This window comes from Chelatococcus sp. YT9, from assembly GCF_018398315.1.
Taxonomy (GTDB): Bacteria; Pseudomonadota; Alphaproteobacteria; order Rhizobiales; family Beijerinckiaceae; genus Chelatococcus.
Genome location: NZ_JAHBRW010000001.1, coordinates 2,201,682 through 2,292,500 on the forward strand (window position 1 = coordinate 2,201,682; position 90,819 = coordinate 2,292,500).

The window sequence follows — 90,819 nt, forward strand, 5'->3', positions numbered from 1 at the left end:
GCCCGTTTGCGCCCAAGTCCGGGAGGATGGATGTTCTATTTCGATTTTTCGGGAACGCTTGCCCGGTGGCCTGAGTTCGTGCACGCGGGCCTATACACGATCCTGCTGTCGGCTGCGGCAATGCTGCTTGGGCTTGTCATCGGCATCGTCGGAGCATTCGCTCGCCTGTCTTCGATAAAGCCGGCGCGCTTCATTGCTGGATCCTATGTCGAAATCATTAGAAACACGCCGTTCCTGGTACAGATATACATCGTATACTTTGGACTACCCGCAGTAGGGATACGGTTGGACGCGCTGACGGCCGGCATCCTGTCGCTCTCGCTTTACGCAGGCGCCTATATCACCGAGATTGCCCGCGCCGGCATCGAGACGGTCGACAAGGGGCAGGTGGAGGCCGCACGCGCATTGGGGCTGTCGCCTTACCTCACGTTTCGCCACGTCATCCTTAAGCCCGCCATGGCGGCGGTTTATCCAGCGCTGACGAGCCAGTTCATCCTGGTTATGCTAGCGACCAGCGTTGTCTCGGTGATTTCCATTCCCGAACTGACGGGCGTCGCCAATGATATACAGGGCCTCACCTTCCGTAGCCTTGAAGCATTCCTGATCGTCGCCGTGATTTATCTCGGCCTGACGGCAGCCTTCAAAGGGCTGTTCACAGTCTTCGACCGCACCTTGTTTGCCTTCAAATATGTCGGGCGTTGAGGAGAAGCGGCATGTTCCAGACCTTTTCCTTCAACCATGTGCTTTTCCTGGCGCAGGCCGGACTGTGGACGCTGCTTCTGTCGTTCATGGCGCTCTTTGGCGGGGCAATCTTCGGAGCGTTGATCATGCTTGCGCGCATATCGCTCTACGCGCCGCTACGCTTCATCGCCAAAGCCTATATTTACGTCATCCAGGGTACCCCGCTCCTCGTCCTCCTCTTCATCGCATATTTCGGGCTGGCCTTCGCGGGTTATGACGTGCCGGCGCTGGTCGCGGCCGGCTTCGCCTTCACCCTCTACGCGGCAGCCTTTCTCGGCGAGATCTGGCGTGGCTCGATCGAGGCGATCGGCAAGGGGCAATGGGAAGGCGCGGCTGCGATCGGGCTCAACTGGCCCAAGACCATGCGCTTCGTCATCGTGCCGCAGGCGGTGCGTGTCGCCATTCCGCCGACAGTGGGCTTCTTCGTTCAACTCGTGAAGAACACTGCCCTGGCTTCCATCATCGGCTTCGTGGAATTGACCCGCGCTGGCCAGATCGTCGCCAATGCCACCTATCAACCGCTGAGCGTCTATCTGACGGTCGCGGCGATGTATTTCGTCCTGTGCTCATGCCTGTCGTTTGCGAGCCGACGCTTGGACGAGAAGTTTCACAATAATGGCGTCCATCAGCCGATAACCTAGGGAGAACAACATGCTTCGTGTATTGAAAGCTGCTGCTGTCGGACTGGCGCTTGTCGCCTCGGCGGGCGTTGCATCCGCCCAAAACCTGCTGGACGACATCGTCAAGCGTGGAACGATCAATGTCGGCGTCAGTCTTGGCACGCCGCCCTTCGGTTTGACGAACGACAAGATGGAGCCGGATGGTTACGATGTCGGGCTCGCAAAAATCATCGCACGCGATCTCGGCGTGAAGTTGAATGTGGTCGATACGGTGGCTTCCAACCGTATTCCCAACTTGACCAGTGGAAAGATCGATATCGCTATTTCGTCGTTCTCGGTCACGCCGGAGCGCGCGAAAGCGATCGCCTTCACCAATACGGTTTATGTCGATCAGCAGGTCTTCCTGACGTCCAAAGACAGCACGCTGACCAGTCTGGCTGACCTCAAGGGCAAAAAGATCGGAGTGACACGATCCACGACCAATGATATCGCGGTGACAAAGCGCGCGGTCGAGGGCACGATCATCCAGCGCTATGACGATGACGCCTCCACGAGCCAGGCCCTGCTCGCGGGTCAAGTGGAGGGCATTGTAACAAGCGGCGGGTTGGCCGCCGCATTCATGCAGCGCAATCCCAATCTTGCTGTCAAATTCGTGGTCGCTTCCGCGCCGATGAGCATCGGGCTGCGTCGCAATGAAGGTGATTTCCTGCATTGGCTGAACACGACCATCTTCATGGCATGGACCACGGGTGAGATTCAGGAACTTCAGAAGAAGTGGATGGGAACCGTCAATACATCTCTACCGACCTTCTAACGGGTAATGGCGATGCCGAGCGCCAGCAGCGCGCTCGGCACTGCATTGTAACGCGCGTGGCAGCGAGACGATGATGGTAGCTGAACCAGAACTGCAGGATGAACTCGACGGACGGGTGATCCTACTCGGGCCGAACGACAACGTGGTTGTGGTTCGTCGGCGGATCGAGGCGGGCAGCGCGGTGCGTATCGGCACGCGTGAAGTGGTTCTGCCCAAAGATGTTCCTCTTGGCCACAAGCTAGCATCCAGGGATATTGAGATTGGCGAGAAGATCATCAAGTATGGCGCGCCCATCGGCTCTGCAACCACGGACATACGTGCAGGCGAACACGTGCATGTCCACAATATGAAGAGCGATTATACCGCGACCTATACGCTCGATGACGCGCGCGCGCGCCACGGAGACGCGACATGAGGACCGATTTGACAGCGCCGATGCGTGGGTTCCTGCGAGCCGACGGACGAAAAGGCATCCGAAATGTCGTCGCGGTGGCCTATCTCGTTGAATGTGCGCACCATGTCGCCCGGGAAATCGCCTGGCCCTTCCGTGACCAGGACGTCCATCTCATCGGCTTTCCCGGCTGCTACCCTAACGGCTATGCGCAGCGCATGATGGAGGAACTGTGCACCCACCCAAACGTGGGCGCCGTGCTTCTGCTGTCGCTGGGATGCGAAAGCTTTGACAAGTATGGGCTTGCCCATGTGGTGCGCCAGAGCGGCCGGCCGGTCGAGACGGTCGTCATTCAAGCGAGCGGCGGCACCCGCGCCTCGATTGCCGAGGGGCAGTCCTGGGTGCGCGCGCAGTTGCCCATTCTTGCCGCGCAAGAGCCGGTGCCGATGGGGATAGACGAACTCGTCGTCGGCACAGTCTGCGGCGGGTCGGACGGAACGTCGGGCATCACAGGCAATCCCGCCGCGGGCCGCGCGTTCGATCAGCTCGTTGCGGAGGGCGCCGCGTGTATCTTCGAGGAAACGGGGGAGCTTATCGGCTGTGAGCACATCATGGCGAGCCGAGCCGTCACCCCGGAGCTGGGCGTTATCCTTGAGCAGAGCGTAGCGAAGGCCGCGCGATACTACGCGACATTGGGATATGGCTCCTTCGCTGCCGGGAATGCAGATGGCGGTTTGTCCACCATCGAGGAAAAATCGATGGGTGCCTATGCGAAATCCGGCTCGTCGCCGATCGCTGGGCTCATCAAGCCTGGGGACCGCCCGCCGCGCGGCGGCCTCTATCTCCTCGACGTGGTGCCGGACGGCGAGGTGCGTTTCGGATTTCCGAATATCAATGACACGGCGGAAATCGCGGAGCTCATCGCATGCGGCAGCCATGCGGTTCTCTTCGTGACGGGGCGCGGCTCGGTCGTTGGGTCCGCCATATCGCCCATCATCAAGATCTGCGCCAATCCGGAAACCTATCGCCGCATGGCCGAGGATATGGATGTCGACGCTGGCCGTGTCCTGGCCGGGGAGGCGACGCTCGATGATGTCGGGTGCGAGATCCGAGATTTCGTGGTGGCGCTTGGCCAAGGCCGGCGCACCAAATCAGAAGAACTTGGTCACCGTGAGTTCGCGCTGACCTACAAGAGTTTTGAGCCTATCGGGCCGGCCTGCTTGCCCGCTGCCTGACCCGACCAAGCCAATCAAAGGATAATTCAGGATGACCGACAATCTCACCGCGCGGTTGGAACGTTGCTACACAGGTGTTGTTCATGACGTTATGCGCGCCATGGGTTTGAAAGAATTCACCCTGCCCGCGGAATTAAGACCCAATATGCCTGAGAAGGTTCTTGCCGGCCCTGCTTTTACCATCGACGGCCGCGTCGATCCGAATGCGGATCCGCACCAGACATTGCTGGAATGGACCGGCCTTCTCTCAAAGGCCAAATCCGGCCATGTCTGGGTGTCGCAGCCGAATGACCGCGTCGTGGCCAATATGGGCGAGTTGTCCGCCGAGACATTGAAGAATAAGGGCGTGCTCGGTTGTATTGCGGACGGCTATGTCCGTGACAGCAATTTCCTTTTGGCTTTGGAGTTCCAGACGTGGTCGCGCGGCTATACACCCCGTGACATCGTTGGCTACTGGCTGCCGCGCGCTTTTGATGTCGATATCAGGATCGGCGATGTCGTGATCGCGCCCGGTGACTACATGATCGGTGATCGCGACGGGCTGATCCGCATCCCACAGACGCGGGTCGAGGAGATCGTCGCAGCCGCGGAACAGGCGATCACGACGGAAAATCTAGTCCGTAAGGCCATTCTGGAGGGCGTTGATCCCCAGGAAGCCTATCTGCGCTTTGGGAAGTTCTGAGGCTGGTGCCATGAAGATCAGCGATATCGAAGTACGCTGCTGCCGGCGGCTGCCAGAAGCATTCGATGCGGGTGCGTTTCGTACGGGCGATTTCTCGGCGTTTCAGTTCCTGGCCGTCACCATGAAAACGGATGAGGGGCTGAGCGCCACGACTTTCGGATTCGCCGGCCGTTCGGCAGAAGGCGCGGGTAAGCTTATTGCCGACACTTTGAGGCCGTTCATGCTGGGACGCGATCCGCGCGATCGGGAAAAGGCGTGGCATGAGTTTCGGACGGCTGACCGCTGGTGGGGCCATTTGCCCATCTACGGCTATGGTCCGTTCGATACGCTGCAGTGGCTCTTGTCCGCCGAGGCCGCCGGCCAGCCGCTTTACAAGTATCTCGGCGCCTATAGGGAAGATGTTCCTGTCTACGGCAGCTCGATGATCCTTTCGAAGCCGGAGGATTACGCCAAGGAGGCGCTGCGTGCCAAGGCGGAAGGGCTGAAAGCCTATAAGCTGCATACGCCCGGCAAGGATCTGGAAGAGGATCTCGAGGCCCACCGTCTCGTCCGCGAGGCTGTGGGTCCCGATTTCACGCTGATGTCGGATCCCGTCTCGACATTCAATCTTGAGCAGGCGATCCGCTTCGGGCGCGCGTTGGAGGCGCTCGGCTACTACTGGTATGAAGAGCCTCTCTACGACGAGGATGTCCATGCGCTGCGCGAGCTGACGCGCACTCTCGAGATACCATTGGTCGGCACGGAAGTGCTCGCCAAGCATCCCTACAGCATCGCTGAATGCATCGCGACCCGTGTTGTCGATCGCGTGCGTGCTGACGTCTCATGGACTGGGGGTGTTACCGGCGTCATGAAAACAGCGCGCTTGGCGGAAGCTTTCGGCGTCAATTGCGAAATCCATACGTCGATTTTCCATCCCGCAGAAATCGTCAATCTCCATTGCTGTGCCGCAGTGAAGAACTGTGATTTCTTTGAGCTGCTCTATCCCGTCGAGGGATTTGCGTTCGGCCTGAAGGACCCGCTGCCGATTGAAAACGGCCTCGCCAAGCTGCCGTCACGGCCTGGACTCGGCGTCGAGCTTGATTGGGACGATATCGATCGTTGCACCGTGGCGATCGTCTAAGCGAGACGTGTGATGAAAGCTCTCTCTATCGATCAGCCCGGCGTGGTCTCGTATACAGAGCTGCCTTGGCGACCCGCAGGCATTGGCGAGATTGGTATCCGAACGGCCTATATCGGCTATTGCGGATCCGATTTGAACAGTTTTCGCGGTAAGAACCCGCTGGTCAAATATCCCCGCGTTCCAGGCCATGAAATATCTGGTGTTATCGAGTCGATTGGTGCTGATGTGCCGGGCCATTTTCAGGTCGGCCAGCATGTTTGCATTCTGCCCTACTTCAATTGTGGTATCTGCAATGCATGCCGCATGGGGCGCCCCAACGCTTGCAAGCACAATGAAACGCTCGGCGTGCAGCGGGAAGGCGCGCTGACCGAATCTATCGCGGTGCCCTTCGGCAAAGTCATACCTGTCGATGGGTTGGCACTGCGAGATCTCGCCTTGGTCGAACCGCTCGCGGTCGGCTTCCATGCGGTGCGGCGGGCTGAGATAACCGAAGGCGAGCGGGTGGTGGTGCTCGGCTGTGGCGTCATTGGTCTCGGTGCGGTGCTTGGCGCCGTGACACTGGGCGCACGGGTCATTGCTGTCGATCTCGCCGAGGCCAAGCTCGCGCAGGCGAAGGGACTTGGCGCTGAGAATGGCATCAATGCCTCCAAGCTCGACGTCGCTGCGACCATACGGGAGCTCATAGGGGAGGATGGTCCGCATGTGGTCATCGAGGCCGTCGGAGCGGAACAGACCTTTACGCAATCGATCGATATCGTCGGCTCCTGCGGCCGGGTTGTCTATGTCGGTTATGCGAAGAACCCGGTAAGTTATGAGACGCGTTTTTTCTTGATGAAAGAGATCGATATCCGGGGGTCGCGTGGCGCGCAGCTTACCGATTTCGAGCGTGTTATCACAGTGATGAAGCAACGGCCCGAAATCGGCGATCTTGTCATTTCTCGCGTCGCGCCCTTCGCCGAGGCCGCAGATGCGATGCGCGCATGGGATGCTGATCCTGGAGCCTTTACAAAGATCCTTGTTGATGTTCATGGTACCCACGAATAGCAGGTCGGCGCGCCGGTGTGCTGCCGAGGGTCGGAGAAAAAAAAGGAATAAGCTATGCAGCTCCCGCCGAATGAAACGATGAAAGATGTTTTCGGGCTAGCCGAGCATCATGCGCTGATTACGGGTGGAAGCAGCGGTCTCGGTCTCGATATTGCACGTTGTTTCCTCGCAGCAGGTGCGCGCGTGACGATTACTGGAACAGAGGTAGAGAAACTCGACCGCGCTGTCGAAGAGTTAGGTGAAGGTGCGGCTGGCTTCGTCTGGGATGTCACCAAGCTCGATGTGGCGAACGATTTCGCGGAAATGGTGCAGGACAAGCGCGGCGCTGTTTCAATCTTGGTCAACAACGCTGGGCGAACAGTTAAGCAACCGCTCGACGCGATGACGCCAGAAGACTTCCAAGCTGTTCTCAATATCCATGTATCGGGCGCATTTTCGTGTTCGCAGGCATTCGTCAAGCAGATCGAATCCTGCGGCAACGGTTCGATTCTATTCACAGCGTCCATGAGTTCATTTCTCGGCATCCCGAATGTGATCGGCTATTCTGCCGCAAAGGCCGCGCATGTGGGTATGGTACGCGCACTCGCCACCGAGCTTGCCCCGCGCGGGGTGCGTGTCAACGGCGTCGCCCCCGGATGGATTGATACGCCGCTGTTTCGCAAGGCGACGGCGAGCGATCCGGCGCGGCGGGCCAAGATCGATGGGCGTATTCCCATGAAGAGGCTTGGAAGCGGTGCGGACATCGGCTGGGCGATGACCTACCTCGCATCACGCGCGGCGAGCTATGTGACCGGGCATATTCTGGTGGTCGACGGCGGCGCGCTGCACGGCTTCTGACGCGACGGTGCGGCAGTCCCCGTTCGCTCAGGGCTGGCTTCGGGGCGTCGGGCCTTTTTCCGGAGGGTGACGCGCCGTCGAGGGCGCTTCCCAAGGCTTGGCCGATGCTCTAACAATTGGTTCATGAAAACGCAGCTTCTCTTTCGTGATGATGCCTATCTCCGCGAGACCACTGCGCGTGTGATTGCTGTCGACGATACCGGTGTACAGCTCGATCAGACCCTTTTCTACGTTCAGGGCGGCGGGCAGGCCGGTGATCGTGGCACGGTCACCCTCGCCGATGGTGTCAAGCTTCCAATCTTGAACGTCGTTTACGGCGCGGATCGCTCGGTTGTTCTCCATCAGATCGGGGAGGGCGCGCGCCGACCGGACATCGGGGAGAGCGTCTCTCTGGCGCTTGACTGGCCCGTTCGCTACGCGCGGATGCGGGCCCACACTGCGCTCCATCTTCTCTCGGTCATCCTCCCTTATCCGGTGACTGGTGGGTCCGTGGGCGATGGCGAAGGGCGGCTCGATTTTGATATTCCAGATGCCATGCTCGACAAGGACGCTCTCAGCGCGGAACTCACGGCCATGGCGGCGCAAGACGCTGTTGTCAGCGAGCGCTGGATCACCGACGATGAGCTTCTCGCCAATCCTTCGCTTGTCAAGACGATGTCGGTCAAGCCGCCGATGGGAGCGGGCCGCGTCCGGCTTGTCGAAATTGCCGGGCTCGATCTGCAGCCGTGTGGTGGGACGCATGTGCGGCGCACCGGCGAGATCGGCACGGTGGCCGTGACGGGGATCGAGAAGAAGGGCAAGCAAAATCGCCGCGTCCGGATCACGCTTGCCTGACGAAGGGCCCGCAAGCCGTTATAAATAAAGGGGTCGAGTGACGGATCGGGAGGCAGTCTCGCCGCTTGAAAAAAATAAATTATAATTTATAAGCTTCGTGGTGAGGTGGCCCATGAAGCTTGTCGGCGTCAGTGTTTATCCCTTGGCTGCAACATTCGCGCGCCAATATGGCGGGCTTGCCAATGTGCCGCCTGAAATTCTAGCGCCTGCGAGCCATTTCCGCCGGATCCCGCGGACCGGCCAATATGCGACGCTCGTCAAAGTGACGGCTGACAACGGGCTGAGTGGCTGGGGGGAGAGCTTTGGCCTCCCTTACCCGCTGGCGGCGGCAAGTCTTATCCAGAACGTGGTCGCGCCTGTGGTTATCGGCCTGGATGTCGATGAGCCGGCCGCCATGCTGGCGGATCTGGCGACCTATTTTCGGGCTCTGGGGCATACCCGCGGCCCTGCTATCGAGGCCCTGGCGGCTGTCGATATCGCGTTGTGGGATCTGATCGCCAAGAATGCCGGCCAGCCGCTCGCAACACGTCTCGGCGGCTCGCCGGGGGCGGTTGAAACCTATGTCAGCCCCGTCGCGCTCTTGCCGACGCCAGACGCGTCCGCAGCCGCCGCGCAAGCCCTTATCGCCCAGGGTTACCACGCCGTGAAGCTGAAGATTGGCCGGGGCATCGCGGTGGACCTCGATCATATTTCGGCTGTGCGCGAGGCACTTGGCGAGCACCGGCTCATGCTCGATGCTAACTGTGCCTATGGCGTGAGTGACGCCATAGCCCTCGCGCGGGGACTGAAGAATCTCGATATCGCCTGGCTGGAAGAACCGATTCCGCCGGACGATCCGGCTGCTCTCGCTGCCGTGCGGAGAGCCTCGCCGGTGCCAATTGCTGCGGGCGAAAACGAATTTATTTTGCCGGCTTTTGAAGCTTTGGCGAAGGCTGGTGCTGTCGACATATTGCAGCCCAACATCACGCGTGCGGGTGGCGTCAGCGGCCTCGTAGCCATCGGCGAACTCTGCGCGCGTGAGGGGCTGAGGCTTGCGCCGCATGGCGTCGGCACGAGCGTCGGCGTGTCCGCGGCGCTGCATGTGTGCCGGGCCTTGCCAGCAGCTTGGTGTTATGAGGCGAACCGGCTGCCGAATGCCTTGCGGGACGAGCTGGCCTTGGCACCGCTATGCCTGGCGGACGGCAACCTTGTGGCCCGCGATGGGCCGGGACATGGCGGCGATCCGGATGCTGATCTGCTGACAGCGTTCCTCCTGTCGGACGATAGAGGGGCGAGGGTGCTCGCATGACCTCCGCTCTGCCAGACCCAGCAGAACTCGGCGAACTCGTCGGCAAGCCCGGCGAGACTTTGCAGGAGACACTTCATCGCACGCTTCTCGAAATGATCCTGTTCGGATATTTCGAGCGCGGCGCACGACTCTATCCGCAAGAGCTATCGCTGAAATTCGGCGTCAGCCTGACGCCGGTGCGCGAAGCGCTGATGCGCTTGGCGACCGAAGGCTATATCGAGGCGATCCCGCGGCGTGGCTTTCATATCAGAACCCCGACGCCCAAGCAGGTCGCCGATTTATGGCAGGTGCGTTTCGGCCTCGAAGTCATGGCGGGTGAGCTGGCTATTGGGCGTCTCAAAGCCGGTGACATCACCCTGAAAAGTCTCGGACCCCTGGAAAGCATCCAGGGCAAGCTGGAAGCGGCGCCGAAGCGCATGTCGCATCGGCTGCATGTGGATCTGAACGGGCGCTTCCACCATTGTCTCGTCGAATTGAGCGGTAACGATCTGCTCGTCTCGCTTTATCGCTCGATCCAGATGCAGTTGCTCGGTGCGTGGATCCAGCGCGGCCTTAATTCCTGGCGCGATCGCCTTGAAAGCGAAGGTGTCGAGCATCACGCCATTATCGCTGCCCTGCGCGCGCAGGATGTGGAGCAGTATCGCGCGGCGACGCGCAAACACATCGACAGATCATTGCAGGGCGCCCTCAAAGACCTGTCGGCGCAAAGCCCTGGCAGGGAAGCCGAATAGGCTACGGCAAAAAAATGAAGGAAAGGGGAGGAAGACGATGATGAAGACGATGGGGTCAAAAAGGCTGCGTCTGATCGGAGGGGCGAGCCTGCTCGCGTTGGCCACCGCGCTGCCGGCGACGGGAGCGATGGCGGAGACGATCCGGATGTGGACCTTCCTCAATCCGGCCGGGAATGCGCCGCGGGAGAAAGCCCTGGCCGAGATCATCGCCAAGTTCGAGGCGGCCAATCCCGGCGCCAAGATCGCGGTCGAGCCTCAGGTCTGGGACCAGATGACGCCGAAATTCCTCGCAGCAAGCAGGGGCGGAAATGCGCCCGACGTCATTTGGGTGATCACGGACCTGCTCGGAGATGCCATCAAGTCAGGCGCTATGGCGGATCTGCGGAAGCTCTTCATAGACGGATGGACAAAGGAGCAGGTTGCCGATCATGCCGGCGCCTATTGGGATCAATGCGCTATCAACGGCAAGCAATACTGCCTTTTTACGTCGCGCAACTACATATCGGTAATCTACCGCACAGATCTTCTGAAAGAGGCGGGTATTGACCCGGCGACCTTGACCACTTGGGATAAATTCACCGAAGCGGCGAAGAAGCTCACGATCAAGGACGCTGCCGGCACGGTGACCCGTTGGGGGTTCGGTCAAGGCTTCAGCGAGGCGCAGGCCGATCCCCAGATGATGATCCCGGCGACGCTCGCTGAGCAGGGCACTCTCTTCGAGGAAAATGGCAAGGCGCGTTTCGCGACGCCCGCCGGCGTAGCGGCGCTTGCGCTCCAGACTGACATGATCACCAAGCACGGGGTGACGCCGAAGCAGGCGGCGACATGGACGCCGGACGACCTGATCGAGCAATTCTCGGCCGGACGCCTCGCGATGTACACGGGCGCGAGCGTGCGCGTCTCCAGCGTCCAGGCGAAGATCGGCGCGGACAAGGTCGGGCAGATGCTGTGGCCTGGCAATGGAAAGAAGCCGCATTCTCCCGCTGTCATGGCAGGTTGGGCGGTCGGCGTTTGGTCCGGCTCCAAGAATCAGGAACTCGCCGGCCGCTTTCTCGAATATATGACCGGCCCGGAGGGCGATTCCATCTGGGTCACCGTTGGTGGACAGGCACCGACGCTGGGAACAACCATCAAGTCTCTCGGGTCTTACTTCGATAAACCAGGCAATAGCTATATGACCGTCACCACTGAAGGTGCCCGGAATTTCGGATGGCTCGCCCCCATCGACTTTGGCGTCGGCGGTTACCGGCAGGCCCTGAACAAGGCGGCGCAGAACGTCGTGGTGAACGGGGCGGATCCGAAGACGGCGCTTGAGGAAGCGGAAAAGGAATTCAATCGCCGCAACAACCGGTAATGCGCGATGGGGGGCATACGGCGTTGCGTATGCCCCGCCGAGCGTGCGGTGGCGCCTCGGTGGAGTGGCTGACATTCCGGCCTGCTCGACGTTTCGTAGATCCGGATATCAGGCGCGCCTGCCGCATCATGGAATTGCTGCAGATGTCGTTGCGAACCAAGGCATGATACTCACATGAGATCGAGCGCAACTGCGTATATTTATATAGCGCCAGCCTTTGCGCTACTTCTCTTCGTTTTGTTCTCTCCCGTGCTTTACGGATTCTGGTTCACACTGTTTCGTATCGAGTATGGGGCCCCGACGGATTTCGTAGGCTTGGGCAACTACGTCAGGCTCATGGAGGACCCCTCTCTGCTCCCGACGCTGGGTCGCAGCGGCGTCTTCACGGCAGCCTGTGTCGTGTTCACGATCATGATCGCCATGGCGCTCGCGATCTGGATCAACCGTTTGCCGGCGCGCACGGCCTTCATGGTGCAGATGGTCGTCATCGTGCCGTGGATCATCTCGGCGGTGGTCGCCACGCTTCTCTTCCGGTGGGTCTTCGTCAACGACATCGGTGTCGCAAGTTATGTCGTCCAGCTCCTCGGGTTCGATGCGATGCAGCCGCTGAACAACCCAACCGGGGCGATGGTGCTGCTTGTCGCAGTGTCAGTCTGGAAACGTATCGGCTACGCGGTTCTCGTGCTCCTGGCTGGTCTCAAGAGCATACCGGACGACTATGATGAGGCCGCGCGTATCGACGGTGCCAATAACTGGCAGATATTCCGCATGATTACGCTGCCGTTGTTGAAGACGCCTTTGTTGTTGATCGCCATCGTCCTAACTCTGTCGACCTTCAATACCGTCGAGACACCCTTGGTAATGACCGGTGGTGGTCCCGGCGACGCGACGCGCATCCTCGCCATGGATGTCTACGAGCGCGCCTTCACGAACTACGATCTCGGCTCGGCCACCGCGCTCGCCATCGTCATGTTCGCGGGCAACATCCTCCTCGTGATGTCCTATGTGCGGCTCGCCCGCTGGCAAGCGTGAGGACCGCCATGACCTCGGCAACATTGTCATCAGCTGTCGCCGCCGCGCCGGTCCGTCGTTTCGTGCCGAGCCTCGGCTGGCTATGGAGCGGGCTCTTTGGCTGTCTCGTCATCCTCAATATCGCGCCGCTGATCTGGGGCATCATCACCTCCTTCAAGGGGCAGGCGGATCTGTTTCGCTTTCCGCCGACATTCGTCAGCTTCACGCCAACGATCGAGAACTATGAACGCGTGTTCCTGAGCGGCTTCGGCGGCAACCTGGGCATCAGCCTCGTCAATGCGCTGGTCGCGGTGGTCTTCGCCCTCGTGCTAGCCCTTCCTGCCGCCTATGCTTTTGACCGCTTCAACTTCCCCCTGCGTCGGGTGCTTTTTCTGGCGGTGGTCGCAAGCATACCGCTGTCTATTGGTGCCGCGGCCCTGCTTATTCCCAACTATGTTTATTTTGCATCGCTAGGGCTCACGAATACGCCGATCGTCTTGCCGATGCTCTACGCGGCTCACCAGTTGCCCATGGCGATCTGGGTGATCAAGGGCACGATCGAAGGCATCCCGCGCGAGCTCGACGAGGCGGCCACGGCGGACGGCTGCACGACCTTCCAGATCCTGCGCTACGTGATCCTGCCGCTGGTGCGCCCGGCCTTGGGCGCTGCCGCCATCCTCGTCTTCGTGGGGTCGTGGAACGAATTCGTGGCGAGCTCGGTGATGGTGGATTCGCCCTCGCTGCGCACCGTGCAGCCCGCGATCTACAGCTTCATCGGGTTCTTCGGCCGGGAGTGGGGGCCGCTCACGGCCTCGGCCACCCTCGCCATCCTGCCCATCCTCATCATCTTCGCCCTGTTCGGCCGGCTCATGGTGTCCGGCCTCACCAAGGGCTCCGTCAAGGGATAAGCGATATGACATTGTCTCGTCTCGATGGCCGCGTGGCCGTCGTAACCGGCGCTGGGCGCGGCATCGGCCGGGCCGTGGCCGAGGCACTCTACGCGCGGGGCGCGCGGGTCGCCATCGCCGATATCGACGGTGACACGGCGCGCCTGACGGCGGATGCGCTGGGAGAGGGCGCGCTCGCGGTCGTTGGTGATGCCGGTCGAGGGGAGGATGTGGCGCGAATGGTGTCCGAGGTCGAGCGCGGCCTCGGCGGCATCGACATCCTCGTCAACAATGCCGGTCAGGACAATGCGCTCTCCATCCTCGACATCGACGAGGCGGAGTGGGACCGGCTGATGACAACCAATCTGAAGAGCGTCTTCCTTTGCACCAAGGCGGTGCTGCCCGGGATGATCGCCAAGGGTCGCGGGCGCGTCATCAGCATGTCGTCGCTGGTCGGCCGGCAAGGAGCGATCAACGGCGGCATCCACTATGCCACCACTAAGGCGGGCATCCTGGGCTTCACCCGCACGCTCGCCCGGCAGATGGCGAAGCACGGCATCACCGCCAATGCGGTGGCGCCGGGGCTGATCGATACCGATCTCATCCGCGAGAACGTCACACCGGAAACGCGGGAGCGGCTGCAACAGGCCATTCCGCTAGCACGGCTCGGCGCCACTGCCGATGTGGGGAGCGCCGTCGCCTTCCTGGCCTCGGACGAGGCGGCCTATATCACGGGCGCGACGCTCGATGTGAACGGCGGCTTCTGGATCGGCTGAGGGGGTACATCATGCAGGTCATCACGCGCATCGGCCTGAGCGAAGCCAATCACGTCCTCGACGCTGCGCAGCGCCGGGCGGAGGCGATCGGGGTGCCGCAAAACATCGTAGTGGTCGATGAAAGCGGCCATCTCGTCGCCGCGCGGCGCATGGACGGCGCCAAGTTCATCGCCGTGGACATCGCGATCAACAAGGCGTTGACGGCGGCCGGTAGCCGCAAGGCGACGCGCGATCTCGCGCCGGCCGTGGTGCCAGGGCAGGCGGCCTTCGGCATCCATGCCCAGGCGGGTGGCCGCTTCACGACGCTCGCCGGCGGCATTCCCCTGGTCGTGGAGGGCGTGGTCGTTGGCGCGGTCGGGGTCAGCTCCGGCTCGACAGACGAGGATCAGGAGGTGGCGGAGGCTGGCGCGCGCGCCTTCGCGGAGCGGTTCGCGAACCATGCCGGCTGAGACGCCGGCGGAGGCGGGGGGCGAACCCGGCCAGAATGTCTTTGACATCGCGATCGTCGGCGGCGGTAGCAGCGGCTGCGTGCTGGCGAACCGGCTCTCCGCCGATCCGCGGCGGCGGGTGCTCCTCATCGAGGCGGGGCGGGACATCAAGCCGGGGGAAGAAACGCCCGCGATGCTCGATATCTACCCCGGCCGCGTCGCCTTCGACCCCGTCAACCACTGGCCCGCCTTGCCAGCCTATTTCCGGCCCGTCGCGCATAACGCTGCCGAGCGTCCTCCTCTCGGGCGCTATGAGCAACCGCGACTGATGGGCGGCGGCTCCAGCATCAACGGTCAGGTTGCCAATCGCGGCACGCCCGATGACTATGACGAGTGGGAACGGCTAGGGGCCACGGGCTGGAACTGGCAGTCGGTGCTGCCCTATTTCAAGAAGCTCGAGCGGGACCTCGACTACGGCGGGCCGCTCCACGGCGACAGCGGGCCTATCCCCATCTATCGTGTTCCTCGCGAGCGCTGGCCGGCCTTTTCGCTAGCGGCGGAAGCGGCGCTGGCGGACGCCGGCTTTGCTGCGCTCGGCGACCAGAATGGCCGCTTCGAGGACGGCTATTTCCCGATGACGCTCTCGAATGACGGTGTCCACCGCGTCTCGACAGCGCGCGCCTATCTCGATCGCGAGACGCGCCGGCGTCCCAATCTGGTCGTCATGGCGGATGCTTCCGTCTCGGGCCTCATTTGGCAGGGGCGGCGGGTGGTGGGCGTCAGGATCCATGGCACAAACGGCGTGACGCGCACCATAGGGGCTCGGGAGACCATCATCGCCGCGGGCGCCATTCACAGCCCGGCGCTGTTGATGAAATCGGGCATAGGGCCGGCGACAGATTTGCGCAGGCTCGGGCTCCCGGTCGTGCATGACCTCCCGGGGGTCGGCCAAAACCTGCAGGAGCATCCGGGGATCTCGCTCTCTGCTTATCTTGCGCGCGGCGCGCGACTGCGGGGCACGACGCGCCGGCATATTCACCTTGGTCTGCGCTACAGCTCGGGCGTAGAAGATGGAATGCCGTCGGACATGTATATGATGGTGGTGGCGAAATCCGCCTGGCATCCTCTTGGCCGGCAAATCGCGACGCTGCTGTCGTGGATCAACAAGCCCTATGCGCGTGGCAGTGTCACCTTGCAGAGCGCTGATCTGTCAATGCCGCCGCTCGCGGCTTTCAACCATCTGGCTGATATTCGTGATGTCAGGCGATTGACGGCCTCGGTCCGCTTCATGGCGCGCCTCCTCGCCTCTCAGGCGCTGGTCGGGCACGTGGCCCATGCCTCGCCCTCGCGCTACAGCGGCTTCGCCAAGGCGCTGGGGCGCTATGGCCTGCGCAACTTCCTCATCACCGCGCCGGCGGCGGTGGCGCTCGACGCGCTGCCTTTCCTCCGGCAACCCTTCTTCAGGAGCTTTGTGGCAGGCGGCATGCGCCTCGCGGATCTCCTGGCGAGCGATGAGGCGATCGCGACCTATATCCGCGATAATGCCTTCGGCCAATGGCATGCCTGCGGCACCTGCCGGATGGGTACCGCCGAAGACCGTGAGGCTGTGACGGATCCCGCCTCGGGCCGTGTCCACGGCGTGGGCGGGTTGCGCGTGATAGACGCCTCCGTGATGCCGACGGTGCCACGCGCCAATCTCAACATTCCCGTCATCATGCTGGCTGAGCGTCTGGCTGATGCTGTCCTTGCGGCAGGTGATTGACACATCCCACCTTGCCGCCGGACTATGGCGGCATAGATGAGCAGCGGCTGTGAAAGCTCCGGAGCTGGCAGAGGCGGAACGGAAAGGTCGCAGGGATGGGCGAGACGGCCAAGGCGCACCATGCCGCAAGGGTTTATTCAACGTTGAGCGATGGCGCCTCGGCAGCGCGATCTGCTGTCGCGGCTTCCTGGTCGCGCTCTGTCACCCAATATGGTTTGGATCCGGACCAGCACCGTCCGCCGCATCGCCTTGACAGCGCAGCTTTCAATCTGGCCTTCGAGCGGACTGAGAAGCTGGTCAGGCTCGCGCAGCACACGCTCGACCGCCTGTTCGAGGCCGTGGGTGACGCCGGCTGCTGCGTGCTTCTCACCGACCGCGACGGTGTGCCGCTCGATCGCCGGGGGGCGGCGGGTGATGACGCGGATTTTCTCAATCTCGGTCTCTGGACCGGCATGGTTTGGAGCGAGGCGAGCGAGGGCACCAATGGTGTCGGCACGTGCCTTGCGGAAGGGCGTCCGCTCACCATCCATCGAGATCAGCATTTTCTCACCCGTAATATCGGCCTGAGCTGCACCGTCTCTCCCATCTGGGACGCTGAGGGCCGACTGGTCGCGACGCTCGATGTCTCGACCTGCAGGTCGGATCTGACACCGACCATGCTACGCCTGATCGCCACGGCGGCGAATGAGGCGGCGCAAGGCATTGAGGCGCGTCACTTCCGCGAGACCTTCAACCACGCCCGGGTGATGCTCGGACCTGACCTCGGCAAGGGCGCTGTCGGCCTCATCGCCGTCGATCGGGAGGATCTCGTGGTGGGCGCCAATCGCGCCGCCCGCGTGGCTTATGGTCTGACGGATGCGCGCCTTGGTGCGCCTTTTCCGGCCGCTGACCTTTTTGAGGGGCCGGATAGCCCCAGTGAGGATCTCGCGACGGCCGAGCGCGGCGCCGTGCAGCGCGCTCTCTCCCGCGCCAAGGGCAACGTCTCGGCTGCCGCCCGTTTGCTCGGTGTCAGCCGCGCGACCATGCATCGCAAGCTCTCGCGCTTCGGGCTTGGCCGCAACCATTGACGTGTTGTGTGCACCTGTCGCAGTCCTGCGACAGGTGCACCGCAAAACAGACGGAGGGCGGCTGACATTCCTCTGCAACCGGCGTGATGATCCCTGCATGAGACCGCAGTCGATAGGCGGCCCGACGGGACATGCAGGAGGAAACCTTGAACAAGCCAGAGATCTTTCGTGCGGCGGCCACGCCTTTCAAGGCGCGCTACGGCAATTTCATCAATGGTCAATGGACCGAGCCGCAGGCCGGCCGCTATTTTGAGAATACGTCCCCCGTCAACGGCAAGTTGCTCTGCGAGGTTGCGCGCTCCGACGCCAGCGACATCGAGGCGGCGCTCGATGCCGCCCACGCGGCCAAGGATGCCTGGGGGCGCACCAGCGTCGCCGAGCGCGCGCTGCTGCTCAACCGCATCGCCGATGTCATGCAGGAGAACCTGTCACTTCTCGCCGAGGCCGAGACCTGGGACAACGGCAAGCCGATCCGCGAGACGACCGCCGCCGACCTGCCGCTCGCCATCGACCATTTCCGTTATTTCGCCGGCGCCGTCCGCGCGCAGGAGGGCGGGATCTCGGAGATCGACCACGACACGGTCGCTTACCATTTCCACGAGCCGCTCGGCGTCGTCGGGCAGATCATCCCCTGGAATTTCCCGATCCTGATGGCGGTGTGGAAGCTTGCGCCCGCGCTTGCCGCCGGCAACTGCGTCGTGCTGAAGCCGGCGGAGCAGACGCCCGCCTCGATCCTTGTGCTCGCGGAGCTCATTGCAGATATCCTGCCGCCTGGTGTGCTCAACATCGTCAACGGCTTCGGCCTGGAGGCCGGAAAGCCGCTGGCGTCCAACCCGCGTATCGCCAAGATCGCCTTCACCGGCGAGACGACGACCGGCCGGTTGATCATGCAGTATGCCAGTCAGAACCTCATTCCGGTGACGCTGGAACTCGGCGGCAAGTCTCCGAACATCTTCTTCAAAGATGTGACGGCCGATGATGACGACTATCTCGATAAAGCCATCGAAGGTTTCGTGATGTTCGCCTTGAACCAGGGCGAGGTCTGCACCTGCCCGAGCCGCGCGCTGATCCATGAATCGATCTACGATCGCTTCATGGAGAAGGCGCTCGGCCGCGTGAAGGCCATCAAGCAGGGCAATCCGCTCGATCCGTCGCCGATGATCGGCGCGCAGGCTTCGTCCGAGCAGCTCGAGAAGATCCTCAGCTACTTCGACATCGGCCGGCAGGAGGGCGCCGAGATCCTGGCAGGAGGCGAGCGCAACGAACTGCCGGGCGATCTCGCCGGCGGGTACTACGTCAAGCCGACGGTCTTCAAGGGCCATAACAAGATGCGGATCTTCCAGGAGGAGATCTTCGGACCCGTCGTCTCCGTCACCACCTTCAAGGACGACGACGAGGCACTCGCCATCGCCAACGACACGCTCTACGGGCTTGGCGCCGGGGTATGGACGCGTGACGGCAACCGGGCCTATCGCTTCGGGCGCGCGATCCAGGCCGGCCGGGTATGGACGAACTGCTACCATGCCTATCCCGCCCACGCGGCTTTCGGCGGCTACAAGCAATCGGGCATCGGACGTGAAAACCACCGGATGATGCTCGATCATTACCAGCAAACCAAAAACATGCTGGTCAGCTATTCGCCGAAAAAGCTTGGCTTCTTCTGAGCAAGGTTGATCTTGGTCATGGGGCAGCCGCCCGGCTGCCCTAGCTTAACCGGGTTAACGCAAGGAGGACGCCTTATGGCAAGGACCATGAAAGCCGCCGTCGTGCGGGAATTCGGCAAGCCGCTCGTCATAGAGGAAGTGGCCGTTCCCGAGCCGGGACCGGGCATGATCCAGGTCGCCATCAAGGCCTCGGGCGTCTGCCACACGGATCTGCATGCTGCTGAGGGTGACTGGCCGGTGAAGCCGAACCCCCCCTTCATTCCGGGCCATGAAGGTGTTGGCTTCGTCTCCGCGGTTGGCCCCGGCGTCACGCACATCAAGGAAGGTGACCGGGTCGGCGTGCCGTGGCTTTACACCGCCTGTGGCCATTGCCGGCACTGCCTGGGAGGCTGGGAGACCCTTTGTGTCGAGCAGCAGAACACGGGCTATTCCGTCAACGGGGGCTTCGCTGACTATGTCATCGCGGACCCGAATTATGTCGGGCACCTGCCGGCAAACGTCGGCTTTGTGGAAATCGCACCGGTGCTGTGCGCCGGCGTGACCGTCTACAAAGGCCTGAAAGTCACCGACACCAAGCCCGGTGACTGGGTCGTCATCTCTGGTATCGGTGGCCTGGGCCACATGGCCGTTCAATACGCCAAGGCTATGGGGCTCAATGTCGCCGCGGTGGATATCGACGATGCCAAGCTCGATCTCGCCCGGCGGCTCGGGGCGACTTTGACTGTGAACGCCAAGAATGAGGATCCCGCTGCTGTCATCAGGCGTGAAACCGATGGCGGCGCGCAGGGCGTGCTGGTAACGGCGGTCAGCCCCAAGGCCTTCGAGCAGGCGATCGGCATGGTCGGGCGCGGCGGCACGGTCTCGCTCAATGGGCTGCCCCCGGGCGGCTTTCCGCTCGACATCTTCGGCATGGTGCTGAACGGCATCACAGTTCGCGGCTCTATCGTCGGCACCCGTCTCGACCTGCAGGAATCACTCGATTTTGCCGCCTCCGGCAAAGTCCGTGCGACGGTCTCCACGGCCAAGCTCGATGACATCAACGCTGTCTTCGACAAGATGCATAAAGGCCAGATCGAAGGCCGCATCGTTCTCGACATGGCTTCCTGAAGGGCCTCCTGAGCGCGCTCCCTCGCGCAACCTTGCCGGACGGAGCTGTCACCGTCCGGCTCTTTTTTATCGGCGTCAACGATAGGTGGGACGGTTATCATGACGGAGGCGCCCGCAGCCCGGGTAGTAGCGACGCCGGCGGCGATCGCACTGATGGAGAAACTCAAGGCGCAGCACGGCCCCATCCTTTTTCACCAGTCCGGAGGGTGCTGCGATGGCTCCTCGCCGATGTGCTATCCGCAGGGGGATTTCATCGTTGGCGACCGCGACGTCAAACTCGGAGAGATCGAAGGGACCCCTGTCTATATCAGCGCGTCGCAGTTTGAGGCGTGGCAGCACACGCAGCTCATTCTCGATGTCGTGCCGGGCCGAGGAGGCATGTTCTCGCTCGACAATGGTACGGAGCAACGCTTCCTGAGCCGTTCGCGCCTGTTTTCCGGTGAAGAGATGTGCGTTCTGCCTCCGCCATCCCGCGGCCGCTGACCCGAAGCTCGAAGCGCCGCACCCCTTTCCTGAAGCTTCCACCATCAGGCTTCGGCGCATAGCCGCTATGCACGCCGGTTGCCCTCCCGCGCTTGGCTTTCCCGCGTCTCTCGACTATCCGGAAGATGGCAAGGATTGCACAAGGACTGTGCAGCCATCAACGCGACGGATCGCGAGGAGTCCGGCGCCGAGGGAGTTCACGATCCATGGCAAGGTCGCAAGCGGTTGCGCCCGGCGGAAGAGAGCCTGCGTCTGTCCAAGCTGTGTCTGTCCTTGAGGGGACGGCGGCCTTCGGCGCACCGCTTCTCGTTTTGGCCCTCGGCCACATGCTCTCCAACATGCTGCGCACCCTGCCGGCGATGGCCACGGACGTGATGGCGCTCGATCTCGGCGTCAGCGCGGAGGCGCTCGCCAGCCTGACGGGCGCCTACCATTTCGCCTTTGCGGCGGGCCAAATTCCAGTTGGCGTGGCGCTCGACCGCTACGGCGTACGCACGGTGTCGCTGACCCTCTTCACGATCGTCACCATAGGGGCTGCGCTGGCGGCCGTGATCGGCGGGGCGACCGGTTTCCTGCTGACGCAGATCGTGCTCGGCATCGGCTGCTGCGGCATGCTGCTGTGCCCGATGACACTGGCCGCGAAAATGCTGACACCGGCGAAGTTCGGCCTGTGGTCCGGCCTCATCCAAGGCGTCGGCAACTCCGGCATGCTGCTGTCGGCGAGTCCGCTGGCCTGGCTCATCGAGACCTCGGGGTGGCGGGCTGGCTATGCCGCCGCCGCGATCGCAAGCGTCATCGTTGCCGGGCTCGTTTTTCTGCTGGTGCCCAATACGCCGCCTGACCGAGGTGCCGAGCACTCCACTTTGCGTTCGGAGGTGCGAGAGGTCGTGCGGATCGGCGTGTCCGCGCGGATGCGTGGCATCATCATTCTCGCCTTGGCATCGTTCGCCGTGATGATCGGCATACGGGGTCTCTGGGGCGGCCCATGGCTCATGGACATAAAAGGCGTCAGCCGGGTCGAAGCCGGCACCGTGCTGATGCCGATGACGGTCGCGCTCGTAATCGGCCCGATCGCGTTTGGCATGCTCGACCGGCGCATGGGCCATCGGCGGGCGCTGATCATAGGGGGGCACGCGATTGCCGGGGTGATGCTCCTCCTGCTTGCCACGGGCGCCCCCGGTGGCTTGCTGTCAAACCTCGCTGGCCTTGCGCGCCTACCGGTTTCCTATGACACCGCTGTGCTTTTCGCATTCGGCGCGACCATCGCGGTTCAGCCGCTGCTCTTTGCGATGGGGCGCTCGATCTTCTCGCCTGAGAAGGCCGGCAAGGCCCTCGCGGCGATCAATTTCGCGTTCTTCGCGGGTGCGGCGATCTTCCAGCCCGTGACAGGTGCTGTGTCCACGCTCTGGGGTACGGCGGGGGTTATCGTCTTTCTCGGCCTGCTCGTGCTCGCCTGCACGCTGGTTTTCGCCGTTCTCACGCGGCCGGCTCACGCGGACATCGGAACGAAGCGCGCGGAGCGCGGATGATGCCGGCTTTCGCCGCGATGCAGGGGCGGTGGGGCGGCCAGGAACTCGCGCTTCTCGGCAAGGTGTGTATGGCGCATTTCGTCAGCCATTTCCACATCATGACTTTGCCAGCCTTGATTCCGCTCTTGCCAGCGCATTTCGGCGTGGGATTCATCGAGATCGGCTTGGCGCTGACCGTGTTCAACCTCGTCACCCTGGTGGCGCAGACGCCGATCGGCTTCCTGACCGATCGCTATGGCCCGCGGCGGCTGCTGATCGGCGGGCTTGTACTTGGAGGCGCGAGCTTTATCGGGCTCGCGGTCACCGAGACCTATCCCCTGCTGCTGATTGGGATGGCTTTCGCCGGCCTCGCCAATTGCGTCTATCATCCGGCGGATTACGCTTGGCTCTCCCATGGCATCGACGGCGGACGCATGGGCAAGGCGTTCTCCTTTCATACCTTTGCCGGCTATTTCGGTGGAGCGGTCGCGCCAGCCGTTCTGCTTGGGGTCGCGGCTTTCGGCGGCGTCCCCATGGCTTTCGCGGTCGCCGGGGGAATCGGCTGCGTCGTGGCCATCCTGATCGCGCGGATGCCTGAGGACAGTCCGCACGCGCCGCGCCGCGCGCCCGCTACGCCGGCGCCGATTGCGGCCGATGCGTCCACGGGCGTGAAAGCGCTACTCAGCCCCGCGATCCTGGTTCTGATCGTGCTCTTCATGCTGCTTAATCTCAGCACGGGCAGCCTGCAGAATTTCTCGGTGTCGGCGCTGACGACGGGATATGGCGTCGATCTCGTCATGGCGAACACGGCGCTGTCCGGCTTCCTCTTCGCAAGTGCCTTCGGCGTGCTCGTCGGTGGCGTTCTGGCGGATCGCACCAGCCGCCACGGCTATGTGGCGGCTGCGGCTTTCGGTGTCACAGCCGTTCTCGTCGCGATCATCGCCGTGACGCGATTGCCAGCCGCCGCGCTCGTCGTGATGCTGACGCTCGCCGGGTTCCTCTCGGGCGTGATCGCACCGTCACGCGATATGCTGGTGCGCGCTGCCGCGCCGCGCGGCGCCGAGGGGCGTGTATTCGGGATTGTGACGACAGGGTTCAATATCGCCAATTTCTCGGGCCCGCTCTTCTTCGCCTGGCTGTTGGATCGGGGGCTTCCATCATTCGTCTTTGCCGCGACAGCGGGTTTCATGGTGCTGACGGTCGCGCTGACGCTTTGGCAGGAAGCATCGGCGACGTTTTCGAGCAGGCGTGAGCCAAGACCGAGTTAGGAAATTTTCGCTGGAACCGCGCGGCTTCGCTCGACGGTCCACAACCCCACGACTTGCCTGACGAGCGGAAGTTCCGCAACTGAAGTCTCTCTCAGGCGGCGGTGTCGGAAGGTCCCGATTTCTGCCCGCGCTTCTCCAGGGGGTCCTTTTCCTCAAGGCGGTCGCGATAGAGCGTGGCCTGGACCAGCAACATGAGCGTCACCGGCGTGGTGATGGTGACAAAGACGCCGATCAGGATCTCATGCACGACCGGCCGCGTCTGAAGTGTGGAAAAACAAACGATCGAGGCGATCAGAATGCTTGCCATGCCAAGTGTTGCGCCGAGAGTAGGCGCATGAACGCGCTCATAGAAACTCCCGAAACGTATGAGACCGATATTGCCGGTGAGGGCAAGCGCAGAGCCGAGAAGCACGAGAAACGCCGTCAGCAGAGCGGCCCACGCTGGGAGGGCGGCAAGATTATTCATTCGATCACCTCACCGCGCATGAGGAATTTTGCGAGCGCGACGGTGGCGACGAAGCCAAGAAGGCCTATCGCGAGCGAAATCTCGAAATAGAGCGTACGCCCAGTGCCGATGCCGAGAACAAGCAACAAAAGCATGCCATTCACATAGAGCGCGTCCATGGCCAGCACGCGATCCTGCGCGCGAGGCCCACGCATGATGCGCCATGCGGCCAAGGCCATCGCGAGTGCCAGGAAGATCTGTGCGACGAGGAGGGACCAGCCGAGGATCGCAACGCTCATTCGAAAATCTCCATCAGCAGTCCTTCGTACCGGTTCTTAACGATCGCGCCCCAGTCGTCGTCGTCGTAAAGATCGAGGACATGGATGATCAGCGTGCCATCAGCGGGGTCTAGGCTGACCCAGGCCGTGCCGGGAGTCGCTGTCAGGATGCAGGCAAGCGCCGCCAAGCCATAGGGGGAGCGCATCTCCAGCGGAATGGCGACGAAGCCGGCCCGCCGCGTCGACTTCGGGTTCAAGATGGCCCGCGTGACATTCATGTTCGATCGGACAATGTCGATCAGTGTCCTGCCGATCAGACGCAGCAACGCCCACGGCCTGCGAAGGCGGAGTGGCGGCACGTCGAGGCGCGTCAGGACAAGCGGACCTAGCACTGCGCAGATCACACCGAGCATAATCTGGCCTGGCGAGACACTCTGGTTGAGGATCAGCCACATCGCCAGGAGCAAGAGGGAAATGAGCGGGTAGGGAAGCACGCGCGTCATGGCGTGCCTCCGGCCGCTTCGGTCTTGTTTGCTGCCGGGCCGGTCGCGTCCGGCCTTGCGGGCGGAGCGGCGAAGACCGCGCCGATATAGGCACCGGGACGGTGCAGGGCCTCCGCGGTCATCTGCATGTAACGCATGGCGCCGCCGGCTTGTACGGTGAGCGCAATGCACAGGAAGAGTAGGATCGCGATCGGGGCGAGCTCGACCACACGCACATGGGGCAAGTCGCGTTCGATGGAGGCCCAGAATGTGCGGATCCCGGCGCGTGTCATCGCGATGAGCGTCGCCAGCCCTGACATCAGGATCGTCGCGAACACGGCCCACGCGCCCCAGCTCACCGGGGAGCCTCGCGTCGGGTCGACAAGCGCTGAGAGGATGGCGAATTTGCCGACGAAGCCAGACAACGGCGGCAGGCCGGACAAAAGCACCGCACAGGCGATAAAGGCTGAGCCGAGGAGCGCCATGATCGCCGGGATGGCAATACCGACCTCGTCCTCCTCAAGTTCATCGGGATCATCGAGGCCATAGGCCTCCATCGTCACGGCGAGCACGTCGTCGGCCGGGGCGCGGCCACGCTCCACGAGCTCGATGAGCAGGAAAAAGGCGGCGATCGCAAGTGTCGATGAGACGAGATAGAACAGCGCGCCGCTCGTCACCGCCGCGCCACCGATGCCTATGGCCGCCAGCAGGGTGCCTGACGAGACCAGCACACTGAAGCCCGCGAGCCTGGCCATTTCCTGCGATGCCATGATCCCGATCATGCCGAAGAGGATGGTGGCGATGCCGCCGACCAGCAACCAGTCGCCCCCGAAAAGCAGCGAGACGTCGTCTTCGCCCGATGACATCAGGAAGCCAAGCCGCAAGACTGCGTAGACGCCAACCTTCGTGAGGACCGAGAACATCGCGGCGATCGGCGGGGATGCCGCAGCATAGGTGCTCGGCAGCCAGAATCCGAGCGGCCACATGGCCGATTTCACGAGGAAGGCGATACCCAGCACGGCCGCGCCGATCTCGAACAAGATGCGCTCGTCGGCCGGAAGGCCGGCAATCCGGGTAGCGAGCGCCGCCATGTTGAGCGTGCCGGCCGTGCCGTAGATCAGGCTCGCACCGATGAGGAACAGAAGCGAGGCCGCCAGGTTGATGGCGATATAATGGAGACCGGCCTTCACGCGCGCCGGGCCGGATCCATGCAGTGCGAGCCCGTAGGAGGCGGCGAGCATCACCTCGAAGAAGACGAAGAGGTTGAAGAGGTCGCCGGTGAGGAACGCACCGTTCAACCCCATCAGGAGGAACTGAAACAGGGGGTGGAAATAGCTGCCGGCCTTGTGCCAGCGGGCAAGCGCGAACAGAAGCGTGGCACAGCCAAGGATGGCCGTGACGAGCAGCATCATGACCGATAGCCGGTCGGCGACCAGCACGATGCCGAACTGCGCGGGCCAGTTGCCGAGCAGATAGACATGGCCGCCGGCATCCTGCGCGCTCTCGAACCATACCAGCAGAATGGCAATAACGAGCAGCGCTAAAGTGGCGAGCACATTGATGCCGGCCGCGACGAAGCGATTGCGTCCGTCAAGAAGCAGCATGAAGGCGCCGGCGACCAACGGGATGACGATCGGCGCGATGGTGAGATGCTCGAGCCAGTTCACTGGTCTACCTCGCGACCATCGACATGATCGTTGCCGGTCAGGCCTCGCGATGCCAGCAGCACGACGAGGAACAGCGCCGTCATCGCAAAGCTGATGACGATGGCAGTCAAGACCAGAGCCTGCGGCAGCGGGTCCGCATAGCGCGCGAGGTCGCCCGTGCCGGAGCTGCCGAGCACCGGCGGCGCGCCGGCGCGCAGCCGTCCCATCGCGAAGATGAAGAGATTGACCGCATAGGACATGAGCGACAGGCCGATGATGACCTGGAACGTACGCGGACGCAGAAGGAGCCAGATGCCTGAGCTGCAAAGCACGCCGATGGCGATGGCAATGACGAGTTCCATCAGCGGGCCTCCTCCACGGCTTCAGCCTCGGCTGCCTTGGCGGCGGCCATGGCGCGGTAGACGCGGATGGACTGGTGGGCGAGGGCGATCAGAACCAGAACCGTGGCGCCCAGCACCAGCGAGAACACGCCGAAATCGAAGAAGAGCGCGCTTGCCAGTGGCACGCGGCCGAGCACCGGCAAATCCGCATACTGGAAGGCCGACGTGAGGAAGGGGCGACCCAAGGCAAGCGCTGCGACGCCGGTCGCGGCGGCAACCAGCAAGCCGGCGCCGATCCAGCGGACCGGCAGGATGCGCAGGCGAGCCTCCACCCACCGTGCGCCACCCGCCATGTACTGGAGGATGAAGGCGATGGCAAAGGTGAGCCCCGCGACAAAGCCGCCGCCGGGTGCGTCGTGGCCGCGCATGAAGAGAAACACGGCCATCATCGCGACCACTGGAAACAGTAGCCGCATGATGAGGCCGGGCACAATCATGTAATGCGCTGCGATGCCGGTTTTTGGAGCATCATAGCGGTCGGCATCAAACTGGTTCTGGAACCGCTTCTGTCTGGGGGCTTCCACCGAAATGCGGGCGGGGCGGAAGCGGCGCAGCAGCGCGAAGACTGTGATGGCGACGATGCCGAGCACGGTGATCTCGCCCAGGGTATCGAAGCCGCGGAAGTCGACGAGGATGACGTTCACGACATTGCGGCCGCCGCCCTCGGTATATGCACGCTCGAGGAAATTGTTGGAGATGCTGTTGAGCTGCGGCCGGGTCATCACCGCATAGGCAACCGCCGCCAGGCCCGCGCCGCCGACGATGGCGATGATGAGATCCCGCAAGCGCCGCAACCGCGCGGCAAAGCTGATGGGCCCGGCATCCTCCAAGCGCTGCGGCAGCCAGCGCAGGCCGAGCAGGAGCAGAACGGTGGTGACGATTTCCACTAGAAGTTGGGTGAGTGCGAGATCCGGCGCCGACAGCCAAGCGAAGGTGATGCAGGTTGCAAGCCCTGCGCCACCCATGATGATCACGGCAGCGAGGCGATGGTATTTGGCCTGATAGGCTGCACCGAGCGCGCATCCGCAGCCGACCATCCATAGCAGCACGAAGCTTGGATCCACCGAGAAGGGCCAGTCGACGTCAAGCGACAGCGAACCCCTGAACAGGGGCCAAAGTCCCGCCAGAATGGCCACCGCCAGCAACAGTCGCAGTTGGGGCTGCAGCCGCGTGGTGCCGACGATATCGGCGATGCCGCGCGCCCAGCGCCATGACAGCATGACGATGGCGCGCTCGAAAATGCGCTTGCCTTTGAGCTCTCGCAGGAGCGGCGCACCTTCGATGTTGCCTGAGAGGTAATTCTTCAGCGTAAAATAGGTGATCACACCACCGATCAGCGCCACGAAGCTCATGATCAGCGCGAGGGTGAAGCCGTGCCACACGGCCAGGCTGTAAGATGGCAGATTGGGGCCGAGCACGCCCTCGACGGCCGTGGCGAGGAAGCTGCCGACCGTCGGGCCGGGCAGGATGCCGATCAGCAGGCAGATCAGCACGAGCAAGGCAATAGGCACGAGCATCCAGATCACGGGATCGTGGGGCTTGCGCGGCAGGTCTGTCGCGACCGGCCCGAAAAAGACCTGGTCGATCAGGCGTAGGGAATAGGCCACGCTGAACATGCCGGCGAGTGTCGCCAGGTAGGGCAGGTTGTTGTCCAGCACGGAGTTTCCGTGGCTTTCGATGGTCTCGGTAAAGAACATCTCCTTCGAGATGAAGCCGTTGAGCAGCGGCACGCCGGCCATCGACGCCGCGGCTACCATGGCGAGCGTGGCTGTGATCGGCATCGCCCGGAACAGGCCGCCGAGCCGCCTGACATCGCGGGTGCCGGCCTCGTGGTCGATGATGCCCGCCGCCATGAAGAGCGAGGCCTTGAAGGTTGCGTGATTGATGATGTGGAAAACCGCCGCCACCATGCCGAGCGGGCTGCCGAGGCCGAGCAGGAGCGTGATGAGTCCGAGGTGACTGATGGTGGAATAGGCGAGAAGGCCCTTCAGGTCCTGCTGGAAGAGGGCGAGGAAGGCGCCGATCAGCAGCGTCAGCACACCCACCGAGGCGAATATCCAGAACCAGTATTCATGGTTGGACATGACCGGCCATAGCCGTGCCAGCAAAAAGACGCCGGCCTTCACCATGGTTGCCGAATGCAGATAGGCCGAGACGGGCGTGGGCGCGGCCATGGCCCGGGGCAACCAGAACTGGAAGGGGAACTGCGCGCTCTTCGTGAGGGCACCCATCGCTATCAGCAGCAGGGTCGGCAGGTAGAGCGCGTGGGAGACGATGCGATCGCCGGAGGCGAGCACGACGTCTAGATCATAGCTGCCGACGATATGTCCGATGATCAGCATGCCCCCGAGGAGGCACAGGCCGCCGGCTGCCGTGACCGTGAGCGCGACCCGCGCGCCGTCACGGGCATTCTGGTTATGATGCCAGTAGGCGATCAGCAGGAACGAGAAAAGGCTCGTCAGTTCCCAGAAAAAGACGAGTTGAATGAGATTGCCGGAGAGGACGACACCGGTCATCGCGCCCATGAATGCGAGCAGGAACGAGAAAAACCGCGGTGCCGGATCTGCCGGCGACATGTAATAGCGTGCATAAAGCACGACGAGGAACCCGATGCCGAATATAAGGATGGAAAAGCACCAGGAAAATCCGTCCATACGGGCGATGAAGTTCAGTCCGTAATCCGGAAGCCACTCATATTCCGTGCGTACGACCTTTGCGTCTCGCACGGATGGCAAGAACAGAATGGTTATGACAAGATTCGTGAGCGATACCGTGCCGGCAAGCCAAGCTTCTGCGTTGCGTGCATTGGTCGGAAAAAAGGCCGCGATGACGCTTCCCACGAAGGGAAGGGCGATGAGAATGGTCAGATATAGCGCGGCATCCGACATGTGCGACGGCAGGACCTCTTGCGAAGTTGATCACAGGGTGGGGTGTTGCTCAAGTTCATACATTATGGTTGACTTCGGGTGGCAATTGCAATGGCCTAAGCCCATGAATTTACGTCCCGAACAATGTCGCGCTGCTCGCGGGCTACTCGACTGGACACAAGATCAGCTCGCGACGGCCGCCGGTGTGTCCCGGAGCACAGTGCGCGACTTCGAATGCCACCGGCACGAGTTGCAGCGCACGACGGAGATGCTGGTCGTCAAGGCTCTGGAAGAGGCAGGCGTCCGCTTCCTGGCAGCGAACCGCGAAGGACCGGGCGTGCGGCTCAAGAAGCCGGCCGCTTCGGGAACGGCCCCCTGAGCGTGCTTCACATCGCCATTCCGGGCGGGCCTATGGGCCCGAGCCCGAGACCATGAGCGCGGCGACAACCAATAGAGTGCCGGCCACCCGACGTGTCTTCTTGTCAGATCCTGTGTTCATTGGCTCGGGTTTCTCGCTGACGCTAGGCCGGACACGACAGCCTGCGAGCTCTGGCCCGATCTTAGAACCGGCTCTCCAGCCCCATCTGCCAGAAGTCGGCTTCGAGCCGCGTCGCGTCACGGAAGGTGCCGGCCAGCTCAGCGAAGCGCGCCGGATCGACGGATGCCAGCCGCTGGTTCAGCCAGCGGCGTTCGCCTTCCGCGGCGTCCTGGAACTCATCGCTCGCGTACATCGCGATCCAGCTCGCATAGGGATTGCCGTCACGCTTGAGAAAAGGCTGCGCGGTCAGCCAGGTCGCGATCTCCGCATAGCCGATCATGCACGGCACGAGCGCCACATGGAGATCGAGAAGGTCGCCCCGGTTCCCGGCATCGAGCACATAGCGGGTATAGGCCATGGTCGCCCGCGCCTCGGGCACCCGCATCAGATCCTCCTCGGATAGGCCCCACTGCCGGCAATAGTCGACATGGAGGCCGAGCTCGACGTCGACGATCGCTTTCAGCATGTCGAGGCCTTGGCGGAGCTCGACGATCGTCCGGCTCTTGTACACGGCAAGCCCCCAGGCCCGGGCGAAGTGAATGAGGAAGAGATAGTCCTGCTCCAGATAGTGCCGGAAGGCCGCTTGGGGCAGCGTGCCGGCGCCGAGCTGGCGCACGAAGTCATGCTGGCAATAGGCGCGCCAGTCGTCGGCGCAGGCAGCCTTCAACCGGTCGAATGGCGTGAGTGCGGAGGTGTTCATCGCGGTACCGGAGAGGCTTCGTGGGATGAAGGCGTGGTGTGACCCGGCCGAATCCGGAATGGATGCGGCCGGGTTGAGGCGAGCACAGCGTTGTCAGCGACGGCCGGAGGCCACCCGCCTCGCCGCCACAGGCTCTTCCGCATCGTCCGAGAAGTCGAGCGCGCGGTCGCCGTCCTCGTCACGGATGCGCGTCGGCAGGCCCATGTGATTCAGGAGGTCGAGGAAGGGCCGTGGCGGCAGTTCCTCGACATTGGCCATGGTCTTCACGTCCCAGTCGCCGCGGGCGATCAGCATAGCGGCCGCGACCGGCGGCACGCCGGCGGTGTAGGAAATGCCCTGGCTTCCGACTTCCGCGTAAGCTTCTTCGTGATCAGCGACATTGTAGATGAAGACCTCCCGCTCGCGGCCGTCCTTCACCCCTTTCACGAGATCGCCGATGCAGGTCTTGCCGGTGTAGTCGGGCGCCAGCGATGACGGGTCCGGCAGCACGGCCTTGACTACTTTCAGGGGAACCACCTCAAGACCCTCCGCCGTCTTGATGGGCTGCTCAGACAAAAGGCCGAGGTTCTTCAGCACGGTGAAGACGGTGACATAGCGCTCGCCGAACCCCATCCAGAAGCGGATATGCGGCACGTCGAGGTTTTTCGACAGCGAATGGATCTCGTCATGGCCGGTGAGGTAGGAGGTGCGTGTCCCGACCACCGGTAGATCCCAGTCCTTGCGGACTTCGAACATTTTGTTGGAGGTCCACTGCCGGTTCTGCCACGACCAAACCTGGCCGGTGAACTCGCGGAAGTTGATCTCCGGATCGAAGTTCGTGGCGAAGTAACGGCCGTGCTCGCCAGCATTGATGTCGATGATGTCGATCGAATCCATGCGATCGAAATACTCGTCGCGGGCCAGCGCGGCATAAGCATTGACGACGCCCGGGTCGAAGCCGGCGCCGAGCACGGCGGTGACGCCGGCTTTGGCGCAGGCCTCGCGGCGCTTCCACTCGTAGTTGCCATACCACGGCGGCGTCTCGCAGATCTTCAGCGGGTCCTCGTGAATGGCGGTGTCGATATAAGCGGCGCCGGTCTCGATACAGGCCTGAAGCACCGACATGTTGATGAAGGCCGAGCCCACGTTCAGCACGATCTGGCTCTTCGTCTTCGCGATGAGGGCCTTGGTGGCCTCGACGTCGAGCGCATCGAGCGCATGCGCTTCCAGAACGCCCGGCCGCTTCATGGCCTTCTTCTCATGGACGGATTGCACGATGGCGGCACATTTCTCGACTGTGCGCGACGCGATATGGATGTCGCCCAGGACGTCATTGTGCTGGGCGCATTTATGCGCGACGACCTGAGCAACGCCGCCGGCGCCGATGATGAGGATGTTGCGTTTCATTGCGGCTCGGTGCCTCCTAACCACGAGTTCGGGATGATCGCCTCAGGAGAGGCTCGCTCTGTAGTCTTCAAACGAGAATTGCTTGACCAGGCGGATATCGCCGTTGAGTTCGCGCAGGGCGATGGACGGCATGCGGACGCCGTTGAACCAGTTTTTCTTCACCATGGTGTAACCGGCCGCGTCCTGGAGAGAGATCCGGTCACCCACCTTGAGCGGAGCCTCGAACCGGTACTCACCGAAGATGTCGCCGGCGAGACATGACTTACCGCAGACCATATAGCTGTGAGGGCCGGTGTTCGGCTCCAGCTTGGCGCTTTGGCGGTAGATCAAGAGATCGAGCATATGCGCCTCGATCGAACTGTCGACGATAGCGAGATCCTTGCCGTTGTTGAGCGTGTCGAGCACCGTCACTTCGAGGGTCGTGCTTTTTGTGATCGCGGCCTCGCCTGGCTCCAGATAGACCTGCACGCCATAGCGCTCCGCAAAACTTTTCAGGCGCGCGGAGAAGGCCTCGATGGGGTAACCCTCGCCGGTGAAGTGAATGCCACCGCCGAGGCTGACCCAGGAGATCCGCGCGAGGAGAGAGCCGAAGCGCTCCTCGATTGTCGCGAGCATGCGATCGAACAAGGCGAAGTCGCCGTTCTCGCAGTTGTTGTGGATCATGAAGCCGGTGATGCGGTCCATGACGCCTTCGATGCGGGCGACATCCCATTCGCCGAGACGGCTGAACGGCCGGGCCGGGTCCGCGAGATCGAAGTCCGACGAGCTGACCTGCGGGTTGAGCCGCAAGCCGCGTTGCAGGCCGACGGCCCTGTCCGCGTAGCGGGTGAGCTGACTGACGGAATTGAAGATGATCTTGTCGGCGTGCGTGACGACCTCGTCGATCTCGTCGTCCCCAAAGGCCACGCTATAGGCGTGCGTTTCACCGCCGAACGTCTCGCGGCCGAGGCGCACCTCATAGAGCGACGAGGACGTCGTGCCATCCATGTAGTCGCGCATGAGATCGAACACCGACCACGTCGCAAAGCACTTCAGGGCGAGCAGCGCCTTGGCCCCGGAACGCTCCCGTACCTCCTCGATAATGCGCAGGTTGCGCAGGAGCCTGGACTTGTCGATGAGATAGTACGGTGTTTGAATCATGATGGCTTGCGCGACGCTCTCTGCTGCGCAGCCAGCCCCGGGGGGTGGCGCGATAGCGCAGATGTGAATGACGATGGTTGTGGACAAAAACCGGATGCGTGGCTGACAGGACGTTTGCGCAGGGGAGGAAGACCCGGCGCATGAACGAAGGTGTCTGCCCGAGCAACCAGCTCAACGGCGCATCGCGACGTCCATCCCCATACGGAACGGGCAAACGATGCTAACGCCGCATGACGAACAGGCGGCGTCGTTCAGGCCACGTATCGATTCGAAGCACACCGATGGGTTGGAGGCGGCATCGCGCCCAGCCGCCGGTTGGCCGTACCGGCCCCGGCATATGCGATCCTGCTGCGCCCTATCAGCCGATAAGGCCCTCTCAACGCGCCCATGACAGCGGCGGTATGGCGATGAGAATCCATCGCGCCAATGACCGGAGTGCGCCCCGCGGCGGCGTTCAAGCGAAGAAATTCTTCCGTTTGGGAGGCATTCAGCAAAACTGCGCCCATCCCCAATTGGAAGAGGGCGTCGTACGACATGGCGTCCTCCCCAACCAGCAGATGTAACCCGCAAAGGGCGGGCGCGCCGCTTATAGCGGCTCGGTCAGGGAAATTCAACCGGTGTCACGGCCATTCAGGCTGCAATGGTTCCCAAGTCGCGGCCGGACAAGCCGCGGCCGGAGCAGCCCCCGTTGGGACGCCTCAGGCGCGGAGATGGCCGAGGCTGCGAGCTCCTGGGCGCGGCAGAGGGCTCTGCTCATGAGCCGCACTGAGGCACTGGCTGATTTCCTCAGCGCTTGTCGCGTGGCGCAGCTGGGCAAGCAGCTCAGGCTGGCGCAGCAGGCGGCACATCGGGGCGAGATTCTGAAGAAAGCCATCCTTGCAATGCGTCGGCCAGATGAAAGCGAAGACGACATCCACGAGTCCACCGTCCTGCGCACCGAAATCAACCGGCACCGCCAATCTGGCGAAGGCTGCGGCCGGCTTTACGAGGTCATCCAGGTGAGCGTGGGGAATGGCGACGCCGTGGTTGATGGCTGTGGAACCGAGACGTTCGCGCGCGTTGAGCGCCGTCAGGAGCCGGTCCTTGGCCAAGCCCGTTCGCTGGCTGAGGGTGGCCGCAAGCGCATCGAGAGCCGCGGATTTGCCGCGGACATCCAACTCAAGCGCGATATCGTCCGTATTCAGGAAATCCATAATTTGCACCCGTTCCTCCATGGGTCGTGGAGGTGTTCACGGCCGCGTCGCGCCTATTGCGATGCCTGCAGCCGGTGTCAAAGTGAATCGCTCGCCGTTTCGGTGGACCAGCCCCAACACGACATGCCAAAGCCCGCGCTACGGCGCGCCACAATTGTCATGGCTGCAGGAGATATCCGATAGTCGCTGGCCGAAACGGTCATTGCCGGGACGTTCTGGCTCAAAATCATCGGGCTAGAAGATGATCCAGCAGCAAGCACAGATAACAACATCCTCTCCTCGGTTGAGCTCCGAAGGCAAAGGGCGTTCGTCAGTGGCAAGCTGCAAGACTCCGTGCGTTACCAGTTTCTAGTCACCCGGACGTCCTGGATCCGGTAGAAACTATGGGTTACGCACCCGTTCCAATAGCCAGCGATGGGGGGATCAAACCTCCGAGAAATCGACATCACGATAACTAAGCATGGCGAGCGGAAAGTAACTCGCCCCCGGCGGAAGTCAAGCCGGCGGAGAAAAACGCCCTTTAACCGACCGTTAAGCAGTTAATTCTTTTGCGCTTTTTGGCTTTTCAGCGGTCTATTGATGTCGTGGCTTCCGTGCAACAAGCGGAAAAACCAAGCACAGGCTTGCGGCGCCGCCACCGATTCGACACAAATCCGCCGCGGTGCGACGTTGCGTCGCCATGATCGTGGAGAAATTCCGCAGGATGGAATTAATTTCTGAAACTTGATCGTTTCTGGATGTGGCTGTAAGTACAGGTAAGGAAAAGCAAATTATTCCGCAGAATGGAATTTCCGATGTCCGCTGTCCTTTTGGAACGCCCGTCCACGTCCGTCGCGTTGCTGCGGCTCAACCGTCCAGAAGTTCGAAATGCCATCGATGACGGCGTGAGGTCTCTCCTCGTGGAGCATCTGGCGGCGCTCGATGCTGATCCGGAAATTCGCGCTGTGATCATGACCGGCGGTGAGAAGGTGTTCGCAGCCGGAGCGGACATCAAGGCGATGTCCGTCATGAATGCCGCAGACATGGCGGCAAGCCCGGGTGCCGCCGCCTATTCCGCGATCAGGGCTTTCCGGAAGCCCGTCATCGCGGCTGTCTGCGGCTTCGCCCTTGGTGGCGGCTGCGAACTCGCGATGCATGCGGACATCATCATTGCAGGGGAGGGAGCGAAGTTCGGCCAGCCAGAGATCAAGGTCGGGATCATGCCGGGTGCCGGCGGCACGCAGCGCCTGCCCAGGGCAGTGGGCAAGTTCAAGGCGATGAAGTTACTGCTCACTGGGGATTTCATCTCAGCCCGCGAGGCTGATGCGTTGGGCCTGGTTTCGGAAGTGGTCCCGGACGCTGAGGTGCTTCCTAGGGCCCTTGCCGTCGCTTCCGCCATAGCTGCCCTGCCTCCGATCGCGGCGCGGGAAATCAAGCGAGCGGTTCTCGATGGCGCGGATCTTCCTCTCGGTGAAGGACTCGCGCTTGAGCGCGAGGCCTTCGTCCAGCTCTTCGATACGAAGGACCAGAAGGAGGGTATGAACGCCTTCCTTGAAAAGCGTCCCGCGGCTTTCAAGGGTGAGTGAGATGGCCATCGATCCGCAGTCTCCGAGCCTCACGATCGGCATCGTGGGTGCCGGTGTCATGGGCCGCGGCATCGCCCAGGTGGCCGCTGAGGCCGGCATCACCGTGCTGCTCGCCGACGCGCGCAGGGGCGCGGGCGAGGAAGCCCGCGATTTCTGCGCGGGGCTGATCCGCCGGAAGGTCGACAAGGGCCAGCTCACCGCGGCCGAGGCAGATGCCACCATCGCGCGTATCCAGCCAACGAATGCGGGTCCCGAGAGCGGCTACGGCCCTTTCGCGCCCTGTGATCTCGTGGTGGAGGCGGTCGCCGAGCGGATCGACATCAAGACGGCGCTTCTGAAAGATCTGGAGGCCGTGGTGCGCGACGATTGCATCATTGCCACCAATACCTCCTCCCTGTCCGTGACGGCCTTCGCGGCTGCGGCGCGTTTGCCCGGCCGCGTCGCTGGCTTCCACTTCTTCAATCCGGCACCGCTGATGAAGATCGTCGAGGTCATCGGCGGCGTCCTGACGGACGAATCTGTGGTCGAGACGCTGCTCGCCATCGGGCAGCGCATGGGCCACTTCGCGGTGCGCGCCAGCGACACGCCGGGCTTCATCGTCAACCACGCCGGGCGCGGCTATACCACCGAGGCGCTGCGCATCGTCCAGGAGGGTATCGCCGGTTTCGCCGACATCGACCGCATCATGACGGAGACCGTCGGCTTCCGCATGGGCCCGTTCGAACTGCTCGATCTCACCGGCCTCGACGTCTCGCATCCCGCCATGGAGGCGATCTACCGCCAGTATTACGAGGAGCCGCGTTACCGCCCAGTCGTCATCACGGCGCAGCGCCAGACCGGCGGTCTGCTCGGCCGCAAAACCGGCCGGGGGTTCTACGCTTATCCGGATGGCAAGATCGAACGGCCCGCCGAGCCGGTTGCGCCCACCGCGCCCGAGGGGGCGACTATCTGGATCAGCCAACGCTACCCGAGGGCCGCGGTGCTCCTACAGGAGGCGTTGGCAGCTGTCGGCGCGACATTGGAAGCGGGCGAGCGCCCCAGCGCAGACGCGGTGATCCTTCTCACCCCGCTGGGCGAGGATTGCACCACGGCGGCGCTGGCGGAGGGCGTCGATCCCGCCCGCGCGGTTGCCGTTGATTGCCTGTTCGGACTGGAGAAGCGGCGCACCCTCATGCGCAATCCGGCGGCGCGGCCTGAGATTGCCACGGCGGCGCATGGTCTTCTCGCGGCGGGCGGCCATGCAGTCACGGTCATCAACGACAGTCCCGGCTTCGTTGCCCAGCGCATAGCGGCCGGGATCGTCAATATCGGCACCGACATGGCGCAGCAGCGGGTGGCGCAGCCGGAGGATATCGATCGGGCGGTGGAGCTCGGGCTCGGCTATCCTAAAGGCCCCCTTAAGCTTGGCAACGCTATCGGGCCCGAGCGCGTGCTCGCGGTCCTCGAGGCCATGTATGGCTTCTACGGCGATCCGCGCTACCGGCCGAGCCCCTGGCTGAAGCGCCGGGCGAGGTTGGGACTCGATCTGTACGCGCGAGACTGACGAATGCGCAGGCGGGAAATCGCGCTGGCTGTGCCTGAGGGCGAAGGCGGCAACTGCCGTGATCCGCAATTCGTCACCGCGCTTGCGCGCGGTCTTGATGTGCTGCGCGCCTTTCGCCGTGACGATCCGCCTCTTGGCAATCAGGAGCTCGCGCAGCGCACCGGTTTGCCGAAAGCGACGGTTTCGCGTCTGACCTACACCCTGAGCAGCCTTGGCTTTCTGACCTACGCGCCGGTGACGGCGAAATATACCCTCTCCATCAGGGCGCTGGCGCTGGGCTTCACGGCGCTCGGCAGCATGAGCGTCCGTGATGTCGCGCGTCCGCATATGCAGGCGCTCGCTGATGAAACCGGGGTGTCTGTGGCGCTTGGCGCGCGGGACGGCACCTCGATGGTCTATATCGAGCATTGCCGTGGCGCTAGCCCGCTGCATATGGGCATCGAGGTCGGATCCCATATCAGCCTGGCGCGTTCGGCGATGGGGCGGGCTTTTCTCGCGGGGCTTGATCTCGCGGAGCGCGCGCAGCTCATGGAAACAATGAGCCACCGCGACAACTGGGCGGAAATCCGCCAGGGTGTCGAGGACACGCTTGCAGCCTATGCCGAGCGTGGCTTCACATTGCTGATTGGAGACTGGCGGCCTGAGATCAATGCTGTCGGCGTGCCGCTCGTCCTGGGCAGCGGCGGCTCGCTGACCTTCGCGCTCAATTGCTGCGGGCCTGCGGTCCTGCTCTCGCGGGACGATCTGATCGAACGGATAGGGCCACGGCTTGTGGCTGTGGCGGATGCCGTCCGCGATGCGATGTATAGGGAATGAGGGCCCGTCGAGGCCCGTGGCAGGGGATGGACAATGTCGGACGCGTTTATTTGCGACTATGTACGCACGCCTATCGGTCGCTTCGGCGGCTCTCTCTCCAGCGTTCGCGCCGATGACCTCGCCGCTGTCCCGCTGAAGGCTTTGGTGGCCCGCAACCCTGACATCGACTGGGAGGAGGTGGATGACGTCATCTTCGGCTGTGCCAACCAGGCCGGCGAGGACAACCGCAACGTGGCGCGCATGGCCCTGTTGCTCGCCGGCTTGCCGCTGGCAGTCCCGGGCAGCACAGTGAACCGGCTCTGCGGCTCAGGCATGAACGCGGTGATCAATGCCGCGCGCGCGATCAAAGCCGGGGAGGCCGACTTGATCATTGCCGGCGGCGTGGAATCCATGTCCCGCGCTCCCTTCGTGATGCCGAAGGCGGAAACGGCCTTTTCCCGACAGGCGGAAATCCACGACACCACGATCGGTTGGCGCTTCATCAACCCGGTGATGAAGGCGCAATACGGCGTCGATTCCATGCCCGAGACGGGAGAGAACGTCGCGGCCGATTTCCACATCAGCCGGGCCGATCAGGATGCCTTCGCGCTGCGTTCGCAACAGCGCGCCGTGGCCGCCCAGGAGAATGGCCGGCTGGCCCGGGAAATCGTTCCCGTCTCTATTCCGCAGCGCAAGGGCGAGCCGGTTCTCGTCGCCAAAGACGAGCATCCCCGCGGCGACACCACCCTGGAGAAGCTCGCCAAATTGCCCACTCCGTTCCGCAAGGAAGGCGGCACGGTCACAGCCGGCAATGCCTCCGGCGTCAACGATGGAGCCGCAGCGCTGATCATCGCGTCGGAAGCCGCCGTGAAGCGTTACGGCCTGAAGCCGCTGGCCCGCGTGGTTGGGGGGGCTGCGGCGGGCGTCGCCCCGCGTATCATGGGCATCGGACCCGTACCGGCGACGAACCGGCTCTGCGCGCGGCTCGGACTCTCGCCCAATGACTTCGATATCGTCGAGCTCAACGAGGCCTTCGCAAGCCAGGGCATCGCTGTCCTGCGTGAGCTTGGACTGAAGGAGGACGCGGCCCACATCAACCCGAATGGCGGCGCGATCGCGCTCGGCCATCCGCTCGGCATGTCGGGCGCGCGCATCACAGGCACGGCGGCGCTGGAACTGAGCCTGCGCGGCGCCAAGCGGGCGCTCGCCACCATGTGCATCGGCGTCGGCCAGGGGATCGCGATCGCGCTCGAGGCCGTCTGAGGTTACCCATCCTGGAGAGCTCCGGCCTCACCGGTGAGCGCTCAGGTTGAGGTGCGGGCTAGCGAGAAGGATGTCATGCGCAACGAATTCCATGAAGCGAACCGCCTGTCCTGGAACGCGGCGACTGTTGCGCATAACAGCCACAAGGGTGATCAGGCGGCCTTTTTCCGTGCCGGCGGCTCGACCTTGTTTCCGGAAGAAACTGCATTGCTCGGCAACTTGGCCGGCCTCAGCCTCCTGCATCTTCAATGCAATTCAGGGCAGGACAGCCTGAGTATCGCGCGGCTCGGCGCCGACGTCACCGGCGTCGATATCTCAGACGAGGCGATCGCCTTCGCCCGCGGGCTCGCGGCGGACAGCGGGATTTCGGCGCGATTCGAGCGTGAGGACCTGTTGACGTGGTTTGCTCGGGCCGCTGCGGAGGGCCGACGGTTCGATCGGGTCTTCGCCTCCTACGGCACGATCTGCTGGTTGTCGGATATCGGCGCTTGGGCGGAGGGTATAGCAGCAGTGCTGAAGCCCGGCGGCTGCTTCGTATTCGTCGAGTTTCACCCCTTTGCAATGGTCTTCGACCAGCAATGGCGACCGCATTACCAGTATTTCAACATCGGGCCTATCGCGGAATCGGGGGTTGGAGACTATGTCGCACAGTCAGGCGAAGGTCTTGCCCCCTCAGGCTACGAACCGGGTGTGAAGGATTTCGCCAATCCGCACCCTTCGTTCGAATTCGCCTGGGGAATCGGAGAGGTCGTCTCGGCTCTTCTGAAGGCCGGGCTCACGCTCGATCAACTCGCCGAATACCCTTATGCCAATGGCTGGCGCGGTTTTGAGAATATGCGTGACCTTGGGGGTGGACGTATGGTGCCACCCGATACGATGCCGCGTATTCCATTGATGTACAGCATCGTCGCAAGCAAAAATTGAACTCGACGGCGGTGTCGTCTCGCGCGGAATCTGGTGTTCACCGCGTAGATGCGCAGCAGAAGACGGTCCGAAACCTAGCGACCTTTGAAAACGGGCGCGCGTTTTTCAGTGAAGGCCATTTGGCCCTCCCGCGCATCCTCGCTGAGGAAGACATCAGCTGAGATCCGCTTTTCATGGGCCAACGCCGCGCGCGCAGGTAAGCCTTGGACGTCGCGCAGTGAGCGGCGGATCGCACGGACCGCGACCGGAGAGTGGCTGGCGATCTTTTCCGCCAGTGCAAGGCTTGAGGTCAGGACGTCACGCTGCGGCACGACACTGTTGAGAAGCCCCCACCCCAGTGCTGTTTGCGCATCGATCAGTTCGCCGGTGAGCAGCAGCTCCATCGCGCGCACATCCGACACGTGCCGGGATAGTCGGACTGTCGCGCCCCCGGCTGGAAAGAGGCCCCATTTTACTTCTTGCATGCCGAGCCGGGCCGTCTGGGAGGCGACCCGCAGGTCCGCGCCGAGGGCGAGCTCCATGCCGCCAGCGATGGTATAGCCGTTGAGCGCCGCAACCACCGGTTTGGTGACGTCAAAGTCACGGAGCAACGCTGTTTCAAAAACCATCGGATCCGCGACGACGCGCTCGTCCCAGGCGTCCTCTGGCTGCCGGCCGCCGTTGAATAGCGTAATCAGGCGGCTCAAGTCAGCGCCCGCACAGAAGGCCTTCTCGCCGGCGCCCGTGATCACTGCGACGCGGATGGCATCGTCGTCGCGAATACGCAGCCAGGTCTGTTCCAGCAGTACGAGAGTCTCGGGATCCAGGGCGTTGTGGACCTCTGGACGGTTGATCGTGACGAGCGCGACGGTGCCGCGTCGCTCATAGAGCACCTTGGACATCTGGGGTTCATCCACTCTGCTGCCAGCGGCTTCCAAGCAGTGATCGCGCCGTTCATTCGGCTCCGAGATAGGCCTCGCGCACCCGGGGGTCGGAGCGCAAGATCGCGGCAGAGGCTGACAGGGTCGGCTGCCCCATCTCCAGCACATAGCCGTGGTCGGCGACGGACAGAGCCATGTTCAAGTTTTGCTCGGCAAGCAGGATCGCGAGACCTTTCGTTCGTAACGTGGCCAGCGTCTCCGCGACGCGATCCACCATTGCCGGGGAGAGCCCGAGGGTTGGCTCATCCAGCAGGAGCACCTTCGGTTCCGACATCAGCGCCCGTCCGATCGCGAGCATTTGCTGCTCACCGCCTGACATGGTGCCGGCGAGCTGGTCCAGACGCTCTTCGAGACGGGGAAAGATCGACATGATATCCGCCATACGCGTGGACACCGCAACGGCGTGCCGGCCGCGGTAACCGGCAAGCAGATTATCCTGCACGGTCATATGCGGGAAGACGTGGCGCCCCTCCGGCACCAACGCGATGCCCCGCTGCACCCGGCCGGAAGTCGGCAGGTTTTCCACCGCAACACCATCCAAAAGAACGCCGCCGGATGCGTTTTCCAGTCCCATGATGCCCTTGAGGCTGGAAGACTTGCCCGCGCCGTTCGAGCCGACGAGGCAGGCTATCTCGCCGGCTGCGACGCTGATGCTTAGCTTGCTGATGGCCGTGATCGGCCCGTAATGAACCGCGAGATCTCGGGTGACGAGAGCACTCATTGGGTCTGACCTACGCCGAAATAGGCTTCGTTCACCATCGGATGGTTCCGGACTGCCGCCGGCACGCCTTCCGTTATCTGTTCGCCGTGGTGCAGCACGACGAGCCTGTCGCAGACGCTCATCATCATACGGACGTTGTGCTCCACGAGAATGATCGCAATGCCGCGCTGCTTGAGCCGGCGCAGCAACGTTGTCAGCGTGGCTGCTTCGACAGGATTGAGCCCGGCTGCCGGTTCGTCGAGGAGGAGGACCTTGGGGTCGGTGGCGAGCGCGATGGCGATGGAGAGGAGCCGCTGCTCGCCATAGGCCAGCGAGCGGGCCAGCGACCCGGCTTTCTCCATCAGCCCCACCTCCGCCACGAGTTGCCACACGATCTCGGCGCGTGCGGCCTCGTCCGCCCGGAAGCGGGTCGACTGGATCAGGCTCGCGGCAAACGACACCGGCCGTCGATTGTAAACGGCAATCAGTATATTTTCGTAGACCGAAAGGTCTCCGAAGATTGTTGTCTGCTGAAAGGTGCGCGCCAGCCCCAGTTCGGTCAGTCGATGAGGGGGGAGTGCCGAGACATCCTTCCCGAACAGGCTGATGCTGCCGCTGGTCGGCCGCACGAAGCCGCTCGCCATGCTCATGCAAGTCGATTTACCGGCGCCATTGGGTCCCATGAGGCCCAGGATCTCACCCCTGCGGAGGGAAAACGAGACGTCCTTGAGGGCGACCAGGGCGCCATAACGCTTGGTCAGCCCGGAGACGGCAAAGACGGGAGGACCGGATGGTGTCTCGGCGCCAACATCCGCCATTGGACCTGCAACGGGCGCCGTGACATGGAGAGGCTTCTCCAACACTTCGGACGTGGTTGGCGCCGCCGCCTGTTTCGATGGCCAGAGCGACACGAGCCCCTTCGGCAGAAGTCTCACAACGACGATGAGGAGCACACCGAAAACCGCGAAGCGCATTTCGCCTACCGAGCGCAGGACCTCCGGCAGCCAGGCGAAGATCGCCGCGCCGATGACTGGGCCGATGAGCGACCCGCGCCCTCCGAGAATGACGATCAGGACCGCAGTCGCCGAATAGAGTGGCGTCAGCAGATTGGGAGTGACGATCAGGATTTTGGGAATGATCAATGCGCCAGCAATGCTGCCCAACGCTCCGGAGAGCGCGAGGTTCTGCACGCGGACGCGAAGGGTTGGGATGCCGACGCTTTCGGCGAGGTCGATGCTCTCGCGGATGGCGATCCATGAGCGTCCGATGGGTGAGCGAAGGAGCCGCTTGATAGCGAGATAGGCGAGGCCTGCCACAAGGAGAACAATCGCCAGATAGTATTGCTGGAAACTGGCAAAGGGAGCCAGGAACGAGAGCGTAGGCCGTGGCATCATCATGCCCATCGGCCCGCGCGTGAGATCGACCCAGTTCTCCGCGATGAGGCGCAGGATTTCGGCCGCCGTCATCGTCGCGATGGCAAAGTAGGCCCCGCCGATGCGCAGCGAGGCGAAACCGATGAGGGCTCCCAGCAGCATGCCTGGTATCGCGCTTAGAGCGACGGCGAACCAGAAGTTGATGCCCAGATAGACATTGGTCAGAGTCGCGAAATAGGCGCCCAGCCCGAAGAAGGCGGCATGGCCGAAGGACGTGAAGCCGAGATAGCCGAAGACCAGATTGAGGCTCAAGCCGAGGAGAGCATAGACAGCGCCGAGAACGATGAGCCCCGAGATGTAGTTCGAGAGGCCGATAGCCGGCACGACTGCCGCCACGAGGCAGATTGCTACGAACCAGAGCCAGTCCAGCCGCCTGTCTTTCAGAAGGGAAAACGAAGTCATCATCGCGCCTTGAACAAGCCTTGCGGGCGCACGAGCAATGTTACGATGAGCAGCGACATGAGGATCGCCTGTGCGATACCATCAATAACGAGGCCGCGCAGGAAGATCTCCAGAAAGCCGATGCCAATGCCGGCGACAACGGCGCCCACGACACTCCCCATGCCACCGATCACTACGACGACGAAAGCCTTGATGACCACGTGCTGGCCGATATACGGGGTGAACAGCGAAATAGGCACCATAAGCGCGCCGGCAATGCCGGCGACGCCTGCGGCCAGCAGGAAAGTCGTGGTTCGCACGCGCTTGACGTCAATGCCGATAACCTGCGCGGCGAAGTTGTCTTGAGCAACGGCCCGGAGATCGCGGCCAAGGCTCGTGTATTTCAAAAGCGCATGGATAAGGAACAGTAGAACAAAACCGCCGACGATGACCAGAATGCGCTGATAGGTAATGACGACGTCGCCGATATGAAGAGCGCCGATGACTCCATCAATGCGGCGAGGTGCTGGTCCGTAAGTATAAAGCACCGCTTCAAGTATCAGGATACTTGCGGCATAGGTTCCTATAAGGGCCGAGTTTCCTCCATCCCTTCGTTGCAGAACCGGCCTGACCGCGACCGTGTCCACCAGGAATGCCACGGCGACCGCCGCAATCATCCCCAGGGGAACGGCAATGACATAGGGAGCGCCCAGCATCGTCGTGGCCAGCACGACGCCGAATCCGCCTAGCATGTAGAACTCGCCATGGGCGAAGTTGATGATATGCAGGACCCCGAAGACCAATGTAAGCCCCAACGCTATCAGCGCGTAGCTCATGCCAGCGCTGAAGCCGTTGAAAACCTGCTGAGCGATCGCCTCTATCATGACCGGACCTCATTGTCGCTGAATGCGGCCGTCCTTGACCTCGACGATAAAGGGCGTGCTGAGCGCCTGGCCGGTCTTGTCGAACTTGAGCTCACCGCGCGGCGTGGTCCAGGTATCCTGGTGAATGAGCGCAGCCAGCTTGGCGACATCTGTCGTGCCGGCTTTCTGGATAGCCTGGGTGGCGACGCGTGCGCCCTCGAACCACAACAGCTCGAGCTTTTCCGGAGCAATGCCCACTTTGGCCTTGTAAGCCTCGACAAACGCCGCATTCTCCGCGCCGGGCATGCTGGGGACATAGATGTCAGTGCAGATTGCGCCCTCTGCGCCGCCGCCAGCCAGCTCGACGGCACGCGCGTTCAGGATGCCGGGCGCAAGCACCAGATATTTGGGCTTATAGCCCAGCTCCTTGGCGACCCGCATGATATTGCCGTATTGCTCGACGTTATTGCCGGCAAGATAGAGCATCTCCGCTCCCGAGGCCTTCGCGGCTGTAACGAGCCCGCTATAGTCGCTGGACGAGGTGTCGTAGAGCTGGTTGAACACGACCCTATTGTCCGGATCTTTGGGGAACATGGCGCGCAGCCCGGCCAAATAGGCGCGGCCCGTGTCGTTATTCTCGCCGATATAAGCAATGCCCTTGGGGTTTGCTTTCTGCATGTATTCGACAAGGACATCGCCGTCCATCTTCACAGTGGAATTGAACCGGAAAACCTTGTCGTAGCCGGAGGTGGTCACGTCCGGATGCTTCGCGGCAACCGGAAGATAAAGCAGTTCCTCGGCAGTGGCGATCGGCAGTCCGGCGAGTGCGACGGTGCTGCCATAGGGACCGATGACGATCTTGACATTGTCCTGGTCGACCAGCCGCTGCATGCCGCTGACGCCCTCGACCGGTGAATTGCCGTCGTCGTAGACGACAAGCTCGAAGGGCCGGCCATTGAGGCCGCCCTTGGCATTGGCCATGTCGATCGCGATCTTGGCTGCCTCGACGGCCTGGCTGCCAAGAACGGTACGAACGGGAGCAAGCATGCCGATCTTCACCGGCTCTCCCTGCGCCTGCGCCAGGGGCGCAAAAGTCGTGGTGGCCAGGATGATCGCCCCCGCCGCCAAAAGATGTCGCCGCAACATGTATCGCCTCCCTGCAGTCCGGCTTCTATGGCCCGGAACGAGCGCAGACTATGACAGAGCGGTCGCTCTCGTCAAGCATCTCACGGCATGACTTTACAGAGCGCTCGCTCTCGTCTATCTCCAAGAAAAATGGAGATGAGACGCCCATGTCCCACGTTGATCTTTCCGTCGAGGATGCTGTTGCTGTCCTGCGCATTTCCAACCCCCCCCACGGCTACATGAACGATTCCGTGACGGATGAGCTGCACCGCGCACTTCGGCGCACCATCGCGCGGCCTGACGTGAAAGTGATCGTGCTGACGGGCGGCGAGCCGGATGTGTTCATCCAGCATTTCGATCTTCATGATGTCGAAGCCGTTGTCCGCAAATTGAACGAGCGTGGTGACCGCTTCGGTGACGGGGCGCATGTTCCCGAACGTGCAATCGATGTGATGCTGCGGCGCATCGACATGTCGCCCAAACCCGTCATTGCCGCCATCAACGGAAACGCGATGGGAGGAGGCCTGGAGCTGGCGCTCGCTTGCGATTTTCGACTGGCGCAGGATGGCGACTATCTGATCGGCCTGCCCGAGATCCGCATTGGAGCCTTGCCTGGCGCCGGCGGCACCCAGCGGCTCGCCCGCATCGTCGGGCCGGCGCGCGCGCTCGATCTCGTGCTGCATGGGCGTCGGTTGTCCCCGCGGGAGGCCCTCGCGGCCGGCATCGTCATCGAGGTGACGGATGGACCGGTACTCGAGCGAGCCATGGAGCGCGCGCGCGATCTCGCCTCGATCCCCTCCAATGCGCTCGCCTCGGTGAAGCGCCTGATCCGCGAGACGGCCGAGCGGCCACTCTATGAGGGCCTCGACGTGGAACGCACGTTGTTCATGGATTTGCTGGCCCAGCCGGAAGCCCTGGAGATGGTCTCCGCGCTCAACGCCCGTGGCGGTGACTTCCGCACGGTATAAGGACGGTTGGCGGTTGACCTACACGGAAAGGCGTGGGGTGACCCCGTGCCTTCCGCTGCGATGATGGGGACTTATGCCCATTCCGCCAGGATCGTCGCAGCGTCGGTGTCGCGTGCCAGGCCGGTCTGGATCTGTCCGGGCGTGCGGCTGAAGCGCGGCGCCGGTGATGGTTGCAACAAGCCGTCCACTGTCCCGAAGGTGCCTCGCTCCACGAGATGCGGATGGGTGTGAGCTTCGTTCAATGTCAGCACCGGCATGACACAGGCGTCCGATCCATCGAAAACCTCCTGCCAATGCGCCAGCGGTTGTGCCTTGATCACCGCTGCGATCCGGGCCCGAAGCGCCGGCCAGTGGGTGCGCTCCTCCCGCGGTGGCAGTGTCGCCGCATCGAGGCCGAGGCCTTCGAGGAACATGAGCCAGAAGCGGCCCTCGAAGGCGCCGGCGGCGATATGGCGGCCGTCGGCTGTCTCATAGGTGCCATACCAGGGCGCGCCGCCGTCGAGGATGTTTTGGCCGCGTTCCGTCAGCCACGAACCTTGGGCGAGAAAGCCGTAGAACTGTGCCATCAGCGCGCTCGCGCCATCGACCATGGCCGCATCGACCACCTGGCCCTGACCCGTGGCGCGGGCGTGGAGGAGAGCGCATGCGACGCCGAAGGCGAGGAACATGGCTCCTCCGCCGAAGTCCCCGACAAGGTTGAGAGGCGGCACGGGCGCACGTCCGTCTTCGCCGATGCTGTCGAGGACGCCCGTCAATGCGATATAATTGATATCGTGCCCGGCGGTGCGGGCGAGGGGGCCGGATTGTCCCCAGCCGGTAATCCGCCCATAGACGAGACGCGGATTGTCCGCGAGGCAGGCCTCCGGGCCAAGGCCGAGGCGCTCCATCACTCCTGGCCGGTAGCCCTCGATGAGGATATCCGCGCGTGCGATCAGCGCCCTGGCCTCGGCCCGCGCGTCCAGCGCCTTGAGATCGAGCGTCAGCGTCCGGCGCCCGCGCAGCGTCGGGTCGAGTTCCGCTGGCAGGTCGACCGCGGCATCACCCGCCATCGGCCGCTCGATGCGGACGACATCAGCGCCCATGTCTGACAGCAGCATGCCGCAGAAGGGCGCCGGGCCGACACCCTCCATCTCGATGACGCGCACACCTGAGAGCGGTCCGGAGGCGCGCGCGCTCACAGTGATCGCCCGATGATTTCCTTCATGATCTCGTTGGTGCCGCCATAGATACGCGTGACACGGGCGTCCGCGAAGGCGCGCGCGACGGGATATTCCACCATATACCCGTAGCCGCCATGCAGCTGCAGGCAGTGATCGATGAGCTTGCACATGAAATCGGTGGACCAATATTTGGCCATGGCTGCGGTCTTGCTGTCGAGCTTGCCGTCGCAGACCAGCTCAAGGCAGCGATCCACAAAGACGCGTCCGATCTGAAGCTCTGTCTGCAATTCGGCCAGGGTGAAGCGATTGGCCTGGAACTCGATGATCTGCTTGCCGAAGGCTTTGCGCTCCTTCACATAGCGGAGGGTTTCCTCGAGCACCCCCTCGGCCGTGGCTATGGCGGCCACCGCGATCTGGATACGCTCCCACGGCAGTTCCTGCATCAGCTGCGTGAAGCCCTCGCCCTCCGCTCCGAGAAGATTGGAAACCGGCACGCGGACATTGTCGAAGAACAATTCGCAGGTGTCCTGGGCCTTGTTGCCCAGCTTGTGCAGCGGCGCGCCCTTGCTGAAGCCCGGCCTGTCGGCTTCCACCAGCAGCATGGATACGCCCTTGGAGCGCTGGGTCGGGTCCGTCTTGACGGCCAGCGCAACGAGATCGCAGTTGTGGCCGTTGCTGATGAAGGTCTTCTGACCGTTGACGATATAGTGGTCGCCGTCACGCACAGCCGATGTCTTGATATTGGCGAGGTCGGAGCCAGCGGCCGGTTCGGTAAGGCCGGCGGCGGCGATGACCTCGCCGCTGATTAGGCCGGGCAACCAGCGCTGCTTCAATTCTTCGGAACCATAGGTCACGATATAGGGGGCGGCTATTTCCGAATGCACGGAAAAGCCGGGGCCGCTGAAGCCGAGGCGCGCCTGCTCCTCGAAGATGATGGCCGCGTAACGCCGGTCGAGGCCAAGGCCGCCGTATTCCTCCGGAGCCGATGTACAGAGAAGGCCCGCGGCTCCCGCTTTCTGCCAGAGCTCCCGGGGCACATAGCCCTGTTCCTCCCACGCCGCGTGATAAGGCGCAACCTCGCGCTCAAAGAAGCGACGCACGAGATCGCGGAAGGTTTCATGATCGCTGTCATAGATGGTGCGTTCGATCATTGGTGTCGGTCTCCTGCCGCGAGACGGCTATTATTGGTTTTCAGACGAAACGAGGCGCGCGTTTTTCCATGAAGGCGCGGACACCTTCTTCGAAATCCGCGGATGCGTTGAGGCGTGCGTTGGTATCGCGCTCGAAATCGAGCTGTTCATCCAGCGTATGATTGCCCCCGCGATCTATTGCTTCGGCGACGAGCGCCAGCGCCGCGCGCGGCCCGTTTGCGAGGTGCCGGGCGACGGTCTCCACCGCGCCGGCAAGTTCTCCGTCAGGAACGGCTTTCCAGATGAGCCCCCATTCTGCCGCGGTCTCCGCCGGAAGTCTCTCCCCGAGCATGGTGAGCCCTATCGCGCGGGCGCGACCGACGAGGTGCGGCAGCATCCATGTGCAGCCGCAATCCGGGATCAGTCCGAGCTTCGGTGTGAAGACCTGGACGAAGGACGCGGAGTGGGATGCAATGACGATGTCGCCTGCCAGCGCGACGCCGACGCCACCGCCCGCCGCCACGCCGTTCACAGCGATCACCTTGGGCTTCGGGAGAGTGTACAGCGCGCGGATCAGCGCGTTGGTCTCCTTCTCCATGACCTCCCGCGTCACGGCGGAGCGCTCCTCCCGGCTCGTGCCAAGGCCGGTCAGGGGGTCGCCGAGGTCCATGCCGGCGCAAAAGCCGCGTCCCGCTCCGGTGAGCACGAGCACGCGCGCCTGCGGATCATCCCGAACCTGCGCCAGGGCCTGCAGGAGTTCGGCGATCATCGCCCGCGTCAGGGCGTTCAGAACATCGGGGCGCTTGAGAGTCAGTCGCGCTACGCCGCTCTCGACGACAAGATCAATGGTGGTAAAGTTCTCTGGCATCGCCACGTCCTGTCATACCGTTCTGTGTTTTCACGATGAGAAACGGAAATAATCGGGCTTGGAGACCGCCCACACATCTCCCCATAACTGCTGCCCGCCGTCGATCGTCAATACTTCGCCTGTCACGAAGCGCGAAGATGGCAGCGCGAGATAGATGCAACCCTCGACAATTTCCGTGGAACTGGCCGGACGGCGCTGGACGTTGGCGTCTGTGCGGATCCTGGCTTGCACATCCGGGGGGTATTGCTCCAGAGCGCCCGTGTCGACGATGCCTGGTGCGAGACAGTTGATGCGTATGCCGAGCGGCGCCCATTCGATCGCGAGCGTCTTGGAGAGATAGATGACCCCGGCCCGTGCGGCGACGGAATGTGCCATGCCGGGAATGCCCCGCCAGATATCAAGGACGACATTCACGATTCGTCCTTCCTCCGTGCGGTCGCGCCAGCGCTGAGCCGTGGCCTGCATCATGTTCCAGGTGCCGTTGAGATTGGTGTCGATGACCGCGTGCCACCCCTTGGGTGAGAGATCGATAGCCGGCTGGACGAACTGCCCGCCGCCGTTGTTCACAAGGATATCGATCCGACCAAGCCTGGCGAAAACCTCATCGAGCATGGCCGCGATCTGACCGGGCTCACGGATCGAGCAGGCATGCGAATGCGCTGCCCCGCCGCGGCTCCGGATCAGGGCTACGGTCTCCGCCAGCGGTTCAGGCCGGCGTCCGCACAATACGACGGTGGCCCCAAGCCGCGCCATGGTGATGGCGATTGAGCGTCCGAGGCCCGTGCCGCCGCCGGTGACGAGCGCGACCTGCCCCGCGAGCACATCCTCGCGAAAGCTCAGCGGCGCGGTGAAGGGGTCATCGCTTTCAGCCAAGGAATAGTCCTTTCGGGTCGAGCTGGCGCGCGAGGCTGATCTCCTCCGCTTCCGGCGCCGGTTCGAGGCGGACGTCGTCAGCGACGGCGAGTTCCCAGCCCGTCTTGGCGACCGCCATGGCGATGAGGTCGGTTTTGGAGTGGCCATCCCGGGCGAGCACCCGCGACAGCGCGAATTCCCCATCACCGCCCTGGCGCTCCAGCGCGCCGAGCTCGGTCACGATGGTTCGCACGGCCCGGCCGGGGGTTGTGATGAAATGGACCGCCTCGACAAGGCGCTTGGGCGAATGGGCCATGGTGACAAGCACTTCCGAGGCGCCGCTGCCGATATCATTGGCGCCGCCGGAACCGGTGAGCATGAAGTCCGGAAGTTTAGAGGTATTGAGATTGCCGGCCCGGTCGACCTGCGCGGCGCCGAGCACGCCCACAGCCCGGTTGCGCGGCCCCCCTGTCAGCACGCCGAGCGTGGTCAGGGCATCGGTTTCCATGAGGCCGCCGGACATGTTGCGGTAATTGAACAGGAAGGGGTCGGCAGGGGAGGGCACATAGCCGTACATGCCGGCCTCAACCATCAACGGCACGTTGTGCCCGTTCTGCCGCTCGAGCAGCGAGGCCATCCAGGCGGCGAGCGAAGAGATGCCGAGGCCGGCGAGGATGCACGACAGTTCTCCGCTACGCAGCCGCTCGCGCAGGACGCGCGTGGCCAGGATGGCGTGGCGCTCGTTCTCGGATGAGGCGCGCGCCTCCGCGGGGCCGGCGAGTTCCGGCCATTCGAGCCGCCATCCATCCTTCGCCCTGCGTCCGCGCAACGCGTGAACGCGTTCAGATCCGAGCTTCGCAAGATAGGCTTCGTGGCTCCCGCAGCCAAGGATCCATTCCTGCGACCAGCGATCGAGCGCGTCCGGGGTCTTCCCGGCGTGCCGCAGCTCTTCGAGAAAGGCGTAATCGTCCGGATAGCCCGGCACCTCCGGCACCGCGTCGCCCGGAAGGGAATTGGGGTGGCCACCGAGCGGCACTCCACAGACCGCTGCGACGCAATGGCCAGGTATCTGTACCTGGTGCGAATAGCGGCTGATGAAATCATCCTCCACAATGCGCTCGGCCGTGACGATCACAGCACGTCGCGCCGCGAAGGCAGCCCAGGCGCCATCGTAGAACGGCGGACAGATAATGGCATTGCCGAAGCGGTCGGCCGCGAGCGCATGCACGAATGTGACGTCGGGCGCGAAAGGCGCCACCACCGTGGCGGCCGCATCGCCAAACGGGTTGTCGATCGTCGCGACCTGTCCGCTCGCGGCGAGTTCGGTCGCCATGTCGCTGCCGGCGAGCGAGCCCGTCGGCATGAAGGGCAGGCCGAGCGCCGCCGCCATCAGGCGCTGCTTGAGGGTGAGCAGCGACCAGCTCTCGAAGGCAACCGAGCCGTCGCGGGCCGCCTGCACGTAAAGGGGATGCGGCGCGGGCGTCGGAAAGGTAAGCGCGTGGATCGAGGCGATGACCTTTTTTACGAGCCCCGCGCGAATAAGCGGGGCGTGCTGATTGGCTATCGCGGGAGCGGCGAGCGTGAATCCCGGGTCGCGCGACCAGAACTGCCTCGCGACCTCGAACATCGCAGCATTGGGCCGGGCCATTGAGCCGCCGAAATAGAGCGTATCGCCCGGCCGCACGTGACGCGCCACCGCATCCTTGAGGGTGGTAACCCGGTTGCTGCCGGCGGGTTGCGCCTTGAAAGAGGCCCAACGGGCGGCAATCGCGTCAGTATCGGCAAATGTCACGGGAGCAGCCGTCATGGAATTAGCCCCAGTGCCTTGCGAAATAGCAGCTTCTTCACGCGGCCAGTTTCCGTGCGCGGCACATCAGCGCCGTTGCTGGTCCGGACGGCTTCCGGCCATTTGAAGGGCGCGAGCTTGCCTTCACAGAAGTGCCGGATCTCCTCCACCGAGAATTCACGTCCCTCTTCCATCGGGATGAGAACCGCAAGCACTGTTTCGCCAAGCACATCGTGGGGCTGCGGCAGCGCAATGACTTCGCGGATTTCAGGATGCTGGACGATACAGTTCTCGATTTCCAGGCTGGCGATATTCTCGCCGCCGCGACGGATGATGGACTTCAGGCGATCAACGAAGAAGAAGCGGTTTTCCTCGTCACGATAAGCGAGGTCGCCGGTGTGAAACCAGCCGTCGCGAACGACTTCCCGGAACGCGGCCTCATTGTTGAAATAGCCGGCAAACCCTTGCCCGAAGCGGGCCGTGATCTCGCCGACCTCGCGGACGCCAACCTCGACGCCGGTGTCGGGATTCACGATACGTAGATCCACGCCACGGACGGGCCGGCCGACGCAAGGATAGGCATCTGGCAGGTCATAGCAGTCCGCCCCGGCGAGGGTGCCGGGCGTCTCTGTCATGCCATAGCCGTCGAGCACGTCGCAGCCCCACCGTTGACGGATCTGCCGCCAGCGCCCCGCCGCGCCATTGGCGAACAGAATGCGCAGCTTCTCGACGGCGCGACGCTCGACCTCCGTCGGAGGAAGCGTCAGCAGGATGGCGATCACGGCACCCATGGTCCATAACACGGAGGCGCCGCTGCGATCCGCCTGATCCCAGAAGCGGGATGCGCTGAAGCGGCGCGCCAGCACCATCGTGCAGCCGGCGAGCACGCACATCGTCGTGCCCCAGTTGAGCGCCATGCCATGGAGTAGCGGGGTCACCAGCATGACCCTGTCCTGCGAGGTCAGCCGGAGATTTTCCTGATAGCCCGCGATACCGTGAATGATGCTGCTCGAGCGCTGCAACGCTGCCTTGGGCTTGGCGCCGGTCGTGCCGGACGTGAAGACGATGCTGAGAAGGGCATCGTCTGGTATCTCCGGATCGCGTACCCACACGGGCTCAGATGACGGGCTCCAGGCGTCCTTCATGCCATCGACGGGCGCGTCGCTGAAAATGTGGGCAAGGCCGGGGTTGGTCGAAGCGAGGTCTAACGCCAGCGCATTCTGCGCCTTTGCGGTGACCAGCACGCGCGGCGCGAGCGTATCCAAGTAGGATTGAAGTTCGGCGGGAAGTAGATCCGTGTTCAGCCCGGCGGCTATCGCGCCTATCTTCTGGCAGGCGAAATAGATGACCAGCCATTCGATCGAATTGGGCATCAGGATCGCGACGGGATCGCCGCGCTTGACCCCGCATGAGCGCAGATGCGCGGCCAGATGGGCTGCGCGTTCGGCCGCAGCGGCATAGGTGATCATGCGGTCCGCACCCGCCTCGTCGCCGACGAAGTGGATGAAGACGCGATCGGGTGCCTCGCGAGCGACCTTCTCGAAGTGGTCGATCAGCAGCATGGCTCAGGATTCCTGTGGAAGACCGAGGACGCGCAGGAGGTTGTCACGCAGGAAAAGGCGCTCGGTTGCTTCGTCGAGGCCCAATTGTTCGAACTTCTCGAAGTAACGATCATAGCCGATGTAAGGCCAGTTCGTACCGAAGATCACCTTGCGCTTGCCGCGTGTCTTGAGGAACTGCACGACACTGTCCGGCCAGTGATCGGGCGCATGGGCGCAGGTGCTGAGATAGACGTTGGGATGCTTGAGCGCCATGGCGATCATCTCGGTCTCCCATGGCCAGCCGATATGGCCGCCGATGAGCTTCAGCCGGGGAAAATCAAGCGCGATGCGGTCGAGATGAATGGGCCGGCCGGGCTCGGAGGGCATCAGGCCGGCGGTGTGACCAACCTGCAGCCAGACCGCGATGTCGAGCTCGCAGCACTTGGCATAGATCGGGTAAAAGCGCCGGTCATCCGGATTGAGATCAGCCGCGTAGGGCAGCATCCGCACGAAGCGGAAGCCGTGGTCTCGGGCGCAGCGGTCGATCTCCTCAAGCGATTCCATGATGTCGCGCGTCGGGTCGATGCCGACGCCCGGAATGACGCGTCCGGGCATCGCCTTGGTCAGTCCAACCACCCAGTCGTTCTCGACATGGAGGTCCCGGGTCTTGCGCGCGTCATAGCCGCTGACGAGGATGCGCTCGATGTTGTGTCGGTCCATCTCCGCGGCCATCTCTTCGAGCGGGATGCCATCATTGATGACCTCGGGGCGCTTGAAGATATGCTCGAAGATGTGGCGATACTCGGGAAGCCTGCCATAGCGATGCGCGATCTCCCGTGGCATCGGCCGCACGCTGACGTCGATTGCTGGCGTCCTTGGCATCAGCTCCTCCTGCTTGAGTTTGGCGACCTTGAACATCATGGAGAGAGCGGTCGCTCTGTCTGGAATGATGTCGCACAGAGCGGTCGCTCTGGTCAAGGCCCTCGTTTTCATATACTGACCATTGCAGATATGAGGTTTTCATGACGCGCAACAAATCCGAGATGCCACGCCGTGAGGAGTTTCTTACGGCTGCGCTCAACCGGTTCGCCAAGTTCGGTTATATGGGCACGTCGACGCGCGATATCTGTGCCGAGGTCGGCCTCGTCCATTCCGCGATCTACAATTACTTTCCGTCGAAAGAAGCTGTCGTCCTCGCGATTGAAGAGCGAGAGATGAAAGCCATGCTCGACGGGCTCGGCGCGGTCATCGAAGCGCCCGGGCAGGACGCGCGCGAGCGGCTGACGGCAACTGTGCGCTACGTGTTCGACCGGTCGATCGTGCGGCGCAATGCCTGGCGTCTCATGGCGGACATGATCCGGTCTCTGAAGCCACGTGCCCGCAATGCGGTGATCGAGCGGCGCGACCGTTTTGAGACCATGGTGCGCAATGTGCTGGTGGAAGCCGTCGAAGCCGGGATCTTGCCTCCGCAGGATACGCGCCTCGCAAGCCTCACGCTATTCGGCATGGCGGAAGGCATGTCGGGCTGGTTCCGCAAGAACGGGCCCAACAGCATGGAGGAAGTGGTTGATCATGCGACCTCGTTCTTTCTGAACGGGGTCGGCGCCAAGGCTGCTGAAATGACGAAGCCGGTGGAGAAACCGGTGCGGAAGAAGCGCAGCAAGGCTGATGCGGCGGCATGAGTAATCGAGGTGAAGTCGCGCCGACCAGCTCTGGGGAGCCCTCGCTGGCGCAATCCATCGCGCTGCAGATCGGTCGTGTTTTCCGGGCGCATACGATTGAGGTGACTGCTGACGCCATTGTGGCCTATGCCCGTGCGATCGGCGAGACCGACCCGATCTATGAGCTTTCAGCGCCGCAGCGATCAGGAGATGCGGCCCTGCCTGCGCCGCCGACTTTCCTGTTCACGCTGAGCATCGCCAAGCCTCGGCCCTTCGATGTCTATGAGGAGCTCGGCATCGACCAGACCCGCATTCTGCACGCCGAACAATTCTTTCGCTTTGAGAGGCTCATCGTTGCGGGACAACGCCTGACGTTCACGCCGCGCCTGACCGGAGTTAGTGAAAAGCAGCACGGCAGCTTGTTATTTGTGACGACCACAACGGCGGTTGCCGACGAGACCGGTCAGCGAGTTGCCGAACTTGGCACCGTCATCGCCATCCGACAAAGCGGGGGTGGCGGGCAGCCGCGCCCCGCTAACCATAATCCCGTGGTCTTGCCACCCAGCGCCAGACCAGTCATTGCCATGCCGCCGGTTACGCCCGAAACGCTGGTCCGCTTTGCGGCGGCCTCGGGCGACTGCAATCCCATCCATCTCGACAGCGGTGCAGCGCGGGCGGCCGGGCTGGATGATGTTATTGCCCATGGCATGCTCATTGCCGCCTATGCTGGGCGTGCCATCGGGCAGTGGTTTCCACGGCGCCGCATCGCCCAATTCGCAACGCGCTTCACGGGGATGACGCGGCTCGGCGATGTCATCAGTCTGTCGGCTGAGGCTGAGGACAAGGCGCCGGAGCCTCGATCCTTCATCATCGCGGCTCATGACCAATTTTGGGACCTGAAACTGCGGTCACGGGTCGATTTCGCCGCTTGAACCGATAGGTCGGTGCAGCGCGGCGGCTAACCCCGTGCTGATGATCCAAGCCGCGCCAACACGCGCTCGGCGCGTAACAGATGGGGGCGATCGAGCATCTCTCCGTCGACGCCCACGACACCTGCGTCAGGATTGGCGCGGAACGCCGCGATGACGGCACGCGCACGAGCCACCGCGTCCTCGGAGGGGGTGAAGGCCGCATTGATCACCGGGACCTGGGCCGGGTGGATCGCCATCTTGGCGACGAACCCGTCACGACATCCTTCACGGCATTCGGCGGCCAGGCCATCAAGGTCCCTGAAATTGGTGTAGACAGCGTCGACGGCATTGACCGAGGCGGCTGCCGCGGCGAGCAAGGTGAGCGAGCGCGTGAGGCGGTACGGCTCTGTATAAGCGCCGCTCGCGTCACGGTTGGTCTCGGCGCCGACGTCGGCGGACAGGTCCTCGCCACCCCATGTCAGCCCCATCAGGCGCTCGCTCGCGTCGGCAAAGGTTCCGAGCGCGAAGATCCCGCGGGCGCTCTCCGCGGCAAGGGCGAGCACGCGCGTCGCGCCGTCACCGGTGCCGGCCTTCGCCTCCCATACGGCGAGCTTGGTGCCGAGCCGTGCCACATCCGGCCCGCCACAGGCCTTAGGCAGCACGATGCCGTCGGGGCGGGCCAGCATGACGCCTGCGAGATCGTCATCGACCATGCCGGTGTCGAAGCCATTCACCCTGACGTAGAGAAGGGGCCGGTCCGCCTTCTCCTTGGTTGCCGCAATGAAATCGGCCGTAATCCGCCGCGCGTCAGCCTTCGCTCCTGGCGCGACCGCATCTTCGAGGTCCAGGATGAGCGCATCGGCGCCGGTCGTCAGCCCCTTTTCGAGCTTGCGCGGGGAATCGCCGGGAACGAAAAGCAGGGATCTCATTTGGCCATCCTAAACCGTTGTGCTGCGCTTCAGCATGAAGGCTTGCCGCATGCATTGGGCGACGAGTGTGCCATCCTGCTTGTAGGCGCGATGAATGAATTCGACGATGCCAGCATCCGGCCGCGAGCGCGATTCGCGTTTTGAGGCGATCTCGGTCGTCACGTTGACGGTCTCACCCTCAAAGAGGGGAGCGGGGAACTTGATGTCCGTCATTCCGAGATTGGCGATGAGCGTGCCCATGGTCGTGTCGTTGACGGAAATGCCGATCATGAGGCCGAGTGTGAAGAGCGAATTCATCAGCGGGCGGCCCCATTCCGTCTCCGTCGCGCAGAAATGCGCGTCGATATGGAGCGGCTGGGGATTGAGCGTCATGTTGGAGAACAACATGTTGTCCATCTGCGTCACCGTCCGCGTCAGGCGGTGGCTGATAACGGCGCCCACGGTGAAGTCCTCGAAGTAGAGCCCTCCACGCGGATGCAGCTCGTGGCGTTCCGGCTGCGGGTCAGGCATCGCTTTGCTCCAGGGATCGGCGCTCATGGTAATTAGGGCTCATGGAATCCAGGTCTCATCAAGATCAACTCCCCAGCGGATCGAGCTGGATCAGGGTTGCGCCTTCAGCCACCTGCTCACCGGGTGCCGCATTGATCGCGGTAACCGTGCCGTCGAAAGCCGATGTCAGGACATGTTCCATCTTCATCGCCTCGACAACAGCCAGCCGCTGACCCTTCTTCACCGTATCGCCGAGCGCGACGAACACCGCCACAAGCTTGCCGTGCATGGGCGCGGCAATACCGCTTCCAGCCGTGAGGTGGTCGAGGTCCACGGAGAATGGATCGTGAAGGCCGACACGTGTCTGCCGCGCGTCATGGATGACGAGCACGCCATCGGGGGTCACTGCCAGCGCCGTCCCGCCATTGCCCGCGTCGCCTGACCGAGTCGTTCCGTTTGCCCAGTGCACCGCGATGGCCGACGTTTGATCCGACTGGCATAGCCATTCGATGCCGATGTCATCGATACGCTCCCCATCAACCGTGACGGACAATCCCTGACGGCGTGTCCCCATCAGCTGGAAGGCGTCCCGCGTGTCCCAGGGGGAGAACGCTTCTGAGCCGGGTTTGCGCGCCGTGTCGTCGTGGTGATCCGCGAGGAGGGCGAGCACGCCGCGACGCACAGCTTCCGCATCGATGGGTCGCGGCACGGCTCCGAGGCTGTCCAGGTTGCGCTCGATGAAGCCAGTGTCGAATTGGCCCGCTCGAAAGGCGGGCGCCTCGCAGAGCTTCTTCAGGAACGCTATATTGGTCCGCGGGCCCGCGATGACTGAACGCCCAAGCGCGCCGGCGAGGCGATCGAGCGCCTCTTCACGCGTCGCACCATGAGCGATGACCTTCGCTATCATCGGATCGTAGAATGGCGAGACTTCGTCGCCCGCCTCCACGCCCGTGTCCACCCTGAGGTCCGCGTCAGTCGGGAACTGCAGCGCCCAAAGATGGCCGGTCGACGGCAGAAAGCCCTTTTCGGGGTCCTCCGCATAGATCCGCGCCTCCACCGCGTGACCGTCGATCCTAAGGCCTCCCTGGTCGAACGGCAGCACCTCGCCCGCCGCCACACGCAGTTGGAGTTCGACGAGATCTAGTCCGGTGATCGCCTCTGTGACGGGATGCTCCACCTGCAGGCGCGTGTTCATCTCCATGAAGTAGAAGCGGTCTGATCGCAGGCCTTCACTGGCGTCGACGATGAACTCGACCGTGCCGGCGCCGACATAGCCTACGGCGCGCGCCGCCTGCACGGCCGCGTCTCCCATGGCCTGGCGCATCGCCGCGGGCATGCCGGGCGCCGGTGCCTCCTCGATGACCTTCTGGTGGCGCCGCTGCAGCGAGCAGTCACGCTCGAACAGGTGCACGACGTGATCGTGGGCATCGGCGAACACCTGGATCTCGATATGGCGCGGCGCGAGGATGTATTTCTCGATCAGCACTCGGGGATCGCCGAAGGCGCCAGCCGCCTCGCGTTGGGCGCTCTCCAGTGCGCCCGCGAAATCGGCTGGATCATCGACACGCTTCATGCCCTTGCCACCGCCGCCGGCGACAGCCTTGATGAGCACGGGATAGCCGATTTCCATTGCTTTCTCGGCCAGAAAGTCCGGCTCCTGGCGCTCACCGTGATAGCCGGGCACGATCGGGACGCCCGCTGCGGCCACCAGGGCCTTGGCGGCATCCTTGAGGCCCATCGCCCGGATGGCAGAGGCTGGCGGCCCAACGAATGTCAGGCCAGCCGCCGCGCAGGCTTCCGCGAACTCGGCCCGCTCCGACAGGAAGCCGTAGCCGGGGTGGACAAATATTGCGCCGCTGCGCCCCGCGACATCGATGATGGCGCCGATATTGAGATAGCTCTCGCGGGCGGGCGCCGGGCCGATGCAATGGGCCTCGTCGGCCATGCGCACGAACAGTGCCTCGGCGTCAGCCTCCGAATAGACGGCGATGGTCCGCAGGCCCATGCGCCTTGCGGTGCGAATGATGCGGCAGGCGATCTCGCCGCGATTAGCGATGAGGACAGCGGCGTTCGTCATGATCATGGGGCTCGTCAAAGGCTACATCCTCAAAACGCCGAACCGGGTGGCCGGAATGGGCGCGTTCAGCGTTGCGGAGAACGCAAGCCCCAGCACCCGCCGCGTTTCCGACGGCAGTATGATGCCGTCGTCCCATAACCGCGCCGTCGCATAATAGGGGTTGCCCTCCTCTTCGTAGCGGTCGCGGATGGGCGCCTTGAACGCCTCCTCCTCGGCGGCACTCCAGGTCTTGCCGTCCGCCTCGATATTGTCACGCCGCACGGTGGCGAGCACGCTCGCGGCCTGCTCGCCGCCCATGACGGAGATGCGGGCATTCGGCCACATGAACAGGAAGCGCGGTGAATAGGCGCGGCCACACATGCCATAGTTGCCCGCGCCGAAGGAGCCGCCGACGATGACCGTGATCTTTGGGACCTCGGCGCAGGCGACCGCCGCCACGAGTTTCGCGCCATCCTTGGCGATGCCGCCAGCCTCATACTGCCGACCCACCATGAAGCCGGCTATGTTCTGCAGGAACAGCAGCGGAATGCGCCGCTGGCAGCAAAGCTCGATGAAATGCGCGCCCTTCAGCGCGCTCTCGGCGAAGAGGATGCCGTTGTTGGCGACGATGCCCACGGGAATGCCCCAGATGCGGGCAAAGCCCGTCACCAGCGTCGTGCCGTAAAGCCGCTTGAACTCGTCGAATTCCGAGCCATCGACGAGCCGCATGATGACATCGCGAATGTCGTACTGCTTCTTCAGATCCGTCGGCACGATGGCGTCGAGATCGTCGACGGCAAAACGCGGCTCCAGCGGCGCGGCGATGTCCATTTCCGGACGCTTCCGGCTGTTGAGATTGGCGACGATCCGGCGGACGATCGCGAGCGCATGCACGTCATCGGTCGCGTAATGGTCCGCCACACCGGATTGGCGCGCATGGACGTCGGCACCGCCGAGATCCTCGGCGGTCACCACTTCGCCGGTCGCCGCTTTCACCAACGGCGGCCCGCCGAGGAAGATCGTGCCTTGCTGGCGTACGATCACCGTTTCATCGGACATGGCCGGCACGTAAGCGCCGCCGGCCGTGCAAGAACCCATCACGCAGGCGATCTGCGGTATGCCCCGTGACGACATGGTGGCCTGGTTGTAGAAGATCCGCCCGAAGTGATCGCGATCCGGGAAAACTTCAGTCTGATGAGGCAGGTTCGCGCCGCCGGAATCGACGAGATAGATGCAGGGCAGGTTGTTCTCTCGAGCTATGTCCTGCGCGCGAAGGTGCTTCTTGATAGTCATGGGGTAGTAAGTGCCACCCTTGATCGTCGAATCGTTGCAGACGATCATGACCTCGCGCCCAGCGACACGGCCGATTCCAGTGATGATGCCCGCGCCATGAATGGCGTCGTCATAGAGACCGTGGGCTGCGAGTGCTCCAAGCTCAAGAAAGGGCGACCCGGGGTCGATGAGGCGCATGACCCTTTCGCGCGGCAGGAGCTTGCCGCGGGCGAGATGCCGCTCGCGCGCCTTCGCGGGCCCGCCTGTCGCTACGATTTCGCGTTTATTCAGGAGATCGCGCGTGAGGTCCGCCCAGGCGGCGCGATTGGCGGCTGCCGCGCTATCGTTCAACGAGGCGGGAGGATGATGCTGCGTCATGTCGTTTAGCCTTGTTCCGCCCGGTATTATTCAGATTGCGCTTGAATACGCATCATAGACAAGCTTGTGTGTTTGAGAACAACCAATGATTCCGATTGCGATTGTTTCCCGCCGGCCGCCATCACAGGCAATTTTATTGCTGGGTGGCACAGGTTTCGTGATCTTATTGATTGGTAGCGCGTCCAACGCATGAACACTCGGCAGAGGTGCCACCCGCCACAGGGTCGTGCCGAAGTTGTCAGCATTACCAGACGGCCTTCGCCTCCATGGTTGTCCGTCCATGCACGTCGGCTGTCCACAGGCGCAAGCTGTCGCCGTCCGCATCACTGGCGTTCAGGGTGAAGTCGGCGCCGTCGAACAGCGGGCTCACTCCCCGGAAGTCGAATGTCCTGGGTGAGCGGCCATCCCTGAGCGAAGCCGCGAATTCCACGAGCAGCGTCGCCTGCAGCGGGCCGTGCACCACAAGCCCCGGATAGTTCTCCTCATCGCGGGAGTATGGCTGGTCATAGTGAATACGATGTCCGTTGAAAGTCAGCGCCGAATAGCGGAACAGCAACACCGGGCTGCACGGCACCACAAGGTGCCACTGGGCTTCCGGCGGCTTTGTCGGCCATGGAGGTGTTGCCGCCCCACCGGCCTGTGCCTCGCCGCTCCGGGGAGGCTCGGCATCGCGATAGACGATGTCCTGCCGCTCACGGATCGCCAATCCCCGCGCCGTGGTGATCTCATGGTCGACCGTGACGAAGCACAGGGTGCCGGATCTGCCCTGCTTCGCTGCCACGTCGCGGATCACGGACCGACGCGTGACGATGTCGCCGGGCTTCAGCCTCTCATGGAATTCGAGCCGCCCGCCGGCCCACATGCGACGGGGCAGGGTTGTCGGCGGGAGGAAGCCGCCGCGCGCGGGATGCCCATCCGGCCCCAGTCCCGCCATCGGCGCGATGGGTGGCGCGAGGCACCAGTGCATCGCCAGGGGTACCTCGGCGCTATCCCAGGATTCGTTCGCGTCGATCGCGATGGTTGCGAGCAGCCCGCGAACGAGGCGATCCGTCAGCACGTCCCGCGCCTCATCCGAGCGGCCAATCCAGCCGCGCAGATGCTCGATGTCGAGTTGCGCTGCCCGGGTCATGTCGCCTTTCCCCTGTGCTGTTCGGCGAATTCGGCTCGAATCGCGTCCGTGTGCTGTCCCAGCGCCGGCACGGCCCCGGGTTGAAGATCCCGCCTGGAAGGCGAGCCGACGCTCCGGAATACACCGCCGGGTATGGCTACGTCGACGCGTCTGAGGGCCGGATGGTTGGAGAGATCCGCCACCTCCGAGACATTGGACCAGGCGAGCTGATGGCGTTCGAGTTTCGCGATCATCCCTGCCTTGGTTTCAGCGGCGAAGATCGGCTTGATGATCGCGTCGAGAGCTTCACGGTTGGCGACCCGGGACGGATTGTCGGCGAAACGGCTATCCCCGGTGAGATCCTGCCGACCCAGCACGCCCGCGCAGAACCGCGCCCATTCCTGTGGGTTTTGCACCACCGCGACGATCTCGCCATCACGGCAGGCAAAGGCGCCGTAGGGATAGATCGCGGCATGGCTCAGGCCGGCGCGTGGCGTGGGCTTGGCCGCGTAGTCATGGTGCAGCAGCGGCACACTCATCAGGTCCGCCATCACGTCGAACATGGCGATCTCGATGGCCTGCCCACGTCCCGTCTCGGCCCGCTCGATCAGTGCCTCAAGGATAGCGGCATGGGCGGTCATTCCCGTCGCCACATCGGCGATGGACACACCGACCTTGGCTGGGGCGTCCGGCGTGCCGGTGACCGCGCACAGGCCGCTTTCCGCCTGTATCAGCATGTCATAGGCGCGCATGTCGCGGAAGCTCGTGTCCTGGGCGTAGCCCACGATGTCGACGGCGATCAGCCGGGGATAACGCGCGACGAGCTCCGCCGAGCCGAGGCCGAGCCGTTCGGTGGCGCCCGGGGCGAGATTCTGCACGAAGACGTCAGCCTCGGCGACAAGCCGCTCGACAAGAGCACGGTCCGCCTCATCCTTGATGTCGAGGACCGTGCTCTCCTTGCCGCGATTGAGCCAGGCGAAATAGGCGCTCGTGCCCTTCACGGTTCGGTCGTAGTGCCGCGCGGTCTCGCCGCCGGCACGCTCGATCTTGATGACGCGCGCGCCTGCATCCGCAAGGCGCACGGTGCAAGTCGGCGCCGCCACCGCCTGTTCGATGGCGACCACGAGCAGGCCCTGCAGTGGGAGGAGGGTGTCCCCGGACAATGCCATGGGCCGGTCCTCAATAGGAGCGCGGCATGCCGAGCACATGCTCGGCGATGTAGCTGAGGATGAGGTTGGTCGAGATCGGCGCCACTTGATAGAGCCGCGTTTCCCTGAACTTGCGCTCGACGTCGTATTCCTCGGCAAAGGCAAAACCGCCGTGGGTCTGGACACAGGCCTCAGCCGCGGCCCAGGACGCGTCGGCGGCCAGCATCTTGGCCATGTTGGCTTCGGCGCCGCAATCCTTGCCCGCCTCGAAGAGTTCGGCCGCCCGGTGAACCATGAGTTCAGCCGCCCGCATCTGCGCATAGGCCTTCGCGAGGGGAAACTGGATGCCCTGATTCTGGCCGATCGGCCGTCCGAACACCACCCGCTGATTGGCATAGGCAGTGGCTTTCTCAAGGAACCACTTGGCATCACCTATACATTCCGAGGCGATGAGAATGCGCTCGGCGTTCATCCCCGAGAGAATATAGCGGAACCCTTTGCCTTCCTCGCCGATGAGATTCTCAGCGGGGATGCGGACATTGTCGAAGAACACTTCCGTCGTCGAGTGATTCATCATCGCGCGGATCGGCTGGATTGTAAGGCCGTTCGTCTTCGCCTCTCGCATGTCGAGGATGAAGACTGACAGGCCATCCGTGCGCTTGGCGACCTCGTCCCGTGGCGTGGTGCGGGCGAGCAGCAGCATGAGATCGGAATAGGCGGCGCGCGACGTCCAGACCTTCTGGCCGTTCACGACATAATGGTCCCCCCGGCGCTCGGCGAAGGTCTTGATGGAAGTGGTATCCGTGCCGCTGGTCGGCTCCGTCACGCCGAAGGCCTGCAGGCGCAGTTCACCGGCGGCGATCTTGGGCAGATAGGCGCTCTTCTGCGCGTCGTTGCCATGCCGCACCAGGGCGCCCATGATGTACATCTGGGCGTGACAGGCCGCGCCGTTGCAACCCGCACGTTGGATCTCCTCCAGAATAGCGGCCGCTGCGGAGAGCGGCAGGCCTGCGCCGCCATAGGCCTCCGGTATCAGCACCGAGAGATAGCCGGCTTCGGTCAGCTCCTGCACGAACTCTTGGGGATAGGCGTCCTCCCTGTCGAGCTTGCGCCAGTATTCGCCGGGAAACTGCTCGCAAAGCTTACGCACCGCTCCGCGGATCTCGCGGACATCTTCCGTCTCGCCCGACATCTCGAAGGTCATGCTATCCCACCCACCGCTCTGTTTGCACTCTGGATAGCAAGCCGCCGCGCAACCGTGAAACGCCGTCTCGCTATTTCAGATATGCTGATGCGGCATACTTCAGGGATTATGAATGCTCTTCCAGGATCGCTCTCCAGCGGCCGCTTTCCACTAGCGCGGCAACCTCTGACATCACCATGGCTGCGAATTGCCGGATGGCGGGCGCCGGTGGGCGGTCGATGACACTCGCCAGAACGAGGCGGCGTGTGATCTCAGGCTCGACAATCGGTCTTGCCAAGAGGGTCCCGGCCTCGACATCCGCGAAGACCGACAGGAAGGGCAGGATCGTCGCACCGAGACCACGACGGACGAGGTCTATTTGCACCGGCAGGGAATCCGCCTCCACCACCGGCTCGAAGGCATAGCCGGCCTGGGCGGCCACGCTGTCGATCAGCAGCCGCAGGCCGTGCCGGCGGCTCGGCAGCACGAGCCGCAGGTCCGCGATCTCGGCGAGTGACGCCACGGATGCTTCCACTGGCCGCGGTCCGGGCGGCTCGATCAGGAACAGTCGCTCCAGCAGCAGGGGCTGGGACCGGATCGTCGAAGGCAGCTTGTTCTCATAGAGGACGCCGAGGTCAATCGCGCCGCGCTGCAGCCAGTCCAGCACATGCCCGCTGTAGCCTGACACGACGCGCAGTTTCACGCGCGGATGCAGCCGCGAGAATTTTTCGATGAGCACGCCAGAGAGCACATCCGCGACGGTCGGTGGCATGCCGAAGGATACCTCGCCGGTAAGGACCGCTTGCTCGGACTTGATCTCCGCGCGCGCCTGTTCGATCTCGCGCAGGATCACCGTGGCGCGCGCAAACAACGCCGCGCCCTGGTCGGTCAGCTCCACGCCCCTGCCGTGCCGACGAAACAGCTGCGCGTCGACCTCGGCTTCCAGGGCCTGAATCTGGCGCGTCAGCGCGGACTGGGCGATGTGAAGTCTTTCAGCGGCGAGGCTGATGCTGCCAAGTTCCGCAACATGAACGAAGGTACGTAATTGCTTGACTTCCACCGATTTCGGTCTCGCCGCAGATGCCCGGACTATTGCCCTTCTACCTGAACTGGGCGCGCCGATCTTCAAGATGTTTGGGCGAAAGCCGCTGAGGGAGCGCCGGCCTCAAGCGGCGCGGTCGACTTTGCGCGAGAGCAGCGCGAAGGCAAGCGAGATCAAGGTGGTGATGCCGATCGTGACGGCGCTCATGGCCATGCCCAGCTGCACGGAGCCTTGGTCGAACTGGCGCCAGATGAAGGTAGCGATGGTCTGCATGCCCACCGGCGCGAGCAGGAGTGAGGCCACCAGTTCGCGTGACGCGATCGCGAAGACGATCAGCATGGCGGCAATCAGGCTTGGCGCGATGAGCGGCAATAGAACCCGCGTGAAGGTGACGATCGGCTTGGCGCCCGAGACGCGCGCGGCCATCTCGAGACTTTCGCCGACCTGGCGGAAGGCGGCATTGGCATAACGCACGGGGTAGGGCAGCAGGATGCAGCAGTAGGCCAACAACAGGATCAGGGGAGTATTGTAGGGGCTTGCCGGCCACCAGCTTTGGTTCCAGGCAAGGATCAGCCCGACCGCAACGACAACACCGGGAATTGCATTTGGCAGCACGGTCAGGGCATCGAGGACCTGCCGGCCCTTGAGCTTGGTGCGCACCACGAAATAGGCGGATGTAGCGCCGAGTACGCCGGTCGCGAGAGCGGTCGCCAAGCCGAGAAGGAGACTGTTGCGGAGCGCTTCTACGCCCCCAGAGGCGCCCTCGGTCATTGCCAGGAAGTTGTCGACCCCGAGATTGGAAAGGGCGAGACCGCCCGAGATGGTGCGCGAGAAGGCCGTCGCCAGAATGGCGAACAGCGGCACGATCGTGGACAAGAGCGTGACCAGCGCGAACAGCAGGATGACTGGCAGGGTCCAGACGCCGAGGGCGTATCGCGTGGTGTCCGCCGAACGGCCACCGACGGTTTCGTAGGACCGCGAGGACAGGAGCCGGAGCTGCAGGCCGAACGCCGAAAGGGAGAGCGCGACCAGAACAAGAGAGAGGGCCGAAGCGCCCGACAGGTCGATCGGCCAGTCGGAAACACGCGTGTCGATGGCGGTGACGAGGACGTCGAAGCCGGCGCGGGCGCCGAGTGCCGCTGGCGTACCATATTCCTCGATCGTCATCGCGAAGACGATGAGGAGGCTCGCCACGATGCCAGGCGCGGACAAGGGCAGGGTGACGCGCAGAAAGGCGCGCAAGGGCGTGGCGCCGGATACACGTGCAGCGTCGGTGAGCCGCGTGCCGATGGCACCGACCGTCCTCGACACCGCGAAATAGATGGCCGGGAACACGTTGAGCGTCATGACGATCGCGACGCCCCAGAAGGAAAACAGGAGCTTGCCGAGATCGAACCCTGCGATCTGGAAGAGATACCCGCGTGGCTGCAGCGTCATGATCCAGGCAAGCGCTGCGATATAGGGCGGGATCATGAAGGGTACGAGCAGCAGAACGTCCCACAGCGATGCGAGCGGCACCCGGAACAGGGCGCGGATGACGCCGAGCGGAACCGCAATCAGCGAGGACAGCGCGACCACCACCACGCCAAGCGTGATGGTGTTCAGCGTCAGGCCCAGGAGCTTGCTGTCGGAGAAAGCTTCGACGAGCGCGCTGAAGGGCGCTGCCAGCGAGCCCGAGCCGAGGTTGGGAAAGATGGCTTGCAGCAGCACAAAGACGAGGGGGAGCGCCACGACGACGAGCAGACCCGCCACTGTCGTTACAACAAATCCCTGGTCGGCGCGTCCCCCACTGATCACGGTTGCTTACTTCCCGCCGGTCGCGGCGTTGAAGCCCGACAGGATTTCCTTGCGCGCAGCGTAAACCTTGTCCGTGTCCACCGACAGGATCTTGAGATCGCCGACCAGCGGGCGGTCGGCTTTCACGTCGGTGCGGGCGGGCATCAGATAGACTTTGGCGACAGCAGCCTGTCCTTCATCGGACAGTACGTAGTCGATGAAAGCCTTGGCGCTTTCTGGCTGCTTCGACCAGTTGAGGATGAGCATCGGCCGCGGGGCGATGACCGTTCCGGAAGTGGGGAAGATCACCTCAATGCTCTCGTCCTTGGCGGCTCCGCCGAGCGAGATGTAATCCACCGCGCCGAACACGGCGGCCTTGGCGCCCTGCAGCACGGGCGTCAGCGCGGCGGCATTGGCACCGGCCACGACCATGCCGTTGGCGTTCAGGTTCTTGAAAAGCTGGAAGTTCTCGCCCTGGAGCGCGGCGACGAGCTCGAAGGTCGCGCCGGATTCGGCCGGATCCGGCATGGTCACGAGGTCCTTGAAAGGCGGCTTGGCAAGGTCGGCCCAATCGGTCGGGCGCGCGGTGCCGCTCTTCGGGTTCCAGGCGATGGCGAGCGCGGACACGCCCTGCGCCACGGCATCCTTCGTCTTCAGAAAGTCTGGCACTTTAGCGGCGTTCGGGCTCGTGTAGGGCAGGAGCCAGCCGCGCTTGCTGAAGTCCGTGGCCGTATCCCACGAGGCGGAGATCAGCACGTCGACGACCGGGTTGCTCGCCTCGGCCTCGATGCGCGCCATGACCTTGCCGGTCGTGCCCTGGAACACCGAGACAGGAATCTTGGTCTTGGCCGTGAACCCCTTAGCCAAGGTTTCGATGAGATTGGCGGGGCCTGCGGAATAGACCGTGATCTTGTCCTGAGCGGTGGCTGCCGTGGCGAGGCCGAGCGTGATCGCGCCGGCCAGAAATACTCTACGCATCATGGTGTTGTCTCCAGTGAAGCTGGACGGGCCGCCTCGCTCGGGAAAAAGCGCAGTCGGTCCATCGTGAGATCGAGGGCTAGGACTTCACCGATCGCGGCTCGGCTGGGGGCGATCACGGTGACGGGAAGGCCGGGTGCGTCATCTTCGCCGAGGCGAACGGTCAAGAGATAATGGTCCCCACGGAACAACGAACGCGTGACGGTGCCGGGTAGGGATTGCGGTCCAAGGACGCTGGGCACCAGCGAATCGCGGCGCAGCAGCAGCCTGCCGTTGCGTGCTCCGTGCCAACCGGCCGGAAGCCGGCCGATGGCCATGCGGGCTGCCGGGACATAGATCTCCCCCTCCCGGATCTCGACGTCGGCCATCGTGCCGAGGTGAAGGAATTCACACACATCCGGCGAAGCCGGGACATTGACGAGCTGTTCCGGCGCATCGAGTTGGATGATCTTCCCGGCGCGCATCACCGCGACGCGATCCGCCAGTCCGAAGGCTTCGGCGTGGTCGTGCGTCACATAGACCCCGCTTAATCCGAGTTCGCGTATGAGTGAGGAAATCTCGCCGACGAGTGTTTCCTTGAGGTCGCGGTCGAGATTGGAAAGAGGTTCGTCGAAGAGCACAAGGCGTGGCTCGGACACGATTGCCCGGGCGATCGAGACGCGCTGTTGCTGCCCACCGGAGAGTGATCCCGGTGAGCGGTCGGCAAAGGCGGCCAGCCCGACGCGACGCAATGCCTCGCGCGCCCGGCTGTCACGCTCCGCCCGCCCGACGCCGCGCATTTCCAGGGGAAAGCTGACGTTGCGGGCAACACTGAGGTGTGGCCACAGCGCGTAATCCTGGAACACCATGCCGAGCCCGCGCCTCTCGGGTGGCAACACTTTGCGCGCATTGGCGTCTGCGACAATCTCTCCCCCGATGCGGATGCGCCCAGCCGTCGGCGCGAGCAGGCCGGCGATGAGCTTGAGCAGCGTGGTCTTGCCGCAGCCGGACGGGCCGAGCAATGCCAGGATTTCAGCCCCCCTGACGGTGACGTTGAGGCTCTTTAGGATCGAGGCTGATCCGTAGGAAAAGGCGACGCCTTCTGCCTCGAGGGCGGGACGAGCTATTGTCCTCGGTGGAGATTGAAGCACGGTCTCGAATCGCAGTTGGCAGAATGACGGATGCCCGCGCCGGACTGGGACCGCGGCGAGTTCTTGGGTCCGCTTCTATGACGCTTGTGCGACAGTTCGACGACACTGCGGGAGCGTGCGCCGCCGTCGGTTTTATTGCCTTCGGGCTCTGATCCGTCCCGCGCCACGACGACCTGCCGACGGTGCTGCCGGAATACGGCATTTCGCTGCATCCCGGAGCAGCGTCCCCTGGCTCTAGCGCAAGCTCCGGCATGAGTCCTTGGCCACAATCGATGCGGGGCTAAACCCGAATGCAGGCTTGGCGGGGCCCCTGCGGGGCGAGCCCAAGGGTTGTGAACTCCGAGCCCGCTGTTCCGTGAGGCACGCGATCAGATCGTGTGGTTCTCGTGGCTGTGTTGCCTTCGCCGCTCAGTACAACTCCGGCACATACATTTCGGGCGGCACCGGATGCCGGAGGTAGTCGGGATTGCGCACGCGCTCGGGGAGGACGATCTCTGGCTTCGGCACGTCCTCGTACGGGATCTGGCTTAACAGATGTGCGATGAAATTGAGTCGAGCCCTTTTCTTGTCAACGGCCTGAACCACCCACCACGGCGCGTGAGGCGTATGAGTGCGTTCCAACATCTCTTCCTTGGCCCTGGTATAGTCCTCCCAATGGATCCGGCTCTCGAGATCCATTGGGGATAGCTTCCACTGCTTGAGCGGGTCCTCAATCCGCATGCGGAACCGGAATTCCTGCTCCTCGTCAGTGATCGAGAACCAGTACTTGAGCAGGATTATGCCTGAACGCGTCAGCATATGCTCGAAGTCGGGAGCGGAGCGGAAGAACTCCTCGAGTTCCTCGGGTGTGCAGAAGCCCATCACGCGCTCTACGCCCGCGCGGTTGTACCAGCTGCGGTCGAACAGAACCATTTCGCCTGCGGTGGGCAGATGCGCCACATAGCGCTGGAAATACCACTGGTGGCGTTCACGCTCGGTCGGTGCTGGAAGGGCTACCACGCGGCAGATGCGCGGGTTGAGCCGTTGCGTCACACGCTTGATCGCGCCGCCCTTGCCGGCGGAATCGCGTCCCTCGAAGAGGATCACGACCTTCAGCTTCTTGTGCTGGACCCAATCCTGCAGCCGGATGAGCTCATGCTGCAGCCGGAAGAGTTCCCGGAAATAGACCCGGCGGTCCAACACCGAGCCGGCAGGCGATATGCCTTCCGCGACGAGATCGTCGAGCCGCTCCTCTTCGAGCTGCATCTCCAGCTCTTCGTCGAAACTGTCGGCGATCTCGGCTTTGATCCGGTCCAGATCGGAAGGCATGCTATGTCCTGTTGGTGTTGAAGGTCATTTCGGGCGTCGGTATCCACGGCGCCACGTCAAGGCCTGCCGGGAGCGCAGCTGCCAAGCCGTACGCTGCGCTAGCATAAGCTCTTCATTCGTCCGAATGATGAAGGCCCGAAACCGCGAGCGCTCGGACGAAATCACGTCTGCGCCCTCGCGGTTGTGTCGAGGTCGAGCTCCATCCCGGGCCGCTCCAGCGCCATCAGGAAAGAGGGCCTATATCCCGACATCTTGCATACCGGCGGGAGCTTTAGGCTGCCAATGCTAGTCAATAATCTTTGTGCAGATCGTCTTCAAACCGATTCCGCTTATTACGCACGCTGCAGTGGCGCTGAAATTCTCTTCGCTCAAGAACTTTGCGGCATCGCACGCGTAGCATGTTTGCGCATATAGGCCTGCGGGCTCAGTCCCATTTCGATCCGGAACGCATATACGAAGGCTGAAGTTGAACTGTATCCAAGCTCCATGGCGGCTTGGGTCACGCCCATACCGCCTCCGAGCAGCTCGATCGATCTGAACAGACGCAAACGCCGCCGCCATGAGCGCAAGCTCATGCCCAGCTCTGCCTCGAATCGTCGGGCGAGCGTTCGCGGCGAAATGCGCAACTCCTGTCCCCATTCTGCGGGCGTGCGGCTGTCAGCCGGATCGAGATAGAGCGCCTCACACAGGACTGACAGCGGCTCGGTGCGGGGCCATGGGAAGGCGGTTGGCAAGGGGGGCGCCCGCCTGAGCTGGTCAAGTATCAACGCGGTGACGCGACCAGCGTAACCATCCGAGGGGTCTTGGCCTGCGATCGCCGTCGCCTCGATGATCAAAGCCTGCAGCAAGGGCGACACGCTGAATACCGTCGCCGATTCCGGCAAACCCGCGCCGGCCTCGTTCGCTATCCAGAGACTGCGGAACTCGGCGCCAAGGAGAGATCCGACGCGGTGGCGTATGCCCGTCGCCAACCAGACGGCTTGATCCGGCGAGACGACGAATGATCGCCCGTCGGCATAAACCGTCAAAACCCCCGAGACGGCATAGACCAATTGGTTCCACTGATGCGAGTGCTCGGGGAAATAGTGCCGTTCGGGAATGATCTGCGCGCGGACCGTCATCGGCGCCGGAGGCGAGGCGCTCGGTGGCGCTGTGATTGGTGTCCACGTCATGCGCAACGACCTCTAATATGGCGTGTAATCGATATAGCGTGTCACCTCATCGAGATACAGCCACACCAGCATCGGCTAAGTATGGCGACCGGGAGCCTCGGCTGCCCGCCGCTGAACGCGGATCGTCGCGAAGGAGAAGCGAGCCATTACGTCCCTCGACAACTCCAGTCCGCCTTTTTCGATCGTTTTTGCTGTCGGATGCCGTGAACGACCAATCGCATTGGGCGGGATTGCTGCCTCGCCCCCCGCTCGGACCTGGAGACATGCCGTCTGCGCTGCGCAGAAACAGGTATCTCGGGCCTGATGCGAAGCGGAACAGCAGACCAGGCCAGCGCTCTCCGCTCGATCCATCATTCCAACGTCTGAAGTCCCCATGTCACACGCTTCCGCACGCACGTCAGGCCAGCTATCCCCGGAGACGCTCTACCCCCACGCGCGGAGCAATGTCGCAAGATTGACCATCGCGCAGGCGCTTGCCGGCGCGAATGCAGTGATTGTCTATGCGACCGGGGCTATCGTCGGGGACATGCTAGCGCCTGCACCTGCGCTGGCGACGCTTCCCATTTCCATCTTCGTGGTCGGAATGGCGGCCAGCACATTGCCCGCTGGTGCCATCGCCCAGCGGCATGGACGGCGTGCTGCTTTCATGACCGGAACAGGCTGCGGCGTGCTGGCGGGGTTGCTGGCGTCGCTAGCCGTGATGTTGAGTTCGTTCTGGCTTTTCTGCACGGCGACATTCTTGGGCGGTGTCTATGCCGCCGTTGTTCTGTCCTTCCGTTTTGCGGCCGCGGACTGTGTGCCGCCTGAGCGGCGGCCGCGAGCGCTGTCTTTCGTCATGGCTGGCGGGATATTCGCCGGGGTGATCGGGCCGCAGCTCGTCACCTACACGATGTATCTCTGGATGCCCTACATGTTCGCGGCAACCTTCCTGGCGCAAGGCGCGGTGGCTGCCCTTTCGGCCTTCATTCTATTCGGAGTTCGGCTTCCCGCGCCGACTGCGGCTGACATGTCCGGCGGCCGACCGCTCGGTGTGATTGCCCGGCAACCCCGGTTCATCGCGGCTGTGATCTGCGGAGTCGTCTCTTATCTGCTGATGAACTTCCTCATGACCGCCGCCCCTCTCGCCATGCGCATGTGCGGCCTTTCACAGGAGGCGTCCAACCTCGGCCTGCAATGGCACGTCATGGCCATGTACGCTCCGAGCTTCTTCACCGGACGCCTGATAACGCGTTTCGGCGCGCCGAGCGTCGTCTCAGCTGGCCTGGCGCTGACTGGCGCGTCAGCGGCAGTCGGTCTACTGGGTGTGGATATCGCGCACTTCTGGCTGACGCTCATCCTTCTCGGCATTGGCTGGAACTTCGGGTTCGTGGGTGCGTCCGCGCTTGTGCTGGAGTGTCATCGCTCGGACGAAAAGGCCCGGGTCCAGTCGCTCAACGACTTTGCGGTATTCGGAACCATGGCAATCGGCTCCTTCCTGTCCGGCGGGCTGTTGGCCGCCTACGGCTGGAACACCGTCCTGTGGCTATCGTTTGTTCCGCTCGCGCTCGCGATCCTCGCTCTTTTTGGAACCTACGCGGCGCAACGTTCCAGTGCTGCGAGACCCTGAAGATAAGGGCGGCAGCGGGCGTGAACGATGGGGCCGGACAGAGGCGGGATGATAGGTGCGCGGAGCCTTGGCTGAGCCGCCAGCTCATCTGCCCGGTCCGGGTGGTTCATCGGGCTGAAAACAAAGGCGGCGACCCGAAGGTCGCCGTGCCAAGCCTTTGATATTTGAGAAACTGGAGCGGGCGAAGGGATTCGAACCCTCGACCCCAACCTTGGCAAGGTTGTGCTCTACCCCTGAGCTACACCCGCATCCATCTGGCGGCCGCTGCGGCGGCGCCGATGGGTGCTTCATGCCGTAAAGCCGGACGGAATGCAAGAGCCTATCGCAGAGAATTCTGAAGATGGCGATTTGTCCCCAGGCAAGCTTCGGAATGAGCTGTGCAGGCCGGGGAATTCAGCGGCCGTCGTCAAAAAGCGCGTCCTTGATGGCATTCCAACTTGCCTCGTCAGCCGCGCAGATCAGTCCTCCGCCATGCAGCGTCGGCCGATAGGCTGAGCCGTCGAAGCGCGCGGAATATCCGCCTGCCTCGCGATGAAGCAACCAGCCGGGCGCATGATCCCAGGGCATCAGCTTCGCATAGACCGCGAAGTCGCAATGGCCGCCGGCGAGGAGGCGATATTCGTGGGCAGCGCAACGGTAGCTGCTCGTCACCGCAAAGCGCGAGAGATTTGCGGTAGCCCGTGATCGTTCCGGCTCTGGCAGGTAAGCCCAGGAGACGAGGCCGTTCATATCGTGTATCGGTACGGGCGCGGCGACCCGCAGATCGACCCGGCGCCCATCGCGATGCTCCACCCAGGCGCCCTCGCCACGCAGCGCACAGGCAAAATCGTTCATGACAGGATCATGGATGATGGCCCCGACCACCTCGCCTCGCTCGATCGCCGCGACCATGACCCCGAAAAGGGGAAGGCCCGAAGCGAAGTTCTTGGTGCCATCGATGGGATCGAGAACGAAGGCGAGCTCCGCGCCACCGATGCGACCGAGCAGGCTCGGATCCGCGGCCGTACTTTCCTCGCCGACGATCACTGCAGCTGGGAAAAGCTTGTTGAGCGCAGGTGTCAACGCGCGTTCCGCCGCTTCGTCAACATCCGTCACAAGGTCATGGATTGAGGTTTTCGCACGGATGGCGCCCTCGTCCAGATTTTGGAAGCGCGGCAGGATGAGAGATTGCGAAACGTCCCGCAAGACCTCAGCGACCGAGAGCAGGTTCTGAAGTGAAAACATGGGCCAAGACCTCGGCTGCGTGGTGTTTTGTAGACACGGCGGTTGAGAATGCGTGCCAGGGGGCAAAGGGAAGTTCAAGGCTGCACGCGCCAACCCCGCCCCACCGCACCTTGCTACGCGTGTTTCTCAAGCTGTTGTGGAAGGCCTCTTGCGCCTCCTGATAGCGCCTGTCAACGCGCCATGGGAGGCACGCGCGGCTCGGGTTGCACGGAAAATATTTCAAGTTTAAATTATCAAGTTGGCATTGGGCGGGGCGTGGACCTGCCGGCATGCCGGCGATGAGCATGGCCGGCGGCGCATCGAGGGAGCGGCAAGAGGGCTATGGCGGACAAGATCAACGGACATTCCGATGTGGTTGGAACGGCTCCCGTCGCGAACGGCCCTGTGCACACAGTTCTTCAGCCCCCGGGCTGGCCGCGCCCGAAGGGTTATGCCAATGGGATGATGGCCGAAGGGCGCGTCGTGGTGACGGGCGGCATCGTGGGGTGGGACGCGGAGGGGCGTTTTCCGCAAGGTTTCGTCGCGCAAGCCCGACAAACCTTCGCCAATATCGCTGCAATCCTGGCGGAGGCGGGGGCTGGCCCCGAGCATTTGGTTCGCCTCACCTGGTATGTAACCGACATCGATGCGTATCTAGCCGACGGTCGGGCTCTCGGGGCCGCTTACCGTGAATTCTTCGGTCGCAATTTCCCCGCCATGGCGACCGTACAGGTCGTGCGACTGGTGGAGCCCGAAGCGCTCATTGAGATCGAGGCGACCGCCGTCCTTCCCTCATAGTCCGCCAACGATTCGTCCTTCGACGCTGATTATCCGATTCGCCACTCACGTTAAGGCGCGTGTAATCTCTTGAACGTCGAAATCGGGGAGCGTGAAGGGCCCTAGAGCGTCGACGTGCGGGCCCCTCGGGGTGGTGTCGCGGTCTAGAGACCGCATGCCGCTTGCCGAGCGGGACAGACCGCGCGGTTCCCTTTCCGACCCTGCGATCGGTTGCATGAGGACACCAAGCGGAGGCCAAACCAAGCGCAGTTCCGTGAAACGCGCACCGCCTCACGAGATCCCCAGCTTCTTATGAAATCCTTTTTGGCGATGGAGAAATGCGCTGGGGACACAGCGCTCCACCAACTGCGCATTTTATGCAATCGGTTTCATTGACCTTTGCTGCAGAATAGAGCGAAATAGTCCCGCCAACCCGAATGTGCAGGCTCGTCCAAGAGCGGCCGCGGGCGGTGTTCGAGGGGCGCACAGGTGGAGGGTCGGGGAAAATGGCAGAGGTATTGAAGGCCGGTGCAGCACAGCCGGCGCTCGCACGCCTGATCCCCCCTTGGCCGCCGACGCCATCGGTGGAGGTCGAGAGCCGGATCGTTGAAGTCGTGCGCTCAGGCCTGTGGGGGAGCACCCAGGGACATGTCGTGGAAGCGCTCGCCAAACGGCTGGCGGCCTTGCACGGTGTGCGCGCGGCCACCTGTTGCGCCAACGGTACCATCGCGATCGCGCTGGCGCTGAAGGCGGCGAATGTGCGCGCGGGCGACGAGGTCATCGTTCCGGCCTACACCTTTCTTGCGACGGCGAGCGCGCCTTTACTTCTCGGCGCAATTCCCGTCTTCGCCGAGATCGATCCGACCACCTTGATGATTGATCCCGACGATGTGCAGAGGAAGGTGAGTCCAAAGACGCGTGCCGTCATTCCTGTACATCTCGCCGGGGCGGTCGCCGAGGCTCATGCCATCAGGCAAAAGCTTGCAGGATCGCGCATCGTCGTGATCGAGGATGCCGCGCAGGCGATCGACGCCGCCCATGTCGACGGCCGCGTCGGCACTCTCGGCGACATGGCGACCCTGAGCTTCCAGACCAGCAAAAACGTCGCGGCGGGCGAGGGCGGGGCGGTCCTGACCGACAATGCCGAGTTCGGTGACATCCTTTGGTCGCTGCACAACGCCGGCCGCAGCCGTGGCGGCGGCTGGTATCAGCACGACCGCGTCGGCTGGAACCTGCGCATGACCGAGATGCAGGGCGTATTGGCCGACTCGATGCTCGACACGCTGGCTGATATGGACGCGGCGCGTGCTGCAGGCTGGAAGAGTCTCGCAGGCTTGGCCGAAGCGGAAGGCCTTCCGGTCCAGGTGGTGGAGCCTGTGCGTACCATCCGGCACGCGCGTCATCTGATGCCCTGGCAACTCGCGACCGCCCGTCGTGACAAGGCATTGCGCGATGCTGTGGTAGCCGCGTTGCAGGAGGCGGGCATTCCGGCAAGTGCCGGCTATCCGCCGATCAATCGCATGCCGGCTATACGGGCCGAGGTCGCCGCGCTCGGTGGCCGGCCGGTGGATGACCTGCCGGTTACGGAAGAGGCGGCAGCGCAAAGCTGGTGGCTCCCACAGAACGTCCTGCTCGCGAATGAAGAGGTGCATGCGGCCGTCATCGCTGCCATGGCCAAGGCGCTTGGATAAAAGGCACTGGGGTGAGAAGCCCGGGTCCCGATGGGAAGAACTCTGGGTTGAATGGAAGGGCTACGGATGCCGGATCTCAAGGTTGGATTGATCGGGCCAGGCGCGATTGGTCAGACACATGCGCGCGCCATCGCGGAGATCGAGAGCCTGCGGCTTGCGGCCGTGGCGGGTGGCGCGCCGGAGGACGCGGCCGTGCTGGCCGGTGGCGACGCGGCTCGATGGTTCGCGACGGCGGAGGAGATGATCGATGCCGCCGATCTCGATATCGTTGTCATCGCGACGCCGAGCGGCGCGCATTACGCGCCGGCAGCCCAGGCCATCGCGAATGGGCGGCATGTGCTCGTCGAGAAGCCGCTGTGCGTTGACTGGGACGAGGCGGCGCGGCTCGTCGTGCAGGGTGAGCAGGCCGGGCTCACCTGCGGTGTCGTTTCGCAGCGGCGCTTGGAGCCGCAACATGTTTATATCCACGATGCGCTACGCGCGGGGCGTCTTGGAGCTCCCCGGCTGATCGAGGCGGATGTGCATTGGTGGCGCTCACCGGAGTATTACCGGGAAAAGCCATGGCGCGCTGAGGTTAGTCATGGCGGTGGTTCCCTGTTCAACCAGGGCGTTCACAGCCTTGACCTGATGCTTTGGCTGTTTGGTCCTGTGGTTCGCGTGCAAGGCATCGCGACGACGTTGGGTCATGACTTGCCTATCGAGGACACGACGGCGGCGATTCTCACCTTCGCCAGTGGCGCCATCGGTACGCTCGTCACCACGACGGCGACGCCGCCGGGCCATCCCGCCGGCCTGCGGATGTTCACGGATCGAGGGGCCTTCACGGTGGAGCACGCAAGTGTCGTGCGCTGGGATTTCCCCGACGTGCCGGCGCCCGGTGCAAGCTCCGGGATTGCGAGCGGCGCGGCCAATCCGGGCGACATCGGCATCGCGGGCCATGTGCAGCAATGGCAGGATTTCATCGCTGCCATAGACGAGCGGCGCGCGCCGGCCGTGAGTTTCCGCGACGGTTTCGAGGCCGTGCGGGTGGCGAGCGCGATCTACCGCTCGTCCGAGGAAGGCCGCGCGGTTGAGATTGCAGAGTTTCCCGTCGGCGGGGAGGAGTAAGCCGTGGCAGGGCGTATTGAGATCGCGGTGATCGGCGCGGCGCATCAGCACGTGGACTATGTGCTCGATGAGGTTGCGAGGCGTGATGACGTCGGCATCGTTGCCGTGGTGGAGCATGATCCAGCGCGCCGCGCGACCCTGGAGCAGCGCACCGGGGCGCCCGGCTATGCAGAGGTGGAGACGATGCTCGAGCGGCATCGCATAGACGCGGCATCCGTTGTGACCGAGTTCGGCGCGCGCGCCGGCATCGTCACGACTCTCGCTCAGCGCGGGATTTTCGCCATCGTCGACAAGCCGCTGGCGGTCACGCGGGCCGGCCTGGACGCGCTGGAGGCAGCGCTCGACGGCCGGCCGCTTGTCGCCTTGATGCTGGAGAAGCGCTTCTATCCGGTAACGCTGGCGCTGCGCGGCCTCGTCGCCGATGGCGTTATCGGCGAGATCGTCACGATTCATGCGACCGGTCCGCACAAGTTCTACGCCGCGCGGCGGCCGGGCTGGATGTTCGACGCGGACCAATACGGCGGCATCCTCGCCGACTTGACCGTGCACGATATCGATCTTGCCTTATGGCTCATCGGCGGCACGCGCGGGACAGTTGCCGGCTGGGTATCGGCGATCGACGCGCCGGGTGTCGGCGTCCTTCCGGGCAAACGGAGTTTTCCCGGCGCCGGGCGCGCGATCCTCACCGTTGAAGGAGGACCGCAGGTCGCAGTAGAGGTCGACTGGTTGCAGCCCGAGGCCTCGCCCCGTCATGGCGACTACGCCATGCGCATCACCGGCACCCGGGGGCGGGCGGATGTCTTGTTCGCCGAGGACAAGCTGCTGGTCGAAACCCATGACACGCCGTTGCGCGAGTGGCCATTGCCGCCCGGCGAACCGCCGGCGCGCTTCGCGCTCGACCATCTGGCGAGGGGCGAGCCGCTCGCGGTGCCGACGCCGGACGCTCTGCGCGCCACGCGCATCGCAATCCTCGCCCAGGAGAGCGCGGCTGCCGGGGGCAGGGCGCTGGAGTGGGCGTGAATGTGGCGGTTTGCGCGATCTCACTGAGCGAGCCGAGACGTCTCCGCCCTCCCGGGGTGTCATCAAGTCAGTCACGCCGCGCCGATCCCTCTCCTCAGGGGAGGGTGGCGCCGCAGGCGCCGGGTAGGGGCTGCCTGACGCTGACCCGACGGCAATATGGCTAGCCTGCGAGCATGGGCTCAAGCCGCGTGACCCCACCCGACCTCGCTGATGCGAGACCCCTCCCCTGGGGGGAGGGATCAGCCCCGAGTGACATCCCCGGCGGGCTGCACAGCAGCTCCGGAAGGGGATCTCGATATCAACCACGAACCGGTGATGGACGCGTCCGTCAGAGCAGCGCCAGCGCAGCCTCCGCTAACGCTTCTGCCGTACCGGGCGCGAAAGGGCCGGGCGTGCCATAAGGACGCCAGGCGATATCGACTTCATAGCCGCCATCGGGGATGGCGGTGAGGGGAGGGATGTAGCCCGGGTTGGTATAGGCATAACCAACGACCAACGCTCCCGGGACCGCAGCCTGCAAGGCCAGCGCCTGATCAACGAATATCTCGCCGGGCAGAAAAAAGGCCGTGAAATCGCCCAGCCGCAGCGCGCCGACGGTCAGCTCGGTGCCCGCATGCGCGCGTGCCAGCCAGTCGCGGTCGATCTGCGCCATGGCCTTCTCGCCAAAGCTCGCAGCGGGGTTCGAGAGGACCTGCGACGCCTCGTGGGCAACCCGGACACGCTGCGACGTCTCGACGGAGGCGAAAGCAGCGGCTCGGGTGGTCTCGCCGTAGGCGAGCGTCTCGACAGGCTGCCCCTTCAGCCCGCGCAGAGCGGGGGCGACCGTATCCGCCAGCAGCGTTCCGATCCGCTCAGCCTCTGCGGGGGTGCGCCTGGACATCCCGCTCTGGCGGATTGAGTCCATCGTCTTGTGGCCGGTGTTGATCTGCCCGCAGCAGCCGGTGGTGTACAACACCGGCGCAGATAGGAGCTCCTCCAGCCGGCTACGTGCGGCACCGGGGAAATCCGCGCTGTAGCGAAGATTGTCGGGCCCGAGCACGACCGGGTGGCAGGCGAAGTTCACCCAGAGCGCGCCGAGCGTGCCATTCTCCATGCAGAAGGCCACCGCATCGGCGTTGTGATCGACCGGGCCATCATCGAGGCGGCGGTTGTGGGCGATGCCGGGCACCGGCACCTTGATTGGGCTGATGCGGCCCGGCCGCAGAGCAGCGCTCGCCTCTTGCAGCAGATCCAAGGTCGTCGCGACGAGGCTGTCCACATAGGCAGCATCGGCATGGCCGAGCATGGAGCGGGCGAGCACGGGCGGACCGGCATGGGTGTGGGTCGCGCAAGGCACGAGATCGATATCGCCAGGCAGTTGCGGCGCGAGCCTGATACGGAAATCTTCCGGCACACCGATGAGATCGAGGGCGAGGATGGCCACGCGCCGCTCGCCCACCTCCACGAGAAGGAGCCGGGCTGTCAGCGGATCGAGCGTGCCGGTAGCGAGCCCGGCGCGGCTCGCGAAGCCCGAGAGCTCGGTCGGCGTCGCCGGTGTGATCCCGCGCATGGCAAAGGCAAAGCGCATGGTAGTCCTCCGCTATTCCTTCAGCCCGCTCGATGCCACACCCTGCACGAAATTGCGGCGCATGAAGGCGAAGAACAGGATGCTCGGGAGGAGCGCGAGCGCCGCCGCGGCGCTGAGACGGCCGAGATCGACCGTGAAGCCGGTCTGAAACAGCGCGAGTCCGACCTCCAGGGTATAGCTTTCCTTGGTGGCGGTGATGATCATCGGCCAGGTGAACGCCGTCCAGGACTGGAAGAAGGCGAGCACGGCGAGCGTCCCGAGCGGGCCGCGCATCAGCGGCACGACGATCCTCAGAAAAATCCAGCTCTCGCTTGCCCCGTCGATGCGGGCAGCTTCGATCAGTTCGTCCGGAATCGACGCGATAACATACTGGCGGATGAGAAAGATGCCGAAGCTCATCACGAGATAGCCGATGAGCAATCCCCACAGCGAGTTCAGAAGACCGAGCTGCTGCACCCCGAGATAGAGCGGGATCATATAGACCTCGAACGGGATGATGGCCGTCGCGAGGATCATGCCGAAGATGATATGCACGCCTGGGAAGCGGAACTTGCCGAGCACATAGCCTGACACCGCCGAGGTCGTGACGATGGCGATGGTGGACAGGACCGCGAACAGGAAGGTGTTGCCGATCCAGCGCAGAAGGGGCGTTTCGGCGAGAACTGAGGTGATGTTCTCCAGGGTTGCGTCACGGGGAATGATGGTCGGCGGCCACTGCAGCAGTTCTTGAGGCGACTTGAAGGCGTTCGACACCAGGAACACCAGCGGCAGCAGCATCAGGATGCAGAAAATGATCAGGATGACGTCGATCACGCCATTCAGGATGCGCTCACCCGCGGTCGCGCGTGGGCCGGCTTCGGTGGCGGAGAGGGACCTGTCGCTCATGCCCGGCCCTTTTCGCGGAAGACTCTGAACTGAATGGCCGTGAGGGCGAGCACGATGGCGAGCAGGATGACGGCCTCGGCGGCGGCATAGCCGACCCGATAGTTGCGGAAGCTGTTCTCCAGCATGTCCAGCACCAGCACACGGACCAGCCTGCCCGGCGCGCCCTGCGAATCCGATGCGAGCACAAAAACCTGCGCGTAGATGTTGAAAGCCGCGATCAGCGTGATCACGGAGACATAGAGAAGGACCGGCTTGAGCTGCGGTATGGAAATGTGCCGAAAGCATTGCAGCGCCGAGGCGCCGTCGAGCCGCGCCGCCTCGTAGAGCGACTGCGGAATGTTCTTGAAGCCGACGAGGAATATGAGGACGGCATAGCCCAGTGCTTGCCATGAGCACAGGACGATGACGCAGATGATGGCGAGCACCGGGTCAAACAGCCAGGCCTGCGGTGGCAGCCCGAAAAAGCCCAGGAGGGTGTTGAGCGGGCCGAGGCGTGCGTCGAATATCCATTTCCAGGCCATGGCCGCGGGCACGAGCGAGACGACGTGCGGAATGAAGATCGACGTCTCGTAGAAGCCCGCGAAACGCGACCTCGTGCGATGGTGGATGAGGGCGGCGAGGACAAGGCCGAGCGGCACGGTGATCGCCAACACCCCGAAGGCAATGATCGTCGTGTTGCGCAAGGCCTCGAGGAAAAGCGCGTCGGTGACGAGTTCACGGAAGTTGTCCAGCCCGATGAAGGGCTTGCGGCGCGAGATCAGGTTCCACTGAAACAGACTGAGACGCAACGTCTCAATGATGGGAATGAAGCGGACGAGGGTATAGATGATGAGTGCGGGCAGGAGCGCCAGGATGGCGAATGTAAAGCCCTTGCGATTCCAGGTACCGACCAGTTCCCGCACGCTTTCTCTCCGCATTCGGGACCAAGAAGAGTTCGCCGGTGTGTTTGGGGAGGAGAAACACACCGGCGATGCGCTAAAGGCACGTGTCGCAGACGCCGGATCAGGGCGTGGCGAGCAGGCCTTCACGCTTAAGGATGGTGTCAACCTCCGCGGCAGCCTCCTTGAGGAACGCATCGATGGCGGCGTCATCCTTGAGCTTCGGGTTGGTGTAGCCGTCGACGAGGCGCGCTGCGACGCGTGTCAGGATCTCGCTGGCCGGGGCGATCGCGGGCAGGGAGAAGAACTTGTAGTCAGTGGGAAAGTTGACGAAGGCGCCGAAGGCCGGCGTCTTTGCAATGATGGCGGAGTAATCGACATCTTTTCGGTTGGGCAGCCAGCCGATGTTGTCCAGGAGCCACTGCAGGTTTTCCGGCTCGTTCGCCTGGAGGATGTACTCCCAGGCGAGGTCGGCTTTCTTGCCGGGTTTGGTCGGCACATAGAGATTGACCGGAATGACGATCGAGCCGCGCGGCAGCGGCGCGGTGGCATATTTCAGATTGGGCGACTTCTTGGCGATGTCACCAATCACCCAGGACTCGCGGATGAACATGGCTGTCTGACCGAGCTCGAAGGCTTCCGCATCCGCCTTCATCTCCGGCGTGACTGTTTTCAGTACCTGGACGTTGTCGACGTACTGCTTGAAAGCTTTGCGTCCGGCCTCGTTGGCGAAAGCCGCCCTCCATTTGCCGTCCTTCTCCTCAAGCAAATTGCCGCCGAACTGGAACAGGTTGATCCAGAACTTCTCGGCCACGCCCTGACCGCCGCCCGACAGGCGCAGGCTCCAGCCGCTGACCGTCGGCTTGCCCTGCGCGTCGCGCTGCGTCAGCTTTTCGGCGTAAGGCGTATAGTCTTCCATGGTCTTCGGCGGGCCGGAAAGGCCTGCCTTCGCGAACATGTCGGTGTTGTAGTAGAGCGCAGTCTGCCCGCGGAACAGCGGCACGCCGTAGATCTTGTCCTCGAAGGTGACGCTATCCTGGAAGAATTTGTCGAAATGCTTGCTGTCCTTGACGAACTTCACGACGTTGTCCGGCGCGGGCGGAACGAGGCCGCCTTCCAGATACCGGGTCGCCTCGACCTCCATCTCGATGACATCAGCGGCGGCCCCCGAGGGCAGCGCAAGCGCGTTACGCTTTTCGTGCTCGCGCAGGGCGATCAGCTCGACGCTGACTTCCAGATCCGGGTATTTCTTCTTCAACTGCTCGCCGACCCGCTTGTAAAAGGGCTCCATCTCGGGCCAACCGCCCCAGATCGTGAGCTTCTCGGCTTGGGCGGGCAGCATGGATGCGAAGAGCGTCGCCGCCGCGATGGCGAGGATGGGCCGCTTCCTTGCGGGCTTCCTGCTGGTCGATTCTGCGAAATTCATGATCGGATCCCCTCTGACGCTGGCGCTCTGGATCGCCTCTCCTGAAAAAGTGTCGTGCAACCGGTTGCGTGTCAAGCGGCCTTCGCGTGGCGTCCGCCGTGAAGATTCGATCAGGCGCCGATAGCCGGTCCCGTTGTCCCCCGCACGACGAGATGGGACTCAAGCACGTAGCGCACATCGCGCATGGCTTTGACTTTCAAGAGGTCCATGAGCAGATCCGCAGCGACCTGGCCTGCTTCCTTGCAACGTGCGGAGACGGTCGTCAGCGGGGGATATGTAGTCGCGCCGAGCACGTCATCGCAGCCGACAACGCTGAACTGGCCCGGCACGTCGATGCCGCGTTCGGCCAAGCCCGCGAGAAGGCCCTGAGCGACAAGATCATCGAAAGCCAGCGCGGCTGTAGCCCTTGAGGCGAGGATCTGTCCCGTCGCCGCGTAGCCGGTTTCATAGGTCGGAGGACGAGCCGGAACGGCAATGATCTCCACGCCGCGCTTCGTCGCCTCCCGACGCAGGGCAAGGCGACGCTGCTGATTGGACCACGACGCGGATGGTCCGCTGACATAGACGATGCGGCGATGGCCATGTTCGATGAGATGCGTGAGGGCGGCGGTGATGCCGGTGGCGCTGTCGATGAGGACCCTCGGAATGCCGCCAACGTCGCGGTTGACGAGCACGATCGGCCGGCGCTCGGCATAAAGCCGGATACGCTCTTCATCGAGACGCGAAGAGACCAGGATCATACCCTCGACCTGGCTGGTGAAGCGGCCGACGAGAACGTCCTCCCGCGCAGCCTGTTCGTCGGAATTACCGAGGAAGACGCAGAAGCCGGCTTCGTCCGCCCGCAACTGCGCAGCCCGAATCAGCGGTGGGAAAAACGGATTGGCGACGTCGGGCACGATAAGCGCGAGATTGCCGTGGCGGCCCGTGCTCAGCGCCCGCGCGACCTGATTCGGAACATAGCCGACTTCGCGGGCAATCGACTTGACGCGCTGGACCGTGGCTTCGCTCAACATTTCCGGCCGCGTGAAGGCGCGGGAAACCGTAGCGCGCGAGACGCCCGCCAAGGCTGCCACCTGATCGATGGTGGGCACGCGCCGCCGGGATGTTTCGTCGTCCATCAAACTTTTTCCCGCGCGATCGTTCTCGAACTATCTGGCTTCACGAGGAGACTAGCGGAAAACCGCCTCGCTGAGGAACCCTGGGAAGGATCATAGGGCAGAATTCGATGGCTTGACATGCAATCGGTTGCATAGGAGTTTCACACGCTTGCGGTGTGTGCGCACCTTCGGGGAAGGCGTGAACCGCCATACCGTCTCTTCGTGGCGGCGGGTGATTGAAGAGGTCGAGAGGGAAGACCTGATGGAATCAGTTGCAGGACAGCAAACTGTGCGACCGGTCGTTCTGTCCTTTGGCACGCGGTTGGAGATGGGACGCGCCGCCGCAGCCGACGTCGCCGCTGAGCTCAGGGCGCGATTGGCACGCCAGCCAGGCGTACGGATGATCTTCGCCGCCGCCGTTAGCCAGAACGACATGTTGGAGGCGCTGATCGCCGAGCCCGGAATCGACTGGCGACGGGTGACAGCCTTCCATATGGACGAGTATCTGGACCTGCCCGCCGATGCGCCCCAGCGCTTCGGGAATTGGCTGCGCCAAGCGATCTTCGATCGACTGCCGTTCGCCGCTGTTCACCTGATCGATCCCGGCTCGAACGCCGATGCTGCAGTTGCGGCCTATGCTGCAAATCTCGCGGAGGCGCCGATCGACATCGTTTGTCTCGGAATAGGCGTCAACGGACACCTGGCCTTCAATGACCCGCCCGTTGCTGACTTTGCTGATCCGCAATCAGTCAAAATCGTCACGCTCGATGACGTCTGTCGCCAACAGCAGGTTGATGACGGCGCCTTCGCCACCGTCGCTGAAGTGCCGCAGCGCGCGGTCACCCTTACGATACCGCGCCTTCTCGACGCCGATCGTCTCTTCTGTGTGGTACCTGGTGCGTCCAAACGGGAGGCTGTCGACCGGGCATTGAAGGGCCCGCTCGAGACGGCTTGTCCGGCGAGCGTTTTGCGGCTCCATCCGGCGTGTCGCCTCTATCTTGACGCGGAATCGGATCCGCGCCGTTGAGGCTGCGTGCCGCGCCGCGGCCCGAGAGTGCGGCACGCCGTTCCAATGCGCCGCCGTTCTTGCGTGATCGCCTCAGGCTTGCGCGCCACCGGCGGGCAGAACCACGACCTTGGTGCCGACTGGCACACGCTGGTAGAGATCTATCGCGTCCTGGTTGATCATGCGAATGCAGCCGGAGGACACGTTCTTGCCAATCGTCCACGGCTCAAGCGTGCCGTGAATGCGGTAGAGAGTGTCCTTGTTGCCCTGCCACAGATACATGGCGCGGGCGCCCAGTGGATTATGCGGCCCGCCGGGAACACCGAGCCCGCTCTGCAACTGGCTTGCCACTTTCTTGAGCTCGGGCTGGCGCTGGATCATCTCCTTCGGCGGATACCAGTCTGGCCATTCCTGCTTTGAATTGATCGTCGCGGCGCCTGACCAGCCGAAACCCTCGCGTCCCACGCCGACGCCATATCGCATCGCCCGTCCATTCTCCTGGACGAGATAGAGATAGCGTTGGCGAGGGTCGACGACGATGGTGCCTGGTTGCTCCGTCGTGGAGTAGGGCACGGAGCGACGCAGATAAGCAGGATTTATCTCGGATAGATTGACGGCCCGCACGGGGAAGCGCTCCCCCTCGACAGGGCCGTAATAGGAAGCGACCTGCGCATCGGACGCCGGTAGATCCGCCGGAGGCGGGATCTCGCGATCAGCAATGCGTCGCCCCGTACTGGGACCAAGGTTTGCCTGTTCCGGGTTCGGGCTTACGCAGCCACTGAGGCCGAGACCCGTGAGGCCGGCCGCCAGACCGGAGAGAAAGCTGCGGCGTTTCAACTCGATCATGGACTTATCGTACTCCCAACGCACTGTTCGCGGTCTATGTCTCGATGGTATATGACGTGGTGCACTTCAGTCGTTTGAACGTGGGCAAGGCTCCCAAGAAGCGTTTCACATCGTAAGGCCGCTGTCGCTGCCGGGCCGAAAGAAGCGCATGTTACAGTCTAGCTCAAACTTCGTAGGGCTGGTACCGCTCCGCACATGGTCTGCATTATCTAGTTTGAAGTAACGTTAGCGCGGCTGCGGAGTTTTAGTTGTATCTGCTTCGGACGACCTGCAGTGCGACGTGCTGGGACACGGTCTCCCGGGCATAAAAATCTATAAATTTCAATAGTTTATTGCGTGCCGTTTGTCCTGCGAAAGCTCGGTGGTGGCTTTCGCAGCCCTCAGTCATCCTTACTAGTATCGGTGTTTCCTTCAACGCTTCGTGAAGAAGGTCATCAGCACCTTCTCCTTCTCGCCAAGCAGACACAGAAAAGTATGGGGCTCATCCGAGTGTTCGCGTTGGATAGCTGCTTGGCCGATTAGGACAGTGGTGATCTTGACACCTCCGATTTCGGCGTTCGCTTTCGCAAGAGTGAGGCTGTCGAGATCGAGCTTGACGTCCTTCAGGGGCGAGTTGCCGCCGGCTTGCTTCAACGTTTCGATGGAGGCTTTCCGGCATGCCGCCGCCTCGACCGGCTCCTGAGCCGTCGCGGGCAGAGAATAGATGATAGCGCCAAGCAATGCGCCGATCCCAAGGATTGACGCGGCCTTGAGGAATTCCGGGAAGGCAGCCAAAGGCGCCATGCGCCGTGAGGTTCTCCGTTTCAGGAGACGCTTTGCCTTAGAGACAAAGGACAACCGGCCGGGCGGTGAACTTATGGGAATATCCACGATCTCCATGGGCGGCATTGATCATTCTCCGCGTTGCGCCACAGAGCTTCAACGTTGCTGGAGATGAAAGGTTGCACATTACCGTGCAGCCGTCAGACGCGCCGCTCTCCTTGGACGAAGACCGCCTCGAGCGACAAGGTTGAATCGCCCGGCGCCCAACGGAAGCGGATGAGATCAGCGGGCGCCCCCACCCGGATGGTGCCGCGGTTGCTCGCGAAGCGGCCGGGGTTGACCGTTGCGAGCTTTAAGGCGTCACCGAGGGTTAAGCCTCCCATGATCGTCGCCTGCGCCACGCAATCTGCGAGGGGCCGCACCGCACCAGCGAGGAAGGGCGTACCCGCTACTCCAAGCCGGCCATCGGCAGTCAATTCGACACGGCCGCCGATCGGCTGATCGTAGACGCCGGGCGGCAGGCCGCCGAGCGCGACTGCGTCCGAGACCAGCACCGCACGTTCCAGGCCCTTTGCGCGCAGCATGGCCCGGAAGGTATCTCCAGGAAGATGGTGCCCATCGGCGATGAAAGTCGCGGTGAGGCGATCCTCGGCAAGCTGCGTCCAGATGAAATTAGGGTGGCGGGGCAGAGTGGCCGCCGCGCCGTTCCCGAGATGGGTGGACAGGCTCGCCCCCGCATCGACCGCCGCCGTGATTTCAGCGGGAGACGCGCCGGTATGGCCTATCGCGACATGCACGCCCTCTCGCGTCAGCGCGCGGATATAAGCCGGCGCTTCCCGATAGTGCGGTGATAGTGTCACGAGGCCGACCAAGCCGCCGCTCGCGGCCTGCCAACGTCGGAATTCCTCGATATCTGGCGGTCGGACGTGAGCGCGCGGATGCGCCCCACGCGGGCCGTCCTCCGGCGAGAGGTGAGGGCCCTCGACATGGACGAAGGGGATCGCATGGGCGATACGGGGATTGCCGGCGCGCGCCGCGGCGATCGCACGGAGCGCTGCGACGATCGCCTCCTCGGACGCGGTGATGATCGTCGGCAGAAAGGTCGTGACCCCGACCCGCAGCATGGCGTCCGTCAGAGCCTCGACCGTCGCGACGGTCAGCGCGCTGCCATTGATGTCATGACCGTTGAAGCCGTTGACCTGCAGGTCAACGAGGCCGGGGGCGAGCCAGACGCTCTCATGCTCCGGCCCCGCCGCGATCGAGGCTATCAGCCCGTCTGCAACGTCAATGGCGAGCGCGCGGCCTGTCGCGGGATCTTTGCCCGTGATGGTCAAAGGCTGCCTCATGGCTGCCTCATCCGCGCGACGCGGCGAAGGCGCCGATGATACGCGCCCAGGAGCGGATCCCATGGTGAAAACTGGCGAGATCGTATTTCTCGTTGGGTGAGTGGATGCGATCATCGCTGAGGCCAAAGCCGATCATCAGGGAGTCCATGGCCAACATACGCTTGAAGTCGCCAGCGATAGGAATCGAGCCGCCGCAGCCAATCAGCGCCGCATCACGCCCGAATTCTTCGCCGAGCGCTTGGCGCGCCCGGCCGAGCCATTCACCGTCGACGGGCAGGCTGATAGCGGGGCTGCCCCCGTGTTCCTTGAAGGTGACGCTGCAATCCGCTGGCACCTTGCTGCGGACATAGGCGCGGAAGGCCGCGCGGATTTTGTCCGGATCTTGCTGGCCGACCAGACGGAACGAGATCTTGGAGGATGCCTTGGACGCGATGACGGTCTTGAATCCTTCGCCGGTATAGCCGCCCGTAATGCCGTTCGCTTCGCAGGTCGGGCGGGACCAGACCTGCTCGAGAA

The 90,819-nt window shown here is 63.3% G+C and carries 84 protein-coding genes, 1 tRNA gene and 1 pseudogene (1 of these 86 cut by a window edge); 39 read left to right on the forward strand and 47 right to left on the reverse strand.

All coding sequences use genetic code 11. From position 1 onward, the window contains the following. Positions 1-30 precede the first annotated feature (30 nt). From KIO76_RS10005 to KIO76_RS10120, 24 genes are all read left to right on the forward strand, one after another. A complete protein-coding gene (locus KIO76_RS10005; protein ID WP_213323074.1) occupies positions 31-702 on the forward strand; it encodes an amino acid ABC transporter permease in 672 nt (223 codons plus the stop codon). Positions 703-713: 11 nt separating this feature from the next. Further along, positions 714-1,382: an amino acid ABC transporter permease gene (locus KIO76_RS10010; protein ID WP_213323076.1), complete on the forward strand. Its 669-nt coding sequence runs from the start codon at positions 714-716 to the stop codon at positions 1,380-1,382. Positions 1,383-1,392: 10 nt separating this feature from the next. Further along, entirely contained in the window at positions 1,393-2,175 is a 783-nt protein-coding gene (locus KIO76_RS10015; protein WP_213323078.1) for a transporter substrate-binding domain-containing protein, read from the forward strand. A gap of 73 nt (positions 2,176-2,248) precedes the next feature. Further along, positions 2,249-2,590, forward strand: coding sequence for a UxaA family hydrolase (locus tag KIO76_RS10020; protein ID WP_213323080.1), 342 nt, complete (start codon positions 2,249-2,251; stop codon positions 2,588-2,590). Next, positions 2,587-3,801 (forward strand): UxaA family hydrolase, encoded by a 1,215-nt coding sequence (locus tag KIO76_RS10025; RefSeq protein WP_249729556.1) that lies wholly within the window; start codon positions 2,587-2,589, stop codon positions 3,799-3,801. The genes KIO76_RS10020 and KIO76_RS10025 overlap by 4 nt, the downstream gene beginning before the upstream one ends. A 31-nt stretch (positions 3,802-3,832) precedes the next feature. Beyond that, on the forward strand, positions 3,833-4,483 hold the full coding sequence (locus KIO76_RS10030) for an RraA family protein (RefSeq protein WP_213323082.1): 651 nt from the start codon (positions 3,833-3,835) through the stop codon (positions 4,481-4,483). Between the two features lie 10 nt (positions 4,484-4,493). After that, positions 4,494-5,603: an enolase C-terminal domain-like protein gene (locus KIO76_RS10035; RefSeq protein WP_213323084.1), complete on the forward strand. Its 1,110-nt coding sequence runs from the start codon at positions 4,494-4,496 to the stop codon at positions 5,601-5,603. Between the two features lie 12 nt (positions 5,604-5,615). Next, positions 5,616-6,647 (forward strand): zinc-binding alcohol dehydrogenase family protein, encoded by a 1,032-nt coding sequence (locus KIO76_RS10040; protein ID WP_249729557.1) that lies wholly within the window; start codon positions 5,616-5,618, stop codon positions 6,645-6,647. Positions 6,648-6,725: 78 nt separating this feature from the next. Continuing rightward, positions 6,726-7,484, forward strand: a complete 759-nt coding sequence (locus KIO76_RS10045) for an SDR family NAD(P)-dependent oxidoreductase (protein ID WP_249729558.1) — start codon at positions 6,726-6,728, stop codon at positions 7,482-7,484. A gap of 123 nt (positions 7,485-7,607) precedes the next feature. Further along, a complete protein-coding gene (locus tag KIO76_RS10050) occupies positions 7,608-8,318 on the forward strand; it encodes an alanyl-tRNA editing protein (protein WP_213323104.1) in 711 nt (236 codons plus the stop codon). A 112-nt stretch (positions 8,319-8,430) separates the two neighbouring features. Then, a complete protein-coding gene (locus KIO76_RS10055; RefSeq protein ID WP_213323107.1) occupies positions 8,431-9,606 on the forward strand; it encodes a mandelate racemase/muconate lactonizing enzyme family protein in 1,176 nt (391 codons plus the stop codon). Beyond that, a complete protein-coding gene (locus KIO76_RS10060; protein WP_213323109.1) occupies positions 9,603-10,337 on the forward strand; it encodes a GntR family transcriptional regulator in 735 nt (244 codons plus the stop codon). The genes KIO76_RS10055 and KIO76_RS10060 overlap by 4 nt, the downstream gene beginning before the upstream one ends. A 37-nt stretch (positions 10,338-10,374) precedes the next feature. Next, positions 10,375-11,691 carry an ABC transporter substrate-binding protein gene (locus tag KIO76_RS10065; RefSeq protein ID WP_213323111.1) on the forward strand — a complete coding sequence of 439 codons (1,317 nt, stop codon included), beginning with the start codon at positions 10,375-10,377 and terminating at the stop codon, positions 11,689-11,691. A gap of 174 nt (positions 11,692-11,865) precedes the next feature. Then, the gene (locus tag KIO76_RS10070; RefSeq protein WP_213323113.1) at positions 11,866-12,723 is read left to right on the forward strand and encodes a carbohydrate ABC transporter permease; all 858 of its coding nucleotides are present in this window, start codon (positions 11,866-11,868) and stop codon (positions 12,721-12,723) included. 8 nt (positions 12,724-12,731) lie between these two features. Next, complete coding sequence (locus KIO76_RS10075; RefSeq protein ID WP_213323114.1) at positions 12,732-13,610, forward strand: carbohydrate ABC transporter permease; 879 nt, start codon at positions 12,732-12,734, stop codon at positions 13,608-13,610. A 5-nt stretch (positions 13,611-13,615) separates the two neighbouring features. Next, complete coding sequence (locus KIO76_RS10080) at positions 13,616-14,365, forward strand: SDR family NAD(P)-dependent oxidoreductase (protein WP_213323116.1); 750 nt, start codon at positions 13,616-13,618, stop codon at positions 14,363-14,365. Positions 14,366-14,376: 11 nt separating this feature from the next. Continuing rightward, a complete protein-coding gene (locus tag KIO76_RS10085) occupies positions 14,377-14,814 on the forward strand; it encodes a GlcG/HbpS family heme-binding protein (protein ID WP_213323119.1) in 438 nt (145 codons plus the stop codon). Beyond that, positions 14,804-16,555, forward strand: a complete 1,752-nt coding sequence (locus KIO76_RS10090) for a GMC family oxidoreductase (protein WP_213323121.1) — start codon at positions 14,804-14,806, stop codon at positions 16,553-16,555. Before KIO76_RS10085 ends, KIO76_RS10090 begins: the two co-directional genes overlap by 11 nt. Positions 16,556-16,650: 95 nt before the next feature. Next, positions 16,651-17,622, forward strand: a complete 972-nt coding sequence (locus KIO76_RS10095) for a GAF domain-containing protein (RefSeq protein WP_213323123.1) — start codon at positions 16,651-16,653, stop codon at positions 17,620-17,622. 131 nt (positions 17,623-17,753) lie between these two features. Further along, positions 17,754-19,286, forward strand: coding sequence for an aldehyde dehydrogenase (gene adh, locus KIO76_RS10100; protein ID WP_213323125.1), 1,533 nt, complete (start codon positions 17,754-17,756; stop codon positions 19,284-19,286). Positions 19,287-19,361: 75 nt separating this feature from the next. After that, entirely contained in the window at positions 19,362-20,393 is a 1,032-nt protein-coding gene (adhP, locus tag KIO76_RS10105; protein ID WP_213323128.1) for an alcohol dehydrogenase AdhP, read from the forward strand. 99 nt (positions 20,394-20,492) lie between these two features. Then, positions 20,493-20,876 (forward strand): DUF779 domain-containing protein, encoded by a 384-nt coding sequence (locus tag KIO76_RS10110; RefSeq protein WP_213323130.1) that lies wholly within the window; start codon positions 20,493-20,495, stop codon positions 20,874-20,876. Between the two features lie 206 nt (positions 20,877-21,082). Further along, positions 21,083-22,405 carry an MFS transporter gene (locus KIO76_RS10115; protein WP_213323132.1) on the forward strand — a complete coding sequence of 441 codons (1,323 nt, stop codon included), beginning with the start codon at positions 21,083-21,085 and terminating at the stop codon, positions 22,403-22,405. Continuing rightward, on the forward strand, positions 22,402-23,652 hold the full coding sequence (locus tag KIO76_RS10120; protein ID WP_213323134.1) for an MFS transporter: 1,251 nt from the start codon (positions 22,402-22,404) through the stop codon (positions 23,650-23,652). The genes KIO76_RS10115 and KIO76_RS10120 overlap by 4 nt, the downstream gene beginning before the upstream one ends. Before the next feature lie 91 nt (positions 23,653-23,743). Here KIO76_RS10120 and mnhG read toward each other — a convergent pair whose 3' ends face one another. From mnhG to KIO76_RS10150, 6 genes are read right to left on the reverse strand one after another with little or no spacing between them, the layout of a single operon-like run. After that, positions 23,744-24,118, reverse strand: a complete 375-nt coding sequence (gene mnhG, locus KIO76_RS10125; protein WP_213323136.1) for a monovalent cation/H(+) antiporter subunit G — start codon at positions 24,116-24,118, stop codon at positions 23,744-23,746. Next, complete coding sequence (locus tag KIO76_RS10130; RefSeq protein WP_213323138.1) at positions 24,115-24,396, reverse strand: K+/H+ antiporter subunit F; 282 nt, start codon at positions 24,394-24,396, stop codon at positions 24,115-24,117. Before KIO76_RS10130 ends, mnhG begins: the two co-directional genes overlap by 4 nt. Next, positions 24,393-24,878, reverse strand: a complete 486-nt coding sequence (locus KIO76_RS10135; RefSeq protein WP_213323140.1) for a Na+/H+ antiporter subunit E — start codon at positions 24,876-24,878, stop codon at positions 24,393-24,395. The genes KIO76_RS10130 and KIO76_RS10135 overlap by 4 nt, the downstream gene beginning before the upstream one ends. Further along, positions 24,875-26,524, reverse strand: coding sequence for a monovalent cation/H+ antiporter subunit D (locus KIO76_RS10140; protein ID WP_213323142.1), 1,650 nt, complete (start codon positions 26,522-26,524; stop codon positions 24,875-24,877). Before KIO76_RS10140 ends, KIO76_RS10135 begins: the two co-directional genes overlap by 4 nt. Beyond that, positions 26,521-26,865 (reverse strand): Na+/H+ antiporter subunit C, encoded by a 345-nt coding sequence (locus tag KIO76_RS10145; protein ID WP_213323144.1) that lies wholly within the window; start codon positions 26,863-26,865, stop codon positions 26,521-26,523. Before KIO76_RS10145 ends, KIO76_RS10140 begins: the two co-directional genes overlap by 4 nt. Next, complete coding sequence (locus KIO76_RS10150) at positions 26,865-29,792, reverse strand: monovalent cation/H+ antiporter subunit A (RefSeq protein ID WP_213323146.1); 2,928 nt, start codon at positions 29,790-29,792, stop codon at positions 26,865-26,867. The genes KIO76_RS10145 and KIO76_RS10150 overlap by 1 nt, the downstream gene beginning before the upstream one ends. A gap of 103 nt (positions 29,793-29,895) precedes the next feature. Between KIO76_RS10150 and KIO76_RS10155 the strand changes: the two genes are divergently transcribed. Next, positions 29,896-30,150 (forward strand): helix-turn-helix domain-containing protein, encoded by a 255-nt coding sequence (locus KIO76_RS10155; protein ID WP_213323148.1) that lies wholly within the window; start codon positions 29,896-29,898, stop codon positions 30,148-30,150. 181 nt (positions 30,151-30,331) lie between these two features. On the opposite strand, the gene tenA is transcribed toward KIO76_RS10155, so the two are convergent. The 4 genes from tenA to KIO76_RS10175 form a co-directional block, all read right to left on the reverse strand. Then, positions 30,332-31,009 (reverse strand): thiaminase II, encoded by a 678-nt coding sequence (tenA, locus tag KIO76_RS10160; RefSeq protein WP_213323150.1) that lies wholly within the window; start codon positions 31,007-31,009, stop codon positions 30,332-30,334. Between the two features lie 93 nt (positions 31,010-31,102). Then, a complete protein-coding gene (locus KIO76_RS10165; protein WP_213323152.1) occupies positions 31,103-32,395 on the reverse strand; it encodes a saccharopine dehydrogenase family protein in 1,293 nt (430 codons plus the stop codon). A gap of 42 nt (positions 32,396-32,437) precedes the next feature. Continuing rightward, complete coding sequence (gene nspC / locus KIO76_RS10170; protein ID WP_213323154.1) at positions 32,438-33,535, reverse strand: carboxynorspermidine decarboxylase; 1,098 nt, start codon at positions 33,533-33,535, stop codon at positions 32,438-32,440. A 698-nt stretch (positions 33,536-34,233) separates the two neighbouring features. Beyond that, positions 34,234-34,728 (reverse strand): PTS sugar transporter subunit IIA, encoded by a 495-nt coding sequence (locus KIO76_RS10175; protein WP_249729833.1) that lies wholly within the window; start codon positions 34,726-34,728, stop codon positions 34,234-34,236. A 794-nt stretch (positions 34,729-35,522) separates the two neighbouring features. On the opposite strand from KIO76_RS10175, the gene KIO76_RS10180 reads away from it, so the two are divergent. The 5 genes from KIO76_RS10180 (at position 35,523) to KIO76_RS10200 (ending at position 40,818) form a co-directional block, all read left to right on the forward strand. Beyond that, on the forward strand, positions 35,523-36,293 hold the full coding sequence (locus KIO76_RS10180) for an enoyl-CoA hydratase-related protein (protein ID WP_213323156.1): 771 nt from the start codon (positions 35,523-35,525) through the stop codon (positions 36,291-36,293). A 1-nt stretch (position 36,294) separates the two neighbouring features. After that, positions 36,295-37,836, forward strand: a complete 1,542-nt coding sequence (locus KIO76_RS10185; protein WP_213323157.1) for a 3-hydroxyacyl-CoA dehydrogenase — start codon at positions 36,295-36,297, stop codon at positions 37,834-37,836. A 3-nt stretch (positions 37,837-37,839) separates the two neighbouring features. After that, positions 37,840-38,652: an IclR family transcriptional regulator gene (locus KIO76_RS10190; protein ID WP_213323158.1), complete on the forward strand. Its 813-nt coding sequence runs from the start codon at positions 37,840-37,842 to the stop codon at positions 38,650-38,652. A gap of 33 nt (positions 38,653-38,685) precedes the next feature. Beyond that, positions 38,686-39,894 carry a 3-oxoadipyl-CoA thiolase gene (gene pcaF / locus KIO76_RS10195; protein ID WP_213323159.1) on the forward strand — a complete coding sequence of 403 codons (1,209 nt, stop codon included), beginning with the start codon at positions 38,686-38,688 and terminating at the stop codon, positions 39,892-39,894. A gap of 75 nt (positions 39,895-39,969) precedes the next feature. Further along, positions 39,970-40,818: a class I SAM-dependent methyltransferase gene (locus KIO76_RS10200; protein WP_213323161.1), complete on the forward strand. Its 849-nt coding sequence runs from the start codon at positions 39,970-39,972 to the stop codon at positions 40,816-40,818. Positions 40,819-40,892: 74 nt separating this feature from the next. Here the strand turns inward: KIO76_RS10200 and KIO76_RS10205 are convergent, their stop codons facing one another. Genes KIO76_RS10205 through KIO76_RS10225 form a run of 5 tightly spaced genes read right to left on the reverse strand, consistent with a single transcriptional unit; the run spans position 40,893 to position 46,261 of the window. Continuing rightward, positions 40,893-41,699, reverse strand: coding sequence for an enoyl-CoA hydratase/isomerase family protein (locus KIO76_RS10205; RefSeq protein WP_213323163.1), 807 nt, complete (start codon positions 41,697-41,699; stop codon positions 40,893-40,895). A 52-nt stretch (positions 41,700-41,751) separates the two neighbouring features. After that, complete coding sequence (locus KIO76_RS10210; protein WP_213323164.1) at positions 41,752-42,459, reverse strand: ABC transporter ATP-binding protein; 708 nt, start codon at positions 42,457-42,459, stop codon at positions 41,752-41,754. Continuing rightward, complete coding sequence (locus KIO76_RS10215; protein ID WP_213323165.1) at positions 42,456-44,276, reverse strand: branched-chain amino acid ABC transporter ATP-binding protein/permease; 1,821 nt, start codon at positions 44,274-44,276, stop codon at positions 42,456-42,458. The genes KIO76_RS10210 and KIO76_RS10215 overlap by 4 nt, the downstream gene beginning before the upstream one ends. Next, positions 44,273-45,136: a branched-chain amino acid ABC transporter permease gene (locus tag KIO76_RS10220; RefSeq protein WP_213323166.1), complete on the reverse strand. Its 864-nt coding sequence runs from the start codon at positions 45,134-45,136 to the stop codon at positions 44,273-44,275. Before KIO76_RS10220 ends, KIO76_RS10215 begins: the two co-directional genes overlap by 4 nt. A 9-nt stretch (positions 45,137-45,145) precedes the next feature. Further along, on the reverse strand, positions 45,146-46,261 hold the full coding sequence (locus tag KIO76_RS10225) for an ABC transporter substrate-binding protein (protein ID WP_213323167.1): 1,116 nt from the start codon (positions 46,259-46,261) through the stop codon (positions 45,146-45,148). A gap of 146 nt (positions 46,262-46,407) precedes the next feature. Here KIO76_RS10225 and KIO76_RS10230 point away from each other — a divergent pair, with 146 nt between their 5' ends. Further along, positions 46,408-47,208, forward strand: a complete 801-nt coding sequence (locus tag KIO76_RS10230) for an enoyl-CoA hydratase/isomerase family protein (protein ID WP_213323168.1) — start codon at positions 46,408-46,410, stop codon at positions 47,206-47,208. A 71-nt stretch (positions 47,209-47,279) separates the two neighbouring features. On the opposite strand, the gene KIO76_RS10235 is transcribed toward KIO76_RS10230, so the two are convergent. The 7 genes from KIO76_RS10235 to KIO76_RS10265 are packed head-to-tail and all read right to left on the reverse strand — an operon-like array spanning position 47,280 to position 55,427. Continuing rightward, positions 47,280-48,386 carry a CaiB/BaiF CoA transferase family protein gene (locus tag KIO76_RS10235; RefSeq protein ID WP_291977070.1) on the reverse strand — a complete coding sequence of 369 codons (1,107 nt, stop codon included), beginning with the start codon at positions 48,384-48,386 and terminating at the stop codon, positions 47,280-47,282. Next, complete coding sequence (locus tag KIO76_RS10240; protein ID WP_213323169.1) at positions 48,383-49,519, reverse strand: acyl-CoA dehydrogenase family protein; 1,137 nt, start codon at positions 49,517-49,519, stop codon at positions 48,383-48,385. Before KIO76_RS10240 ends, KIO76_RS10235 begins: the two co-directional genes overlap by 4 nt. 40 nt (positions 49,520-49,559) lie before the next feature. Next, a complete protein-coding gene (locus tag KIO76_RS10245; protein WP_213323170.1) occupies positions 49,560-50,366 on the reverse strand; it encodes an enoyl-CoA hydratase-related protein in 807 nt (268 codons plus the stop codon). A 30-nt stretch (positions 50,367-50,396) separates the two neighbouring features. Further along, the gene (locus KIO76_RS10250) at positions 50,397-51,239 is read right to left on the reverse strand and encodes an SDR family oxidoreductase (protein WP_213323172.1); all 843 of its coding nucleotides are present in this window, start codon (positions 51,237-51,239) and stop codon (positions 50,397-50,399) included. Then, on the reverse strand, positions 51,232-53,025 hold the full coding sequence (locus KIO76_RS10255; RefSeq protein WP_213323174.1) for a CoA-transferase: 1,794 nt from the start codon (positions 53,023-53,025) through the stop codon (positions 51,232-51,234). The genes KIO76_RS10250 and KIO76_RS10255 overlap by 8 nt, the downstream gene beginning before the upstream one ends. Then, positions 53,022-54,566, reverse strand: a complete 1,545-nt coding sequence (locus KIO76_RS10260) for a class I adenylate-forming enzyme family protein (protein ID WP_213323176.1) — start codon at positions 54,564-54,566, stop codon at positions 53,022-53,024. Before KIO76_RS10260 ends, KIO76_RS10255 begins: the two co-directional genes overlap by 4 nt. A gap of 3 nt (positions 54,567-54,569) precedes the next feature. After that, a complete protein-coding gene (locus KIO76_RS10265; RefSeq protein WP_213323178.1) occupies positions 54,570-55,427 on the reverse strand; it encodes an amidohydrolase family protein in 858 nt (285 codons plus the stop codon). Positions 55,428-55,567: 140 nt separating this feature from the next. Between KIO76_RS10265 and KIO76_RS10270 the strand changes: the two genes are divergently transcribed. Next, positions 55,568-56,227, forward strand: coding sequence for a TetR/AcrR family transcriptional regulator (locus tag KIO76_RS10270; RefSeq protein ID WP_213323179.1), 660 nt, complete (start codon positions 55,568-55,570; stop codon positions 56,225-56,227). Next, the gene (locus tag KIO76_RS10275) at positions 56,224-57,138 is read left to right on the forward strand and encodes an FAS1-like dehydratase domain-containing protein (protein WP_213323180.1); all 915 of its coding nucleotides are present in this window, start codon (positions 56,224-56,226) and stop codon (positions 57,136-57,138) included. Before KIO76_RS10270 ends, KIO76_RS10275 begins: the two co-directional genes overlap by 4 nt. A gap of 26 nt (positions 57,139-57,164) precedes the next feature. Here the strand turns inward: KIO76_RS10275 and KIO76_RS10280 are convergent, their stop codons facing one another. The 14 genes and pseudogenes from KIO76_RS10280 to KIO76_RS10340 all read right to left on the reverse strand — a co-directional run bounded on the left by KIO76_RS10280 (position 57,165) and on the right by KIO76_RS10340 (position 73,086). Continuing rightward, on the reverse strand, positions 57,165-58,046 hold the full coding sequence (locus KIO76_RS10280) for an HpcH/HpaI aldolase/citrate lyase family protein (protein ID WP_213323181.1): 882 nt from the start codon (positions 58,044-58,046) through the stop codon (positions 57,165-57,167). A gap of 9 nt (positions 58,047-58,055) precedes the next feature. Continuing rightward, the gene (locus KIO76_RS10285; RefSeq protein ID WP_213323182.1) at positions 58,056-58,556 is read right to left on the reverse strand and encodes a MaoC family dehydratase; all 501 of its coding nucleotides are present in this window, start codon (positions 58,554-58,556) and stop codon (positions 58,056-58,058) included. A 64-nt stretch (positions 58,557-58,620) separates the two neighbouring features. Then, a complete protein-coding gene (locus KIO76_RS10290; protein WP_213323183.1) occupies positions 58,621-60,618 on the reverse strand; it encodes an acetyl/propionyl/methylcrotonyl-CoA carboxylase subunit alpha in 1,998 nt (665 codons plus the stop codon). 15 nt (positions 60,619-60,633) lie between these two features. After that, positions 60,634-62,241, reverse strand: coding sequence for a carboxyl transferase domain-containing protein (locus KIO76_RS10295; protein ID WP_213323184.1), 1,608 nt, complete (start codon positions 62,239-62,241; stop codon positions 60,634-60,636). A 244-nt stretch (positions 62,242-62,485) separates the two neighbouring features. Next, positions 62,486-63,370: an HTD2 family dehydratase gene (locus tag KIO76_RS10300; protein ID WP_213323186.1), complete on the reverse strand. Its 885-nt coding sequence runs from the start codon at positions 63,368-63,370 to the stop codon at positions 62,486-62,488. Continuing rightward, complete coding sequence (locus KIO76_RS10305) at positions 63,367-64,518, reverse strand: CaiB/BaiF CoA transferase family protein (protein WP_213323187.1); 1,152 nt, start codon at positions 64,516-64,518, stop codon at positions 63,367-63,369. Before KIO76_RS10305 ends, KIO76_RS10300 begins: the two co-directional genes overlap by 4 nt. 10 nt (positions 64,519-64,528) lie before the next feature. Further along, a complete protein-coding gene (locus KIO76_RS10310; protein ID WP_502761848.1) occupies positions 64,529-65,701 on the reverse strand; it encodes an acyl-CoA dehydrogenase family protein in 1,173 nt (390 codons plus the stop codon). A gap of 106 nt (positions 65,702-65,807) precedes the next feature. Beyond that, positions 65,808-66,740 carry a LysR family transcriptional regulator gene (locus KIO76_RS10315; protein WP_213323188.1) on the reverse strand — a complete coding sequence of 311 codons (933 nt, stop codon included), beginning with the start codon at positions 66,738-66,740 and terminating at the stop codon, positions 65,808-65,810. Positions 66,741-66,845: 105 nt separating this feature from the next. After that, complete coding sequence (locus KIO76_RS10320) at positions 66,846-68,519, reverse strand: ABC transporter permease (protein WP_213323189.1); 1,674 nt, start codon at positions 68,517-68,519, stop codon at positions 66,846-66,848. A 6-nt stretch (positions 68,520-68,525) separates the two neighbouring features. Continuing rightward, complete coding sequence (locus KIO76_RS10325; protein ID WP_213323190.1) at positions 68,526-69,479, reverse strand: ABC transporter substrate-binding protein; 954 nt, start codon at positions 69,477-69,479, stop codon at positions 68,526-68,528. After that, positions 69,476-70,606, reverse strand: a complete 1,131-nt coding sequence (locus tag KIO76_RS10330; RefSeq protein WP_291977075.1) for an ABC transporter ATP-binding protein — start codon at positions 70,604-70,606, stop codon at positions 69,476-69,478. The genes KIO76_RS10325 and KIO76_RS10330 overlap by 4 nt, the downstream gene beginning before the upstream one ends. 408 nt (positions 70,607-71,014) lie before the next feature. Beyond that, positions 71,015-71,914: a polyphosphate kinase 2 gene (gene ppk2 / locus KIO76_RS10335; RefSeq protein WP_213323191.1), complete on the reverse strand. Its 900-nt coding sequence runs from the start codon at positions 71,912-71,914 to the stop codon at positions 71,015-71,017. Positions 71,915-71,938: 24 nt separating this feature from the next. After that, positions 71,939-72,118 (reverse strand): annotated as a pseudogene (locus KIO76_RS30925) (hypothetical protein); the annotation flags it as partial. A gap of 164 nt (positions 72,119-72,282) precedes the next feature. Beyond that, positions 72,283-73,086 (reverse strand): AraC family transcriptional regulator, encoded by an 804-nt coding sequence (locus KIO76_RS10340; protein WP_213323193.1) that lies wholly within the window; start codon positions 73,084-73,086, stop codon positions 72,283-72,285. Positions 73,087-73,459: 373 nt separating this feature from the next. On the opposite strand from KIO76_RS10340, the gene KIO76_RS10345 reads away from it, so the two are divergent. After that, positions 73,460-74,692, forward strand: coding sequence for an MFS transporter (locus KIO76_RS10345; RefSeq protein WP_213323195.1), 1,233 nt, complete (start codon positions 73,460-73,462; stop codon positions 74,690-74,692). 173 nt (positions 74,693-74,865) lie between these two features. Here the strand turns inward: KIO76_RS10345 and KIO76_RS10350 are convergent. Both KIO76_RS10350 and KIO76_RS10355 read right to left on the reverse strand, forming a co-directional pair. Next, positions 74,866-74,940, reverse strand: a tRNA-Gly gene (locus KIO76_RS10350). A 145-nt stretch (positions 74,941-75,085) separates the two neighbouring features. Next, complete coding sequence (locus tag KIO76_RS10355; RefSeq protein WP_213323196.1) at positions 75,086-75,916, reverse strand: inositol monophosphatase family protein; 831 nt, start codon at positions 75,914-75,916, stop codon at positions 75,086-75,088. Between the two features lie 321 nt (positions 75,917-76,237). On the opposite strand from KIO76_RS10355, the gene KIO76_RS10360 reads away from it, so the two are divergent. The 4 genes from KIO76_RS10360 (at position 76,238) to KIO76_RS31585 (ending at position 80,490) form a co-directional block, all read left to right on the forward strand. Further along, positions 76,238-76,693: a RidA family protein gene (locus KIO76_RS10360; protein ID WP_213323198.1), complete on the forward strand. Its 456-nt coding sequence runs from the start codon at positions 76,238-76,240 to the stop codon at positions 76,691-76,693. 485 nt (positions 76,694-77,178) lie between these two features. Next, the gene (locus tag KIO76_RS10365; RefSeq protein WP_213323199.1) at positions 77,179-78,363 is read left to right on the forward strand and encodes a DegT/DnrJ/EryC1/StrS family aminotransferase; all 1,185 of its coding nucleotides are present in this window, start codon (positions 77,179-77,181) and stop codon (positions 78,361-78,363) included. Positions 78,364-78,429: 66 nt separating this feature from the next. Next, positions 78,430-79,470 (forward strand): Gfo/Idh/MocA family protein, encoded by a 1,041-nt coding sequence (locus KIO76_RS10370; RefSeq protein WP_213323200.1) that lies wholly within the window; start codon positions 78,430-78,432, stop codon positions 79,468-79,470. 3 nt (positions 79,471-79,473) lie between these two features. Continuing rightward, positions 79,474-80,490, forward strand: a complete 1,017-nt coding sequence (locus KIO76_RS31585; RefSeq protein WP_213323201.1) for a Gfo/Idh/MocA family protein — start codon at positions 79,474-79,476, stop codon at positions 80,488-80,490. A gap of 328 nt (positions 80,491-80,818) precedes the next feature. On the opposite strand, the gene KIO76_RS10380 is transcribed toward KIO76_RS31585, so the two are convergent. The 5 genes from KIO76_RS10380 to KIO76_RS10400 form a co-directional block, all read right to left on the reverse strand. Then, positions 80,819-82,057 (reverse strand): hypothetical protein, encoded by a 1,239-nt coding sequence (locus KIO76_RS10380; protein WP_213323202.1) that lies wholly within the window; start codon positions 82,055-82,057, stop codon positions 80,819-80,821. A gap of 12 nt (positions 82,058-82,069) precedes the next feature. Beyond that, the gene (locus tag KIO76_RS10385) at positions 82,070-82,942 is read right to left on the reverse strand and encodes a carbohydrate ABC transporter permease (protein WP_213323203.1); all 873 of its coding nucleotides are present in this window, start codon (positions 82,940-82,942) and stop codon (positions 82,070-82,072) included. Then, positions 82,939-83,844: a carbohydrate ABC transporter permease gene (locus tag KIO76_RS10390; RefSeq protein WP_291977082.1), complete on the reverse strand. Its 906-nt coding sequence runs from the start codon at positions 83,842-83,844 to the stop codon at positions 82,939-82,941. The genes KIO76_RS10385 and KIO76_RS10390 overlap by 4 nt, the downstream gene beginning before the upstream one ends. Before the next feature lie 100 nt (positions 83,845-83,944). After that, complete coding sequence (locus KIO76_RS10395) at positions 83,945-85,246, reverse strand: extracellular solute-binding protein (protein WP_213323207.1); 1,302 nt, start codon at positions 85,244-85,246, stop codon at positions 83,945-83,947. A gap of 110 nt (positions 85,247-85,356) precedes the next feature. Beyond that, on the reverse strand, positions 85,357-86,364 hold the full coding sequence (locus KIO76_RS10400; protein ID WP_213323208.1) for a LacI family DNA-binding transcriptional regulator: 1,008 nt from the start codon (positions 86,362-86,364) through the stop codon (positions 85,357-85,359). Positions 86,365-86,605: 241 nt separating this feature from the next. Between KIO76_RS10400 and KIO76_RS10405 the strand changes: the two genes are divergently transcribed. Next, entirely contained in the window at positions 86,606-87,370 is a 765-nt protein-coding gene (locus KIO76_RS10405) for a 6-phosphogluconolactonase (protein ID WP_249729560.1), read from the forward strand. Between the two features lie 72 nt (positions 87,371-87,442). Here the strand turns inward: KIO76_RS10405 and KIO76_RS10410 are convergent, their stop codons facing one another. The 4 genes from KIO76_RS10410 to KIO76_RS10425 all read right to left on the reverse strand — a co-directional run. After that, positions 87,443-88,195: a L,D-transpeptidase gene (locus tag KIO76_RS10410; protein WP_213323209.1), complete on the reverse strand. Its 753-nt coding sequence runs from the start codon at positions 88,193-88,195 to the stop codon at positions 87,443-87,445. A 411-nt stretch (positions 88,196-88,606) separates the two neighbouring features. Further along, a complete protein-coding gene (locus tag KIO76_RS10415) occupies positions 88,607-88,978 on the reverse strand; it encodes a hypothetical protein (protein ID WP_213323210.1) in 372 nt (123 codons plus the stop codon). Between the two features lie 179 nt (positions 88,979-89,157). Then, positions 89,158-90,303 (reverse strand): N-acetylglucosamine-6-phosphate deacetylase, encoded by a 1,146-nt coding sequence (locus KIO76_RS10420; protein ID WP_213323211.1) that lies wholly within the window; start codon positions 90,301-90,303, stop codon positions 89,158-89,160. Between the two features lie 7 nt (positions 90,304-90,310). Next, positions 90,311-90,819: the 3' portion of a dipeptidase gene (locus KIO76_RS10425; protein ID WP_213323213.1), read on the reverse strand. It continues 889 nt past the right edge of the window; only the last 509 of its 1,398 coding nucleotides appear in the window; its start codon lies beyond the right edge, outside the window; it ends in the stop codon at positions 90,311-90,313.

Excerpts from the sequence above, each read along its gene's own strand:
- KIO76_RS10005 (WP_213323074.1), top strand. The coding sequence starts at position 31 with ATGTTCTATTTCGATTTTTCGGGAACGCTTGCCCGGTGGCCTGAGTTC.
- KIO76_RS10010 (WP_213323076.1), top strand. The coding sequence starts at position 714 with ATGTTCCAGACCTTTTCCTTCAACCATGTGCTTTTCCTGGCGCAGGCC.
- KIO76_RS10015 (WP_213323078.1), top strand. The coding sequence starts at position 1,393 with ATGCTTCGTGTATTGAAAGCTGCTGCTGTCGGACTGGCGCTTGTCGCC.
- KIO76_RS10020 (WP_213323080.1), top strand. The coding sequence starts at position 2,249 with ATGGTAGCTGAACCAGAACTGCAGGATGAACTCGACGGACGGGTGATC.
- KIO76_RS10025 (WP_249729556.1), top strand. The coding sequence starts at position 2,587 with ATGAGGACCGATTTGACAGCGCCGATGCGTGGGTTCCTGCGAGCCGAC.
- KIO76_RS10030 (WP_213323082.1), top strand. The coding sequence starts at position 3,833 with ATGACCGACAATCTCACCGCGCGGTTGGAACGTTGCTACACAGGTGTT.
- KIO76_RS10035 (WP_213323084.1), top strand. The coding sequence starts at position 4,494 with ATGAAGATCAGCGATATCGAAGTACGCTGCTGCCGGCGGCTGCCAGAA.
- KIO76_RS10040 (WP_249729557.1), top strand. The coding sequence starts at position 5,616 with ATGAAAGCTCTCTCTATCGATCAGCCCGGCGTGGTCTCGTATACAGAG.
- KIO76_RS10045 (WP_249729558.1), top strand. The coding sequence starts at position 6,726 with ATGAAAGATGTTTTCGGGCTAGCCGAGCATCATGCGCTGATTACGGGT.
- KIO76_RS10050 (WP_213323104.1), top strand. The coding sequence starts at position 7,608 with ATGAAAACGCAGCTTCTCTTTCGTGATGATGCCTATCTCCGCGAGACC.
- KIO76_RS10055 (WP_213323107.1), top strand. The coding sequence starts at position 8,431 with ATGAAGCTTGTCGGCGTCAGTGTTTATCCCTTGGCTGCAACATTCGCG.
- KIO76_RS10060 (WP_213323109.1), top strand. The coding sequence starts at position 9,603 with ATGACCTCCGCTCTGCCAGACCCAGCAGAACTCGGCGAACTCGTCGGC.
- KIO76_RS10065 (WP_213323111.1), top strand. The coding sequence starts at position 10,375 with ATGATGAAGACGATGGGGTCAAAAAGGCTGCGTCTGATCGGAGGGGCG.
- KIO76_RS10070 (WP_213323113.1), top strand. The coding sequence starts at position 11,866 with ATGAGATCGAGCGCAACTGCGTATATTTATATAGCGCCAGCCTTTGCG.
- KIO76_RS10075 (WP_213323114.1), top strand. The coding sequence starts at position 12,732 with ATGACCTCGGCAACATTGTCATCAGCTGTCGCCGCCGCGCCGGTCCGT.
- KIO76_RS10080 (WP_213323116.1), top strand. The coding sequence starts at position 13,616 with ATGACATTGTCTCGTCTCGATGGCCGCGTGGCCGTCGTAACCGGCGCT.
- KIO76_RS10085 (WP_213323119.1), top strand. The coding sequence starts at position 14,377 with ATGCAGGTCATCACGCGCATCGGCCTGAGCGAAGCCAATCACGTCCTC.
- KIO76_RS10090 (WP_213323121.1), top strand. The coding sequence starts at position 14,804 with ATGCCGGCTGAGACGCCGGCGGAGGCGGGGGGCGAACCCGGCCAGAAT.
- KIO76_RS10095 (WP_213323123.1), top strand. The coding sequence starts at position 16,651 with ATGGGCGAGACGGCCAAGGCGCACCATGCCGCAAGGGTTTATTCAACG.
- adh (WP_213323125.1), top strand. The coding sequence starts at position 17,754 with ATGCAGGAGGAAACCTTGAACAAGCCAGAGATCTTTCGTGCGGCGGCC.
- adhP (WP_213323128.1), top strand. The coding sequence starts at position 19,362 with ATGGCAAGGACCATGAAAGCCGCCGTCGTGCGGGAATTCGGCAAGCCG.
- KIO76_RS10110 (WP_213323130.1), top strand. The coding sequence starts at position 20,493 with ATGACGGAGGCGCCCGCAGCCCGGGTAGTAGCGACGCCGGCGGCGATC.
- KIO76_RS10115 (WP_213323132.1), top strand. The coding sequence starts at position 21,083 with ATGGCAAGGTCGCAAGCGGTTGCGCCCGGCGGAAGAGAGCCTGCGTCT.
- KIO76_RS10120 (WP_213323134.1), top strand. The coding sequence starts at position 22,402 with ATGATGCCGGCTTTCGCCGCGATGCAGGGGCGGTGGGGCGGCCAGGAA.
- mnhG (WP_213323136.1), bottom strand. The coding sequence starts at position 24,118 with ATGAATAATCTTGCCGCCCTCCCAGCGTGGGCCGCTCTGCTGACGGCG.
- KIO76_RS10130 (WP_213323138.1), bottom strand. The coding sequence starts at position 24,396 with ATGAGCGTTGCGATCCTCGGCTGGTCCCTCCTCGTCGCACAGATCTTC.
- KIO76_RS10135 (WP_213323140.1), bottom strand. The coding sequence starts at position 24,878 with ATGACGCGCGTGCTTCCCTACCCGCTCATTTCCCTCTTGCTCCTGGCG.
- KIO76_RS10145 (WP_213323144.1), bottom strand. The coding sequence starts at position 26,865 with ATGGAACTCGTCATTGCCATCGCCATCGGCGTGCTTTGCAGCTCAGGC.
- KIO76_RS10150 (WP_213323146.1), bottom strand. The coding sequence starts at position 29,792 with ATGTCGGATGCCGCGCTATATCTGACCATTCTCATCGCCCTTCCCTTC.
- KIO76_RS10155 (WP_213323148.1), top strand. The coding sequence starts at position 29,896 with ATGAATTTACGTCCCGAACAATGTCGCGCTGCTCGCGGGCTACTCGAC.
- tenA (WP_213323150.1), bottom strand. The coding sequence starts at position 31,009 with ATGAACACCTCCGCACTCACGCCATTCGACCGGTTGAAGGCTGCCTGC.
- KIO76_RS10165 (WP_213323152.1), bottom strand. The coding sequence starts at position 32,395 with ATGAAACGCAACATCCTCATCATCGGCGCCGGCGGCGTTGCTCAGGTC.
- nspC (WP_213323154.1), bottom strand. The coding sequence starts at position 33,535 with ATGATTCAAACACCGTACTATCTCATCGACAAGTCCAGGCTCCTGCGC.
- KIO76_RS10175 (WP_249729833.1), bottom strand. The coding sequence starts at position 34,728 with ATGGATTTCCTGAATACGGACGATATCGCGCTTGAGTTGGATGTCCGC.
- KIO76_RS10180 (WP_213323156.1), top strand. The coding sequence starts at position 35,523 with ATGTCCGCTGTCCTTTTGGAACGCCCGTCCACGTCCGTCGCGTTGCTG.
- KIO76_RS10185 (WP_213323157.1), top strand. The coding sequence starts at position 36,295 with ATGGCCATCGATCCGCAGTCTCCGAGCCTCACGATCGGCATCGTGGGT.
- KIO76_RS10190 (WP_213323158.1), top strand. The coding sequence starts at position 37,840 with ATGCGCAGGCGGGAAATCGCGCTGGCTGTGCCTGAGGGCGAAGGCGGC.
- pcaF (WP_213323159.1), top strand. The coding sequence starts at position 38,686 with ATGTCGGACGCGTTTATTTGCGACTATGTACGCACGCCTATCGGTCGC.
- KIO76_RS10200 (WP_213323161.1), top strand. The coding sequence starts at position 39,970 with ATGCGCAACGAATTCCATGAAGCGAACCGCCTGTCCTGGAACGCGGCG.
- KIO76_RS10205 (WP_213323163.1), bottom strand. The coding sequence starts at position 41,699 with ATGTCCAAGGTGCTCTATGAGCGACGCGGCACCGTCGCGCTCGTCACG.
- KIO76_RS10210 (WP_213323164.1), bottom strand. The coding sequence starts at position 42,459 with ATGAGTGCTCTCGTCACCCGAGATCTCGCGGTTCATTACGGGCCGATC.
- KIO76_RS10215 (WP_213323165.1), bottom strand. The coding sequence starts at position 44,276 with ATGATGACTTCGTTTTCCCTTCTGAAAGACAGGCGGCTGGACTGGCTC.
- KIO76_RS10220 (WP_213323166.1), bottom strand. The coding sequence starts at position 45,136 with ATGATAGAGGCGATCGCTCAGCAGGTTTTCAACGGCTTCAGCGCTGGC.
- KIO76_RS10225 (WP_213323167.1), bottom strand. The coding sequence starts at position 46,261 with ATGTTGCGGCGACATCTTTTGGCGGCGGGGGCGATCATCCTGGCCACC.
- KIO76_RS10230 (WP_213323168.1), top strand. The coding sequence starts at position 46,408 with ATGTCCCACGTTGATCTTTCCGTCGAGGATGCTGTTGCTGTCCTGCGC.
- KIO76_RS10240 (WP_213323169.1), bottom strand. The coding sequence starts at position 49,519 with ATGATCGAACGCACCATCTATGACAGCGATCATGAAACCTTCCGCGAT.
- KIO76_RS10245 (WP_213323170.1), bottom strand. The coding sequence starts at position 50,366 with ATGCCAGAGAACTTTACCACCATTGATCTTGTCGTCGAGAGCGGCGTA.
- KIO76_RS10255 (WP_213323174.1), bottom strand. The coding sequence starts at position 53,025 with ATGACGGCTGCTCCCGTGACATTTGCCGATACTGACGCGATTGCCGCC.
- KIO76_RS10260 (WP_213323176.1), bottom strand. The coding sequence starts at position 54,566 with ATGCTGCTGATCGACCACTTCGAGAAGGTCGCTCGCGAGGCACCCGAT.
- KIO76_RS10265 (WP_213323178.1), bottom strand. The coding sequence starts at position 55,427 with ATGCCAAGGACGCCAGCAATCGACGTCAGCGTGCGGCCGATGCCACGG.
- KIO76_RS10270 (WP_213323179.1), top strand. The coding sequence starts at position 55,568 with ATGACGCGCAACAAATCCGAGATGCCACGCCGTGAGGAGTTTCTTACG.
- KIO76_RS10275 (WP_213323180.1), top strand. The coding sequence starts at position 56,224 with ATGAGTAATCGAGGTGAAGTCGCGCCGACCAGCTCTGGGGAGCCCTCG.
- KIO76_RS10280 (WP_213323181.1), bottom strand. The coding sequence starts at position 58,046 with ATGAGATCCCTGCTTTTCGTTCCCGGCGATTCCCCGCGCAAGCTCGAA.
- KIO76_RS10285 (WP_213323182.1), bottom strand. The coding sequence starts at position 58,556 with ATGCCTGACCCGCAGCCGGAACGCCACGAGCTGCATCCGCGTGGAGGG.
- KIO76_RS10290 (WP_213323183.1), bottom strand. The coding sequence starts at position 60,618 with ATGATCATGACGAACGCCGCTGTCCTCATCGCTAATCGCGGCGAGATC.
- KIO76_RS10295 (WP_213323184.1), bottom strand. The coding sequence starts at position 62,241 with ATGACGCAGCATCATCCTCCCGCCTCGTTGAACGATAGCGCGGCAGCC.
- KIO76_RS10300 (WP_213323186.1), bottom strand. The coding sequence starts at position 63,370 with ATGACCCGGGCAGCGCAACTCGACATCGAGCATCTGCGCGGCTGGATT.
- KIO76_RS10305 (WP_213323187.1), bottom strand. The coding sequence starts at position 64,518 with ATGGCATTGTCCGGGGACACCCTCCTCCCACTGCAGGGCCTGCTCGTG.
- KIO76_RS10310 (WP_502761848.1), bottom strand. The coding sequence starts at position 65,701 with ATGACCTTCGAGATGTCGGGCGAGACGGAAGATGTCCGCGAGATCCGC.
- KIO76_RS10325 (WP_213323190.1), bottom strand. The coding sequence starts at position 69,479 with ATGATGCGTAGAGTATTTCTGGCCGGCGCGATCACGCTCGGCCTCGCC.
- ppk2 (WP_213323191.1), bottom strand. The coding sequence starts at position 71,914 with ATGCCTTCCGATCTGGACCGGATCAAAGCCGAGATCGCCGACAGTTTC.
- KIO76_RS10340 (WP_213323193.1), bottom strand. The coding sequence starts at position 73,086 with ATGACGTGGACACCAATCACAGCGCCACCGAGCGCCTCGCCTCCGGCG.
- KIO76_RS10345 (WP_213323195.1), top strand. The coding sequence starts at position 73,460 with ATGTCACACGCTTCCGCACGCACGTCAGGCCAGCTATCCCCGGAGACG.
- KIO76_RS10355 (WP_213323196.1), bottom strand. The coding sequence starts at position 75,916 with ATGTTTTCACTTCAGAACCTGCTCTCGGTCGCTGAGGTCTTGCGGGAC.
- KIO76_RS10360 (WP_213323198.1), top strand. The coding sequence starts at position 76,238 with ATGGCGGACAAGATCAACGGACATTCCGATGTGGTTGGAACGGCTCCC.
- KIO76_RS10365 (WP_213323199.1), top strand. The coding sequence starts at position 77,179 with ATGGCAGAGGTATTGAAGGCCGGTGCAGCACAGCCGGCGCTCGCACGC.
- KIO76_RS10370 (WP_213323200.1), top strand. The coding sequence starts at position 78,430 with ATGCCGGATCTCAAGGTTGGATTGATCGGGCCAGGCGCGATTGGTCAG.
- KIO76_RS10380 (WP_213323202.1), bottom strand. The coding sequence starts at position 82,057 with ATGCGCTTTGCCTTTGCCATGCGCGGGATCACACCGGCGACGCCGACC.
- KIO76_RS10385 (WP_213323203.1), bottom strand. The coding sequence starts at position 82,942 with ATGAGCGACAGGTCCCTCTCCGCCACCGAAGCCGGCCCACGCGCGACC.
- KIO76_RS10395 (WP_213323207.1), bottom strand. The coding sequence starts at position 85,246 with ATGAATTTCGCAGAATCGACCAGCAGGAAGCCCGCAAGGAAGCGGCCC.
- KIO76_RS10400 (WP_213323208.1), bottom strand. The coding sequence starts at position 86,364 with ATGGACGACGAAACATCCCGGCGGCGCGTGCCCACCATCGATCAGGTG.
- KIO76_RS10405 (WP_249729560.1), top strand. The coding sequence starts at position 86,606 with ATGGAATCAGTTGCAGGACAGCAAACTGTGCGACCGGTCGTTCTGTCC.
- KIO76_RS10410 (WP_213323209.1), bottom strand. The coding sequence starts at position 88,195 with ATGATCGAGTTGAAACGCCGCAGCTTTCTCTCCGGTCTGGCGGCCGGC.
- KIO76_RS10415 (WP_213323210.1), bottom strand. The coding sequence starts at position 88,978 with ATGGCGCCTTTGGCTGCCTTCCCGGAATTCCTCAAGGCCGCGTCAATC.
- KIO76_RS10420 (WP_213323211.1), bottom strand. The coding sequence starts at position 90,303 with ATGAGGCAGCCTTTGACCATCACGGGCAAAGATCCCGCGACAGGCCGC.